This window comes from Desulfoluna butyratoxydans (genome assembly GCF_900699765.1).
GTDB classification, from domain to species: domain Bacteria; phylum Desulfobacterota; class Desulfobacteria; order Desulfobacterales; family Desulfolunaceae; genus Desulfoluna; species Desulfoluna butyratoxydans.
This window is the reverse complement of record NZ_CAADHO010000001.1, coordinates 919,094-1,034,436: the sequence shown is the minus strand read 5'-3', so window position 1 is coordinate 1,034,436 and position 115,343 is coordinate 919,094. Positions and strand designations below refer to the sequence as shown.

General features: G+C 59.7%; 92 protein-coding genes, 2 pseudogenes, 1 CRISPR repeat array and 1 riboswitch (2 of these 96 running past the window's edge). Of the genes and pseudogenes, 46 read left to right on the top strand and 48 right to left on the bottom strand.

The window, feature by feature from the left end; translation table 11 throughout:
- Together MSL71_RS04375 and MSL71_RS04370 are read right to left on the bottom strand one after the other, a co-directional pair.
- Window positions 1-659, bottom strand: the start of a protein-coding gene (locus MSL71_RS04375; RefSeq protein ID WP_180137428.1) for an MFS transporter. It extends 760 nt beyond the left edge of the window; 659 of the gene's 1,419 nt are visible here — the first part of the coding sequence; the start codon lies at window positions 657-659; its stop codon lies off the left edge, out of view.
- A 135-nt stretch (window positions 660-794) separates the two neighbouring features.
- Complete coding sequence (locus MSL71_RS04370) at window positions 795-1,190, bottom strand: acyl-CoA thioesterase (protein WP_180137427.1); 396 nt, start codon at window positions 1,188-1,190, stop codon at window positions 795-797.
- A 566-nt stretch (window positions 1,191-1,756) separates the two neighbouring features.
- On the opposite strand from MSL71_RS04370, the gene MSL71_RS04365 reads away from it, so the two are divergent.
- Window positions 1,757-4,009 carry a vitamin B12-dependent ribonucleotide reductase gene (locus tag MSL71_RS04365; protein ID WP_246317703.1) on the top strand — a complete coding sequence of 751 codons (2,253 nt, stop codon included), beginning with the start codon at window positions 1,757-1,759 and terminating at the stop codon, window positions 4,007-4,009.
- A 703-nt stretch (window positions 4,010-4,712) separates the two neighbouring features.
- Here the strand turns inward: MSL71_RS04365 and nadB are convergent.
- Window positions 4,713-6,353, bottom strand: a complete 1,641-nt coding sequence (nadB, locus tag MSL71_RS04360; protein ID WP_180137426.1) for an L-aspartate oxidase — start codon at window positions 6,351-6,353, stop codon at window positions 4,713-4,715.
- 138 nt (window positions 6,354-6,491) lie between these two features.
- Window positions 6,492-7,124: a TIGR04211 family SH3 domain-containing protein gene (locus tag MSL71_RS04355; RefSeq protein ID WP_180137425.1), complete on the bottom strand. Its 633-nt coding sequence runs from the start codon at window positions 7,122-7,124 to the stop codon at window positions 6,492-6,494.
- Window positions 7,125-7,568: 444 nt separating this feature from the next.
- Here MSL71_RS04355 and MSL71_RS04350 point away from each other — a divergent pair, with 444 nt between their 5' ends.
- The gene (locus MSL71_RS04350; RefSeq protein ID WP_180137424.1) at window positions 7,569-7,997 is read left to right on the top strand and encodes a DUF1178 family protein; all 429 of its coding nucleotides are present in this window, start codon (window positions 7,569-7,571) and stop codon (window positions 7,995-7,997) included.
- A gap of 140 nt (window positions 7,998-8,137) precedes the next feature.
- Here the strand turns inward: MSL71_RS04350 and recD2 are convergent, their stop codons facing one another.
- From recD2 to MSL71_RS26640, 3 genes are read right to left on the bottom strand one after another with little or no spacing between them, the layout of a single operon-like run.
- Complete coding sequence (gene recD2, locus MSL71_RS04345; RefSeq protein WP_180137423.1) at window positions 8,138-10,315, bottom strand: SF1B family DNA helicase RecD2; 2,178 nt, start codon at window positions 10,313-10,315, stop codon at window positions 8,138-8,140.
- A 12-nt stretch (window positions 10,316-10,327) separates the two neighbouring features.
- Window positions 10,328-10,888, bottom strand: coding sequence for a D-glycero-beta-D-manno-heptose 1,7-bisphosphate 7-phosphatase (gene gmhB / locus MSL71_RS04340; RefSeq protein ID WP_180137422.1), 561 nt, complete (start codon window positions 10,886-10,888; stop codon window positions 10,328-10,330).
- Window positions 10,889-10,899: 11 nt separating this feature from the next.
- Entirely contained in the window at window positions 10,900-11,610 is a 711-nt protein-coding gene (locus MSL71_RS26640; RefSeq protein ID WP_180137421.1) for a septal ring lytic transglycosylase RlpA family protein, read from the bottom strand.
- A gap of 430 nt (window positions 11,611-12,040) precedes the next feature.
- Between MSL71_RS26640 and MSL71_RS04330 the strand changes: the two genes are divergently transcribed.
- Both MSL71_RS04330 and MSL71_RS04325 read left to right on the top strand, forming a co-directional pair.
- Entirely contained in the window at window positions 12,041-12,895 is an 855-nt protein-coding gene (locus MSL71_RS04330) for a D-alanyl-D-alanine carboxypeptidase family protein (protein WP_180137420.1), read from the top strand.
- On the top strand, window positions 12,889-14,295 hold the full coding sequence (locus MSL71_RS04325) for a M14 family metallopeptidase (protein ID WP_180137419.1): 1,407 nt from the start codon (window positions 12,889-12,891) through the stop codon (window positions 14,293-14,295). The genes MSL71_RS04330 and MSL71_RS04325 overlap by 7 nt, the downstream gene beginning before the upstream one ends.
- A 58-nt stretch (window positions 14,296-14,353) precedes the next feature.
- Here MSL71_RS04325 and MSL71_RS04320 read toward each other — a convergent pair whose 3' ends face one another.
- Window positions 14,354-14,575, bottom strand: a complete 222-nt coding sequence (locus tag MSL71_RS04320) for a hypothetical protein (RefSeq protein WP_180137418.1) — start codon at window positions 14,573-14,575, stop codon at window positions 14,354-14,356.
- An 82-nt stretch (window positions 14,576-14,657) separates the two neighbouring features.
- On the opposite strand from MSL71_RS04320, the gene MSL71_RS04315 reads away from it, so the two are divergent.
- Complete coding sequence (locus tag MSL71_RS04315) at window positions 14,658-14,993, top strand: dihydrofolate reductase family protein (protein ID WP_218950944.1); 336 nt, start codon at window positions 14,658-14,660, stop codon at window positions 14,991-14,993.
- 18 nt (window positions 14,994-15,011) lie between these two features.
- Window positions 15,012-15,191 (top strand): dihydrofolate reductase family protein, encoded by a 180-nt coding sequence (locus MSL71_RS04310; RefSeq protein WP_218950943.1) that lies wholly within the window; start codon window positions 15,012-15,014, stop codon window positions 15,189-15,191.
- Window positions 15,192-15,207: 16 nt separating this feature from the next.
- Here the strand turns inward: MSL71_RS04310 and rocF are convergent, their stop codons facing one another.
- Together rocF and MSL71_RS04300 are read right to left on the bottom strand one after the other, a co-directional pair.
- Entirely contained in the window at window positions 15,208-16,089 is an 882-nt protein-coding gene (gene rocF / locus MSL71_RS04305) for an arginase (RefSeq protein ID WP_180137417.1), read from the bottom strand.
- Window positions 16,086-17,174, bottom strand: a complete 1,089-nt coding sequence (locus tag MSL71_RS04300; protein ID WP_180137416.1) for a putative NPN-dependent ornithine cyclodeaminase — start codon at window positions 17,172-17,174, stop codon at window positions 16,086-16,088. Before MSL71_RS04300 ends, rocF begins: the two co-directional genes overlap by 4 nt.
- Before the next feature lie 615 nt (window positions 17,175-17,789).
- Between MSL71_RS04300 and MSL71_RS04295 the strand changes: the two genes are divergently transcribed.
- From MSL71_RS04295 to MSL71_RS04280, 4 genes are all read left to right on the top strand, one after another.
- Complete coding sequence (locus MSL71_RS04295; protein ID WP_180137415.1) at window positions 17,790-18,872, top strand: formylglycine-generating enzyme family protein; 1,083 nt, start codon at window positions 17,790-17,792, stop codon at window positions 18,870-18,872.
- Between the two features lie 108 nt (window positions 18,873-18,980).
- Window positions 18,981-19,451: a universal stress protein gene (locus MSL71_RS04290; RefSeq protein WP_180137414.1), complete on the top strand. Its 471-nt coding sequence runs from the start codon at window positions 18,981-18,983 to the stop codon at window positions 19,449-19,451.
- A gap of 202 nt (window positions 19,452-19,653) precedes the next feature.
- Window positions 19,654-21,777, top strand: coding sequence for a DUF3141 domain-containing protein (locus MSL71_RS04285; protein ID WP_180137413.1), 2,124 nt, complete (start codon window positions 19,654-19,656; stop codon window positions 21,775-21,777).
- A gap of 6 nt (window positions 21,778-21,783) precedes the next feature.
- On the top strand, window positions 21,784-22,707 hold the full coding sequence (locus MSL71_RS04280) for an MBL fold metallo-hydrolase (protein ID WP_180137412.1): 924 nt from the start codon (window positions 21,784-21,786) through the stop codon (window positions 22,705-22,707).
- Between the two features lie 355 nt (window positions 22,708-23,062).
- Here MSL71_RS04280 and MSL71_RS04275 read toward each other — a convergent pair whose 3' ends face one another.
- The 5 genes from MSL71_RS04275 to MSL71_RS04255 all read right to left on the bottom strand — a co-directional run bounded on the left by MSL71_RS04275 (window position 23,063) and on the right by MSL71_RS04255 (window position 27,955).
- On the bottom strand, window positions 23,063-24,052 hold the full coding sequence (locus MSL71_RS04275) for a 4Fe-4S binding protein (protein ID WP_180137411.1): 990 nt from the start codon (window positions 24,050-24,052) through the stop codon (window positions 23,063-23,065).
- Window positions 24,053-24,441: 389 nt separating this feature from the next.
- Window positions 24,442-24,996 (bottom strand): hypothetical protein, encoded by a 555-nt coding sequence (locus MSL71_RS04270; protein ID WP_180137410.1) that lies wholly within the window; start codon window positions 24,994-24,996, stop codon window positions 24,442-24,444.
- Window positions 24,997-25,017: 21 nt separating this feature from the next.
- Window positions 25,018-25,812, bottom strand: coding sequence for an ABC transporter ATP-binding protein (locus MSL71_RS04265; RefSeq protein WP_180137409.1), 795 nt, complete (start codon window positions 25,810-25,812; stop codon window positions 25,018-25,020).
- Window positions 25,809-26,696: an ABC transporter permease gene (locus MSL71_RS04260; RefSeq protein ID WP_180137408.1), complete on the bottom strand. Its 888-nt coding sequence runs from the start codon at window positions 26,694-26,696 to the stop codon at window positions 25,809-25,811. Before MSL71_RS04260 ends, MSL71_RS04265 begins: the two co-directional genes overlap by 4 nt.
- A 275-nt stretch (window positions 26,697-26,971) precedes the next feature.
- Window positions 26,972-27,955: an ABC transporter substrate-binding protein gene (locus tag MSL71_RS04255; protein WP_180137407.1), complete on the bottom strand. Its 984-nt coding sequence runs from the start codon at window positions 27,953-27,955 to the stop codon at window positions 26,972-26,974.
- A gap of 304 nt (window positions 27,956-28,259) precedes the next feature.
- Here MSL71_RS04255 and MSL71_RS04250 point away from each other — a divergent pair, with 304 nt between their 5' ends.
- On the top strand, window positions 28,260-29,309 hold the full coding sequence (locus MSL71_RS04250) for a DUF3187 family protein (protein ID WP_343052499.1): 1,050 nt from the start codon (window positions 28,260-28,262) through the stop codon (window positions 29,307-29,309).
- Window positions 29,310-29,361: 52 nt separating this feature from the next.
- Here MSL71_RS04250 and MSL71_RS04245 read toward each other — a convergent pair whose 3' ends face one another.
- From MSL71_RS04245 to serC, 4 genes are all read right to left on the bottom strand, one after another.
- Window positions 29,362-30,021 carry a metallophosphoesterase family protein gene (locus MSL71_RS04245; protein WP_180137405.1) on the bottom strand — a complete coding sequence of 220 codons (660 nt, stop codon included), beginning with the start codon at window positions 30,019-30,021 and terminating at the stop codon, window positions 29,362-29,364.
- Between the two features lie 65 nt (window positions 30,022-30,086).
- Window positions 30,087-30,611 carry a peptidylprolyl isomerase gene (locus tag MSL71_RS04240; protein WP_180137404.1) on the bottom strand — a complete coding sequence of 175 codons (525 nt, stop codon included), beginning with the start codon at window positions 30,609-30,611 and terminating at the stop codon, window positions 30,087-30,089.
- Window positions 30,612-30,699: 88 nt separating this feature from the next.
- Window positions 30,700-31,362, bottom strand: a complete 663-nt coding sequence (ung, locus tag MSL71_RS04235; protein WP_180137403.1) for a uracil-DNA glycosylase — start codon at window positions 31,360-31,362, stop codon at window positions 30,700-30,702.
- Between the two features lie 77 nt (window positions 31,363-31,439).
- Window positions 31,440-32,525, bottom strand: coding sequence for a 3-phosphoserine/phosphohydroxythreonine transaminase (gene serC, locus MSL71_RS04230; protein ID WP_180137402.1), 1,086 nt, complete (start codon window positions 32,523-32,525; stop codon window positions 31,440-31,442).
- A gap of 916 nt (window positions 32,526-33,441) precedes the next feature.
- On the opposite strand from serC, the gene MSL71_RS04225 reads away from it, so the two are divergent.
- On the top strand, window positions 33,442-33,609 hold the full coding sequence (locus MSL71_RS04225) for a hypothetical protein (RefSeq protein WP_180137401.1): 168 nt from the start codon (window positions 33,442-33,444) through the stop codon (window positions 33,607-33,609).
- 53 nt (window positions 33,610-33,662) lie between these two features.
- Here MSL71_RS04225 and MSL71_RS04220 read toward each other — a convergent pair whose 3' ends face one another.
- The 3 genes from MSL71_RS04220 to MSL71_RS04210 form a co-directional block, all read right to left on the bottom strand.
- A complete protein-coding gene (locus MSL71_RS04220; RefSeq protein ID WP_180137400.1) occupies window positions 33,663-35,492 on the bottom strand; it encodes an AMP-dependent synthetase/ligase in 1,830 nt (609 codons plus the stop codon).
- A gap of 124 nt (window positions 35,493-35,616) precedes the next feature.
- Window positions 35,617-36,474: a CoB--CoM heterodisulfide reductase iron-sulfur subunit B family protein gene (locus tag MSL71_RS04215; RefSeq protein ID WP_180137399.1), complete on the bottom strand. Its 858-nt coding sequence runs from the start codon at window positions 36,472-36,474 to the stop codon at window positions 35,617-35,619.
- A 4-nt stretch (window positions 36,475-36,478) separates the two neighbouring features.
- Window positions 36,479-37,006, bottom strand: a complete 528-nt coding sequence (locus MSL71_RS04210; RefSeq protein WP_180137398.1) for a 4Fe-4S dicluster domain-containing protein — start codon at window positions 37,004-37,006, stop codon at window positions 36,479-36,481.
- A 284-nt stretch (window positions 37,007-37,290) separates the two neighbouring features.
- On the opposite strand from MSL71_RS04210, the gene MSL71_RS04205 reads away from it, so the two are divergent.
- Window positions 37,291-37,944, top strand: coding sequence for an endonuclease III domain-containing protein (locus tag MSL71_RS04205; protein WP_180137397.1), 654 nt, complete (start codon window positions 37,291-37,293; stop codon window positions 37,942-37,944).
- 161 nt (window positions 37,945-38,105) lie between these two features.
- Here MSL71_RS04205 and MSL71_RS04200 read toward each other — a convergent pair whose 3' ends face one another.
- The 3 genes from MSL71_RS04200 to MSL71_RS04190 form a co-directional block, all read right to left on the bottom strand.
- The gene (locus MSL71_RS04200; RefSeq protein ID WP_180137396.1) at window positions 38,106-39,296 is read right to left on the bottom strand and encodes a vWA domain-containing protein; all 1,191 of its coding nucleotides are present in this window, start codon (window positions 39,294-39,296) and stop codon (window positions 38,106-38,108) included.
- Between the two features lie 125 nt (window positions 39,297-39,421).
- Entirely contained in the window at window positions 39,422-40,276 is an 855-nt protein-coding gene (locus MSL71_RS04195; protein WP_180137395.1) for an AAA family ATPase, read from the bottom strand.
- A gap of 399 nt (window positions 40,277-40,675) precedes the next feature.
- Window positions 40,676-41,737 carry a uroporphyrinogen decarboxylase/cobalamine-independent methonine synthase family protein gene (locus tag MSL71_RS04190; RefSeq protein WP_180137394.1) on the bottom strand — a complete coding sequence of 354 codons (1,062 nt, stop codon included), beginning with the start codon at window positions 41,735-41,737 and terminating at the stop codon, window positions 40,676-40,678.
- Window positions 41,738-41,821: 84 nt separating this feature from the next.
- On the opposite strand from MSL71_RS04190, the gene MSL71_RS04185 reads away from it, so the two are divergent.
- Window positions 41,822-42,046: a twin-arginine translocase TatA/TatE family subunit gene (locus tag MSL71_RS04185; protein WP_484482034.1), complete on the top strand. Its 225-nt coding sequence runs from the start codon at window positions 41,822-41,824 to the stop codon at window positions 42,044-42,046.
- Between the two features lie 138 nt (window positions 42,047-42,184).
- Here the strand turns inward: MSL71_RS04185 and MSL71_RS04180 are convergent, their stop codons facing one another.
- Together MSL71_RS04180 and MSL71_RS04175 are read right to left on the bottom strand one after the other, a co-directional pair.
- Complete coding sequence (locus MSL71_RS04180) at window positions 42,185-43,063, bottom strand: alpha/beta fold hydrolase (RefSeq protein WP_180137393.1); 879 nt, start codon at window positions 43,061-43,063, stop codon at window positions 42,185-42,187.
- A gap of 81 nt (window positions 43,064-43,144) precedes the next feature.
- Window positions 43,145-44,032 (bottom strand): hypothetical protein, encoded by an 888-nt coding sequence (locus tag MSL71_RS04175; protein WP_180137392.1) that lies wholly within the window; start codon window positions 44,030-44,032, stop codon window positions 43,145-43,147.
- A gap of 260 nt (window positions 44,033-44,292) precedes the next feature.
- Between MSL71_RS04175 and MSL71_RS04170 the strand changes: the two genes are divergently transcribed.
- Window positions 44,293-45,204 carry an EamA family transporter gene (locus MSL71_RS04170; protein ID WP_180137391.1) on the top strand — a complete coding sequence of 304 codons (912 nt, stop codon included), beginning with the start codon at window positions 44,293-44,295 and terminating at the stop codon, window positions 45,202-45,204.
- A 252-nt stretch (window positions 45,205-45,456) separates the two neighbouring features.
- Window positions 45,457-48,423 (top strand): PAS domain S-box protein, encoded by a 2,967-nt coding sequence (locus MSL71_RS04165; protein ID WP_180137390.1) that lies wholly within the window; start codon window positions 45,457-45,459, stop codon window positions 48,421-48,423.
- On the opposite strand, the gene MSL71_RS04160 is transcribed toward MSL71_RS04165, so the two are convergent.
- The 5 genes from MSL71_RS04160 to MSL71_RS04140 form a co-directional block, all read right to left on the bottom strand.
- Window positions 48,418-49,014 carry a CDP-alcohol phosphatidyltransferase family protein gene (locus tag MSL71_RS04160; protein WP_180137389.1) on the bottom strand — a complete coding sequence of 199 codons (597 nt, stop codon included), beginning with the start codon at window positions 49,012-49,014 and terminating at the stop codon, window positions 48,418-48,420. The genes MSL71_RS04165 and MSL71_RS04160 overlap by 6 nt on opposite strands.
- Window positions 49,015-49,343: 329 nt before the next feature.
- Complete coding sequence (locus MSL71_RS04155; RefSeq protein WP_180137388.1) at window positions 49,344-49,988, bottom strand: ATP-binding cassette domain-containing protein; 645 nt, start codon at window positions 49,986-49,988, stop codon at window positions 49,344-49,346.
- The gene (locus tag MSL71_RS04150) at window positions 49,985-51,640 is read right to left on the bottom strand and encodes an ABC transporter permease (protein WP_180137387.1); all 1,656 of its coding nucleotides are present in this window, start codon (window positions 51,638-51,640) and stop codon (window positions 49,985-49,987) included. The genes MSL71_RS04155 and MSL71_RS04150 overlap by 4 nt, the downstream gene beginning before the upstream one ends.
- Window positions 51,641-51,656: 16 nt before the next feature.
- Window positions 51,657-52,817, bottom strand: coding sequence for an ABC transporter substrate-binding protein (locus MSL71_RS04145; protein ID WP_180137386.1), 1,161 nt, complete (start codon window positions 52,815-52,817; stop codon window positions 51,657-51,659).
- Window positions 52,818-53,198: 381 nt separating this feature from the next.
- On the bottom strand, window positions 53,199-53,981 hold the full coding sequence (locus MSL71_RS04140) for a DUF2284 domain-containing protein (RefSeq protein WP_180137385.1): 783 nt from the start codon (window positions 53,979-53,981) through the stop codon (window positions 53,199-53,201).
- A 909-nt stretch (window positions 53,982-54,890) separates the two neighbouring features.
- Between MSL71_RS04140 and MSL71_RS04135 the strand changes: the two genes are divergently transcribed.
- From MSL71_RS04135 to MSL71_RS04105, 7 genes are all read left to right on the top strand, one after another.
- Window positions 54,891-55,691: a dihydropteroate synthase gene (locus tag MSL71_RS04135; RefSeq protein ID WP_180137384.1), complete on the top strand. Its 801-nt coding sequence runs from the start codon at window positions 54,891-54,893 to the stop codon at window positions 55,689-55,691.
- Between the two features lie 293 nt (window positions 55,692-55,984).
- On the top strand, window positions 55,985-58,543 hold the full coding sequence (locus tag MSL71_RS04130) for an ATP-binding protein (protein ID WP_180137383.1): 2,559 nt from the start codon (window positions 55,985-55,987) through the stop codon (window positions 58,541-58,543).
- A gap of 68 nt (window positions 58,544-58,611) precedes the next feature.
- Entirely contained in the window at window positions 58,612-60,003 is a 1,392-nt protein-coding gene (locus MSL71_RS04125; RefSeq protein WP_246317702.1) for a sigma-54-dependent transcriptional regulator, read from the top strand.
- A gap of 1,328 nt (window positions 60,004-61,331) precedes the next feature.
- Window positions 61,332-62,906, top strand: a complete 1,575-nt coding sequence (locus MSL71_RS04120) for a BCCT family transporter (RefSeq protein WP_180137382.1) — start codon at window positions 61,332-61,334, stop codon at window positions 62,904-62,906.
- A gap of 152 nt (window positions 62,907-63,058) precedes the next feature.
- On the top strand, window positions 63,059-64,486 hold the full coding sequence (locus tag MSL71_RS04115) for a trimethylamine methyltransferase family protein (RefSeq protein ID WP_180137381.1): 1,428 nt from the start codon (window positions 63,059-63,061) through the stop codon (window positions 64,484-64,486).
- 110 nt (window positions 64,487-64,596) lie between these two features.
- On the top strand, window positions 64,597-65,229 hold the full coding sequence (locus tag MSL71_RS04110) for a cobalamin B12-binding domain-containing protein (RefSeq protein ID WP_180137380.1): 633 nt from the start codon (window positions 64,597-64,599) through the stop codon (window positions 65,227-65,229).
- Window positions 65,230-65,789: 560 nt separating this feature from the next.
- A complete protein-coding gene (locus MSL71_RS04105; RefSeq protein ID WP_180137379.1) occupies window positions 65,790-66,287 on the top strand; it encodes a MarR family winged helix-turn-helix transcriptional regulator in 498 nt (165 codons plus the stop codon).
- A 112-nt stretch (window positions 66,288-66,399) separates the two neighbouring features.
- On the opposite strand, the gene MSL71_RS04100 is transcribed toward MSL71_RS04105, so the two are convergent.
- From MSL71_RS04100 to MSL71_RS27015, 6 genes and pseudogenes are all read right to left on the bottom strand, one after another.
- Window positions 66,400-66,639 (bottom strand): hypothetical protein, encoded by a 240-nt coding sequence (locus tag MSL71_RS04100; RefSeq protein ID WP_180137378.1) that lies wholly within the window; start codon window positions 66,637-66,639, stop codon window positions 66,400-66,402.
- A gap of 18 nt (window positions 66,640-66,657) precedes the next feature.
- The gene (locus tag MSL71_RS04095; RefSeq protein ID WP_180137377.1) at window positions 66,658-68,400 is read right to left on the bottom strand and encodes a YeiH family protein; all 1,743 of its coding nucleotides are present in this window, start codon (window positions 68,398-68,400) and stop codon (window positions 66,658-66,660) included.
- Between the two features lie 494 nt (window positions 68,401-68,894).
- Complete coding sequence (locus MSL71_RS04090; protein WP_180137376.1) at window positions 68,895-70,280, bottom strand: sigma-54-dependent transcriptional regulator; 1,386 nt, start codon at window positions 70,278-70,280, stop codon at window positions 68,895-68,897.
- Window positions 70,281-70,410: 130 nt separating this feature from the next.
- The gene (locus MSL71_RS27025; RefSeq protein WP_484482035.1) at window positions 70,411-70,893 is read right to left on the bottom strand and encodes a sensor histidine kinase; all 483 of its coding nucleotides are present in this window, start codon (window positions 70,891-70,893) and stop codon (window positions 70,411-70,413) included.
- 27 nt (window positions 70,894-70,920) lie between these two features.
- A pseudogene (locus MSL71_RS27020) lies at window positions 70,921-71,127 on the bottom strand (histidine kinase dimerization/phospho-acceptor domain-containing protein); the annotation flags it as partial.
- A 15-nt stretch (window positions 71,128-71,142) separates the two neighbouring features.
- Window positions 71,143-72,384 (bottom strand): annotated as a pseudogene (locus tag MSL71_RS27015) (Tll0287-like domain-containing protein); the annotation flags it as partial.
- Window positions 72,385-72,787: 403 nt separating this feature from the next.
- On the opposite strand from MSL71_RS27015, the gene MSL71_RS04080 reads away from it, so the two are divergent.
- The 10 genes from MSL71_RS04080 to MSL71_RS04035 all read left to right on the top strand — a co-directional run bounded on the left by MSL71_RS04080 (window position 72,788) and on the right by MSL71_RS04035 (window position 85,539).
- Window positions 72,788-73,516 carry an amino acid ABC transporter ATP-binding protein gene (locus MSL71_RS04080; RefSeq protein ID WP_180137374.1) on the top strand — a complete coding sequence of 243 codons (729 nt, stop codon included), beginning with the start codon at window positions 72,788-72,790 and terminating at the stop codon, window positions 73,514-73,516.
- Between the two features lie 669 nt (window positions 73,517-74,185).
- The gene (locus MSL71_RS04075) at window positions 74,186-75,526 is read left to right on the top strand and encodes a response regulator (RefSeq protein ID WP_180137373.1); all 1,341 of its coding nucleotides are present in this window, start codon (window positions 74,186-74,188) and stop codon (window positions 75,524-75,526) included.
- A 47-nt stretch (window positions 75,527-75,573) separates the two neighbouring features.
- A complete protein-coding gene (locus MSL71_RS04070; protein ID WP_180137372.1) occupies window positions 75,574-76,182 on the top strand; it encodes a chemotaxis protein CheW in 609 nt (202 codons plus the stop codon).
- Between the two features lie 74 nt (window positions 76,183-76,256).
- Window positions 76,257-79,334: a hybrid sensor histidine kinase/response regulator gene (locus MSL71_RS04065; RefSeq protein WP_180137371.1), complete on the top strand. Its 3,078-nt coding sequence runs from the start codon at window positions 76,257-76,259 to the stop codon at window positions 79,332-79,334.
- A gap of 41 nt (window positions 79,335-79,375) precedes the next feature.
- A complete protein-coding gene (locus MSL71_RS04060) occupies window positions 79,376-80,686 on the top strand; it encodes a chemotaxis protein CheW (protein WP_180137370.1) in 1,311 nt (436 codons plus the stop codon).
- A gap of 47 nt (window positions 80,687-80,733) precedes the next feature.
- Window positions 80,734-81,261, top strand: coding sequence for a chemotaxis protein CheW (locus MSL71_RS04055; RefSeq protein WP_180137369.1), 528 nt, complete (start codon window positions 80,734-80,736; stop codon window positions 81,259-81,261).
- The gene (locus MSL71_RS04050; RefSeq protein WP_180137368.1) at window positions 81,239-82,525 is read left to right on the top strand and encodes a M16 family metallopeptidase; all 1,287 of its coding nucleotides are present in this window, start codon (window positions 81,239-81,241) and stop codon (window positions 82,523-82,525) included. The genes MSL71_RS04055 and MSL71_RS04050 overlap by 23 nt, the downstream gene beginning before the upstream one ends.
- Before the next feature lie 83 nt (window positions 82,526-82,608).
- Window positions 82,609-82,764: a hypothetical protein gene (locus MSL71_RS04045; protein ID WP_180137367.1), complete on the top strand. Its 156-nt coding sequence runs from the start codon at window positions 82,609-82,611 to the stop codon at window positions 82,762-82,764.
- Between the two features lie 95 nt (window positions 82,765-82,859).
- Entirely contained in the window at window positions 82,860-83,225 is a 366-nt protein-coding gene (locus tag MSL71_RS04040) for a response regulator transcription factor (RefSeq protein WP_180137366.1), read from the top strand.
- Between the two features lie 94 nt (window positions 83,226-83,319).
- Window positions 83,320-85,539 (top strand): methyl-accepting chemotaxis protein, encoded by a 2,220-nt coding sequence (locus MSL71_RS04035; protein ID WP_180137365.1) that lies wholly within the window; start codon window positions 83,320-83,322, stop codon window positions 85,537-85,539.
- 346 nt (window positions 85,540-85,885) lie between these two features.
- Here MSL71_RS04035 and MSL71_RS04030 read toward each other — a convergent pair whose 3' ends face one another.
- The 10 genes from MSL71_RS04030 to MSL71_RS03985 form a co-directional block, all read right to left on the bottom strand.
- Window positions 85,886-86,944 carry an HAD family hydrolase gene (locus MSL71_RS04030; protein WP_180137364.1) on the bottom strand — a complete coding sequence of 353 codons (1,059 nt, stop codon included), beginning with the start codon at window positions 86,942-86,944 and terminating at the stop codon, window positions 85,886-85,888.
- A 210-nt stretch (window positions 86,945-87,154) separates the two neighbouring features.
- A riboswitch (cyclic di-GMP riboswitch) is annotated at window positions 87,155-87,235 on the bottom strand.
- 354 nt (window positions 87,236-87,589) lie between these two features.
- On the bottom strand, window positions 87,590-88,585 hold the full coding sequence (locus tag MSL71_RS04025) for an ABC transporter substrate-binding protein (protein WP_180137363.1): 996 nt from the start codon (window positions 88,583-88,585) through the stop codon (window positions 87,590-87,592).
- 328 nt (window positions 88,586-88,913) lie between these two features.
- A complete protein-coding gene (locus tag MSL71_RS04020) occupies window positions 88,914-89,690 on the bottom strand; it encodes an ABC transporter ATP-binding protein (protein WP_180137362.1) in 777 nt (258 codons plus the stop codon).
- The gene (locus MSL71_RS04015; RefSeq protein WP_180137361.1) at window positions 89,687-90,475 is read right to left on the bottom strand and encodes an ABC transporter permease; all 789 of its coding nucleotides are present in this window, start codon (window positions 90,473-90,475) and stop codon (window positions 89,687-89,689) included. Before MSL71_RS04015 ends, MSL71_RS04020 begins: the two co-directional genes overlap by 4 nt.
- Window positions 90,476-91,740: 1,265 nt before the next feature.
- The gene (locus tag MSL71_RS04010; protein WP_180137360.1) at window positions 91,741-92,658 is read right to left on the bottom strand and encodes a DMT family transporter; all 918 of its coding nucleotides are present in this window, start codon (window positions 92,656-92,658) and stop codon (window positions 91,741-91,743) included.
- Between the two features lie 372 nt (window positions 92,659-93,030).
- Window positions 93,031-94,422, bottom strand: coding sequence for an SLC13 family permease (locus MSL71_RS04005; protein WP_180137359.1), 1,392 nt, complete (start codon window positions 94,420-94,422; stop codon window positions 93,031-93,033).
- Entirely contained in the window at window positions 94,419-95,354 is a 936-nt protein-coding gene (locus MSL71_RS04000; RefSeq protein ID WP_180137358.1) for an NAD(P)/FAD-dependent oxidoreductase, read from the bottom strand. Before MSL71_RS04000 ends, MSL71_RS04005 begins: the two co-directional genes overlap by 4 nt.
- Window positions 95,355-95,967: 613 nt before the next feature.
- Window positions 95,968-96,276 (bottom strand): thioredoxin family protein, encoded by a 309-nt coding sequence (locus tag MSL71_RS03995; protein WP_180137357.1) that lies wholly within the window; start codon window positions 96,274-96,276, stop codon window positions 95,968-95,970.
- A gap of 176 nt (window positions 96,277-96,452) precedes the next feature.
- The gene (locus MSL71_RS03990; protein WP_180137356.1) at window positions 96,453-97,976 is read right to left on the bottom strand and encodes a sulfatase family protein; all 1,524 of its coding nucleotides are present in this window, start codon (window positions 97,974-97,976) and stop codon (window positions 96,453-96,455) included.
- An 839-nt stretch (window positions 97,977-98,815) separates the two neighbouring features.
- On the bottom strand, window positions 98,816-99,526 hold the full coding sequence (locus tag MSL71_RS03985) for a Crp/Fnr family transcriptional regulator (RefSeq protein ID WP_180137355.1): 711 nt from the start codon (window positions 99,524-99,526) through the stop codon (window positions 98,816-98,818).
- 309 nt (window positions 99,527-99,835) lie between these two features.
- Here MSL71_RS03985 and cas6 point away from each other — a divergent pair, with 309 nt between their 5' ends.
- From cas6 to MSL71_RS03920, 13 genes are all read left to right on the top strand, one after another.
- Window positions 99,836-100,822 carry a CRISPR system precrRNA processing endoribonuclease RAMP protein Cas6 gene (cas6, locus tag MSL71_RS03980; protein WP_246317701.1) on the top strand — a complete coding sequence of 329 codons (987 nt, stop codon included), beginning with the start codon at window positions 99,836-99,838 and terminating at the stop codon, window positions 100,820-100,822.
- Window positions 100,823-100,919: 97 nt separating this feature from the next.
- Window positions 100,920-101,321: a hypothetical protein gene (locus tag MSL71_RS03975; RefSeq protein WP_180137354.1), complete on the top strand. Its 402-nt coding sequence runs from the start codon at window positions 100,920-100,922 to the stop codon at window positions 101,319-101,321.
- Window positions 101,322-101,381: 60 nt separating this feature from the next.
- Window positions 101,382-103,859: a type III-A CRISPR-associated protein Cas10/Csm1 gene (gene cas10 / locus MSL71_RS03970; RefSeq protein ID WP_180137353.1), complete on the top strand. Its 2,478-nt coding sequence runs from the start codon at window positions 101,382-101,384 to the stop codon at window positions 103,857-103,859.
- Window positions 103,856-104,263 (top strand): type III-A CRISPR-associated protein Csm2, encoded by a 408-nt coding sequence (gene csm2 / locus MSL71_RS03965; RefSeq protein ID WP_180137352.1) that lies wholly within the window; start codon window positions 103,856-103,858, stop codon window positions 104,261-104,263. The genes cas10 and csm2 overlap by 4 nt, the downstream gene beginning before the upstream one ends.
- A 19-nt stretch (window positions 104,264-104,282) precedes the next feature.
- Window positions 104,283-104,987 (top strand): type III-A CRISPR-associated RAMP protein Csm3, encoded by a 705-nt coding sequence (gene csm3, locus MSL71_RS03960; RefSeq protein WP_180137351.1) that lies wholly within the window; start codon window positions 104,283-104,285, stop codon window positions 104,985-104,987.
- Between the two features lie 12 nt (window positions 104,988-104,999).
- The gene (gene csm4, locus MSL71_RS03955) at window positions 105,000-105,977 is read left to right on the top strand and encodes a type III-A CRISPR-associated RAMP protein Csm4 (protein WP_180137350.1); all 978 of its coding nucleotides are present in this window, start codon (window positions 105,000-105,002) and stop codon (window positions 105,975-105,977) included.
- Window positions 105,974-107,461: a type III-A CRISPR-associated RAMP protein Csm5 gene (csm5, locus tag MSL71_RS03950; protein ID WP_180137349.1), complete on the top strand. Its 1,488-nt coding sequence runs from the start codon at window positions 105,974-105,976 to the stop codon at window positions 107,459-107,461. The genes csm4 and csm5 overlap by 4 nt, the downstream gene beginning before the upstream one ends.
- Before the next feature lie 78 nt (window positions 107,462-107,539).
- Window positions 107,540-108,460 carry a hypothetical protein gene (locus MSL71_RS03945; protein ID WP_180137348.1) on the top strand — a complete coding sequence of 307 codons (921 nt, stop codon included), beginning with the start codon at window positions 107,540-107,542 and terminating at the stop codon, window positions 108,458-108,460.
- Window positions 108,429-108,677, top strand: a complete 249-nt coding sequence (locus MSL71_RS03940) for a CRISPR-associated protein Csx3 (RefSeq protein WP_218950942.1) — start codon at window positions 108,429-108,431, stop codon at window positions 108,675-108,677. The genes MSL71_RS03945 and MSL71_RS03940 overlap by 32 nt, the downstream gene beginning before the upstream one ends.
- A gap of 1,471 nt (window positions 108,678-110,148) precedes the next feature.
- Complete coding sequence (locus MSL71_RS03935) at window positions 110,149-111,144, top strand: reverse transcriptase domain-containing protein (RefSeq protein WP_180137346.1); 996 nt, start codon at window positions 110,149-110,151, stop codon at window positions 111,142-111,144.
- A complete protein-coding gene (gene cas1 / locus MSL71_RS03930) occupies window positions 111,068-112,060 on the top strand; it encodes a CRISPR-associated endonuclease Cas1 (protein WP_180137345.1) in 993 nt (330 codons plus the stop codon). Before MSL71_RS03935 ends, cas1 begins: the two co-directional genes overlap by 77 nt.
- Window positions 112,061-112,063: 3 nt before the next feature.
- On the top strand, window positions 112,064-112,339 hold the full coding sequence (gene cas2 / locus MSL71_RS03925) for a CRISPR-associated endonuclease Cas2 (protein WP_180137344.1): 276 nt from the start codon (window positions 112,064-112,066) through the stop codon (window positions 112,337-112,339).
- A gap of 1,089 nt (window positions 112,340-113,428) precedes the next feature.
- A CRISPR array of direct repeats spans window positions 113,429-113,992; the repeat unit is 32 nt; unit sequence GTTCTTTGACCCGCATACGAGGGGATTGTGAC.
- Window positions 113,993-114,436: 444 nt separating this feature from the next.
- Window positions 114,437-115,343, top strand: partial view of an ATP-binding cassette domain-containing protein gene (locus MSL71_RS03920; RefSeq protein WP_180137343.1) — the 5' portion only. Its footprint extends 614 nt past the window's final position; 907 of the gene's 1,521 nt are visible here — the first part of the coding sequence; its start codon is at window positions 114,437-114,439; its stop codon lies beyond the right edge, outside the window.

Here is a 115,343-nt window from a genome sequence, read left to right as displayed (position 1 = left end):
GCGTGGGTGAGGCCGGTGAAGAGCGCCCCGCAGGACAGGGCGATGAGCAGGCCACCGGGCAGGTCAAAGGGCTCGTCGCGCCGGGTGTCGGCCTCGGAACCCTTGAGGATACGCGCGGCCAGAACCGCCACGGTGAGCCCCACGGGGATGTTGACGGCAAAGATCATCCGCCACGAAAAATGGGTGAGAATAAATCCGCCCACGGCAGGGCCCGAGGTAAGGCCTGCTGCCACCACCGTGGCGATGCTGCCTAAAGCCTTGCCACGCTCGTTTTCCGGAAAGGCGTCCACGATGAGGGCCTGGCTGCAGGACATGATCATGGCCGCCCCCGTGCCCTGGAGGGCCCGGGCGGCGATGAGGGCACCCACGGACGGGGAGAGGGCGCAGAGCAGGGAGGAGAGGGTAAAAAGGCCGTGGCCCCCCACCAGGACCATGCGGCGCCCCACAATGTCGCTCAGCCGCCCGAAACTCAGGATCAGGGAGGTAAAGGCGATGAGGTAGATGAGCACCACCCATTCGATGGTGACCATGGTGGTGTTCAGCCTGCCCATGAGGGTGGGCAGGGCCACGTTGACAATGCTGGAATCCAGGGTGGACATGAAGCTGCCCGTGGTGACCAGCGCGAAAACCGTCCATTTTCCGGGGGAATGCTCTTTCATTGCGGCTCATTTATCCATTGCGTAAACAGGTGGCGACGGGGCGTCCGCCCCTGGGAGGGCGTTACGCGGCGGCATAAGAACAAAACACACAAGACCAATGCCTCCGGCGGCTCTGCCGGAGGCTTGTTTGGGTCTTTACGCGGCAAAGGGGGCCAGCATCTCTCTAATGTCCCCTTCCACGGGCAGGGCGCGGCCTTCGGGACCGGCGATGACAAAGGTGACATCGGCCTCCACCACGGGGGTGGCCGTGCCTTTTTTGGTCATGGTCTGCCTGAGGGTGCAGCTCTTGCCCCCGAAGCGGGTGATGCGGCTGTCGATCTCCAGGGTGTCCCCCAGGGTGGCGGGGCTCTGGTAGCTGATGTTGATGTTCACGACAAAAAAGGAGTACCCCTTAGCCGCCAGGTTGCCCAGGTGTTCCTCAAAAAGGGCCCATCGGGCTTCTTCGATGAATTCGAGGTAGCGTGCGTTGTTGACGTGGCCGTACAGGTCCAGGTGATAGCCCCTGACTTTGATCTCGGTGTGGTTTTTCATGTGGCTCTCCGTTGGCGTGGCGGGGGGCTGGGCTGCCTGAATCCGGGATTCGGCAAAGGGGAAAGGCCATGGCCGATACCTCTTGCCTGGGTGGGCGTTCAAGGCCTCGTTACGATGGCGGATTGCATCGTCTGGAGCGGTTGTGTACCGCGTGTCTTCCCTGTCATGGTCCCGATCCCCTTACCGTCAGTCATGGTTGTGTTGTCTCGGTAAACTCAGAACGATAGCAGCCGACCAAAACCATGTCAATGCCGCTATATGCTGCGTAAATTGATCTTGACGCCACTATATCTTGTGCTAAAATGGCGTTTAGAGCAGTTGAGCCCATCCAGAGACAGCCGGTGTTCCCGGAGGCGTTTTCCTGACAACACCCATCCAGTAAAAAAAAAAGCGGGTTGCGGCCCATGGGAGAGAAAAAAGAGAGGTGATTCTCTTTGATTCTCCTGCCTGCTCGGGTGTCCGGTGTGTTGGTTCCCCCCATGGGGTTCCGACTCCTTTCAGGTGACACCGGGGGGAACATACATGATAAAATTCGGTTGAGATGACCTGTGAATAACGGAGAGAAGATGACAGCGACAACGCGAGAGGGAATCATGAAAGAGAGCGGTATGTTGAAAATATCGGACAATACACGAACGGTCCTTGAGAGACGGTACCTGAAAAAGGATCCCGCCGGGAATCTTGAGGAGACGCCCGAAGAGCTTTTCCAGCGCGTGGCAAGCTGTATTGCCGAGGCAGAAGGATACTACGAGGACGGTCTTGATCCCTCGGAGGTTGCCGAGGCGTTTTACCGTGTGATGACGGAGTTCAAATTTCTGCCCAACTCCCCCACCCTGATGAACGCAGGCAATGATCTGGGGCAGCTGGCGGCCTGCTTTGTGCTGCCCGTGGACGACAGCCTTGAGGGGATCTTCGATGCGGTGAAGAATGCGGCCCTGATCCACAAGTCCGGCGGTGGCACGGGCTTCTCCTTTTCGCGGCTCAGGGCCAAGAACTGCCGGGTGGGCTCCACCGGGGGCGTGGCCTCGGGGCCGGTCTCCTTTATGAAGATTTTCAACACCGCCACCGAGCAGGTGAAGCAGGGGGGCACCCGGCGGGGGGCCAACATGGCCATTTTGCGGGTGGATCATCCCGATATCCTGGAGTTCATCGGCTGCAAAGAGGACAACGAAGCCCTGAACAACTTCAACATCTCCGTGGGGGTCACCGACGCCTTTATGCAGGCGGTGCGCCAGGGGGAGGCCTATGACCTCATCGATCCCCGCAACGGAGAGCCCCGGGGCTCTTTGGACGCCCGCACCGTCTACGAGACCCTCATCCATCAGGCCTGGTTCAACGGGGACCCCGGCATCGTCTTTCTGGACCGCATCAACCGGGACAACCCCACCCCGGAGATCGGGGAGATCGAGTCCACCAACCCGTGCGGGGAGCAGCCCCTGCTGCCCATGGAGGCGTGCAACCTGGGGTCTGTGAACCTCTCCCGGTGCGTGGCGGTCCAGGGAGGCAAAACGCGGGTGGATTACGAGGCCCTCAAGGAGACCGTCTGGCTTGCCGTACGCTTTTTGGACGACACCATTGAGATGAGCCGCTACCCCCTTGCCGCCATCGACGAGATGGTCAAGGGCAACCGGAAAATCGGGCTGGGGGTCATGGGCTTTGCCGATCTTCTGTTCATGATGGGAATTCCCTACAACTCGGACGAGGCCGTGGCCCTGGCGGAAAAGGTCATGGGCTTTGTCCAGGCCGAAGCCCACGAGGCCTCCAGGCACCTGGCCGTCTCCCGGGGGGCCTTTCCCAACATCGACAAGAGCGTCTTCAAAGGGGATGAGGCCCGGGCGTACCGCAACGCCACCTGCACCACCATCGCCCCCACCGGGACCTTAAGCATCATCGCAGGGTGCTCCAGCGGCATCGAGCCGGTGTTTGCCCTCTCCTTTGTGCGGCGGGTGATGGACGGAGACGAACTGGTGGAGGTGAACCCCCTGTTCGAAGCCACGGCGCGAGCCCGGGGTTTTTACAGCGACGAGCTCATGGCCCGCATCGCCAAGGTCGGCACCATCGCTCACATGGAGGAGATCCCCGAGGATGTAAGGGCCGTGTTCGTCACCGCCCACGACGTCTCCCCGGAGTGGCACATCCGCATGCAGGCGGCCTTCCAGAACCACACGGACAACGCCGTTTCCAAAACCGTGAACCTGCCCAGGCAGGCCAGCGAAGACGAGGTGCGGGACATCTACGACATGGCCTTTGACCTCTGCTGCAAAGGGGTCACCATCTACCGGGACGGAAGCAAGGAAAACCAGGTCCTCTCCGTCTCCGACGCCAAAAAAGAGGCGGCCCCGGCCGAGCCCTCCCACAGGGTGCTGGAGCGTCCCGAGATCCTGGAAGGTTTCACCTCCAAGATCGGCACCGGCATGGGCCAGCTCTACGTCACCGTCACCGAGATGGACGGCCGCCCCTTTGAGGTGTTTGCCACCATCGGTAAGTCCGGCAAATCCACCACGGCCAAGACCGAAGCCATCGGACGGCTCATCTCCCTGGCCCTTCGCTCCGGGGTGGACGTCTCCGAGATCATCCACCAGGTGAAAGGCATCGGCGGCGAGCACGCCGTGTTCCAGAAAGGGGGCCGGGTTCTCTCCATCCCCGATGCCATCGGCCGGGTGCTGGAGAAACGCTACCTCAAAGGCAAAGGCCCGGCAAACGGCGTCAAGGTGGAGCCCTCCCTCATCGACGACCCCTGCCCGGACTGCGGCGGCGCCATGGCCCACGAAGAAGGGTGCGTCACTTGCCATCTCTGCGGGTACACCAAGTGCGGGTGATGGGTTGAAAGTGTAAAAGCCAAAAGCGCGCCTCCGGCGGCGAGGTGAGCCACCTCGAAAGCTTATTGCGTATGCGCATTTTCCTTCGTTCCTCAGGAAAATGCGCATACGCCTTCGGCTCGGGCTTCGCCCGACATAAACGCAGATGATTTGTGCGGGCGGCATCACATGCTTCGACGTAAGAGGATACGATGTCGTTGCTTGTACGGGGGCTGGCGGAGTCCTCGGGGGAAAGCGCACCCCTATGAGAGTGTGACGCGTTGCCGACGGTGCAGGGGATGTGAGGTAGGGTGCGCTTGCGCACCGCCGAAGGATCGTAACGGTCATGAAGCCCCATGCACGGGTGACCTTCACGCAGCATAGACATGGCAAAAGGCGTCGGTTTTCCGAACAGATGGTGCGCAAGCACACCCTGCAGAATGTCAGGCAACAGGCTGTTAAGTCATTTTTACGAATCAGACACAAAAGGGCCATGGAGTTGATCTCCATGGCCCTTTTTATCTTTTGGCCACCTTGCCGCCGGAGGCGCTTTTATGAAAAAAACTCCGTAAAAAATATCCCCAATGGACCGAAAAAGTCGAACCTATTTCGGCGAAGCCTGGAACGACTTGCTTAAGGCCTGTTTGTCAAACTTTTCAAAGGTTTGGCCCCCGGCAGGGCCGCCGGAGGCTTGTTTGAGCTGAACAGTTACGTTGTTCCTGTCTTATATGTTGGTGAGGGTGCGTTTCAGCACGGTCTCCCGCAGCCATGCGGCGTCGTTTTTCTCGGGGCAGTTGATGGTGTAGTGGAGCCCCCGGGATTCGCGCCTTTTCATGGCGCTTCGGATGATGAGCTCGGCCACCACGGCGATGTTCCTCAGTTCGATGAGGTCGGCGGTGACGCGGAAGTTCCAGTAGTACTCCCGGATCTCGCTCTGGATGTTTTCGATGCGGTTCAGGGCCCGGGAGAGGCGCTTGTCCGACCGCACCACGCCCACATAGTTCCACATGAAGCGGCGGATTTCGTCCCAGTTGGTGGTGAGAAGGCTCACCTCGTCGCTGTCGGTGGCGCCCACGTCGTCCCAGCGGGGGAGCTGAACGTCCGATGCCTTCCAGGCCCTGGCGTCTTCGATGGCACTGGCCGCGGCGTTGTGGGCGTAGACCAGGGCTTCCAGAAGGGAGTTGCTGGCCAGGCGGTTGGCGCCGTGGAGGCCCGTGCAGGCCGTTTCTCCGATGGCGTAGAGGTGCTTGATGTCGCTGCGCCCGTCCAGGTCGGTGGCCACCCCGCCGCACATGTAGTGGGCGGCGGGCACCACCGGGATGGGGTCTTTGGTCATGTCGAAGCCGAACTTCAGACCCTGTCGCCAGAGGTTGGGGAAGCGTTTTTTGACAAAGGCGGGGTCCTTGTGGGAGATGTCCAGAAACACCGAGTCGGCCCCGCTGGTTTTAAGCTCGGAGTCGATGGCCCGGGAGACCTTGTCCCGGCAGGCCAGGTCCTTCAAGGGGTCGTACTTCTCCATGAAGCATTCGCCCTTTTCGTTTTTCAGCACGGCCCCTTCCCCGCGCACGGCCTCGGAGATGAGGAAGTTCTTGGCCTCCGGGTGGTAAAGGCAGGTGGGGTGAAACTGCATGAACTCCATGTTGGCCACGGAGGCCCCTGCCCGCCAGGCCATGGCAATGCCGTCGCCTGTGGCCACGTCCGGGTTGCTGGTGTAGAGGTAGACCTTGCCCGAGCCCCCGCAGGCCAGGACCGTCACCTTGGCGGCGATGGTTTTGACGGTGTCGGCGGCCTTGTCCAGGACGTAGGCCCCGCAGCAGGTGGTATCCCGGGTGGTGGTGATCATCCCGCTTTTGACCCGGGTGGAGACGGTGATGAGGTCGATGGCGATGTGCTCTTCCAGGAGGGTGATGGCGGGGGTGGCGCGGACCTGCTCCACCAGGGCGCGTTCGATCTCCCGGCCGGTCATGTCCTCTGCGTGGAGGACCCGCTTTTCCGAGTGACCCCCTTCGCGACCCAGGTCGTAGTCGGTGCCGGGCGCCCTGTGGGCATCGTCGTCGCAGAGGCTGAACTTGACCCCGAGGTCGATGAGCTCCTTGACGCGTTCGGGGCCCTGGGTGACCACCATGTCCACCACATCCCGGTTGCAGAGGCCGTCCCCGGCGTCAAGGGTGTCTTTGATGTGAAGGTCAAAGGAGTCGATGTCGCTCTGGACGGCGGCCACGCCCCCTTGGGCGTAAGCGGTGTTGCTTTCGGAGACCGCCTTTTTGGTAACGACGGTGACGGTGCCGTGTTCGGCGACTTTCAGGGCGAAGGTGAGTCCGGCGACGCCGGACCCGATAACGAGAAAATCAGACGTGATGTTCATAAAGGCCTCGGTAACGATGAAAATCGTGACGCTGTGCGATGCGTGTTATCCGGGCACGGCCGGCAGAGGCCCCATGACATCTTTATTAAAAGGGGCGGTCCCGCAGCGGGCAGTCCCGGGCGGGACGCATCCCCTACATTAATAATATGAACTTCTCTTCTTTCGGGAGCTGGAGCCGATGATAAAGCCCACGAGCAGGACTCCGGCTCCGGCCAGGAACCAGATCATGTTCTTCTTGGCCAGGCGGTCGTTTAAGATGTCCGCCTTTTTGGAGAGGTTGGCCAGCTGGTTCTTGGTCTCCTTGTAGTCCTCTTCCAGCTGCAGGAAGTTGCCGGATTTCTTTTTGAGTTCCTGATACGCCTGGCCGGATTCGGTGGCGCGTTTTTCCGTGTCGGTCAGGTTCTTTTTCAGCTCGTTGTTCTCTTTCTTCAGCTCTGCCAGCTGGCCCTTCAGCTCGGTGCGGGATTTGAGGACCCGGTCGTGCTTGGCCTGGAGCTTGTCAAGGAGCACCCCTTTGGTGGGGGTGGGGACCAGCCACTGGGTCAGTACCCAGCCTTCGGCCTCTCCGTCCACGGTGACACGGGTCCACTTCTCCCCATCCTCGACGACCTCCACGGCCGTGCCCGAGGGCAGTCCCCTCAGGATGCTGTACTCGGTCCCCGGGCCGCCGCGAAAGGTCGCGTTGATACGGTCGGTGATGTACAGGGTTTGGGCTGCGGCCGGTGCCGCGGAAAAGAGCAGACAAGCTGTAATGAGAGCTTTGATTTTCATGGTTGACTCCTGCGCGTTGGGCCCCTGGATCAAGAGCACGTGAGGGGCATTGGAACGGGACCTTCGGAAAGTGACGTTGTGCCCCTTTCCGGGTTCATGGTTCGGATAGGCGTTCCGGTGTTGTCAATATTTAAGGGGCCCGGAAAGGTGCATGGGCGCAACCCGCCTTTTCCGTTCCCCTGGTGAACCGTTGAAGCGGTCCAGATGGACATCCCAATTTAACTAAAACATTATCTCCCGTGGCGATGGCGTATCGTCATCTGGGCGGTGTGGTTCCCACCCCTCGGGATGGTTTACCATATACAAACTCACCGCCCCATTGGAAGGAAAAAATCACTGTTTACCCATGGTTCAAGTATGGTATGTATACCCGTTCCATGACGGCCGGATTCCGCGTAAACCCTATATTTGATCATTAGCGATCCCATCGATACCGGTGATAGTATGATAGCCTTTGACCTGCAGTGTGCCAACGGACATACCTTTGAAGGGTGGTTCGACGACAAGACAGCCTTTGAAGACCAGCAGAAACAGGGGCTGGTTACCTGTCCCTTTTGCGACAACAGAAACGTGTTTATCGTTCCCAGCACCTTTGCCATCCCCAAGGCGGTGAACGCCCCGTCGGGTCCCCGGCAGAGCAGCGGCCTTGCCGTGGGAGACGTCAGCGCCAAGATCGTGGAGTTCATGGAGCAGAACTTTGACGACGTGGGGGCCAACTTTGCCAAGGAAGCCCTGAAAATCCACTACGGCGTTTCCGAGCCCCGGAACATCCGGGGGGTGAGTTCCCCGGAAGAGGAAAAAGTCCTCGAAAAAGAGGGTGTCCCCCTGTTCAAGGTCCCCCTTCCCGCCAAGAAAGGCACCGAAGACGCCTAGCATGATACATGCTTCTGCTTCTTGGATTATTTCTTTTTTGACTCCAACGATTCACAATCACCGGTGATGAGCCTGAGCCAGAGCCGCGAAGGCGAAAGAGCATTCCCTGGTCGCCGGAGGCATGCTTTTTTTGACCGGTTCTAGGACATCCCGGCCAGGCGTCGGTCCAGGTGGGAGCAGCGCATGTTGGGCCGGTTGTTGGACAGGGCGATCTCCACGGCGCGCCGGGTGCCGATAAGGATCACCAGCTCTTTGCCCCGGGTCATGGCCGTGTAGAGGAGGTTCCTCTGCAACAGCGGGTAGTGCTGGGTGGTAACGGGCACCACCACGGCAGGGTACTCCGATCCCTGTGATTTGTGGACGCTGATGGCGTAGGCCAGGGTCAGCTCGTCCAGCTCTTCGGTCTCATAGGCCACCTTCCTTCCCTCGTAATTCACCTTCAGGGTCTTCTCTTTTTTGTTCACCTCGCAGATGATCCCGATATCCCCGTTAAAGACCTCTTTTTCGTAGTTGTTTTTCAGGTGCATCACCTTGTCGCCTTCGCGGAAGGTGCGCCCGAGGGACTGGAGGGCATCTCCGGTTTCGTTCAGGGCTTCCTGCAGGGCCACGTTGAGGCTGATGGTCCCCACGTCCCCTTTGTGCATGGGGGTGAGCACCTGGATCTCCTCCAGGGGCGTGTAGCCGTAGGTGGCCGGGATCCGCTTGGCGCAGAGTTCCACCACCCGCTGCATCACCTTCACCGGGTCACCGGTTTCAATGAAGTAAAACTCCGAAGGCCCCTTGCCTTCTTCCGGGTTGGCATCGGGGAACTCCCCGGTGCGGACCTTGTGGGCGTTCATGACGATGGGGCTCTCCTGGGCCTGGCGGAAAATGCGGGTGAGGGCATAGGTCTTGAGGCGGTCCGAGGCGATGAGGTCCGACAGGACGTTGCCCGGCCCCACCGAGGGGAGCTGGAAGATATCCCCCACAAAGACCACGGTGGCCTCAACGGGTACGGCGTCCAGGAAGCGGTGCATCAACAGGGTGTCCACCATGGAGACCTCGTCGATGATGAAGACGTCGCCGGAAAGGGGCTTGTCCCGGTTGTGCTCGAAGGCACCGGTGGCATAGTCGTATTTCAGGAGCTTGTGCAGGGTGGACGCTTTTTTATCGGTGACCTCGGTTATGCGCCGGGCGGCCCGGCCTGTGGGGGCTGCCATGACGGTCTCGTGGTTCAGGTGGTCGCACAGGGCCGCGATGGAGCGTACCAGGGTGGTCTTTCCCGTGCCCGGGCCCCCGGTGATGACGGCCACACGGTGGCAGAGGATCTCCTCCAGGGTTTCGAGCTGCTCGTCGGAGAGCTTGATGGCCAGGCGCGACAGCACCGTCTCCAGGATCTCCTCCCGGGTGATGGCGGGGGCCTCTTCGGGCATGGAGAGCATCATGGCCAGGCGCCGGGCAATGCCCTCTTCGGCCCGGAAGAGCTCTTTGGGGTAGACGGCCTGGATGGCTTCGCCGTTCCGTTCCAGGGGCTCTGAAATAACGCGTCCCTTGGCCTTGAGCTCTTCCAGGGCCGCGGTGAGGGGCTCGTGTTCCATGTGGTGCTGCTCCATGCAGCGGGTGATGAGGCTGCCTGCAGGGGCAAAGACATGGCCGTCCGAGGTGAACTGCTCCAGCACGAAAAGGAGGCAGGCCCGGACCCTTCTTGGGTCGTCTTCGGCGATCCCCAGGGAGAGGGCCGCATGGTCCACGGTGTTAAAGTCCATGCCGTTTATGTCGAAGAGTAGAGTAAAGGGATTGTCTGTGATGCACTCGGTGGCCTTTGCCCCGTAACGCTTGTGGATGGGGGCGCATTGGGACACGGGGATGCCGTGTTCCTTTAAAAAGGCGATGAGGCGCTTGACCTCCATCTGGCGGGTGAGGGCCTCGCGCAGGCTCTCCATGGTCTTCTTGCCGAATCCCTTGAGGCCGGTGATCTTTTCCGGGCAGGTTTCGATGACGCTTAAGGTCTCGGCGCCGAATCGCTCCACCAGGGTTCGGATTTTGGGGGTGGAGAGGCCCTTGACCCCCAGGCGCTTGAGGTAGGTTTTTATCTCTTCCCCGGTTTCGGGAAAGATCAGCTCGTACTCGCTGATGCGGAACTGATCGCCGAAACGCTGGTGTTTCTCCCAGGTGCCGGACAGGCGCAGCCGGTCCTCCAGGTCGATGCCCGCAAGGGTCCCCACCACCGTGATGGTGACCCCGGTGTCGTCGGTGACAAGGTCAGCAATGGTGTAGCTGTTGTCTTCGTTTCGGTAGCGGATGCGTTTGATGCGTCCGGACAGGGTGATGGTGTTCATGGATCTGCCTTGCTACGAGCCCAAGGTGTCTAAGACCCAGCGGACCGCGTCGAAGAGGGTGTCTGCCACATGGTCGGGGCGCTGGCCTTCGGCGTCCAGTGCGGCCAGGGCCTTGTCGGGGGTTCCGGTTCGCACCAGCACGGTGGCGGCACACCCGGCGGCTTTGCCGCAGAGGATGTCCTTGGCGCTGTCCCCGATCATCGCCGAGGAGGCGGGGTCGATGCCGTGGGTGTTGCAGGCGTCGTGGATGAGCCCGGGCTTGGGTTTCCGGCAGGCGCAGCCGTCGTCCGGGGTGTGAGGACAGAAAAAGATACCGTCCACCGAGCCCCCGGCTGCTTCAATGCCCGCTGTCATCTTGTCAAAGATGGCCGAGAGGGTCTTTCGGGTGACCCAGCCCCGTCCGATGACGGACTGGTTGGTGATGACCATGGCCGAGAGGCCGTGGGCCTTCAAGAGGGCAAAGGCTTCGGGGCTTCGGGGAAGAAAGTGGAACTCGTCCACGGTTTTGATGTAGTGGGGGGAGTCCTGGTTGATGACTCCGTCGCGATCAATGAATACGGTGGTGATGGGCATGCGAATCTGTCCTATAGGGAGAGGATAAAGGCCTGGGTAAAGCCGTCTTCCATTAAGCGGAGCTTCAGGTCCACGGCGGCTTCCCTGTTGAGGAGGCGTCCCACCACCACCCGGTTGAGGCCGTCTGGCCCCTCCATGGTTTTGACGGGAAGAAGGCTGTACCGGTCGGCAAGGCGGGCCGCGTGGGTCTCAGCATTGCTTCGGTTGCTGAAGGCGCCGACCTGAACACCGAAATCACCCCGGGTCAGGGGCTTGGCCGCAGCGGTTTTTTTGGGCTTCAGTGCCGTGACGCGCACCTTGGCCGTGCCGGTGCCCACCATGCCGATGGCATGGGCAGCTTTGTTGGAGAGGTCGATAATCCGCTTGCCCACAAAGGGGCCGCGGTCGTTGATTTTCAAGGTGACGGCTTTGCCGTTGCCCAGGTGCTTTACCCGGACCATGGTGCCCAGGGGGAGGGTCTTGTGGGCGGCGGTCATGGCGTGCATGTCGTAGGTCTCGCCACTTGCCGTGGGCTTGCCGTGGAACTTGGGGCCGTACCAGGAGGCGATGCCCACCTCGTCGTACCCGTCGGCCGTTGCCAGGGGTTGGTACCATTTGCCCAGGACTTTGTAGGGACGGGGAGCGCCTGCGGTCCGCGCGGGCTGTTTGGTGGCACATGCCGAGGTCAGCAGGAGGAGCGCTGCAAGGAACAGGGTGAGAAGAGCGTGTTCGGTGCGGTTCATATGGTGACTCCTTGGAGATTCGGAACGTGTTGGAAACCGTGTGGTTGTGTCGGGCACTGGGGCGTGCGGGAAAATCTTTTTTCCCATGGGAGGTGTGCCTGCCCGGGCTTTTATCTCAGAAGGGTCATATCACAGGTTTATACCCGGGGGAAGAAGACAGGGGCAGGCCCCGGCCGGAAAGGAAAAAACGGCGATGCGGCCAAGCCGGAAAAAATGAAGCGAAATCCGTGTGTGCGAATGCTGAATTTCATGTGGCATGACGGCATGCAAAGGGCCCCAGGTTTCGACTGGATTTTCTTGTGGCAGGTTTGATCCGGGTGACGTGTTATGGTAGGTTGATACGCAATTATACACTGTCGGCAAAGGCTGTGAGGCGGGCTGAAACATGGTGCGCCGGCAGTGATACTAACGTTTTATTTTTCTGGTGATTATGAACAGAAGAGATTTTTTGAGGCTTGCTGCCGCAGGTACCCTTGGGTCCATGGTCCCGTCACCGGCTTACGCTGCGTGGATGTCCGTGTTCAAAGACGAGGTGCAGCCCATCGATGACCGGTACATCAAGGATTACCTGAATAAGATTGAGAATTTTGACGAAAAGCACACCGAAGATATCTTTCTCCGTGCCGACCAGAAAGTGACCCTCAAAAGCGCCCTGAGTCGCCTGAAACGTATCCAACGCATCGTGGGGCACGGTCACTTTGCCCTGCTGAGCTTCGATGGTGCCGTTAAAACAGCCAAAGCCTACACCAGCGTGGGGCGGTTTACCAAGAAGGAGCTGGACTTCATGGAGATGATCTTCTATGAGGACAGCTTTCTCTACGGGTTCATGGGGGACAAGCCCCTGAAGAATCTCACCGACACCATTGACGAACCCAAGGCCGTCAAGATCCCTTACACGGGAAACTACCTGTACAAGGGGCTCCCCCTTGAGATGTACAAGAAAATCAAAAAAGACATCGGTGATGACGTAATCCTCACCTCGGGCCTGCGAAGCGTCACCAAGCAGTTCATGCTCTTTTTGAGCAAAGCCCACAGCAACGACGGCAACCTCTCCCTGGCCTCCCGCTCCCTTGCTCCCCCGGGATACTCCTTCCACGGCGTCGGCGATTTTGATGTGGGCCAGGTGGGGTTCGGGGTGCTCAATTTTACGGAAAAATTCACGGACACCCCCATCTACAAAAAACTCGAAGACCTGGGCTACATCAAACTCCGGTACAGCAAAGGGAATTACCTCGGGGTCCGTTTTGAACCATGGCATATTAAGGTAAAGTTGCAATCATGCTGAGATTCATCGCACTAGTCGTTTGCGCCATCGTATCAACGTCGGCGGCCTTTGCATCGTCCCTGGAGTTTTCCGTTCATAAGATGGAGTCCGGGGTTCCCGGAAACACGATCCTCATTGTGGGGGGCATCCAGGGCGACGAGCCGGGGGGCTTTAACGCAGCGTCCATCATCACCACCCATTATACCATCACCTCCGGCAGCGTCTGGGTGGTTCCCAACCTCAATTTTCTCAGCATCATCAAGCGCTCCAGGGGCGTGTACGGGGACCTGAACCGCAAGTTCGCCGACATCAAGGAGAGCGACCCGGAATACGGCACCATCGAAAAGATCAAGAAACTCATCTTGAACGATGAGGTGGACCTGGTGCTGAACCTCCATGACGGAAGCGGGTTTTACCGGGACACGTACATCGACCGGCTCCACAACCCCAACCGCTGGGGGCAGTGCGTCATCGCGGATCAGGATGCCCTGGAGGGGGTCCGGTTCGGCAACCTCTCGGAGATGGCGACCCGAACAGTTGAAAAGGTCAACAATACCCTCCTCGACCCGTCCCACACCTACACCTTCATGAACACCCGAACCCGTGAGGGCAACGTGGAGATGGCCAAGACCCTCACCTACTTTACCATCCGCAACAACAAGCCTGCCTTCGGCATCGAGGCCAGCAAGTCGCTGCCCACCCATGAGCGGGCGTATTACCACATCCGTGCCATCGAGTCCTTTTTCAAGGAACTCGACATCACCTTCCAGAGGCGCTTTGACCTGACCTCTGCCGGGGTGAAGCACGCCATCAACGGCAACGTGAGCTTTGCCCTCAACGACAAGCGCATCGTGTTAGACGTCAAAAACGCCCGGAACAACCTGCGGTACATCCCCTTGAAAAAAGAGAACCCCATGGAGTTCTCGCCGAGCAATCCCCTCATGGCCGCCGTGGACACCGGCCAGGGCGTTCGGATCTATTACGGAAACAGGCGCGTTACCTGGCTGCACCCGGAGTATTTCGAGTACGACACCTCGGTTGATTCCGTTCAGATGACCGTGGACGGGGTGAGCAGGCAGGTGGCCTTCGGGGAGATTGTCCCGGTGCGGGAGGAGTTCACTGTGGATCCCACCTCCGGGCTGAGGGTCAACGTCATCGGCTTTACCCAGAAGAATATCCGCAACGAATCCGGGATTCCCATCTCCCAGCGCAACATCCAGCGCCGTTTTTCCGTGGACAAGGCGGGCATGCTCTACCGGGTGGAGTTCTACAACCAGGAGAAGTTCTCCGGCATGGTCCTGGTGGATTTTTCCAAGGAGGCCCTGGCCAGGCAGGAAAAGGACCGGGGCCCGGGATCTTCCGAAAAACTCGTGGGAGAACTCGACGACGGGACCGCTCCCCATGATGCCCATGGCGTGTAACCACAGATGAGCCTGCGGGGCCCTGCATGGGGTGCTCGCAGGCTTTCTTCTCTTGTGCCTATTCGGCTTGCCCCAGGCGGGCCGCTTTTCGATACATGCCCGTACATTTAAAACAGTCGGCTCGCTGATAACGTTCAGCGGAGCCGAGACGTTCATAAGACCTGTTTATCAAACTTTTTAAAAGTTTGGCCCCCGGCAGGGCCGCCGGAGGCTGTTTTTCATAGCTGACACTCAGCTGCTTAACCCTGCCTTGTTTCTCTTCTCTCGTCATCACTTCCATAACCGTATCTTTCGCGTGTTGTCATGTTGGCCGATGGGGTCCAGTCATTCATCACGGCACTCATTCAATACAGGAGGCAGCGATGTCAATCAGTGTGTACATAGGAATCAGCCTGGACGGCTACATTGCGGACAGGGACGGCGGTCTGGACTGGCTGCAGTCCGTGCCCAACCCGGACAACCTGGACTTCGGGTGGGGGGAATTCATGGGTGGCATCGACGCCATCGTCATGGGGCGACGGACCTTTGAGGCGGTCTGTGGCTTTGATTGCGACTGGCCGTACAGCAAACCGGTGTATGTCCTGAGCCGTACCCTTAAGTCGTTGCCGAAGGGGTATGAGGGGAAGGCCGAGCTGGTTGGAGGTACCCTTGCAGAGGTTGTGAAGACCCTTCACGGCAGGGGGCATGACCACCTCTAAATCGACGGCGGCAAGACCGTGCAGGGTTTCCTGAAAGAGGACCTCGTCGATGAGATGACCCTGACCACGGTACCCGTATTGTTAGGTGGCGGCACCCCGCTGTTCGGTGAGCTTTCCGAGGCCATGGCCTTTGAGCATGTGCGCACCGATGTCCATCTGGGGGCCTTGGTGCAGACCCGGTACCGTCGCAATCGATAAGATTTTTACGTCAGCCTTACAGGATGCGTTTGCCGAAGAGGGAGACGGCCAGTTTGACGGCCAGGGTGGCGGTCTGGTTGGAGGTGTCCATGATGGGGTTGATCTCCACGATGTCCATGGAGCTCAGGAGGTGGGAATCGGCCAGGATCTCCATGAGCAGGTGGGCCTCCCGGTAGGTGAGGCCGCCGGGCACCGGGGTGCCGACCCCCGGGGCGCCCGCAGGCTCCAGGCTGTCCATGTCCAGGCTTACGTGGAGGCGCCCCAGGTGGGAGAGGCGGGAGACGGTTTCCCGGGCCACGCGGCTCATGCCCATCTCATCGATGTCCCGCATGGTGAAGGTGGTGATGCCAGAGCGGGCAAGGACCTCTTTTTCCAAGGGGTCGAGATCGCGGATGCCCACCAGGACCACCTGATCGGCCCTTATCTTGGCCCCGCTGCGCCCGCAACAGACCAGGGCGTCGTGCCCGTTGCCAAGGAGGATGGAGAGGCTCATGCCGTGGACGTTGCCCGAGGGGGAGATGGCCGGGGTGTTGAAGTCGGCGTGGGCGTCGATCCACACCACCCCGCAGGGGGCATCGTGGGTGACGCCCCCCACGGACCCCACGGCAATGGTGTGGTCCCCGCCCAGGAAGATGGGGATGGTGCCGTCTTCAATGGCTTTGCGAGCCTGGTCGTAGCAGGCCGACGAGGTCCGGGCGATTTCGGCCACGGTCTGGACCTCGGGCACGGTGTCCCGCACGGGCACGTGGATGTTGCCCCGGTCTTCCACGTGGTAGCCCAGGCGGGCGAGGTGCTCGGCAAGGCCGGCGTACCTGATGGCGTCCGGTCCCATGTTGACCCCGCGGCGGTGCTGGCCGAGGTCGATGGGGACGCCGATGATGCGGATGGTCTGGTTCATGGGATCAGGTTGTTGGCAAGGTTGATCATAAAATCCTGCACATTGGTGAGGATGGCCGTGGACTGGGCCGATCCCCGGTTGGCCAGTTTGTCTGCGGAGAACTCGCTGATGTCCACCACGTAGAAAAAGACAGGGCGTACCGTGCCGTCGTCCAGGACCCGGTAGGACGGGGTCATGTTGCCGAAGGCGATGGTGTGGAGCTGGGTGGCCAGGGTGATGACGCAGGTGGCCTGGGCGGCAAAGACCCGCATGCGGTCCTGGGCCCGGCCGGTGTGGGTCTCCACCTCAGGCAGGGGGCCGTCGTCCCGGATGGAGCCGGCCAGGACGTAGGGCACCCCGCAGGTCTCGCAGGCGTGCATGATGCCGTCGGTGATGCCGAGCCCTTCTAAGGCCGCGGGGATGGAGCCTGTGCGACGCACTTTGTTGAGCAGGTCCAGGTGGTGGTAGTGGCCCAGGGGCTTGAGCTCCCGGGTGTAGATGTCCTGGCCCAGCCCCGTGCCGTAGACACCGGCCTCCATGTCGTGGGTGGCCAGGGCGTTTCCGGCCATGAGGGCGTGGCAGTACCCCTCCCGGATGATCCCTGCCATGGCGTCTCTGCTGTCCTTGTCAAAGGCAACGGCCGGGCCCAGCACCCAGGTGATGAACCCCTCTTTTTTTTCGTGCCGGAGGATGTCGTAGAGGTGATCGTAGCTTCGCGAGAAGGGGGTCTCCCGGCTGCCTCTGGTCATGAAGGCGAATTTTTTGGACGGCCCCTCCTTCTGTTCAAACCCGTCTGTGTGAATATAAACCCCTTTTTCCCCCTCCTCTCCGCGGCCCACCACCACCCAGTCTCCTTTTTTCAGTCGCCTTGCTTCCACGGCCTCGGGGGTCTCCCCGTCCATTCGAATCACCGTGTCCATACGGTTTTTTCGTAAAAGAACCCAGGTCCCCGGGGCGACGTGGACGTATTCGGGATGGTTGCTGGTGGCGTGGAATTCATCCGGGGCCACACCGTCGGCGGGTGCCTTTTCCGTGGTGATGACCGGGGCGGAGGCCAGGGGCTCCGCGGAAAAGTCCGGGGGGGTGTAAGGGGGGATCAGGGCCATGGCTGCCTCGCTCATTGGGGTGGCGGTTGACATGCTCACGTGGTCGGAAGGGGGCGTCGTGTGACACCAGTGGTAATGCACCCTCACTATACCACCGGTGATCGGCACGGAAAACGAAAAAGGGGGCAACAGCCAGGGCCAGCGCATGTAACAGTTCAGTTGCCTCCGGCGGGTCGCTTTTTGAAAAAAGCTCCGCAAAAACTTTCCGGTAAAACGTAAAAATAAGATGGGCCATGCAAGGTCGCTGTGCACACCAAAAAAACCGAAGCCTGTTTGTCAAACTTTTCAGGCGTTTGTCCCCCGGAAGGGCCGCCGGAGGCAAAAGTTTAAATCCGTTGGTCCTGGGGCAACAGCCACCCTGTCATCTGTTGACATTTCGACGCGTTGAGTCATAATAAAAGAACGTCTTGTCTTCTTTTTTTACGCACTGCTTGCCTGGTTTTTATCTTACGGTGTACGGGGCACTGCCCCTTTCCGGCCGGGGTTTTCCGGCTGCGACGTATCTGTTCGGATTCTCAGTTTTCCCCCCACTTGATCGGGGCGCAAGTCGCCCTTCATTTACTTCTCAGTCATCTTATATCGGATTCATGACATGTTTCGTGCCGGGAGGGTGCGATGACGATGGTCCGTTTGGTTCCCTTTTGGGTTGTTCTGGCCTTTGCTTCCCAGGCCCTGGGGCAGGGGCTTGTGGTGTTTCCCTTTGACGCTCCGGGCAGGCCTGAGGCAGAGGTTTCCTATTTCCAGGAGACGCTGGTGACCCATCTGTCCCGTGGGTTTAGGCTCTTTGAAGGGGACGGGGTGAACGCTGCCCTGGGGCTCTGTGGCGAAGACGAGGCCTCGGTTGCCGATTGCCTGGCCCTTGTGGGGGAGGTGTTTGAGGCCGAACTCGGGGCCCGGGGGCGCTGGGCTGGTGTGGGCAGCCGGGGCGATTTTTTCCTGGAAGTGGTGGACCTGGGTACCGGCAGGGTCCTTTTCTCCCAGCGGGACACAGACCGGCGGCGATCCGCCCAGGAGCGCCTTGCCACCCTTGCCACCCTTGCCTCAGGCGCCCGGGTTCGGGTGGCCGGGGAGCCGGAGGCCACGGTTGCCGTGATGCCGGGCATGGTGTTTGTGCGGATTCCAGGGGAGGATTCCCATCCGCTTTACCTCCAGGCCAGTGAGGTGACCCAGGCCCAGTGGCGCATGGTGATGGGGTACAACCCCTCGTGGTTCATCGCCTGCGGAGACAATTGCCCGGTGGAGAGCGTCACCCGCCGTGAGGTCGATACCTTTGTGGCCCGCATGAACATCATGGGCCTGGGCCGGTTCCGGCTGCCCACCTCCCGGGAGTGGCAACGGGCCCTTGCCCTTTCGGGGCCGGAAACACCCTGCCTTTCGGGGAACAACTGCGTGGGGTACGAGGGATATCCCTGCGGGGCATGGATCCAGGGCGGTGCCCGGTGCGATCGGTGCGGCCCCAGGCCCGCCGGATCCGGGGCCGTGGCCCTGGTGAACATGGTGGGCAATGTCTGGGAGTGGCTGGATGATCCCGGCAACGGGGGCTCCCCCGGCCTTATTGTGGGGGGAGGATGGGCCGACGCCCCCGGGGATGCCGGTATGGTTCTCCGCCCCGTGGCCTCATCACACTTTTCAGCCGATGACGTGGGCTTCCGGCTTCTCCTGGAAAGGGAGGCGACGCATGGAGGGGATACACATTGATTTGCCTTACCAACTCCTTTATAATATAGCCCATCCTCGATACCTCACCAACGATGCCGGTTTACGCCGAATCCCTTCGGCCCGCCGTGCCGACATGAAGGAGGGACCATGACCTTCCAGACCATTGCATGCTGCACCGATTTTTCCAAAAACGCCGATGTGGCGGTTCGCACCGCCGCAACCCTTGCAAAGAAATTTGATGCGGTTCTGGAAGTGCTTCACGTGGTGCCGCCCCCGGTGAACCCCGTGGTGACGGATTTCGACAACCCCGTGTTCACCTCGGTGACCTTTGACGACAGCGTGGACAGCAACCTGGTCCTCCAGGTGGAAGAGAAGCTCCAGAAACACTATGCATCCACCATCCCCGGGGGGGTGAAGGTCCGGTACGTGGTTTTGGACGGCCATGTCTCCACGGAGATCCTCAACCACCTGGATGAGTCTGGCTGCGACCTCGTCGTCCTGGGCTCCTACGGTCTTTCCGGCATGGGGCTGGTGATTTTCGGCAGCATCGCCAAGCGCGTGGCCCACAAGGCCAGCTGTTCGGTGATGATTGCCCGGCCCTCGGAAAAAGACGCCTGAAGCCCCCTGCGGCTCTTTGCAGGCCGATCCCGCGACCCCGTTGAGTCATACCTGAGACGCCCCTTTGGCGCTCGCCCCATGCCCTTGTCTTCCCATCGGCCCCAGCAGCCGGAGAGTTTTTTTGCCCATCCACGCCCTCGGTGTCACTGAGACATGAGTCACCCCAACACACAACCCACTTGTTTTTTCAGGGGAGGTACCCATGGAAAACCCCTTTACCGCTTATATGCCCATGTTTTCGGAAGGGGCCGCCCTGATGCAGGAGGCCCTTGCCTATCAGGTCGATTTCGGGCAGCGCATGACCCTTTTCCTCGACACCAAAAGGGAGCAGGGAGACAACTTTATTGAGGAGAACCGCAAAGGACTGCCCCCGGTGCTGCACTTTGACTACGAGGTGATCTTCAACGGACGCGACCTGGACAATCCCGTGAACTACTCCCTGGCACGCATCACCCCGGAGGAGGGGCAGGAGATTGCCCCGGACGCACGGCCCGTGGTCATCATCGACCCCAGGGCCGGCCACGGGCCCGGCATCGGAGGGTTTCGCAAGGAGTCCGAGGTGGGCATGGTCATGCGCAAGAATCACCCCGTCTATTTTCTTATCTTTACCCAGGAGCCGGTGCGGGGCCAGACCCTGGCCCATGTGTTCAAGGCCCATATTGAATTTCTGAAAGTGATCCGCATGTTCCACCCCGAGGCGGAACGCCCGGCCATCATCGGCAACTGCCAGGGGGGATGGGCCGCCGCCCTCATCGCAGCGGACCGCCCTGACATCACAGGCCCCCTGATTCTCAACGGGTCACCCCTCTCTTACTGGGCGGGGCGCGACACCCAGAACCCCATGCGCTACCGCGGGGGGCTTTTCGGCGGGGTCTGGCTGGCCTCCCTCTCCGCGGACCTGGGCAACGGCCTGTTTGACGGGGCCCAGCTGGTCTGGGGCTTTGAAGACCTCAACCCGTCCAACAGCCTCTGGAAAAAAGATTACAACCTCTGGCAGTCGGTGGACACCGAAAGGGACCGGTACATCTTCTTCGAACGGTGGTGGAACGGGTTTGTCTTCATGACCAAGGAGGAGATTCAGTTCGTGGTCCGGGACCTTTTTGTGGGCAACCGCCTGGAAGAGGGGCAGGTGGAGGGGGGCAGCGGCGAGATCGTGGACTTGAGGAAACTCAAGGACCCGGTGATCCTGTTTGCCTCCAGGGGAGACAACATCACACCGCCCGAGCAGGCCCTGGGGTGGATCGAGCGGGTCTGGGGCTCGGTGGAGGACATCAAGGCGCGCAACCAGATCATTGTGTATCTCCTCCATGAGGAGGTCGGGCACCTGGGCATCTTTGTCTCACGGAAGGTGGTGGAGCGGGAGCACAAGGAGCTCATCGACTGCGTCGACCTTGCCAAGCGCCTTGCCCCCGGCCTCTATGAGATGGTGATCAAGGAGGACGGCGAGGCTCGATTCGAGGTGCGGGACCTCTCCCAGCTGCATGGGGGCGGCGGCGACTACAACGCCCGGCCCTTCGAGCATGTGCGCAAGACCTCGGAGATGATCGCCGAACTTTACGAATCCGCTGTGAGCCCCTTGATGAAGCCCTGGGGCACGGAACTCACCGCCACCCTGATCCGGGAGAGCTCCCCGTTGAGGCAACGGCTCTATGCCGTCTCCAGCATGAACCCCGCGGCCCGCGCCGCAAGCGCCTGGACCCCTTATGTGCGGGAGCATCGCATGGAGGCCCCGGCGGACAACACCTTCCGCAAGGTGGAGCGAGCGTACTCCGACGCCCTGGTGGCCCTCCTCGACGGATACCGGGACCTGCGGGACAGCACCTGCGAGCTTCTCTTCTACAGCATGTACGACAACCCCATGGCCCACTTTTTCTTCCAGGAAGCCGTGGATATGCCGGACACCCCCCTGGATGTGGGGGTCGGCACCCTGGAAGAGAACGGCGGGGACCACTGGATCTCACGTATGGTGGAAGGGGGCTTTTTCCAGGGGCTGATGCGCGGGCTCGTGGCCCTGGGTCGCGTGAAACAGGTGGTGGACAAACAGGAACTGGTGACCCTCAAGGCCTTGATGAAGGGGCGAAAACACCTTCAGGACATGACCAAGCGGGAGGCCAAAAAGGTGGTGGGCGAGCAGGTTCAGTTGCTGAATTTCAACCGGGAGCTGGCCATCAGCACCTTGCCGGAGTTGCTCCGCACCCCGGAAGACCGCCTCACCGCCCTGACCATATTCCGGGCGAGCCTTCAGGGCCCGGGCGGTGAGGATCCGGCCGCAAAGCGTCTGCTAAGTCATCTGGAAGAGTTGCTCAAGGACCGGCAAACCCTGTGAGAGCCTATGGAACATATCCTGTACAAAGTGTCGGATGACCTTTTTATGGTGGGCCTCAATCCCCCCATCGCCGGGTACGAGAGCTTTCTCTCCGCCTGGATCTATGTGGGGGACGTCACCTTTCTGGTGGACACCGGCCCGTCGGTGACGGCAGGGGCCCTGGTCAAGGCCCTGGAATCCCTTGGGGTGAGCCGCCTGGATTACATCCTGCTGACCCATGTGCACATCGACCACGCCGGGGCCGCAGGGGACCTGGCCGTCTTTTTCCCGGAGACCCAGGTGGTGTGCCACAGCCGGGGGATCCCCCACCTGCTGAATCCCCATCAACTGGAACTCAGCACGGCCAAGGTCCTGGGCGAGACGGCCGTGCAGTACGGGCCGGTGCGCCCCGTGTCCGAAAGCAGGCTTGTGCCCGCCGAGAGCTTTATGTCCAATTCGGTGATGCCCGTGCCCACCCCGGGCCATGCCTCCCACCACGTGAGCTACCAGACGGATCGCTACCTGTTCACCGGAGAGGCTGCCGGGGCTTGTTTCCCGGGCGTTCTGGGGATCTCCTACATGCGGCCCTCCACCCCGCCTCCCTTTTATTACGATATCTCCCTGCAAAGCCTGGAGACCCTCATGGAGCTTAAACCCGAGCGCCTCTGCTACGGCCACTACGGCAGCTTTGAGTTCGGGGAACGGGTGCTCTGGCAGCACAGGGAGCAGCTTCGGCTGTGGGACTCCATCGTCACCTCGGAGATCAGCCGGGGACAGGTGGGCGCGGACCTGGAGCTGAGCGTCCTCAAATCCATCCTGGAGACCGACCCTCTGGTGCTGCCCTTCCTCGACATGGAAGGGCCCCTGAGGCTTCGGGAGCTTTTCTATCTCCAAAACAGCATCAAAGGGTTTGTCGGCAATGCCAGCCGGCACACAGGCCCTCTCTCCTGATGCAGTTATGATCCATTAAAAAACAAAAAGCGTGCCTCCGGCGGCGAGGGTGGCGAAACCACTATAGCGAAAACACCTCGAAAGCTTACTGCCCTTGCGTTTTGTCCCTCGTTCCTCGGGCCAAAGCGCAAGGGCCTTCGACTCGGGCTTCGCCCGATATAGACGCTGATGGTATGTGCGGGCTGGTTCACCGGCTTCGAAGTAACAGGCTAGGATGTTTCTGAATGCACATGTCGAAATTGGTTTTTGCAGAGCAGAGATAAAATTTCCTGAAAACCTGTTTGTCAAACCCAGCGCATAAAATTGGCAAAAGTTTGACCCCCGGCAGGGCCGCCGGAGGCTTTTTCTGTACCGCTTACATGCGTTTCACGGGCATGTTCATTTTCATGACCTCCATCCTGAGCGTTCTGTCGGAGGTGTGGCTTTTCCAGTTGCCGGAGAGGCGGCCTGCCCCTGCGGTGAGGAAAAAGAGCAGCACCATGAGAAGGGCAACGGCCTTGGGTGACCAGGGCGTTCCCGTGGGGGAGGTGGAGAGGCGAAGGGCCTCTTTTTCCGGGCAGCTCGTCACGCAGGTAAGACAGCCGGTGCATTCGTCGGAGAGCATCACCTTTTTTTGATCCACGGCAAGGGAAGAGGGGCAGGCCTTTGCGCAGCGTCCGCAATGGGTGCAGGCGCTTTCGCTGCGGTGGATCTTCAGGATGCTGAAGAAACTGAGGAGGCCAAGGAGGGCCCCGTAGGGGCAGAGGTAGCGGCACCAGCCGTTTTTGATCAGGGCAGGCAGCACAAGGAACAGGCCCAGGGTGACCAGCGACCCCGTGGAGGGGTGGGCGAAAAACCGGAACATGCGAATATCGGCGGTGAGGTTGGTGCTGCCCGAGAGAAAGCCTCGGATGGCGGGCACGGGCATTTTGACAAGGATGGTCCAGAGGAAAAAACCGAGGAGGAGGTACTTGATGCCCCGCAAGGGGATGTCAAGGAACCTGGGCAGGGGCCGGGCAAGTCCTGTCCTTTGGCCGAGCTTGCTTGCCATCTCCCCTGCAAAGCCCACGGGGCAGACAAAGCTGCAGAAGCCTTTTTTTACGAGCAGGGCCGAGGCACATACGGCAAGGAAGAGGAGCAGGGCCGCCGGATGGGCCCCGTGGATGGTACCCGTGGCCAGGGTGTACTTGAGGTTCAGCAGGCCGCTGATGGGAAGAAAGGCGTCCACCGCAGGAGGCCGGACGACGGACGGGATCTTGCCCTGGGCAAGGGCTGCGGCCCAGAGGGCAAAGCGCCATCCGATAAAAAGGGTAAGGGACAGAAAAAAGATCTGGGACATACGACGGTGGGAAATGCGGCTGAACATGGGCCTGGTTACCTCGGGTTGAACGGTTCTTTTGTGAATCGGCCCCGGCCGGGTGCAGATGGTGACGGGGCAGCCCGGGACAATCAAGCACCCTTTGAAGGCGGTGGCACGTAGAGGGTGTATAGCACATCTCCGGCAAAAGGGCTGTCGGGATGGCGACATCTCGGGGCAACCCATGGACCTGTTACATCCGCGCTTATCCCTCCTTGCCCGGGGATACATGGTGGATGTATCAGGTTGCCGAATGCGGCATCATGTTTTTGATGTTGTTTTTTAGCACAGTGGGTGCAGCTGTCATTGACTTAGGTCAGGAAAGGAGGGGGGCTGGAGAGGCACCGGCGATTTGCCCTTGGGAACGAGGGGCAAATCGCCGCCGGAGGCCTGCTTTTTTAAAAAGCCCAGGAGAGAAGGAGGTTGCCTGCCAGGCCGTTGTCGCCGGAGTCGGTGATGTCCTCCCACTTGTTGAAGACGTAACAGCCGAAAAGGCCAATGGAAGCGTGGGTGCCCAGGGAGATTTCGATGCCCGCGATGGCCTGCCAGTACACGTCGGTCCAGTCGGTTTCTCCGTCTTCATCCACATAGCTTGTCAAGGCCCCCAGCCCCAGCCGGTAGATGCTCTCTTTGAAGATCAGGTTCACCTGTGGGGTGATGACTTCGGCGTCCCTGTCCGTGTTGCTCTCCGGGGTGTAGCCCAGGGCGATCTGCCAGTAGGCGACGTTGGAGTGATACTCATAGGCGAGGAGCCAGCTCAGGTCCCCCTGGTCATGGGGAAGCTCCGGGATGGCCTTGATCTCGTCGTGGATCCGCATCCCGATGGCCAGCTTGTGGGTGCGGTCGGTGTCGTTACTTCCCAGCAGGTAGTCCGCGCCGTCAAAGGCGTGGGCGGGCAGGGTGAACAAGAGCAGGGCGGCAAGGGAGAGGAAAACGCGTCCGAGTGGGTTCATGTGTGGGCTCCGATTGTGCTGTTAACGGGACAAGAGGGCTTCGTCACTGGTGAATGTTTTGTTTCGGACTTCAGAGAACATGGCCACCAGCTTGTCCACGGTGAGGTCTTTTTTCTTCTCACCGCGAATGTCCAGGACCACCTCTCCTGCGTCCATCATGAGGAGTCGGTTGCCCAGGTTGATGGCCTGCTGCATGTTGTGGGTCACCATCATGGTGGTGAGACCGTATTCTTTCACAAAATGGGTGGTGAGTGAAAGGACGATGTCGGCATTGCGGGGATCCAGGGCTGCGGTGTGTTCGTCTAAAAGGACCAGTTCGGGACGCGAAAGGACCATCATGAGAAGGGTCAGGGCCTGGCGCTGCCCCCCGGAAAGGAGCCCCACGTTATCTTTCAAACGGTCCTCAAGGCCCATGTCGAGGAACCGGAGCTGCTCCCGGAAGAACTCTCGTCGCCCCCGGTTGAGGCTGATGCGGAGACCCTTGAACCCTTTTTTGAGGCAGACCATCATGTTGTCCTCCAGGGTCATGTTGGAGGCGGTGCCGGCCAGGGGATCCTGGAAAATGCGGCCGATGGTCCTGGCGCGGACGTATTCCGGTGCCTTGGTGACATCTTTGCCGTTTAAGACGATGCGACCGGCGTCCGGGGTGACGGTTCCGGCCAGGAGGTTGAACAAGGTGCTTTTTCCCGCCCCGTTGCTGCCGATGACGGTGACAAAATCCCCCTTGTCCACCGAGAGGTTGAGGGCATCGAAGACCCGGTTTTCGTTGGGCGTTCCGGCGTTGAAGGTGAGGGTGGCGTTTTCTACGGAGATCATCTGGCCCCCTTTGCCGGTTTTTTCATCTGGGTAATCACAAGGGCGCCGATAATGAGGACGCCGGAGACAAGTTTCAGGTCGTTGGGGGTGAGGTGGATGGTGTAGCCGTAGTATCGCCCCAAGAACATGATGGCCTTGTAAAAAATGGCGCCGATGACCACTCGCAGGGTGAGCATGGAGATGCGGTTGGAGCGGATGAGAAACTCCCCGAGCATCACCGAGGCCAGGCCCGAGACCACGATCCCCTGGCCCAGGTTCACGTCGGCAAATCCCTGGTACTGGGCGGCAAAGGCACCGGACAGGGCCACAAGGCCGTTGGAGAGCCCCACGCCGATGACCTTGTAGGTGGCGGGGTTGACCCCCTGGGAGATCACCATCTGGGGGTTGCCTCCCATGGCCCCGAAGGTGAGGCCCATGTCCGTGAGGAAGAAGAGGTCCAAAAGCACCTTGATGACCAGCACCACCAGCACGAAAAAGAGGAGCAGGGCCCACGCCTCGGAGAGGGTGCCCTGGGTAAGGGCCGTGGCCTTGGTGAGGAGGGTCTCCTTGCGCATGAGGGGCAGGTTGGCCCGGTTGCCAAGGATGCGGATGTTTACTGAGTAGAGCATGGTCATGGTGAGGATCCCCGCCAGAAGGTGGGGCACCTTGAGCTTGTTGTGGATGAGGGCCGTTACCGCCCCTGCGGCCACTCCGCCGGAAAAGGCCAGGAGGATCCCCGCCGACAGGCAGACCCCTTTTTGGATGGCCATGGCCATGATCACCGCGCCCAGGGGAAAGGAGCCGTCCACCGTAAGATCCGGAAAATCAAGGATCCGGAACGTAAAAAACACACCGAGGGCCATGATCCCGTAGATCAGGCCCTCAACAAAAATACCTTCAATCATTTCGTCTATCCAGTTGCGTATGGTTTGGTGTAACGATTAAGCCCATCTTTGCCGCCGGCGGCCCTGCCGGGGGCTAAACGTTTGCCTGATTTTATAAAGGCAGGTTTAACAAACAGGTTTTAAAAAATCTTTTTGGTGAGTTTTATTTTAAAGGCGGATGTGATTTGACCCGAGGAACGAGGGGCAAAACGCATCCGCAACCTGCTTTCAAGGTGGCTCACCTTGCCGCCGGAGGCTGTTTGATGAGCTGAATAGTTACAAAAATGTTGCCTTGTTTATTGTTTGATGACCTTGCCGTCCTTGATGAGGGTGGCCGCGTTTTTCACGGCCTCCTCGGGGAAGGAGAGGCCCAGGGATTCGGCCACGTCGAGGTTCAGGAGCAGGTCGATGTCCGAGGGGTCGGTCATAAAAATGGTGGGGACGGTCTCCGGGTCGGTGCCGGAGAGGATGTCGGCCGTGAGGCGGCCGGTACGGCGACCCATTTTGTAGTAATCAAAGCCCCAGGCGGCCAGGACCGGGATGGTCTCGGCGGAGCTGGGGTCGGCACTCATGACCGGCTTGTTGTGTTTTGCCGCCACATCGGTGATGGCGGACAGGGCCGAGACCACGGTGTTGTCGTTGCTGATGTAGATGCCGTCCACGCGCCGGATGATGGTCTGGATGGCCTGTTTTACTTCAGCGGAGTTGCTCACCGTGGCCGGGACAAAGGCGATGCCCAGCTCCCTGCAGGCCTCTTCGGCCAGCTCGGCCAGGCGCACGGCGTTGGCCTCGCTGCTGGAATAGATGTGGCCCAGGGTTTTGATTTTTTTCACCTTTGCCAGAAAGGCGATCTGCTCTTTCACCGGGGTGAGGTCCGAGACACCGGCGATGTTCTTTTCGCCCTGGTCGAAGGAGCGGATGAGGCCCGCGTCCACAGGGTCGGTGACGGCGCAGTAGATCACCGGGTGATTTTTGATGGTGTTCACCAGGGCCTGGGCCGTGGGGGTGGCGATGCCCACGGAGATGTCCACCTTCTCAGCCTTGAACTTCTGGGCAATGGAGGCGGCGGTGGAGAGTTCGCCATTGGCGTTCTGCAGGTCGAAGACGGCCCTTGGGAACCGTTCGGTGATGCCGTCCATGACCCCTTTTTCAAGGGCGTCCAGGGCCGGGTGGGCCACGATTTTCGAGATTCCGATAACCACGGGTTTTTTTGCCAGGGCCGGGGCGGTGGTGAGGAAGAGGCACGCCAGGGCTGCCGTCAATATAGTAAGGCGTTTCATTTTTTTATGTCTCCTTGGATACAGGGGGTGAGCAGGGACGGACCCGCGTGAAACCGGCAGGTTTTTCGGTGGCGGTGTTTCATCTTCGGGGTCGGTGTCGCCAGACTATAATCAGAAAAAGGCGTGCCCCGCAATGAAAATGTTTCTATGGATAGGAACAGGTAGCTATTTGCCTGTGTTTTTTCATGTGCCTCTGTGCTAAGGAGGGGTGCATGCAAGGATTTACGGGGGGGAGATAAAGGCTCCGGCAAAAACGGAAATGTGCGCCTGAGGGCGTGCCGGGCCGTGAGATTTTTAAGTTGGTATGAGGTGTTTGATGCGTTGCCGATGGATGTTGTTTTGTGTGGTACCTGTGTTGTTTGTTTGTCAGATGTTGTCCCCTTCCATTGCCTCAGCCGGTCTGGGGCCTTTCCGAGTTCCCGCCCTGGGGGCCGGTGAATTTTTCCGGACAGTTCCTGCCTTTGCCAGCCCTTTTACCGATTCCATGCCCGGGCGCGTGGAGGTGGGCATGGACGTGCGCTGGCTCAATACCTGGGTGTATCATGTGGAGTCGGACCGGTCCGTTGACTGGGTCGATTTTAAAGACACCGACGAGCTTAAGCACGGGAGCTTTCTTTTTGACGTGGAGACCCTGGCCTTTGTGCCGTCGGTCCTTTACCGGGTCGGGGACCGCATGACCCTGGGCTTTGAAATTCCCGTGGCCATCCAAGGGGGCGGGGTGCTGGACGGGTTTATCGAGGGGTTCCATTCCATGATCGGGGTGGGGCAGCACAATCGGGATGACTGGCCCCGGGACTCCAGCCATTACATTACGGTGGACAAAAACAACGTGGCCCACGACAAGAGCGATGAGTTGAACCGGGTCATCACCGGGGACGTGCAGCTTTCCGCCTCCATGCTGGTCTCCCAGTGGCCCATGCTGACGGCCCGTGCCATTGTGAAACTGCCCACGTCACGGATCTACGACAGCCAGGAGAACAGCGGCACGGACGTGACCCTGCAGGGGATCTGGAGCTGGCGGCGGGGCGCCTTTGCCGGTTATCACGGGATCGGTGGAACCGTCTACACCCGGGACGGGGACGAAAACCTCGATCTGGAGCGCTTCAGGTACTCCACCATGAACAGCTTCGAGTACATGCCCAGCGATACCTTCTCCTGGGTCATCAGCCTCAACCACGCCTCGGCCGTGGCAGACTACCCGGAGCTGGAAGAGCCGGTGGTGGAGCTGACCATGGGCTTTAAAAAGGTGGTGGGGCCGGGCGTGCTGGAGTTCGGTATCATCGAAAACCTCTTCTTTTTCGACAACAGCCCCGATGCCGGGTTGCAGCTGGGGTACACCCTCAAGCTGCTGTAAGATCTCGCATGTCTCCGGGCTTCGTTTCCCAGGCCTGCCACAGGCGTTTGTGTTATGAAAGGGTTCCGAGCTCTGCTTCGGCGCCCTTTTTTGTTATGGAGACCATGGCATACCGGCCCTGGGCCAGGGCACCGGGGTTGACGATGAGGGTGCCGTTTCGGTTTTCGATGCCGCAGGATTCGTGGATGTGGCCGGTGAGGCAGGCCACGGGACGGTGGGTGTCGATGAAGGCCGCCACGGCATGGCTGCCCGCGTGAACCCCCGAGGCCAGGCGGTCTGCGCAGGACTCCCACGGCGGCTGGTGGGAGATAAGGACCAGGGGGGCTGCTTCCGAAGCGCCTTCCATGGCGAGCTCCAGCATGGATGCCAGCTCCTCTTCCCTGTATTCGTTGGGGGTGCCGAAGGGGGTGATGAGGGATCCCCCCAGCCCCAAAAGCGAGACCCCGTCCACCTGCCGCACCCTTCCATGGATTCCCACCCCTTTTTTGATGAGGCTCTCTTCCACGTTTTTTTCATCGCAGTTTCCCGACACCGCAACAATGTGGTCCAGGGGCTTTTTCACGGCATCGACCACCCGCAAGGCCGCGGCAGGGCCTTGAAAGCTTGTGAGGTCCCCGCAGAGGCAGACGAGGTCCGCCCGGTCAATGGCTTCCTTGAGTTTGGGAAGGTGTTCGGTGTGGCCGTGGATGTCGGAGAGAAGGAGAATCTGCATGGGCGCGGTCCAAATGAAAGGGTTTGCCCCCGGCAGGGCTGCCGGGGGCGATGTTTGATGCAGGGCTATGCTTTGGCGGGGAACTCTTTGTCGAGGACCTTGTTCCACTCGGCGAGCTTGTCCGCGCACTTTTCAAAGAGGGCGTCGGTGTCCCCTTCGATGGTGACGGAGGTGATCTCATCGCCCATGACGATGCTGTTGACCACGTCCTGATCGGCCTGGCCCATGACGCTGCCGAAGACGGAGTGCTTGCCGTCCAGCCAGGGGGTGGGCACGTGGGTGATGAAGAACTGGCTGCCGTTGGTGCCGGGGCCCGCGTTGGCCATGGAGAGGATACCGGGGCGCTCGTGGCGGAGGCTGTTGTCGAACTCGTCGTCAAAACGGTAGCCGGGGCCGCCCGTACCGGTACCGAGGGGGCAGCCGCCCTGGACCATGAAGTCGTTGATGACGCGGTGGAAGTTGAGGCCGTCGTAGAACCCGCGCTTGGCGAGGTTGGCGAAGTTGGCCACGGTGTAGGGGGTTTTCTCGGCAAAGAGGGCAAGGCGGATGTCGCCTTTGGAGGTCTTGAATACTGCGGTAAGATCCTGCATGGTGTTTTTCTCCTAAGGTCGAAGGATTTGCATTAATATGGTTTTCTTCGTTGTTGGTGTCGGTGCTGGAGCTTCCCGGCTGCCTGGGTTACCAGGATACAGGGGTTTTGCCCTGTTGTGCCAGAAAGCGGTTGGCTTCGCTGAAGTGGCCGCAGCCCATGAATCCCCGGTGCGCCGACAGGGGCGAGGGGTGGGGCGCTTCCAGGATCCGGTGCTTTGCCTCGTCAATGAGGTGTTTTTTTCCCCGGGCGTAGCCTCCCCAGAGCATGAAGACAAGGCCGGACCTGCCGGCGCTCAGGGCGTGGACCAGGCCGTCGGTGATCCCCTTCCAGCCCAGGTTTGCGTGGGACGCGGCCTTGCCCTCTTCCACGGTGAGCACCGCGTTGAGGAGAAGAACGCCCTGTCGCGCCCAGCGGGAGAGGTCACTTGAGGCTTCGTCAAGGGGGCGGCCGGTGTCCCGGGCCACCTCTTTGAAAATGTTGCGCAACGACGGGGGAATCCTGACCCCGTCGGGAACGGAAAAGGCCAGCCCGTCTGCCTGGCCCTTGCCGTGGTAGGGGTCCTGGCCCAGGATCACCACCTTGACCTGGTCAAAGGGGGTGAGGGAGAGGGCCCGAAAGACGTTCTCTTCGGCGGGAAAGACCGAGGCAAGGCGTCGCCGCCTGCAAACCGCCTTCTCTACATCGGCAACGGGTTTTTGGGAAAGCAGGGGAACCTTGTCTTTCCACGAATCAAGGGCATGGTCAGTCATATGATAATGCGGTGATCTCTCTTGCATTGCAAGGGGTTTTCGCCGGAGGCCCGGGTGGCCCTCCGGCTTCCCGGTGCTTAGCGGTGTTTGCGCCTGAAGTCGTTCATGAACTCGCACAGGGCGGCCACGGAGGCTTCGGAGACGGCGTTGTAGATGGAGGCGCGGATACCGCCCACGGACTTGTGCCCTTTGAGGCCGGCAAGGCCCGAGGCCAGGCTCTGTTCCACAAACAGGGGCTCCAGCTCACGGTCTTTCAGCCGGAAGGTGACGTTCATCAGGGAGCGGCTCGCCTTATCGGCCGTGCCGCAGTAGAAGTCGTCTTCGTCTATGAGGGTGTAGAGGGCACCTGCCTTGCGTTTGTTGACGGCCTCCACAGCGGCCAGGCCGCCCATGGTCTCTTCCAGCCACTTGGTCACCAGGGAGATGGCGTAGATGGGGAAGGTGGCCGGGGTGTTGAACATGGACTCCTTATCCACGTAGGTGCGATAGGAGAGCATGGTGGGCAGGGTCTGGGGAATCTTCTCCACCATGTCCCTGCGAAGGATCACCACCGCTGTTCCCGAAGGGCCCATGTTTTTCTGGGCGCCGCCGTAGATCATGCCGAAGGGGGAGACGTCCAGGGGGCGGCTCAGGATGTCCGAGGACATGTCCGCGATGAGGGGGACGCCGCCGGTGTCGGGCAGGTCGTGCCACTGGGTGCCGCGGACGGTGTTGTTGGTGGTCATGTGGACAAAGGGGGCGTCGGCAGAGATGTCCGAAACCTTGGGGATGTAGCAGAACTCGCGGTCCCCGGAGCTGGCGGCCACACGGACCCCCTTGTTCTGGATGCGGGCCTCGGCGATTGCCTTGGTGGACCAGGTGCCGGTTTCGATGTACTCGGCGATCTGGCCTTCACCGATGAAGTTCATGGGAATCATGGCAAACTGCAGGCTGGCGCCTCCGTGGACAAACAGCACCTCGTAGTCATCGGACAGACCGTACAGGCGCTTGATGCGCGTGCGCGCCTCTTCGATGATCCCCATAAAAAGATCGCCCCGATGGCTCATCTCCATCACGGACATGCCGCTGCCCCGGTAGCTCAGCAGGCCTTCCTGCATCTCCTGCATCACGGCGGTGGGAAGGGCCGAGGGCCCTGCACTGAAATTGTGAATCCGATCATTCATGATTGGTCGCCTTCTTTGGCTGATGGCCTCGCAAAGCGTCGAACACCAGGGAGGTTGGTTGCGGTTCGGGTTCCGTGTCACAGGCGGAGGGCTTGCGAGGCGTGGTCGACGATGACGGGCTCCGGCGCATCTTGCCGATGGCCGTGACGGCCGTGTAACCTGTGAAGCAGGGACGTTGTATCACTTTTATTGCGAAATGGGAACGGAAGGACGGTCCGGGGAAGGGGGGCTCCGGTGCGGGGGGCGCACCGGAGCGGGTTGGTTGAGGAGTATGTGTGTGTGTCGCTGTTGGTCTGTTGTTTGAGTCAGGGGCAGACGGAAGAGCCCGTCCGCAGGTAGGAGATCGTGCTTTTATGGTTTTTGCAAGTTCGAAAAGAAACCGGGGCCCCACCCATTGCGGTGTGACGAGGGCAGAGCCCCGGCGGTTGTTCGGCAGGAGACTCGAGGGGGGGGTGAGCCTTCTGCCTGTGCTCCGTTTCGCTGTGAGAAAACTGCATGATCGGTGCCAAACTTTGAAATAAGAAAGTAACGGGCGAAGATCTTTTGTTATTTTTAAGGACGGGGGCTGCTTTGGCATGTTGGGTTCCCGGACAGGGGTGTGTCAAAAAGTATCCATGGATACAGCGGGGGTGGTTCCAAAGGATACAGTTGCCGCTGCCAGGCAGGGGCGTGCATTCCGTCGGTGGCGGGTGGGCGCAACCGGGGAACGTGCCACGGCACGGAGGCGGGATCGCAGACCTGGGGCTGGAAAAAAAACGCCATTCCTTGTAAATCACTATGGTAAAGGGGCCGTCGGTGGTCGGTACACACCGTATGAAATAACGGGCCATGCATGGCGTCAGGCGTCGTGGGACGGATCGGGCGGTCCGGTGCGGCGGGGGTGTGGCTAATTCATGTTTCGGAGAAGGATCGTCTGATGATGAAAAAAGTTGTGAAATTGTCTGAGTACAGAAAGAAAAAGAAGCGCGACGCCCACCAGGGGACCGGGAGCCCGCTGAGCACCGTGTGGGTGGTGGCCGGGGTGTTTGCCGCGGCCGTGCTGATGGTGTTTGTGTACCTTGTGCTGACCGGTGGCACCCCCTGACAGGGACACAGGGGGCCAAACGACGCCCGGCCTGCTTACCGAGCCCGGCGCGGTCAGGCATACATCTTTTCGATGACCTGGGCGTACCGCTCGTTGATGACGCGGCGTTTTACCTTCATGGTGGGGGTGAGCTCTCCGGCCCGCTGGGTGAACTCCGTGGGGAGCAGGGTGAACCGTTTGATTTTTTTTACGCGGCCAAGCCGCTGGGTGTACTGGTCGATGCGGTACTTGTAAAAGCTGACGATTTCCGGATGGGTCACCAGCGATTCCCGGTCGTCCCATGAAATCTCCATCACCTCGGCCAGGGACTCCAGAATGGGAAACGCCGGGATCACAAGGGCCGAAACGTAGGGCTTGCCGTCGCCTACGGCCACGGCCTGCTCCACATAGACATCTTCCTTGAGGGCGGACTCAATGGTCTGGGGGGCGATACTCTTGCCCCCGGAGGTGATGATGAGCTCCTTGAGGCGGTCGGTGACGCAGACATGGCCCTCGGGGGTGATACGCCCCACGTCCCCGGTTTTGAACCATCCGTCTTCGGTGAAGGCCCGCGCCGTCTCTTCGGGCCTGTTCCAGTATCCCTGCATCACGCAGGGCCCCTTTGCCTGAATTTCTCCGTGGGCGCCCGTGCGCAGTTCCATCAGGGGGATGGAGGTGCCGCTGGTCTCAAGGGCCATGTCCTCCATGGATCGGACACACAGGGGAAAGACCTCGGTGAGGCCGTAGCCCAGCCCCATGGGAATGCCTGCGCTGATGAAAAAATCGGCGATCTCGGGGTTAAGGGGAGCCCCGCCCACATGAATAAACCGTGCCCGTCCTCCGGTGACGGTCCGAAGCCTTCCCAATCCCAGAAATCCCGCCAGCACATAGTTGATCCTCAAGGCCATGCCCACGGACCGTCCGCTGTTCTTAAGGTGGTTTCGCCTGCCCCCGATGCCCAGGGCCCATCGAAATAGGGCCTGGCGGACAGGGGAGGCCCGGTGTAGCTTTTCCATGGCCGTGCTGTGGATTTTTTCCCAGACGCGCGGGGCGCTGACCATGAAGTGGGGCCTAATTTCTGAGAGGAACTCTTGGACGTCGTTGGGATCGTGGCAGTAAACGTTCCGGGCGCCCCGGCAGAGGACAAACCAGGTCCAGCTTCGCTCAAAGACGTGGCTCAAGGGCAGAAAGCTCAAAGAGACGTCCTTTTCCGACATGGGAGAGGGGTGGCCGGTGCTGTAGAGGCCGGTGAGCATGCTTTCATGGGTGTGCATGGAGCCTTTGGGGCTGCCGGTGGTGCCGGAGGTGTAGATGATGGTGTAGAGATCGCTTCCCTTTGCCTCGGAGAGATGGCGCCTAAGGGCTCGCTGCAGCTCCGGTTTTTCTTTTCCCAGATCGAGAAACTCCTCAAAGCTGTGGCTTTCGATATCCGGGCTCAGGCAAACCCCGGGTGAGAAGACCACCACCCGTTTCAGGGGGGCTCCCCGGGCTGCCATGGCAAGGGCTTTGTCGTATTGTTCCTGATCGTTGACAAAGAGGCAGTGGATCCCGGCGTCGTTGACGATGTAGGCGGCTTCGTCGGTGGAGTTGGAGGCGTATATCGGGACGGTGATCCCGCGAATCGAGAGGATGGCCAGGTCGGCAAGGGTCCAGGCAGAGCGGTTCTGGGAGAAAATGCCCACCCGGTCTCCGGGCCCGATACCGCATGCCAGAAGGGACCTGGCCAGGGCGTCGGCCGTCTGTTCCATCTCCTTCCAGGTGATGTGGGTCCAGGGGCCGTCGGCCCGGTCTTCCAGGGCCACCTTGTCTCCGTAGCCGGGAACCCGCCTCCGGACCATCCGCGCAAGGTGCTGTTCACGTTCCAGAAAGAACCGGGACGCCTCGTGGTGCTGGCTCGCCATCATCTGAACCCTCCGTGCCTGGTGATGACCAATGTTTTAAGCGTGAAACATCCATACTATGGCATGGCCGGTGGAATCAAGGGGCCGCGTTAAAAAAGAGAGGGGCTCAGTGCTCCGGAGCACAGCGTTAAATCAGGCCCTTGGCGGTCAGCAACGGGGCCGGGTCCACCAGGTGGCGCTTGATCCACTGGTCCGTGTTCTTCCCCTTGCCCAGGGCCAGGGTCAGGATTTCGGAGAAGTGGAGCACCGGAAGCCTCTGGCCCAGGTCGCAGCGGATCTCCAGGTTGAGCTGGCACATGGCGCAGGCCGTGATGAGGCACTCGGCCCCGGCATTCTGTCCGCTTTGGACAATGCCGTTGACCACCTCGGTGACCGCATCGGGGCGGGCCACGGAGAGAAAGGTGCCGCAGCACCTGTTCTGGCCCTGCCAGGTCACGGCCCTGGCCCCCAAGGTCCCGAGGATCTTTTCCATGAGGCCGTGGAAATTTTTCTGACGCCTGAGCTGGGGCGGTCGGGCCAGCATGCAGCCGTAATACGGTGCGTAGGTGAGGCCTGAAAGGGGCTTTTCACCCTGGACAAAGGCCGAGATGTCCAGGCCGTCAATGAGTTCGAAGAAGTGCATGACCTGTTTGGACTCGTCAAAGGGGATTCCCCACTGCCTGTGGAACCGGGTGCGGGCATCGGCGCTCTCGGTGAGGTGGTGGTGGGCCTCCTTAAAGCGAAGGGTGCAGCTGGGGCAGGCCGTGAGAATGGGCCTGCCTGCCGGAGCCATGGCCAGGTTCCGTGTCACCAGGTCAAAGGCCAGGTCCCGGTCGATGCTGTGGGCCGAGGAGCTGCCGCAGCAGTTCCAGTCGGGAAGTTCCACCAGGCGGATGCCGATGGCCTCGCAGAATATCTTAAAGGACTCATGGTTTTCCATGGCCGACGTCTTCATGGAGCAGCCGGGAAACCAGGTGACTTCCATGGGGCGCGTTTCGCATTTCATGGCATTACCCCGCTTTTTTGAAAAGGTTTCGGATATCCCCCAGGGCCTTGACCCGCGAGGGCAGGATGTGGAGCTTTCGCCGGGTGAGCATGCGGACGCCAAGGTCCATGTCGCTGAAAAAATCCCGGGTGGCCAGCTTGTAGCGCATCATGATCTCGAGTTTGTGGGTGCGGCCGTGGCGCTTGACCGAGCCCAGCATTTCCCGGTGGAAATGGTAGATCTCTTCGTCGGGGACCTTGTCACGGGCAATGGCCATCTCCCGGAGGGTGTCCATGACCGCGGGGATGTCGATGCCGTTGGGGCACTCCATGCTGCAGGTGTTGCACCCCACGCAGATCCAGGGCCCGGAGGCGGTCAGGGCCTCCTCTTTCAGGCCGAGCTGCACGAGACGGATGATCTCATGGGGCTTTCTGTCCATGATGTGGGCAAACTGGCACCCGCCGGTGCAGGCGCTGCAGTTGTAACAGCGGGTGGGCACGGTGCCGGAGCGGCGCGTGACCTCGGTGATGAAACTGGGCATGATGTCTGCCATGATTCCTCCCTTGGGCTTTGGGGCCGTTTCGGTTCCTTGGCGGGAAACGGTCCGTTTTGTCGGGCGAAGGCTCATCATACCGGTCCGGGACGCAAAGGCCTTGACTCAGGTCAAAAAAAAGGAATTTTACCGGGGCGACTGGCAGGCAGGGCGGTTTGCGTGTATGGTGGGAACCCGACCCCGAATGTTGCCATTGTGGGGCAGGGGCGGGCTGGTTGGTCGGCCCAGGAAAAAAGGGAAAAAAAGTGACAGGCAAGGACCCGAATAAAAGGCAGGAAGGCCCCATGGCTTTGGATATCAATGAGTTTGTAAAGCGTTTGAAAGACGCCTACAAGGCGTGGAACGCACCGGTGATTACCTTTATGGCGGGCATTGGCGCCACTCCCTTTGAGGTGCTCATCGCCACCCTCTTGTCCCTGCGCACCAAAGACGAGGTGACGGCACCTGCGGCCCGGCGCCTCTTTGCCGTTGCCAACACACCTGAGACCCTCCTGGCCCTGGGCGAGGAGGAGGTGGCAAAACTCATCTACCCCGTTGGGTTTTATCCCACCAAGTCCAAGCGGATCATGGAGATCTCCACCATGATCCTGGACAAATACAACGGCGTGGTCCCCGATGACCTTGATGAGCTCCTTACCCTGCCCGGGGTGGGTCGAAAAACAGCCAACCTCGTTCTGGTGGAAGGCTACCAGATGGAGGCCATCTGCGTGGACACCCACGTCCACCGCATCAGCAACCGCATCGGCTACGTCAAGACCAAGAACGCCGACCAGACCGAAATGGCCCTGCGGAAAAAGCTCCCGAAAAAGCACTGGATCATCTACAACGAGATCCTCGTGGCCTTTGGTCAGGTGCTCTGTCGCCCCATCTCCCCATTTTGCTCCACCTGCCCCGTTGCCGACCTCTGCCCGAAAATCGGCGTGACCAAACACCGATAAGACCGGGCTGGGAAGGCACTTCGGCCTTCATTCCCCGTACCTGTTCAGTTACTAACGGGCGTCGCCCGTCAGCAAATGCGCAGGGCGAGGAACGAGCCCCGAAGCATTTGCAGGCCTGGGGTGCAGGGGCTCAGCCCCTGCCCGCCGGAGGCATGCTTTGTCTATTTTTCCATGAGGTGGGTGACGGCGCCTTCAAGGCCGTCCAGGGAGAGCTCGTACATGGGAAAGATCTGTCCGATGGCCTGGATGGTGCGGGTGTAGCCCCACATGTGGGCCTGGACCGGGTTGAGCCAGACGCAGTGGGGAAAGGTTTCGGAGAGAAACCTCAGCCGCTCGATGCTGGGTTTGCCGCTTCGGTCCTGCACATAGATGGATCCGTCCCGTGAGAGGAGTTCGTAGGGGGCCATGGAGGCATCCCCCAGGATGATGAGCCGGGTGTCCGGGTCGATGGTGGCGAACTCGTCGATGGATTTGGGTTTCCGGTAACGGCTGGCATCGAGCCAGACGCTGTCGTAGATGGTGTTGTGGAAAAAGTAGGTCTTTAAGTCCTTGAACTGGGCCCGGGCGTAGTCAAAGAGGGTCTGGATCACGTTGACGTAGGGTTCCATGGACCAGCCGCCGTTGTCGATCATGAGGATGATCTTGAGGCGGTCCCGCAGGCTCTGGTCAAAGACAAGCTCGATCTCCCCCCCGTTTTTCATGGTCTGGTAGATGCTTTCGTCCACGTTGATCTGGTCTTTGGGCCCGGCCGGGATGAGGTTCCTCAGGCGTTTCAGGGCTTCGCCGATGTGGGCCTGGGTCAGGGGGCCGTACCCGGAGTAGTCCTTGTAGCGGCGCTCCCCTGCCACCTTTACCGCGCTTTTGCTCCGCGATTCGCCCCCCACCCGCATGCCGCCGGGGTGGTACCCGGAGTGGCCCACGGGCGAGTAGCCCCCGGTGCCGATCCATTTGTTGCCCCCGTCGTGGCGCTCTTTCTGGTCTTCCAGGCGTTTCTTGAAATAGTCGATGAGCTCCTCCGGGGTGTATTTGGAGAGCTCGTTTTCATCCATCCCCAGGGCCTCGGCCATCTCCTTGGGATTCTGGAGCCATTCGTCCAGCATGGCCCGGGCCACCTCGTCCAGCTCCAGCCCTTCGTCCTCAGGAATCTCCACGCCCTTGAAATACCAGGCAAAGACCTGGTCGTAGATGTCGAAGTAGCGCTCGCTCTTGATGAGGATGGTGCGCGCGGCCGTATAAAAATCGTCCACGGAGTTCACCAGCCCCGAAGAGAGAGCCTTCTGAAGCCGCAAAAAGGAGGTGGGGCTCACCGGAACCCCGATCTCCTTGAGTTTGTAAAAAAAGTCGATGAACATGGTGCCTCCGGCGGGTCGCTTTTTGAAAAAAGCTCCGCAAAAACGTTCCGGTTGCAACAGCGATGTTCCATTCGTTCCTTAGGAAAATCGCTGTTGCGAAGTCATCAGGGGGTGCTCATGCCATGTTAAAACATCCGCCTGCGCGTCACCTGATTGGCGGCCCGGCTGTAGTCCGGGCTCTTTTTAAAGAGCACGCCGAGGAAGGGGATGTCCCCTTTGGTCAGTTGCTTGACCTTGAAGTCCGGGTCAGCCTGGAGGGCACGGATCCAGTTGATGAGTTCCCGGGTGGCCGGTTTTTTCTCGATGCCGTCGAGCTCCCGGAGTTTGTAGAAGGTGGTGGTGGCGTTTTCCACCAGGTCGTCGCTGATATCCGGGAAGTGGACACGGAGGATGCGGCGCATCACCTTGGGGTCGGGGAAGGCGATGTGGTGGAAGTTGCAGCGCCCGAGGAAGGGATCGGAGAGGTCCTTTTTGGAGTTGGAGGTGATGAGGATCACCGGGCGCGTCCTGGCCGAGATGGTCTTGTCGATCTCCATGATATCAAACTGCATCTGGTCCAGGACATCGAGCATGTCGTCCTGGAAATCGGTGTCGGCCTTGTCGATCTCGTCGATGAGGAGCACCACGCGCTTGTCGGCGGTGAAGGCCTGGCCGATCTTGCCCATGGCGATGTACTCTTCGATGTCCGAGACGTTGCGTGTGGAGTCGCCGAAGCGGCTGTCGTTCAGGCGCGTCAGGGTGTCGTACTGGTAGAGGGCCTCCACCAGCTTCATGCTGGACTTGACGTTGAGGGTGATCAGCGGCATGCGCAGGCTCTCGCTGATGGCGTGGGCCAGCATGGTCTTGCCGGTGCCGGGCTCCCCTTTGAGGAGCAGGGGCATTTCAAGGGCCATGGAGATGTTGACGATTTTGGCCAGCTCGTCATCCAGGACGTACTTTTTCGCACCGGTGAATACGGCGGCGTTTTCAGGTGAGGACATGGGGGATTCCTTTTCTTGGGGAGGGGGCGGAGCCTCCAATCAATGTGTTGTCGGGTCGTGGGCCATGGCGTCGACGGAGCGCTGTTCTGCTTCCGGGGCATGCCTTTTCCCTGCCGTGGAACCCTGGTCCCGAAATCTGCCTGTATCGTGACGTCGCTTCCGAAGGGGAAGCGTCGGTCGTTGGTCTGCGGATGTACCGTAATGCATGGGGTCGCGCAGCGAGCCCATGCACGGGCGTTTTATTACTCCATTGAGACATCAAACGCCCATTATAAGGGAGAGTTTGTCTTTTTGGGAAGGAATTTTATACGGCCGTCAAAAGAAGGGCGGGAAAAGGAAGCATACGGGCCCCCGGCGGGCAGGGGCCGCGTACAGAATGGTGACCGGGCATGGATCGCCTTATGCCTGGGCGCGCACCTTGTCCGAGAGGCCTTTGGTCAATGCCAGGACCTTTTCAGCCAGCTCCAGGGAGAGGGAGCCGGTGCCGCAGCTCGGGGTGATGAGGGTGGCGTTTATGAGGGCCTTTCGGTCAAAGCCTTTGGCTTCCAGGGTGCGCATCTGGGCATCCCATTTTTCATACAGGCTCTCCACGGTCTCCTTTTCGATGTCTGCCTTTTCGCCGGTGGGGACGATGCCCCAGGCGATGATGCCGCCTTTGTCCAGGTAAGCCTTCAGGGGCGCTTCAAAGAGGATGAATTTGTCGAAGTAGCTGTAGGCGTCGAAGCTGATGATGTCGATGGCCGCGTCGAACAAAAGGGTCCACTGGGTGTTGGCGCAGACATGGACCCCGGCCAGGCCCCCTTCCTTGTGAACGGCCTCGGCCATTTCGTTCAAGGCGGAGATGACGTGCTCTTCGGTGATGGTGAGGTAGGCGGAAGTGCCGAAGCCCGCCAGGGCCGGTTCGTCAAAGAAGACGATGGGCAGTGCCCCGGATTTGCCGAGCATGCGGGCCTGCCAGGCGGCGTTCATGGTGAGGTGTTTTACCATGATGTCCCGGAGCTGGTCATCGTAAAAAATGGCCCGGTCGTCCTGGTCCTTGACCGCAGTGCCGAAGGTGACCGGCCCGGTGATCTGGCCTTTGAGGGCAAGGGCGGACAGCCCGGGTGCCATGTCGGTCAACGTGAAAAAACCTCTGGCGCGCTCCTTGGAGATGCCGAAGGGTGACGCTTCGATGTCGCCGCCCCCCTCGCTGACGGTGAGGTAGGCTTCGTAGAAGGCGAGCATCTCTTCGGCAAAGGCCTCGGAGGTGGGGTCGATCCAGGAGGTCTCTTCGGTTTCCACGAGGCCGGGGAGACCGGGGAGAAACTGGTCCACCATTCCCTCTTTGGGGTTTGATGGGAGCTGGACCCACAGGGGGATCTCGGGGGTGTGGGCGAGGACGAGCTCAGTGGCCCGGAGGTGGTCGGACAGGGGGAGGCTCCCGATGAGAAGGGGCCTGCCTTGAGGGGTAAATGTGCTCATAATGTATTGAATCCCTTTTCAGTTATAAAGATTGACACCCTGCCGAAGCCGGTGGTATGTTCGGTGGTCGCGTGAACAACTGTGATGTATACTAAAACCCACACAGACCTTTGCATGAAGGGGGAACAGATGTTTGGACTTGGTCCGATGGAACTTACCATCATCCTCATCATCATTCTCATCATTTTTGGCGCCGGGCGACTTCCCGAGATCGGCTCAGGAATCGGGAAGGGCATCCGAAACTTCAAGAAATCCGTTTCCGAGACTGAAAACGAGAAGATCGAAGGGGACAAGAAGGACGACGCCTGAATGTGATGGGGCTCGGTATGCCGAGGCGAAACCGGTTGTCCGCTGAGCGTTACGGACAAGATACGCGGTTGGTTCCGGCAGCCTGATACACATTATGATATGCCGTGAAAGGGGGGACTTGACAAGGTCCCCCTTTTTTTATGGTGCCGTGGCCCTTGCCTCTTCTTTCGGGCCTGTTCCCATGCCCTCGGCGATGAACCGCCCTGCGCGTCCGCTGTGGGTCTCTTTGTTGCTCTCCATCACCTCCACCCTTGCTTCGGGCATGCTGCCCGCCATCTTCGTGATCTCCTCCACCCCATGCAACTTGTCGGAGGCCGCCCCGATGACCACCACCGGGGTGGCAACCCCGGGCAGGTCGTCCCATATGGTGTAGCCGTTCAGGGCACCGGCGTTGGCCTTCAGGCGAATGGGCTCGGCGTCCATGACGGTGCGGGTGTATTTTTGGGCCTGTTCGGGCTCCTTTTTCTTGTCCACCCGGAAGTTGACCAGGTACCAGACGATGAGGTAGCGGATGACGGTGAAAAAGCAGGGGGGGAGGAATCGGATGATGAAGTTGCCCCAGGCGGGGAAGGCAAAGGCGGTGACCGGGGAGATGAGAAAGGCCCCTTTGGGGGCGATCCTCCCGCCGGACATGGCCCGGGTCAGGGCCGTGGAGCCCAGGGAGCTGCCCGCCACGTAGAGGGGCGTTCCCGGAGGGACGAGCTCTGCCGCCACCTCGCCGATGTCGTCGGCGAGCCGGTCGATGTCAAAGCGGGGAAGGGGGCCTGCGGGGAGCCGGGCGCTTCGCTTTTCGCGGGATTCCATGTAGATGACACGGTAGTGGGGCGTGATCTCTTCAAGGACCTCATGCCATCCGGACAGGGCCGAGAGCCAGCCCGCCACAAAGAGCAGGACCGGCTTGTTTTCCCACGAGTCGGTTTTAAAATCATACAGGGTCAGGGTGACACCGTCGGAGACGGTCACAAGGGATTTGGATACCAGGATTCCCCTGGTTTCATATCGCAGGAGCTCTCTCATGATTTCTCAGGTCCGCTGGAATGTTACGTAAGGGGGAATCGGTACCCGCGGGTGAGACCGTTTTCCCGGGTATGGGTTGTTCTACCGGTTGCGGTAGCTGGCGCTGATCTCCTCAAGGGTGGCCAGGTACTCTTTTTGCCTGGCAAGGCCTTTGTAAAGAGCGATGTCGCTCTGGAGGCTTTCCAAGGCTTTGAGGACGTCCACGCCGTAGATGTTGGTGCCGGACTGGTCGGCTCGGTGGAGCACACGCACGGCGTAGTACGTGGCCAGGATCCGGTACCTGGAATTTCGCCGGAGGAGGTAACTCCTGCCGGACAGGGTGTGGAGGAAGTAGGTGGCGTAGAGGGTTTCCACCTCCGGGGTGCAGGCGGCGGGGACCACCTGGTGGCAGGTGCTGTCCGTCATGACCTTGTAGAGATCGGGGAGAAACGCTTCCACTGCATCGGGCTCTTTGTCCAGGAACCCTTTGAAGGCCATGATGTCTTTGGCCCCCAGGGTGCGGTAGAGGTGGGCGATGTTACGGAAAAGGGCCAGGGTGTCCAGGTCTTTTTCCACGATCTCCGGCGGGTTGCTCGCCAGGCGGGTGAGGGCGCTCTCAAAACGGGCCTGGGGCGCTTGATCCGAGGGGTATTTTTTCCCCAGGTAATCAAAAAAGGAGATCAGCCGTTTCTCCGACTCCGAGCAGCCGTCGGCCTCGCCGGAAGCTGGCTGGGCGATGCCCTCGGGGGTTCCCAGAACCTCGCTTACCTTCTGTTCATGGGTCTCCATGGTGGTATCGCTGTAAAGCTCTTCACGCAGGTCCTTGACCTCTCCTTTGAGCTTCTCCACATCAACCATCCATCGCTCCTGTTCCTGTTCGACGGCCTGTTGAACCGACGTGCTTTTCCAGCGCTGGGCCTGTTTGGTCCCAAAGTAAAGCGCTGTTGACAATGCGGTGATGACGACAAGGGAAATAGCGACACGCTTCATGATCACTCCAGATCTGTTATGTAGGAACGGTGACGCGGTTGGCATTAGGCCGGGAAGGCTCGCCCTGTGGGGAGGGCGGCGTCACTGATGAACAAACTTAATAAAATATGATACACCATAATCGATGCTTGTGCAAAAACTCATGCGGCGGCACGCACCTTCGGTAAATGGGCGGATGTCGTTGTCGCGACGCGTTATTCTGAGAATCCAGGCGTTTTTGATGCGATTTGAAGCCTGCGGTATGGAGAAAAGAGGAAACGATGGCGATACCTGAGATGGACACCCCCACCACGACCCCTGCGCAAAAAGCCCGAGGGACCCTGATGATCCTGACGGCGGCCCTGGGGTGGGCCTCTTCCGGAACAGCGGCCAAACACCTGTTTCTCATGGGGGTGACCCCTGCGGGCCTGGTCCAGATGCGGGCCACCCTGGCCGCGGTGCTTATCGGTCTGTGGATCGCCATGACGCGGCCGGACCTGTTTCGCGTTGAAAAACGTGACCTGCCGCGCATCCTGGCCCTGGGGTTCCTGGGCATGGCCATGGTGCAGTTTACCTACCTGTTTGCCATCAGCCGAATTCATGTGGCCGTTGCGATTCTCATGCAGTACATGGCACCGGTGGTTATCTTTTTCTGGGCCCTGGCCTTTGGGTCCAAAAAGCCCACCCTGCTTTCGGCAGCGGCCATTGCCGTCACCGTGCTGGGGTGCTACTTCGTTTCGGGCGCCTATGACTTCGATTTGTCCGAGCTGGACCTGCTGGGGCTGGGCAGCGGGCTGGCCTCGGCCGTGAGTTTTGCCGTGTACACCCTGTTGGGGGAAGGGCTGGTGGGGCGCTACGATCCCAGGGCCGTGACCTTCCACGCCTTTTTCGTGGCGGCGGTGACCTGGAACATTGCCTCCGCCCCCCTCTCCTTTGTGGGCATGTGCGCGGATCCCGCGTTTCTCTTCTGGGGCCTCTATGTGGTGGTGATCGGGACCGTGGCTCCCTTTCTCCTGTATGTGGCGGGCATGAGGAATATCAGCTCCGTCAACGCCTCCATCACGGCCACCACCGAGCCGATCTTTGCAGGGCTCATCTCCTGGGTGTTCATCGGCGAGGCCCTGACCCCCGTCCAGATGGCCGGGGCCGCCCTGGTCCTCTTGGCCGTGGGGGTGCTGACCGTCAAGGGGTGAGATCAGGCCGAGGGCAACAGGGCTTTTTCCCGGGGGCGCTTTTGACCTCCCCGTGGATTTTAAGTATAATAACCCATCGGTTTCCGGCTGTGATCCGCCCTTGTTTCATAAGGTCCCCTTCCTTTTGCGGAGCGCTTGCCGGGCCTCCTTTACCCACCTTTGTTTTTTTCGTATCGCCGCCTGATGTGGCCAGCTGACGTCTACTGCCCCTCCAACCCATGTGCGGGCACGCTCTTTTGAGGATTGCTACCCATGCAAAAAAAACACAAGTCTGCGGGGATCCACGATATCTTTGCCTGTTCCAGCACCCACGTGTCTCGTGAGATCGACGCCATGGAAGACACCCTTGCCGCCCAGGGGGGAGACCGCCGTGTCGTTGACTCGCTGCGCAAGGCCTGTGCTCGCCTGGAGCATGTCCACTGTGTGCACAGGGCCGTCCGGCGGTCCCTTGCCGTGACGTCGGGCATGAAGAGTCCCGAGGTGTTGATCGGAAACGTGTGCCGGACCCTGGTGGATGCCGGAGGGTACGAATCGGTCTGGATTGTCCTGTTCGGCACGGACAGGAGGCAACGCACCTGGGCTCAGTCCGGCATGGGGGAGAAGGGGGAGGCCCTGGGCCGGAAACTGGAGGCCGGCTGGCTTCCCCGGTGCGGCAGGGACCTTTTGACTCCGGAAGGGGGATATTGCCAGGCAGAGGCCGGCGGGATCTGTGCGAGCTGCTCCTTTGGGAGCGCGTGCAGCCAGCAGGGGAGCATCGTGACCCGGCTGGCCCGGGGCGGGCAGCTCCTGGGGATGATGAGCGTGACCCTTCCGTCCCACGAAACGGCCGGGGACGAGGAGGCGTGCCTGGTGCAGGAGGTGGAAGTGGAGGTCTCCCGTGCCATTGAGGGGGTGAACCGGGACCTGGACCGGGCCGAGACCGAGGCCGGCCTGGGGGAATCACGGCGCGTCATGGACACCCTTTTGAAAAACCTGCCGGGCATGGCTTACCGGTGCAAGTACGATGGGGAATGGACCATGGTGCTTGTGAGCCGGGGGGGATATGAGCTGACCGGCTACCACCCGGAGGAGATGGTGGGGAACCGGGCGGTGGCCTACAACACCCTGGTGCACCCTGAGGATCGGGCCATGGTCAAGGAGACCGTGGATGCAGGTGTCTCGGGCAGCGACTCCTTTGAGATGGAGTACCGCCTCCTGACCAGGGACGGCACCGAAAAGTGGGTCTGGGAGAAGGGCAGTGTGGTCCGCATCGGCGGGGTGGTGGTGGCCCTGGAAGGGTTTGTCACGGACATCACCCAGCAGAAACATGCCATAGAGGGCCTTCGCTGGAGCAACCGGCGTTACCGGATCCTGGTGGAAGACATGCCGGCCATGGTGTGCCGGTTCCTGCCCGACGGCCGGTTGACGGACGTCAACGAGAGTTACTGCCGCATGTTCGGTATGGCCCGGGAAGAGCTTTTGGGGCAGAACTTTTTTGCCTTTCTTCCCCCGGCGGTGCGGGACCCCGTGCGGGATCATTTCCTTGAGCTGACCCCTGAAAACCCCATGGACACCTACGAACATGAGGTGATTAACCCCACCGGCCGAAGGGGCTGGCAGGAGTGGACGGATCGCGCCATTTTTTCCGATGACGGGGAGCTTCGGGAATTCCAGTCCATCGGCCGGGACATCACGGAGCGGCGCCGTGCCGAAGAGGCCTTGAGGGCCAGCGAGAGGCGGTATCGGGCGTATATCGACAACTCCCCGGTGGGGATTTTCATTTTCGGCGAGGAGGGGGGCTTTGTGGAGGCCAACGAGGCCGCCTGCAGGATGGTGGGCTACACCCGAAGCGAGCTGGCGGCCCTGAAGGTAATCGACATCGTCGGTGCCGACGGCACCGGCAAGCGAGCGCCCAACTTTGAGCGGCTGAAGCGGGAGGAACATGTCCGGTCCGAGACCCCGCTGCACCATAAAAACGGGGCGATTATCCACGGCATCATCGAGGCCGTGGCCCTGGGTGAAGGCACCTACATGGCCTATTTCATCGACCAGACCGAGCAGAGAAAACTGCAGTCCCAGCTTCAGCAGGTGCAGAAGATCGAATCCGTGGGTCGGCTGGCAGCAGGCGTCGCCCATGACTTCAACAACATGCTCTCCCCCATCCTGGGGTATGCGGAACTCCTGCTGGACGAGCTTCCCGAAGGGGAGGAGTGTTACGGCTATTCCCTGGAGATCAAAAACGCTGCCGAGCGTTCCCGCAACCTGGTGCGGCAACTTCTGGCCTTCAGCCGAAAGCAGGTGCTCCGGCTGGACCCCCTGGACCTGAGGGCCATTGTTGCCGGGATGCAGCCTCTGTTGCGGCAGACCCTCCGGGAGGATATTGCCCTCACCGTCTCCCTGGCGGAGACTTCGTGCCCGGTGCGCGCCGACATGGGCCAGGTGGAGCAGATCCTCATGAACCTGGCCGTCAACGCCCAGGATGCCATGCCCGACGGCGGGGAACTCTCCATTGCCGTGCGCATGGTCGTTCAGGAGGCCGATGCGCCTCGGCTTCACCTGGACCTCTCCCCGGGGGAGTATGTGCTGGTGGAGGTGCGGGACACGGGGCACGGCATGGACCCCACCACGGCCGAGCATGCCTTTGAGCCTTTTTTCTCCACCAAGGGCAAAGGGGGAACCGGGTTGGGGCTCTCAACGGTGTACGGGATCATTACCCAGCACGGGGGGGCGGTGCGCATGGATACCCGCCAGGGGGAAGGCGCGGTGTTCTCCCTCTATTTCCTCCGGGAGGAGGAGCCCGTGGCCGAGATGCCCGAGGTGACCGAGGAGAAGGCCGTGGCCTCGGGCCATGAGACGGTGCTGGTGGCCGAGGACAACGAGGTGGTGCGGAACATGACGGTGAGCGTTCTGACCCGCCTGGGCTATCGCGTCTTTGACGCCGCGGGCGGTGAGGAGGCCCTGGCCGTCCTGAAGAACCACGAAGGGGCCGTGGACCTGCTCCTCACCGATGTGGTGATGCCGGGCATGAACGGCCGGGAACTCTACACCCGGGTATCCCAGCTCTACAGCGGGATCCGCGTCCTTTACATGTCCGGGTACTCAGACGACGTCATCGCCCACCACGGCGTGCTGGAAGAGGGGATCCATTTTATCCAGAAGCCCTTTACCATCGAAGGGCTCACCAGCAAGGTGAGGGAGGTGCTGGATATTGCCTGCTGCGCCGGGGCTCCAGGGTCATGAAAGGTCTTGATAGGCCCTTGAAACACGGGTCACCGTGGTGATGCCGCAGGCCGCTGCAAAGGCAAGGGCCAGAGCTGGAAAGGCCGTTGGAAACAGGCAGGCTGCCACATAAAAGGCGATGGTCTCGGTTCCTTCGGTGAGTCCTTCCAGGTAGTTGAGGGCTTTTCCGCTGGGGTCACGTCCCTGTTTGTGGGCCATGGCCGCATAGGCCAGAAAGCTGGATCCGGTCCCCACAAAGCTGAAAATGAGCACGGACGCAGCCAGGGCGTTGCGCCCGGGATCGGCCAGGGCAAACCCCACCACCACGGCGGAGTAAAAGATAAAATCCAGGACAATGTCCAGGAACCCTCCCGCATCCGAAGGGCCAGCGTCCCGGGCCAGGATGCCATCAATACCGTCTGCGATGCGGTTGGCAACAATAAACACAAGGGCCACGCCGTACCACCCCATGGCAAGGGCCGGCACCGCCAGCACCCCCACGCCGAATCCCGTCATCGTCACCTTATCCGCATGCACCCCCCGGGCCTTTAACGGGGCGGCCAATCCCTCCAGGGGGCGTTTCACCCACCCCGCACTCCATTTATCCAGCATATGTTTTCCTCCTTAATGTTCTTACGATCCCTCAATAGCCAAACCCCGTTTAAAAGCAGCCTCCGGCGGCCAGGTGGGGGCACCTGGAAACCCTAAGGCGAATGCGTGGAGGGAGTCATGATGCAATGGTTTTATGGGCATTCGCGTGATGTGCGACATGGGGCAACCGCTTATGCTCGAGAGGCCCATGACATTACTTCAGATTAACCTGAATCAGTTGTAACTGGTCGGCTTGCCGATAACGCTCGGCCGGTCCGAGGCGTTCACAAGACCTGTTTGTCAAACTTTTTAAAAGTTTGGCCCCCGGCAGGGCCGCCGGAGACGTTTTTTTAGCGTTTTATCTGATTTTCCAATCGAATGAGCCGGCCGCCTTCGGGGATGTCGTCTTCGTCGTGGGTGACGAGGAGGGCCGGGATTCCCATGGCGGTGATCTGGTCGAAGACAAAGGCCCGGAAGCTTTTTCTCAAGGGCTTGTCCAGTTTGGAAAAGGGTTCGTCCAGCAGCACGGCGTCGGGGCGGCTGATGAGGGCACGCATGAGGCTGATGCGGGCTTTTTGGCCGCCGGAGAGGGCCGTGGGGTGGCGGTGTGCCAGCTCGGCGAGGCCCAGCTTCGAGAGGACCTGCATCGCTTTGTCCCGCCGTTGGACCGGTTTCCCGCCGGGCAGGGCGAACAGAAGGTTTTCCAGGACGGTCATGTGGGGAAAGAGGAGGTCGTCCTGAAAGAGGATGGCGATGCCCCGTTTCTCCACGGGCAGGCCCGAGAGGGACCGCCCGCCTAGGGAAAGCTCTCCCGTGGCCTTGAAGGCCGGGGCCAGGGCCCCTGAGATCCAGCTGAGGATGGTGGATTTTCCGCAGCCCGACGGCCCCATGAGGGTGACCACCTCCCGGGGGGCCACGGTGAAGCTCAAGGTGTGGCAGAGGGCCTCGGTGCCGTGATGGATGGTGAGGCCGGAGACGGCCAGTGTGTGGGTCATGGGGTGCCTCGCTTGAGTCGTGGAATCACGAGGGCCGTGGCATAGGCCAGGGTGGGCAGGGCGACCTGGATCAGTGCGTAGACCGCGGCAAGGCGCCTGTCCACTCCGCTGCCGATGGCCACGGCCTCGGTGGTGATGGTGGGGACCCGCCCGCCCCCGAGCATCAGGGTGGGGAGGAACTGGGCGATGGAGACGGAAAATCCCACGGCCCAGGAGAAGAGAACGGGTCGAAGGAGCATGGGCAGCTTGATCCTGAAAAAGCAGGCCAGGGGCGACCGGCCCATGGAGAGCCCTGCGGTGACGTAGCGCTGGTCAAAGGCAAGGTAAGTGCCGTTGAGGCAGAGCCAGGTGTAGGGAAAGACAAAGAGGAGGTGCCCCCACATCACCAGGGCGAGGGACCCGGAGAGGCCTGCCTTGAGGGCTGCCACCTGGATCCCGAAGACCATGGGGAGCTGGGGGAGCAGGATGGGCAGGGCGATGAGGCCCAGGGGCAGGCACCTCTGGGAGCGTGCCTGATGCTCCAGGCAGCCCACCACAAGAAAAACGGCCGTAGCGCTCACCACGGCGGCCATGGCAAGGGACACGCCCATGGGTTCCGAGGCAAAGGGCAGCTCCGCCGTCCAGTTCACCAGGGTCATGCGGGAGGGCAGGGCATGGGGGAACCGCCACCTTTGTGCCACGCTCCAGAGGCAAAGCCCGGCAAAGACCGACAGGGTGACAAGAGCCCCTGCCGGAACGCTGAGGCGGGCGATTCCTGCCAAAAAGCGGCTTGGGCGTCCGCGCCTTCCGTTGATCTGGTTTTTTTTGAGCAGGGGGGCCAGGAGGCGCTCCACGGCCATCCAGCACCCCATGAGCCCCAGGGTCAGGCCGAAGAGGAGAAGGGCCCCTGCAGCTGCCCGGGGCATGAGGGCAAGCTCCGGCTCCTGGAACCAGTGAAACACCTTGACCGCCAGGGTGGGGGGCCTGTTGGGGCCCAGGAGCAGGGCCATGTCCACCACCGAGAGGCTGTAGGCCATGGCGGCAAATAAGGGCAGCCGGATCAGGGGGTAGAGCTGGGGGATGAGGAGCTTTTGCCAGACCCGGTGAGGCGGGTAACCGAAGCTGCGCCCGAGCCGGAGCTGACGGTCCGTGTCGATCTGGGAGAGGGCCGCCATGCACATGAGGATGAGAAAGGGGGTCTCCTTGAAGGCCAGGGCCAGGGTGAGGGTAAGGCCCAGGGGATCCTGGATGATCTGCCAGTCCGGGGGGCGGTGCCAGCCGGTGAGGACCGGAGAGATGAGGCGCACCAGCCAGCCGCTGGGGGAGATGAGGAAGGCAAAGCCCACGGCAAAGGCCACATGGGGCAGGGCCAGCACCGGGGGCAGCACCCGCCGGATCCACGTCCACCAGCCGGTGCCCCGGGTGAAGGTGACCACAAGCAGGGAAAGGGCCAGGGAGAGGAGCGGGGCGCCGACACCCGACAGCACGGTGAGGCCCATGCTTGTCCCCAGGCCCGGTTCGGCCAGGAGCAGGCGAAAAGCCCCTGCGCCCGGGCGCAGGGCTCCTGTGGCAGGCACCGCGCCCAGGGCGGGAAGCACCACGCCAGCTAAGCCGAAGGCCAGGGGGGCCAGGCAGAAGATCGCAACAAGGGTTGGGAAAACACGCAGCATCATAGACGTCCCTTTGGCATCACTGCCCGTACCGTTTATTCCACTCCTTCTCAAGGGCCGTCATCCAGGAGGGGTGGGGCTCGGCCACGCTTTTGCAGAGCGCGGGGGCGGTTTTGAAGAGGGCTTGCTCTTCGGGCGTTAACCTGGCCATGGCAAGAACCGCGGGGTCACCCCAGATGTCGGTGTCCGCTTTTCTGGCCTGGGCCTCGGGGGACAGGAGAAAGTTGATCACCACCTTGGATGCTGCCTTGGCGTCGCTGTTGTAGGGGATGGCCAGAAAGTGGCTGTTGGTGAGGGCGCCCATGTCAAAGACCAGGGACCGTGCCCCGGCGGGGAGGAGGCCCTGTGCGGCTTTGGCGCGGGCGTCCTGGGGGTTGAAGCTGATGGCCAGGTCGATCTCCCCGTCGTCTAAGAGCTGTACCATGTGGGAACTGCCCGTGGGAAAAGCCCCGGCCCTGCGCCAGGCAACGGGGTGAAGGGCGTCGAGCCATCGCCACAGGGGCGCTGTGACCCGGGCCACGTCGGCTTCGGAGGCAGGGTTGTACAAGGGGGCCGGGTCGTCGGTCAGGTCCAGGAGCACCTGCTTGAGAAAGGAGGAACCGTGGAACTCTGGAGGCATGGGGTAGGCCACGCGTCCGGGGTGGGCCTTGGCGTAGGCAAGCAGGGACGCTGCGTTTGTGGGGGGCTCCGGCGTGCGCTGGGGATCGAAGATGAGGTTGAGTTGTCCCACGCCCCAGGGGGCCTCCAGTCCCTCCACCGGGACGGTGAAATCCCTGTCCACCTGGAGCCTTTCCCGGTCCACCAGGGTGTCGTTGGGCAGCTCCTTGACAAAGGGGCCGTGGAGGAGCCCGGCCTCCTTCATGGCCTTGAAGTTCTCGCCGTTGATCCAGATCATGTCAACGGACCCGTCCCGGGTCTTGCCTGCGACTTTTTCCGCCAGAATGCGGCCCACCACGTCGGAGATGTCCGTGACTTTCACATGGACAAGGCGAATGCCGTAGCGCTTTTTCACCTCGGCCCCGGCCCATCGGATATAGGTGTTGATCTCCTGGCTGCCGCCCCAGGCGTTGAAGTAAACGGTCTGCCCCCGGGCGTCGGAAAGGGTCTGTTGCCAGGGTCCGGCGTGGGCCGACGAGAGGGGCAGGAGAAGGGCCAGGCAGAAAAGGAGGCGTGTGAGCATGATGGGCTGTCCTTTCGAAAAGGGCGGTTTATCGGCAGGTGTCTGCTCTATGGGAATTATTGGAATTGCCAATGACGTACTGCGATATACATCAATGCGAAAGACAATGCTACCATTTTGAGGATGTCCGGGGAAGGTGAAAGGGGGGGATATTCAGGGCCAACGCACTCAACAATTCCATTGCCTCCGGCGGGTCGCTTTTTGAAAAAAGCTCCGCAAAACGTTCCAGTAAAAACGAAAAAAATGAGAGGGGCTATGGCCGGTTGCGACCCGTCCAAAAAACGAAACCTGTTTGTCAAACGTTTCAAACGTTTGGCTCCCGGAAGGGCCGCCGGAGGCAACATCTGAATGCGTTGGCCCTGATTGGGTGGAAGGGCAGGGTTATGCGGCGTCTCCATGGAAGAAAACCGCACCCATGGCGCAGACGAAGTGGGCGGTGTGGCTTTCGTTGCTCCACTCCAGGTCGATGCCGAAGCATCGCCGGGCCAGGTCCATGAGATTCACCCCCAGGGATTCAAGGCTGAAGATTCGTTGATCGGGCTTGGCGCATATGGTGACCCCCTCTTCAGCGACGCAGCGATCGCATGCCATGCAGGGGCCGGCACCGGCAATGGTGTAGCCCTCTTCCCGTGAGGCGTAGAGCTCATCCACCAGAAAACCGCGGACCTGCTTGAAACAGAGGCGGTAACGGTCCTGCAGGAGCTCCCCGGAGAAGTATTCCAGGGGAAGGCGAAGGCAGATGACCCGGGCGCTTTTTTTGCCTTGCGTGTAGTGGATAAACGTCGGGCTGAACGGGGGGCAGGCGAGGTTGGTGCCGTATTGGCGGCAGGCTTCGCAGGCCGTTTTGTACCTGCTGTGGTGCTCGATGGCGGAGAGGGGCACCACGGTTTCAAACCGCTCGTAATAGATGGGCTCCCCCGACGGGTCCGCCGCTTCGCAGACGGCCATGGAGACATCCTCCCCCACGGGGATGCGACGTTCGCGGCTCGAGATGTTGACGGAGTAGGCCAGGGCTTCCTGCCTGGCAACGTGGTTGGTGCAGGCGGGGCACCGTCCTTTTGATTCATCTCTCCAGATTTCGAGCTCCTGTCCGCAGTGGGGACAGGGAAACAGCTCGGGGACAGACATCAGGGTCTGGTCCCTTCCAGGGCACCTGGGCAACATGACTGGCTCTCCTTTGGTGCATGGCACCATGGGGCGTTGTGGTGACGGATGGGAACACCCATGGGGTCTCCCTCCGTTGTTTTGCGCCGACATCGTCCATCTTGTCGGGGTGCTCGGTGAAAAAGCAAAAAAAGGTATTTCGCAGGTGCAGTATGCGGTGCTAAAGGTAAGTAATGCGGGATAGTGCCTGATGGTGTGGTATATTTCTATATATCTGAAATTGTATGTTATTGAAAGAAGAAAATGGTCGGCTTGCGGAGCGTTCGTTAAAGAATCAGGCGCATGTTATTTAGGTGAAAAAGGACAGGCAACAGATTCAAGACTATATATAGTTAAGTGCGGCGGGCGACGCCGCTTCCATCTTCAGGTAATGTGGGGATTTTGCCAATTCTTCGCAATTTTTCCAGGCCCCGGGCCCGCCCGGTGGCAGGTCGGCGGGCACCCATGGGTTGCTGTGCGGGGACTTTGTGTTTGGGGCCTCCCTTGGTACGGCTTGTGCAACACGAGGGGGGAATCACCGGCCGGTTCCACCGGAGGGTGAGGGCACGCATGGGCGACGGTGAATGAGCCAAGGCGGCGGCCCCGGCAGAGATTATGGATGCAGCTCCATTCCCCCCGGAAGAGACGGCTTCTCCCCTGCCCGGATACGGCGCATGTGCCACCGCCTTTTTATTTGCCGCAGGCGCTTTCAGGCACGTCCCCTGAACGTCCAACCACTGCCTGAAGCGCCCCCATGCAGCCCCCCGTCTCCTCCTGGTGTCCACGGCCGGTTGACATGCCATGATATCGGGGACCGGTATCGCCTGTTTGACACCGATGCCGACGCCCTTGGAACTCAACCGGTAACCGAAGAAAGAGAGCCCTGTGCCCCGCTGCGGGGTGCCTCGGCATAATGGGAGCGACGAGCCTATGTTTACTGTCATCGGAGAGCGGATCAACACTACCCTGAAAAGCGTGAAGGCGGCTGTGGCCGACCGGGACGCCGACTACATCGCAGAGGATGTAAAAAAGCAGGAGGCCGCCGGGGCCACGTACATTGACGTCAATGCCGGGGCCCGTATCGGGTGTGAAGAAGAGGACATGCGCTGGCTCCTTGGGGTGGTTCAGGAGGCGACTTCCCTTCCCCTGTGTCTGGACAGCCCGGACCCCGCGATCCTGGAGATGGCTTACGGCCTTGCAGCGCAGAAGCCCATGATCAACTCCATCAGCCTGGAGACGGACCGGTTCGAGCCCATGATGGCTTTTTTCAAAGGGAAAGCGTGCCGGGTGGTGGCCCTCTGCATGGACGATTCCGGCATGCCCACTTCCGTGGATGAGGTCTTTGACCGGGCCAGGCGCCTGGTGGAGTCCCTTGCTTCCATCGGGGTGGAGCGGGACGACATCTTCATCGACCCCTTGATTCAGCCCCTGAGCGTGGCAACAGGCAACGGGACCATGGCCATGGAGGCGGTGGAGCGCATCATGACGGAACTTCCCGGGGTGCACACCACCGGCGGGCTTTCCAACATTTCCTTCGGCCTTCCCCAGAGGCGGATGGTGAACCGCAATTTTCTGGCCATGATGATGGCCCGGGGCCTTGATTCGGCCATCATGGACCCCCTGGACGGCGAGCTGATGGCCACGTTGACCACGGCCGTCGCCCTGAAAGGCGGGGATAAATTCTGTATGAACTACCTTAAGGGCGTGCGCGCAGGCAGGATCAAGGCGTAACGATTTCGGGGCGCATCCATGGCGCCCCTTTTGGTAAGCCGGCTGCACGCGGCCTTGGTCCCGCCGCGTTTTTTCCCGTGGTATGGCGGGACGGGCGCCGCGCTGCAGCGGCTTTATCAAGACCTCACCGAGTGGAAAACGGCGGTGGGGCGGTGGAGGGTTGGTTTTTCCGGCGGGTTTGTGATACCCCTGACAACAGGTGAAAGATCAGCGGAAACATCCCTTTTTATGGCCTCGGCTCATTGCAGGGCAGGGGCCGGGATGCTTCGAATGAACACAAAAAAGAGGGGGGCATGGTGCGACGGCCTGACGTGAGGTTCCTTTTGGCAGCTCTTTTGCTGCTTTTCGCTTTTTCGGCCGCGGCATCGGCTGCCACCCCCGCCGCTGTGGATCCGCTGACCCCTGAAGAGCGTCAATGGCTCACCGCCCATGACGGCAAGATCCGCCTGGCCCCGTCCCCCAACTGGGAACCCCTTGAGTTTTTCGATGAAAACGGACGCTACCGTGGGCTCGTTGCCGACTACATGCACCTTGTGGAGGAGCGCCTTGGATTTCGGTTCAAGGTGATCCGCATCGATTCCTGGGAGAATGTCCTGACCCTGGCGCGCCACCGGGAGGTGGACATCATCAGCGCCGCCCATCATACCCGCGAACGGGGGGAATTCCTGAACTGGTCCCCGACCCTTTTTACCCTCTCCAACACCATCATCGTCAAAAAGAGCGTGCCGGGCGTGCTGACCCTGGGCCGGATGCAGAACATGACCATCGGCGTGCCCGCCGGTTACGCCGTGTACCATTACATCAGGGGCACCTACCCGGACCTCAACCTGGTCCCCGTTTCCAGCGGCCGTGAGGGGATGCGCATGGTCTCCTTCGGGGAGCTCGATGCCATGATCATGGAGGTGCCCAACGCCCTGTTTGTCATCGAGGACCAGCAGATCACCAACCTGAGGCTGGCCGGCACCATTGATTTCAAGGTGGAACTGGGCACGGCCACCCGAAATGACTGGCCCCTTCTCGGGAGCATCATGGAAAAAGGGCTGGCCCTCATCACCGAGGAGGAGCGGGCAGACATCTACAACAAGTGGGTCCGGCTGGAACAGATCCCCTTTTACCGGAACCCCACCTTCTGGACGGTGATCAGCTCCATGTTCATCGTGGTGGCCGTGATCATGGCCGCTGTCATCGCCATCAACCGCACCCTGAAGATGCAGGTGGCCCAGCGCACCGAGGAGTTGCGCGTCAACGAAAAAAGGCTGGAAGCCCTGCTGCGCCTCAACCAGATGACCGAGGCCTCCTTAGACGAGATCATGGCCTTTGCCGTGAAGGAGGCGGTGAAGCTGACCCGGAGCCGGTTCGGCTACCTGGCCTTTGCCGACAGCACCGGGTGGCTCTTTGTCCATGACTCCCCGTACGCCGCCGCGGGCAAGGGGTGGACCGCCACCTGCACCCCGGAAGGCTTTCCCGATGAGTTTAAGGGATTCTGGGGCGAGGCCCTGGCCAGGCGGGTGCCGGTGACCACCAACGATTATCCGGCCAGCAACCCGGCCATGAAGGGCGTGCCCACCGGTGTCGGCCCCATTTTCCGGTACATGAATATTCCGGTATTGAAGCGCGGAGAGGTGGTGGTCGTTGCCGGGGTGGGCAACAAGCCCGTTCCGTATGACGACGCGGACCAGCGCCAGGTGACCCTGCTCATGGCCGGGATGTGGCGCATGGTGCAGAGGCGCCGATCCGAGGAGGCCCTGAAGCAGAGTGAAAAAAGGTTCCGGGACCTGGTGGAGAGCGCCCTGACGGGCATCACCATCGTCCAGGCCGGGGAGGTGGTGTACAACAACCCCGAGCAGGAGCGGATCATGGGGGCGCTGGCTCCCTTCGGGACACGCCGGGATGAGACGATCCACCCCGACGACCTCGAAGCCGTGAACCGTTTTTCCGAGGCCGTCATGAACGGGGAACCGGGTCTCCATGAGGCGGAGTTTCGGTTTACCCCCACCACCGGAAGCAAGGATGAGGGGCGACAGATCTGGGTGACCTGCCGGGCCAACCCCATCGAGTTCCAGGGGGAGTCGGCCATGCTCATCAACACCATGGACATCACCTGGGCCAAGGAGCTCGAACACCTGCTGGTGGTTCAGGACAAGATGGCCTCCCTGGGGCACGTGGCCGCAGGCATCGCCCATGAGATCCGGAACCCCCTGTCGGGCATCAATATTTACATGAGCACCCTGGAAAAGAGGGTGGCCGCCGGACGGTCCATGGCGGAGCTGGAGCCGGTGTTTCGCCAGGTGCGTTCGGCTTCGGGAAAGATTGAGTCGGTGATCCGGCGGGTGATGAACTTTTCCAAACCGTGTGAACCCAAGATCGTGCTGACCCGGATCAACAAGCCGGTGCGGGAGGCTCTGGCCCTGTCCATGATGATGCTCACCAAGAGCAACATCCATGTGGAGCAGCGGCTGGACGAGGCCCTGCCCAGGTGTTATGCCGAGCCCCAGCTCATTGAAGAGGTGGTGCTCAACCTCATCACCAACGCGGCCAGCGCCCTAAAGGCATGGCCCTGGGAGAAGCGGATTCGCGTCTCCACTTTTCTGGAGGGGGGGGAGATCATCCTTCAGGTGGAGGACTCCGGGCCCGGGGTTCCCCGGGAGGTTCGGGACCGGGTCTTCGAACCGTTTTTTACCACCAAGAACAACAGCACCGGCATCGGCCTGAGCCTCTGCCACCGCATCGTTACCGACCACGGCGGCAGCATCCGGGTGGAAGAGGGCGAAGGCGGCGGGGCCCGGTTTGTGGTGGCCCTGCCCCTGGAGGGCGACCGCGGCGAATCCCGGAATGTCCGGCATGGGCTGTAGCGGTGGGTGCGCCGATATCACTATATCGCCCGGATGGTTGACTGTCCGGGATGGGGACAATGCAGAGTATGATGACGATCGATTACAAAATATTTATCGTAGATGATGAGGAGACAATCCGGGAGGGTATCACCCTGGCCCTCTCCGACCGGTATACCCTCACGGGGTTTGCCGACGCGGAGTCGGCCATAAAGGGGGTGACGGCCGATGCCCCGGACCTGATTCTCCTGGATATCGGGCTTCCCGGCATGGACGGGGTCGAGGCCCTGGGCCGGATCAAGGAGATCCATCCGGATGTGCTGGTGATCATGATCACGGCTTACGAGGACATCAATTCCGTGATCACCTGCATGAAAAAAGGGGCCTACGACTACATCATCAAGCCCATCCACATGGAGGGGCTTGAGAACACCATTGAAAACGCCCTGGAAACCATTCGCCTGAGAAAAGAGGTGAGGGCCCTGCAGGAGCGGCAGCTCACCGAGAACATGCCCTGCTTCATCGGGGAGAGCAACGCCATCCACGACATCATGGAGTTCATCACCATGGTGGCCAAGAGCCCGGACACACCGGTGCTGATTCTGGGGGAAACCGGCACGGGCAAGGAGCTCATTGCCAGCACCATCCACTACCGCAGCCCCAACTTCAAAGGTCCTTTTGTGACGGTGAACTGCGCGGCCATTCACAAGGAACTCATTGAAAGCGAGCTCTTCGGGTATGAAAAGGGTGCCTTCAGCGGGGCCAGCACCACGGGCAAGACCGGGCTCATCGAGGCGGCCGAAGGCGGGACCCTCTTTCTGGACGAGGTGGGGGACATGGGCCTCGATACCCAGGCCAAGCTCCTTCGGTTCCTTGAAGAGGGCGAGTTCTACAAGGTGGGGAGCACGGTGAAGCGCAAGGTGAAGACCCGCATCGTCTCGGCCACCAACCGGGATCTGGACAAGATGATCACCGAGGAGACCTTTCGTAAGGATCTTTTCTTCCGCCTGGGGGTCATCAAGATCAACGTCCCCTCCCTGAACGAGCGGCGGGAGGACACCCTGATCCTTGCCCGGAACTTCATGCACACCTTTGCCGAGAAGTTCGGAAAAACCATCACCGGCATGACCGAGGAGGCCGAAGACCGTCTCCTTATCTACAGCTGGAGCGGCAACGTCCGGGAACTCAAGAACATGATGGAGCGGGGGGTGCTCACCGCAAGGGGAGAAAAACTCACCGTGGAGGACCTGGGCCTTGAAGACGTCCGGCGTGGAGAGATCATGGAATCCGGCCCCACCGGCTTTGCGCCCCTGCCCCCCACGGGCATCGATATCCAGGAGGTGAGGACCGCCATGGAGACCTTTTATTTCAAAGAGGCCCTGAAGATGGCCAAGGGCAACGAGTCCAAGGCCGCTCGCCTGCTCAACCTCAACCATCACACCTTCCGCTACCAGCGCAAGAAAATCCTGCCTGACGATTAGGCAACCAAGGCCGTCGACGCCCTTGCCCGTACAGGGTTGACCACAAGGAACCACGCCCCCTTTTTTTTTCTTAAAAAGGGGGCGTTTTTTATGGCCTTGACCCCGCTGTTGCCTTCTTTTTTCTTCATGCCTTCACGTGGGTAATCCCACCTTTGTCCGGATGCCGTGATGTGTGCATTTTCCGGGCATGCGTTTATGGGGTAAACCGGGTTTTGCATTCTTTCGAAAGATTTGAAGAATTGTCAGGCGCCTCTGGCAGGGCACATTGCAGGGCCAGAGGCGGTGAGAGAGGTCGAGGGGTGTCGGTAGAAATTTTCTAGATGAGTGAAAGCCATGGCTGTCAAGCTTTTCTAACTTTATTGCCCTCCCAATGACTACCCTTTCAGCCTTAGGTGGCACGCTCCATGCAATTTCCTGATGCAAACGCAATGAATGCGTACCCAAAAAAAGAGTCGCCGTGCATGGCCGGGAGGTGTGTACCCGCGGCGGTGGTGGGGAGGGAACCGAAACCCGCCGTCCCCGACGAAGCCTGGCAAAGGCTTCCGCCGCATGAAGGAGGGTGCACCCTGTCTGACCCGGCCAGGGCAGGGCGCCCGGAGAAGGGTCCGGGGGCAGTGTTTTTCCTGTTTTATGGCCTGCCCCTGTCCCTTTTGCCCCCAGCCCCCGTCAGGGCTCGGGCCGGGACGCGTTGCCAACGGGACCGATATGGAAGAGACCATGATGCACAACCAACCACACAACCCACAGCCCGATGCGGCCCACTGCCTGCTCTGCATAGAACCGGCCGACGGCGTGGCCCAGGTGTATCGGTCCTCTCTTCTTGAACCGAGCCCGGAGCATGGTGACCGTAAGGCGGTTTCTGCGCTGACAACTCTGAAAACAAATCGAATGCCTGTGTGGTGGTGTACCGCGCAGGCATTTTTGTTTTCTGGGGGCGGCCTGGGGACGGTTCTCAGGTCCCAGGGGGGATCACCCATACCCTGATCCTAGGTCGCATGGGGCGGGGATGCTGCGTTTTACCGATGCCTCCTCGCCCCTGAACGTTTGCCCGCACAGAGCCGAAGGGGGAGGCGCGACGTCCGGCACGCGCGCACTTGGCTCGCCCGAAGGGTGAGAAAATCGAGCAGAGGCCGTTTTCTCATGAAATATCCGGGAAAGGCGTTGCGGGGGAGTAGGGAGGGCGCTCGGGAAGAACACAGCGGTCAGGCAAAGGGATCGACGTCCAGGCGAGGCGACGATCCCGGAATCATGCCGCAGCCACAGGGCTCAGCCGCAGGGTTTTTCACGGAGTCCCAGAGAAGTCCAACCAATCAAGGAGGAGTGACACATTGAGTAACTCGACGGACAAACCCGTACAAATCGAACCGGTTCTGTTTTTCTCGGCGCTGGTGGTGACCCTGATCACCTGTATTCCCATCGTCATGTTTCAGGACAAGGCGCTGGTGGTGCTGACAAACATCCGGAAGTATTTCACAGGCAACCTGGGCTGGACCTTTATGCTCTTTGCCGTGGCAGCGGTGATTTTTTTCCTCTGGCTGATCTTCGGCCCCTACCGCCATGTGAGGCTGGGCGGCCAGGACGCCAAACCCGAATTCGGCAACATCAGCTGGGTGGCCATGCTCTTCTGCTGCGGCATCGGCACCGGCCTGATCTACTGGTCCTTTATCGAGCCCATTTATTACATGCAGGGTCCTCCCTTCGGCCTGGAGGTGGGATCCAAGGAGGCCAAGGAGTGGGCGGCCTGCTACGGCATCTTTCACTGGGGGTTTGTGCCCTGGGCGCTCACCGCGGTTTTCGGGGTGCCCATTGCCTATTCGTATTACCAGCGCAAGACCAAGCGCCTCAGCATCGGCGCGGCCTTTGAAGGCCACGTGAAGAGCCCCGGGTTCAAACTGTTTGTGGACCTTCTCATCATGTTCGCCATCCTGGGCAACGTGGTCACGGTTCTGGGCTTGGGAACACCCATGCTGTCGGCCACCATCGCAAAATTCACCGGCGTGGAGACCAGCCTCACCCTGGACATCATCGTCGTGGGCATCTGGACCGTTATGTTCTGCTGCAGCTGCTACTTCGGCCTGGAGAAGGGCATCAAGCGACTCAGTAACTTCAACCTGGTTCTGGCCTTCATCCTCATGACGGCCGTGCTCCTGGTGGGCCCCACCAGCTGGATCCTCAACACCTTTGTCAACAGCCTCGGCCTGATTTTCGACAACGTCATCCGCATGTCCATGTGGACCGACACTGCCGGGCAGAGCGGCTGGCCCCAGGGCTGGACCATTTTCTTCTGGGCCTGGTGGCTCGGGGCGTCTCCCTTTGTGAGCGTTTTCCTTGCCAAGATCTCCAAGGGCCGTACCCTGCGTGAAATGGCCGTTGCGGTCCTCGTCTGGGGTCCCCTGGGCTGCGCCGTCTTCTTCGGCGTGTTCGGCGGGTACTCCCTGTACATCGAGCTTAACGGCGCCGAGTCCATGACCGCCATGATGGCGGCCAGCGGTCCGGCCAAGACCATCGCGTCTCTCATCGCGGCCCTTCCCCTGGGGCAGGTCATGCTGCCTCTGTTCATCATGCTGATGTTCATCTTCTGCGCCACCACCCTGGACTCTGCGTCCTACGTCCTGGCCACGGTGAGCACCAAAGAGCTGCCCATGGACAAGGAACCCGCCCGCTGGAACCGTATGTTCTGGTCCGTGGTCAACGGGGTGGCGGCCATCAGCCTGATGTTCATCGGCGGCCTCAAACCCCTGCAGGCGGTGGCGGTCCTCACCTCCTTTCCCCTGCTCTTCATCATGCTGGGGGCCGGTTACTTTTTCATCAAGGACCTCCACCGGTATGAGACCCGGAGCGTTTCAGCTCTTCAGCCCCCTCCGGAATCCCTGGAAGAGGAGGTGGCAAAACAGGCCGCATAAAGCGGTCCCTTGCGGACGGCCAGTCAGGCCCTGCTCTCTCTGCAGGGTCCTTGGGCCGGACGACTTCCTTTGAATCACAACGGCGGAGGGGAGGCGCGCCCCTTCGCCTTGATATTTCGTAATACCGCTGCGTGACAGGAGACAACAAGGACATGGCATTGGCAAACCGTATCAATGTGGTGGGCACAGACGAGCTGGCCCGCATTCACGAAGCAACCGTCCAGGTACTTGAGACCACCGGGGTCGAATTCAAGTCGGACGAAGCCCTGGCCCTTTTCAAGCAGAACGGGGCCGAGGTGGACGGGCACCGGGTGAAGATTCCCCGCTCCCTCCTGGAGAAATCCCTTGAGAGCGCTCCTTCGTCCATCTCCCTGTGGGGCCGGGACAAAGAGACGGTGGTGACCCTTGGCGAGGGCCAGACCCGGACCCATGTGGAGCCGAGCAACGGCTGCGTCTTTACCCACGACATGGAGCGCGGGCGAAGGGCCTCCACCATGGCGGACCTCATCGACTTTTTCAAGCTGGCCCATCAGAGCCCGGTGTGCACCATTTCCGGGGCCATCCCCGTGGAGCCCAACGACGTGCCCCCTGAAGAGCGCCCCCTGCGCATCTTTTTCGAGACCCTCAAGCACACCACCAAGCCGTTGAAGCGCAACGTGCAGCCCGCCCGGGAGATCGAAGAGATGTTTGCGATGTACGAGGTGGCCGTGGGCAAGGGCTTCCTTGCCGACCACCCCAGCGTCTACGCCAGCGTCAACCCCTTGAGCCCCTTGGCCTTTGATACCGAGCCCATTGAAACCATCATGACCTATGCCCGGTACAACCAGCCCGTGACGGTCCTCTCCTGCGCCCTGGCCGGGATCTCCGCGCCCATGAGCCTTCTGGGGGCTGCGGTGCTCCAGAACGCCGAGATCCTTTCGGGCCTGGTCCTGAGCCAGATGGTCACCCCCGGGGCAGGCGTTATCTACGCACCGGCCACGGCCGTGCCCAACATGATGACCGCCCAGTACGTCACCGGTTCTCCGGAGTCCCACCTCATCAACATCGTGAACCTGCAGATGGCCCTGGACCTCTACCATCTGCCCACCCGCACCATGGCAGGGCTCAACGACGCCAAGGTCCCGGACGCCCAGGCGGGCTTCGAGACCATGCAGAACCTCATGCAGTGCATGCTCGGCGGCGCCCATGTCATCAACGAGTGTCTGGGCGTTCTGGACTCCATCATGACCAACTCCTTTGAAAAGTTCATCATGGACGAGGAGATGATCAGCCGCGTGCTCCGGTTTATGGAAGGGGTGGGCGGCATCCACACCGATCTTTCGGCAGAACTCATCGGCACCATCGGGCCCCAGGGCTCTTTTCTCATGCACCCCACCACCATGAAAAATTGCCGAACGGCCTGGCGGCCCACGGTATCGGACTGGAACAACCACGAAAAGTGGGAGAAACAGGGGGGCGAAGACGCCCTGGTGCGTGCCAACCGCCTTTACAAAGAGCGGCTTGACGCCTGCCCCGAGTCCACCCTGGAGCCCGAACTGGAACGTGACCTTGCTGCCTTTGTGGCGAAACGGCTGGGTTGATTGTGCTGTGACTGATAAGCCCGGCCCGGCCTCCGGCGACACGTCGGAGGCCGGGGAGACGGGCCGATATTTTTAGACTGGCGTTACGGAAAAACGGAAGGAGACTGATTATGGCTGACCTGAAAACCATTACCGATACCCTCATTGCCGGAGATGACGAAGCCCTTGTGAACCATGTGAAGGCTGCTCTGGATCAGGGCATGGAGGCCGGGGTGATTTTGTCCGACGGCCTTATTGCCGGCATGGACGTGGTGGGGGGGCGCATGGAGACCGGGGAGATGTTCATCCCCGAGGTGCTCATGTCGGCCATGGCCATGGGGACTGCCGTGGAGATTTTGAAACCCCTTCTCTCCGAGGATGATAACGCCTCGGTCGGAAAGGTGGTCATCGGCACGGTGAAGGGCGACCTGCACGACATCGGGAAAAACCTGGTGGTCATGATGATGGAGAGTGCCGGTTTTGAGGTCACCGACCTGGGCGTGGACGTGGAGATCGATACCTTTCTAAACGAGATCCGGGAGAAGCAGCCCGACATCGTTGGGCTCTCGGCCCTGCTGACCACCACCATGCCCATGATGAAGTCCACGGTGGAGCAGATCACCGCCTCCGGCCTGCGCGACGGGGTGAAGATCATGGTGGGTGGTGCGCCCGTGGACCAGGCCTTCGCCGATGAGATCGGGGCCGATGCTTACGCCGCCGATGCCGGGTCCGCAAGCAAGCTGGCCAAGGCCATGCTGGCCTGAGGTTTGGACCCCATTTTATGGCACCGCGATGCCTTGCCATCGTGTGTGCCTGTCCCTCCACTGGAGACCGAGGGGCAAAGGATGATGCCGACCGCCTGTTGATGTGGTGAAACAGGGGGCGCGATACGTTTCCCGGGCGAATCTTCCTATTCGACCGGATCCTCCTAACGGCGTATCCTCAGGCACCCTTTGCCCCTCGGCTCCCATGGCACCCTACCAGAAATTCCCTCTCATTCCGAGTTTCAAATGTCCTTCCCTCTGTTGTCATGATTCAGTTGCCTCCGGCGGGGCGCTTTCGTGAATAAAGCGCCGCAAAATCTTTTTTTTATGAACGAAAAATCCGCATGCATTTCGGCGGCGCCTGGAACGGCTTGCCTAAGACCTGCTTGTCAAATTTCTGTTGATTCTTTGGGGGGTTGTTCTGCTTAATCAGAGGGCTGTGGTTGTGTGAGAGACCAAAAACGCAGGGAAAAACAGGTGGGTTCTGTACAAGCCTTATGAGAGCTGATAGAAGGGATTTTGTGTGGAATGATCACTTTTATTATGGAGAGGCGTAACCGATGGTTGATGACCATGATATCTGCTACGACCTGTTGATCTCCCTGCGGCAGATCATACGGGCCACGGACCTGCACTCAAAGCAGCTTGTTAAGAAATACGGACTGACCGGGCCCCAGCTCGTGGTGATCCAGGTGATCGCCAGGGAAGGGGAGATTTCCATCGGAAGCCTGGCCAAAAAGGTGAGCCTCAGTCAGGCCACGGTGACCAACATCGTCGAACGCCTCGAGAAGAACGGGGTCCTGAAACGGAAAAAAGGGGAGACCGACAAGCGGCGGGTGCTGGTGGCAGCCACCGACAAGGCCCTTGAGATTATCCAGAACAAGCCGTCCCTGCTTCATGAGCAGTTTGTGGCGCGGTTCAACAAGCTCGAATCCTGGGAGCAGACCCTTCTGCTCTCTTCCCTTCAGCGCATCGCATCCATGATGAACGCGGAAAATCTGGAGGTGGCCCCCATCCTCTTTTCCGGTCCCATCAACACCCTGGAAGCCAAGGAGTAAACCCGGCTTCAAGCAAGGTGCCCTTTATAGGAAAAACAAAAAAACGCCCGCGTGATACGCGGGCGTTTTTTATTTGGGCCCTCCCTTCCGCATTGTGGCGGGCGGAGAAGACCTATTTGGGCATGTAGGTCATGGTGTTTTTCATGTTGAGCTCGGCATCGGAGAACTCAGCCACCTCGGTGTAATAGTAGGCGTTGGCGTTGATGTCTCGCTCTTCAATGAAATCGGCCAGGGGCTTGATGGCGGAGAGGCTGTCCAGCCAGGGGCCGATGACGTAGATCATGAGAAGGCATCCGGCGATGCTTGCCAGAAGGCCTCCGATCCGTTTGGACAATGGGCTGTTTGGGTCCATGGTTTTCTCCTTATTCCGTTAGATCTTGGCGGTGATCTCCGGGAAGACCAGGAAGAACATGATGTAGGCCATGATCAGGGTCAGGCACAGGTTGAGGCTCTGGCCGCAGACATAGAGGATCAAGGGCTTGCCTCCCTTGAAGTAGGACTTCAGCTCCCGGAAGTTGGTGGCCAGGCCGATGCTGGCAAAGGCCAGGCAGAAGAACCAGCCCCGACCGATTTTGGAGAAGCCCCGGATGGCGCCGTGGTCGATGATGACATAGGCCAGGTCTTTGCCGATGGAGGTGTAGAGGGTCGAGAACGCGATGGAGGCGATGATGAACCCGATGACGAATTTGGGGAATCGGTTCCAGATTTCGATGAGCCCCACCTTGCGGCCGCTGGCGGCCTCCTCTTCGGCCACGAAGTAAATGGCCACCCCAAAGGCGATGACGCCGATGAGCACGTTCTGGATCATCTTGATGGTGGCGGCCACGTAAAGGGCCCGCTCCGAGAGGAAGGCGCCGGCCGCGGCCACGGCGCCCGTGGCGTCGATGGTACCGCCCATCCAGGCGCCGCCCAGGATGTAGTCCATGCCGGTGGCCTTGATGACGGCGGGCATGATGATCATCATGATGGAGGTAAAGATCAGGGAGAGGCCAACGGCCAGGGTCAGCTCCTCTTTTTTGGCCCGGCAGGCCGAGGCCGTGGCGATGGCTGCCGAGACCCCGCAGACGCTCATGTCCGCGGAGATGGTCATGTTCATGGTCTTGGATTCGATCTTCAGGATTTTCTGGCCGAACCAGTAGGTGGAGATCAACACGATGGGGGTCACCACCCAGGCCACGAAGATGCCCGGGATACCGATGGAGAGGATCTTGTTGAAAAGCACCTCAGCCCCAAGGAGTACCAGGCCGGTCTTGATGTAGTACTCGGTCTGGACCCCGGGTTTCACCCACTCGGGGGTGCCCACGGTGTTGCTGATGATCATGCCGAAGAGAATGGCCCAGGCTGCGTAGCCGATGCCGTAGTGCTTCATGGTGGCGTTGGCCGCGGCCACGTAAGCCAGCACCGCCACGGCGAAGACAAAGCAGAAGGCCTTGGCGAACCTGGCAAAGGAGTCTCCCATGAAGGCGATGCCCACGCCGAAGAAGAGGGCCAGGAAGATCATGAAGCCGATGAGGCCGGGCAGCAGGTTGTAGGGTTTGACGTTGGCCTTCTTTTTGAGGCTGCCCAGCTTGGCGTGGGCGCTGCGCCAGTCATCGATTTTCTTGCCGGCATCGGCATTGAGGGCGGTGTCGCCGAAGTTTGCGGCAGCCGCCGCTGCCTGGGCTGCGGTGGCCGCTTCAAGGGCCTCGGACACCTTGGCCTTGCCCGCGTCGTACTTCACCATCCCCTTGGCCGACAGGGCCTTGGCATCTTCGGCGCTCAGGTAAAAGGCGGAGATGGGGTTGCCGCTCCATTTATGGGGCTTGCTGGTGAATTTTTTGATGGCCTTGCCCACGGGGCTGGAGGTGGCCTTGAGCTTTTTCTTGGCGTCCACGGCCGAGTACCACTCAATGGTCTTGAACGGCGCCCGTTCACTCTCCTGGGTCAAGGTGGCGTTGGCCTCGGTGATCTTGGCCTTGACCGCGGCGTCTCCCTTGGGGAAGTAAATGATCATGCCCGCAAAGAGCAGGATAAAGCCCAGCCAGATGGCCCAGTAATCTTCTTTTTTCCATAAGTCCGACAGGCGCCCTTTGCCACTGTCGTAGACGATGTTGTCCTTGGTTTCCGTTGTCATATCTCTCTTCTCCTCCCAAATGGTGGTGAAACAGCGTCCCTCGTAAAAGGTGTGCCCGGGTGAAGCAGGCCCCTGCCCCCTGCATGGAGGGCAGCGCCCGGCAAACAATTCATGCCCTGTAAAGGAGCAAGGGGAATGCCAGGTGATGCAACGGAATGCATAAGTTCTCGGAATGAAACCGATAAAAATCGCTTATGGATATTGCCGGGTGTCGCGGAGTGCCCCCTGCAGGGGGCGCAAGGGCAATGAATGAAATCCATCAGCGTATTTGATGAAGAGCGTTGGAGGGCAAGGGGCAAGACAGCCCCCGGCGGGTGAGATGATAGGGTGCCTCCTTGGGGGGGCACCTGCCGTGCTGGGGGGGCAGGGAAAAGATGGCCTGGATGGTGAGGCGATGGGGCCATAGAGAACGCACACTTGTGCGCTGATTTCGAGGTGTTTCGCCTGTATGGATCCCAAGGGATGCCGTTTTTTCCCTGTCTTTATCCTTTCCCCTACTTTCTGTATGACTCCACGTCGATGGCATAGCGCTGGATGATCTTCTGGAGGGACTGGCGCTTGATGCCGCTTTTGCGGGCGGAGAGGGCCACGTTGCCGCCGGTTTCGGTAAAGAGGCGGTGGAGGTAGTCCCGGGTGAAGGATTCGATGATTTTCTCCTTCTGGTCCAGGTAGGGCACGGCAAAGGAATCCGTGGGGGGGGCTCCATGGGGCGGTGTGTCCGGTACTTCGCAGAGGTCGATGGTGTCGCCCTGGGTGAGGGCCACCCAGCCTGTGAGGGTGTTTTCGAGCTCTCGGGTGTTGCCCGGCCAGGGGCGGTTGCACACCGAGGCCATGAGAACGGGGGAGAGCTGTTTCCTGGGGAGCTTGAGGTCCCGGGAGGCCTTGGAGAGGAAGTGCTCCACCAGAAGGGGGATGTCGTCGCGTATGTCCCGCAGCGGGGGCATGGTGACGGTTGCCACGTTGAGGCGGTAAAAAAGGTCGGCCCGAAACGAGGTGTCGTCGATTTTGGATTCAAGGGCCTGGTTGGTGGCGGCCAGGATGCGCACGTCCACGGTGTGGCTTTCGGTGTCGCCCAGGGGGCGGATTTCCCGGTTCTGGAGAACCCTGAGGAGTTTGGTCTGGAGGCCGGGGGTGAGGTCGCCGATTTCGTCCAGGAAGAGGGTGCCTCCCCTGGCCTGGTCGAAGAGGCCGACTTTGTCGGTGTCCGCGTTGGTGAAGGCCCCTTTTTTGTGGCCGAAGAGTTCGCTCTCCAGGAGCCCCTCGGGCAGGGCCGGGCAGTTGACGGTGACAAAGGGCTTGGCCTTGCGGGCGCTGGCCTCGTGGATGATGCGGGCAGCCAGGTCCTTGCCTGTGCCGGTCTCTCCCCGGATCAGGACGGTGACGTCGCTTTGTCCCAGCATGGCCAGGGTGTCCAGGGTCTGGCGGATGGGGACGCTGTTGCCCACGAGGGGGCTGCCCGAGGTTTCGGCGAGGCGGGCCGTGAGTTCCCGGTTCTCCCTGAGGAGCCGGTGGCGCTCCAGGCCCTTGGTGACGATGCGCGCGAGGGTGTCCGAGGCAAAGGGCTTCTGAAGGAAGTCCCAGGCCCCTTTTTTCATGGCTGAGACCGCCACGTCGATGGTGCCGTAAGCCGTCATGAGGATAACGGTCTGGGTGGCATCGTCTGCAAGGATCTGTTCCAGGAGTTCCATGCCGCTCATCTCCGGCATGCTGATATCGGTGAGGATAAGGTCTACGGATTCCTGTTTCAGGATGACCAGGGCCTCTTCGCCGCTTGCGGCGGTGCGCACCGTCACGGGCAGGGCCATCTGAAGGGTGCGTGCAAGGCCCCGTGTCAGGTCCGTTTCATCGTCCACGATGAGGATGGTTTCAAGGCGCTCCATATGTAATTCATGTCCTTTGTCTTCTTATGGTGAAAGTCGGTCCAAAAAGCATGCCTCCTGCGGCCAGGTGGGCATCGGGAAACCCTATGGAAACCATTTCGCGAACGGTTTCGTGGCATTCGCGAGGGGGTTATCCCCTGTCCGTCGGAGGTTTGTTCTTCGTCTCTTTTGCCCTCAGGGGCAGGGTGACCATAAAGCAGGTCCCTTCCCCGGGGGTGCTCTCCACGTCGATGGTTCCGCCGTGCTGCCGCACGATGCCGTAGCTCACCGACAGGCCCAGGCCCGTGCCCACGCCCTTGGCCTTTGTTGTGAAAAAGGGCTCAAAGATGCGCGTGCGGTCCGAGGGGCTGATGCCCACGCCGGTGTCGGCCACGGTGACCTCCAGGTGGCTGGCGTCGACAAGGCGCGTCGAAACGGTGAGCTCGCCTCCTTTGTCCATGGCCTGGATGGCGTTGATGACAAGGTTCATGAAGAGCTGCCGGATTTTTTCCGGGTCCAGGGGCAGCTCCACCCCGGTGGCCAGGTAGCGGGTCTGGGCGGTGACCCCTACTTTTTCCATGCGGTGGCGCAGGATGGAGAGGATATCGTCCAGGATGCCGTGGAGGTCGTGCATGAGGAATTCCGGCTTGTTGACACGGGCGAAGTTGAGGAGGGACTCCACCACGTGGGTGCACAGGGAGGCGTGCTTGGTGATCACCCCCACGTCCTCCTTGAGCTGGGCGTTGCCCTTCACCTGTTTGTCGATGAGGTCCGCATAGCAGCTGATGACCCCCAGGGGGTTGTTGATCTCATGGGCAAACCCTGCGGCGAGCTGGCCGATGGAGGCGAGTTTTTCGGTCTGGGCCAGGTGGGCGTTGATCTGCTTTTGCCGGGTGATGTCCCTTAAGACCATCTCCATGCCCAGGTAGCGGCCCGAGGCCTCGTCAAAGAGGCCGGTGGCGGTGACCAGGGCGTCGATGCGCACCCCGAAGCGGTCCACCATGGAGAGCTCTTTTTCGTAGAGGACGAGCCCTTCCTTGACCTGGGCGTCCACGGTAGCTGCGTCTCGGCCGTCCCAGAAAAGGGTGTGGAAGGCTTCCATGAGAAAGGCTTCGGCCATTGAGTCGAGCTTGAACAGGGAGAGGCCTGCCCGGTTGATGTCGGTGAGGCGGTCGTCAGCTCCGAAGAGAAGGATGGCGTTGGGGCTGTGTTCAAAAAGGCGCCTGTACTTGCTCTCGGAGCGGGTGAGGTCGTGGTGGGCGGCTTCCAGGTTCTCGGCGGCCTCTTCAAAGGCCAGGGCCAGGCGGTCCACCTCGTCACCGGCCGCGATGGGGTCGCTGGGGGTATCGCCGGAGGTTCCCGACAACCGGGTGAAGGTCTCCAGCAGGTGGGAGAGGCGGTTGTGCACCGTGCGGTTGAAGAGGAGGCGAAAGAGCCCCATGAGGCAGAAGAGGGCGGCAAACCCCACGATAAAGACACCCCATGCCTTCTCCTTGATCTGGATGCGGTAGTGGGTCATGGGGATGTACAGGGTGTCGGCCGCCACCACGTCTCCCACGGCGTATCCGTAGCTGGACGTGTCTCCGTAACGCTCCCTGAGCTCTTTCGGGGCGTCTTCGGGGACCCCGTGGCACCTCAGGCAGGAGGCTTCCACGGTGATGGGTTCCATCTTGACGTAGTGGGTGCCGTCCGACCGGGTGATCATGCCCTCCCAGCCGGCCTCCTCGCGGTGGGTGTCGAACCAGGCAATGCGCTCCTCTTCAAAGGGGTCTGCCCGGTTCAGGGGGTTGCGGGGGTTGCCTGCGGCCCGTTTGTAGGTGAACTCCGGGAACCTTTCGTTGAGGTTCTTCATGATCTCCCGGGAGATGTAGGAGGTGGACATGGATTCGATGACAAAGCGGTTGGCAGCGAGCTCGGTTTCCATGACCGGGCGCAGGACATCCTTGGCATAGGTGCGGATGGCCGAGGCCGTTGCAAGATGGCGCGCGGCGTTGTGGGCGGCCTGTTCCTCCACCTGGTCCGAGAGCCAGGCGTACTCCACCAGGGAGACCACGCTGCAAAAAAGGAGCAGGATGGCGGAGGCCCCTGCAAAAAACCGGTTTTTAAGGGACGCTCGACGTTTCATATGGTACCTGTCACTTCATAAGGTGGACGTCGGGCCGGGTTCCGACCGGCCGGGCCCGGCAGCGGGCGCGGAAAGGGAAGTCCCCGGGAGAATCTGTTTTTCTATAGCATAAAAGGAGGATTGACAGAATCTTCCTGTGGCCGCCCACGGGGCACCGGGGCGGGTTGAGGGACAAAGGCACCTGCGGGCTGGGCCTTGCCTTCACGATTGACTTTTGTTTCATTGTCGTGAACAATCGTTGCCTTGAAACATGACGCGACCACTGGAAATTCCCCGTGCACGAGGTAAAGGTTCCGTAACGCGGCCTGAAGGGCCGCTGGGGGTTTTAAGGGGCGCCACACCAGAATCAACCGCCCGTCCCGGATACGGGGCGGCGCGCGCAATCCATCGGGAGCATGGCCGGATGATTCAGTTTGATAATGTAAATAAGTGGTACGGGGACCTGCATGTTCTCAAGGACGTGGACTTTCACGTGGGATCCGGGGATGTCACCGTGGTGTGCGGGCCCAGCGGTTCGGGCAAAAGCACCCTCATCCGATGCATCAACCGCCTGGAACCCATCGACTCCGGTTCCATCGTGGTGGACGGCATCGCGGTTCACGACCCCAAGGCCGACCTGACCCGGCTACGCACCGAGGTGGGGTTCGTGTTTCAGCAGTTCAACCTCTACCCCCATATGTCGGTGCTGGACAACATCACCCTGGCCCCGAAAAAGGTCCGGAAGATGGGGGACAAGGAAGCCCGGGAGATCGCCATGGAGCTCCTGGCCAAGGTGGGGATCCACGACAAGGCCGATGCCTACCCCTCCCAGCTCTCAGGCGGTCAGCAGCAGCGGGTGGCCATTGCCAGGGGGCTGGCCATGAAGCCGCGGATTATGCTCTTCGATGAACCCACCAGTGCCCTGGACCCGGAGATGATCAACGAAGTGCTGGAGGTCATGATGAATCTGGCCAGGGAGGGCATGACCATGGTGGTGGTGACCCATGAGATGGGCTTTGCCCGGGAGGTGGGCAGCGAGGTTGTCTTTATGGACAAAGGCGTGGTGGTGGAGACCAACACCCCGGATGCCTTTTTCACCCACCCTGAAAATGAACGCACCAAGCTCTTCCTCAGCAAGATCCTGACCCACTGAGCTCCGTAACATTCTTTTGCCTTCCTTTTGACCCCATGTCGTCCCGTCGGCATGGGGTTTTTTGTCTCTTCAAATCCACCGTTATTTCCATTTCCCCGGGGAGAATCCTGACAGACCCATGCCCTGTTTTTCCTGCCTTGGCCGGAGCCGGGGTGCGGTTTGTTCGGCATAGTGAACGCTATGGGGGCGTTCCCCTGTCGGGATCTGTTTTGTCTAATTGTTGAATCTGTTGGTATAAAAAACAGGGAACGCAGCCGCAGTATTTGTGGCTGTCTGCTGTAGAAAATAGACAAAGCCCGGATGCTGTTTCCGATGCGCATGACTGCGTTTTGTTTTTCGGACAGTTGTTCACTTTAGTGTAATTTCGGCATGCAATGCCATGGTTTTGATGAGTCATCGAAGGCATGCCGGTTGAGGTCAGAAAGGGGGACAGGCTGGGCTCATTATGTAGTCAATGAGAAAAAACATGTAAATTTATCTGGTTGCGTATAAAGGAGTTTTCCTTGCGTTTAGAAAAGATGACAAGGGAAAGAATCTGGCCCGTTTTCTGCTTTCATCTTCCGCGTAGCATTGCGCGGTTTTATTGCGGGGGGCTGCTGCATGCTTTGAGGCGAGCAAGAACAACAACAACAGGATGCATCTGTCCAGGTGCTGAGCAAGGTGGTGATTTTGGCTGGTACTTCGCATGACTATGTAAGGGGTTTTTCCCTGGACAGCATGGTGACCATGATTGAGATGAACCAGGAAACATGGTCCCTGAAGCTGAGGTCCGGGGGTCGGGTGGGGTATCTCTATTTCAGGAACGGGGCCATTGTAGACGCCGCCGTGTGGGAGCTGACGGGCCACGCCGCCGCCCTGGAGCTGATCTCCTGGGACACCCCTGAAATTGAAATTCTTAAATTCTGTGACCGGCCACGGCGGATCCACACCTCCATGATGCAGCTGCTTCTCGAGGGCAAGCGGATCAACGATGAGGCCAAAGACCAGAGGGCCGATGAAGCCCGGTCCCTTGAAGAGGCCGTGGCCCACATTGAGGGGTTTCGGCTGAAACGGGGGCAGCAGCTCCTTGTGGCGCTCTTGAACCGCAACAAGCACCTGGCCGGGGCCTGGCTTTGGTACTCCCGGACCATCGGCACCCTCAAGACCATTCAGGGGGCCCTGGAACGGGCCCTGTTCCTGGCTCCGGAAGACAAGGAGATCGCAGAGGAAAAAGAGCGGTTCGAAAGGGCCCGTGGCGCCGTCACCGACGACCGGGTGAAGCGCTGTCCCTTTTGCTGGGCGCCCCTGAACATGAAGGCGGTGCTCTGCACGGATTGCGGGATGCAGCTTCTCATTACCCGTACCAGTCTCTCCCCGGGCAACAGCAGCTGCGATTCCGACGTTGTGGACACCTCGGTGAAGCGTTTTGCCAGGGTCCTGGCAAGGGAAGCGAACCGGAACCTTTATGCGTCGTATTACATGGCCATGTGCCATTTCAACATCAAGGACACAGACCGAACCTTAGAGCTCTTCAACGATACCGTGGCCCTGGCCGGGGAACAGCCCTTTTTTTCCGATCAGCTGAAGCTCTACCTTACCTGGATGGCCGCCCAGCAGGTCTCGGATGAAACGGGGGAAAAAGCCTCTCCCCAGGCCGAGACCGTGGGGGACGGCAAGACGATCCTGGTGGTTGAGGACAGCGCCACCACGCGCAAGGTCATCGGGGCGACCCTGAACATGAAGGGGTACCGCATCATTGAGGCCGTGGACGGCCTGGAGGCCTTGAGCAAACTCAGCGAAGAGCGGCCTGACCTGATCCTGCTGGACATCATCCTGCCCAAGATGAACGGATACGAGATCCTCTCCATCATTAAGAACAAGCGAGACCTCAAGGCCATCCCCGTTGTGATGCTGACCAGCCGGGACGGGTTCATGAGCCGCATGAAGGGAAAAATCGCAGGAAGCGCTGCGTACCTGACCAAGCCTTTTAACCCCGATGAGTTGTTGCAGACCATAGTCAAGCACATGTAGGGCGTGGACCGTGTTCCGGCCCTGTTTTGAAAAACGGGATGTTACAAATGGACAAACGAGAAACCGACGGGTTCGGACCGGAAGCGGGAAGCGACACATCGCCCCCTTTGGACGAGCTGCTGGCTGAGATGGGGGCGGAGGAGCCGGAGGGTTCCTTTTCTTCCGAAAAGACAGGACCATTCCGGGAACCGGAGGCTGCCCAGGCCGACTCCGAGCCCTACATCCGTTTTCGGATGGATGGGGTGCACTTTGCGGTTCCTTTGGGCTGCGCCCTGGAGGTGGGGAGGCTCCCCAAGGTGACCCCGCTGCCGAACCTTCCCGGCTGGGTGTCGGGTATCAGCAACATTCGCGGGGACGTGGTCTCCATGGTCGACTTGAAAGCCTTTTTCGGCAGGGGGCCTTCGGCCTCTCCGGCAGGGGGCAGCATGGTTGTGCTGCATGCCCACCACCTCAAGGTGGGGGTTCGAGTGGATCGGCTGGAGGGGATGGTCTCCCTGGCCGAAGGGGCGTGGAAGGTCTCTTCCAACCCGTTCACCAGGGGGGATATCACGCCCTATCTCGCAGGGGTTGCCGCCACCGGCGACTCGCTGCTCTACCTTCTTGATGTGAAGGCACTGCTGACTTCGGACCGGATGAACAGCTTTCGAAAGGCGTGAGCGGATACGGAGCGGAGGCTCAACACGGAGCGTTCGAGCCGTTACGACAGTCAATATGGGGGACGAATTGTATCGTGGGATCTCAAAACAGCAGCATTGTCAATGGGTTTATAGATGAAGTGACAACTTACATTCCGTTGCTTCGCAGCGGGATCGAGGCGCTCTCCGCCGAGCCTCGCCGTGTGGAGGAGGTTCAGGAACTCCACCGGTTGGTTCATATCATCCACGGGGCGGCGTCCCTTGTGGGGCTTGTGGGGCTGAGCCATGCGGCGGCCCCCGTGGAAGAGGCGCTGGAAGAGGCCATGGAAGGCGCTCTGCCGGTGGATGCCCCCTTCCTTGATGCCATGGCAGAATCCGTGGATCACTTTGACGCCTTTGCCCGGGGACGGATTACGGACCGTGCCCATGAGATCTCCATGGTTGCCCGGTCGGTGGCGGTGTTCAGGCGCCTCCGGGGGTTGCCCGAAACAGGGGACGAGGAGGCCATGGCCTTGTTTCTGGAAGAGCTCGGCGAAGACCCCGGCCCCGGGGACGTTTCTGTTCCCGGGATCGGGGTGCCGGAGCCTGACCTTGAACCCACCCTGTGCGTTGAAGGGGATGACGAAGCCGAGCTTCTCCTGGGCGATGTCCCTTCGGGTGCCGAGGGCCTTGAAGGGATGCCCATGCCCGAGGACGACGACGTGGCGTCGGTGGATCCCTTTCTTTTTGATGCCCCCCCGGTACGTCCCGATCCCGTTCCCGAACAGGAACCGGACAGCCTGCCCGGGGCCCTGCCGGAGAGCGGCGACGCCCCCAGCGGGGTGGCCCCGGAGATCCTCGCCGTATTCAACGACGAGGTGGAAGAGCATGTGGAGTCCATCAACCGAAACCTGGAGGCCTTAGAGGCCCAGGTGGCGGAGCCCATGATCATGGGGGCGGACGAAAAAGAGAAGATTCGCCAGGTTCGCCGGGCCGTGCACACCATCAAAGGGGCCTCAAGCCTTGTGGGTATGACCGGGCTCCCCGCCTGGGCGCATCGGGTGGAAGACCTTTTGGACTGGCTCTACGACGAGGCCGAAGAGATCACGCCCGAGGCCGTGGCCGTGCTTTTGAGGGCAACAGACATCATGGCCCTCTTCCTGACCGACCCGTCCCGGGTAACGGATCAGGAGATGTCCGGCTTAGAAACCGATTTTTGCCGCATCCGCGGCGCCTCCCCCGGAGCACCTGCCCCTGGGGCGGGGGATGGCCCCCACGGTGAGCCCGGAGAGAGCGTGGGGATCTTCGATGCCCTGTCCCTTGAGGATGAGGCAGCCATGGACCGGGAGGCTGCAAGCGCCCCGGGCCCCGCATTGTCGGGGACCTTTCGCGTGGGCATGGAAAAGCTCGACGACCTGGTCAACCTCGCCTCCGAACAGATCATCGCCTTGAGCGCCTTTGACCGGAAGCTCGACGCCTTCATGGGGACGGTCTCCGAGCTGGACCTGTCCCGGGCACGCCTGCGGGAGACCTCCCGCAGCCTGCAGGTGGGCTACGAGGTCAAGGCCATCGCAAAACCGGGCGCGGCCCTGGCCGAGGCCGGTGACGGGGATCCCTTCGGCGACTTCGACAGCCTGGAGCTGGACCGCTACTCCGAATTCAACCTCATGCTCAGGGATCTGGCCGAATCCGCGGTGGACATCGGGGAGATCTACAGCGTCATGCAGACCCTTCACAGCGACTTTGAAGGGTACGTCACCCGGCAGCGGGTCCTGTTGAGCGAGCTCCAGGGCAAGCTGATGCACATCCGCATGGCCCCCATGTCCGTGATCACGACCCGGATGCGGCGGGCGGTTCGCGAGGTGGCCGACAGGCTGGCAAAACAGGTGCGCCTGACCATCCGCGGAGAGGGCATCGAGCTGGACCGGGTGATTTGGGAAAAACTGTCCGACCCCCTGCTGCATATCCTTCGCAACGCCGTGGACCACGGTATTGAAGACCCGGAGACACGCCGGAAGGCGGGCAAACCCGACACCGGTATCATCGCGGTCTCCGCCTCCCGGGAGGGGAACCAGGTGCTGATCCGGATCCGGGATGACGGGGCCGGTCTGAACCTTGCGGCCATCCGCAGCAGGGCTGAGGCCATGGCCGGTGTGGATGCCGCATCCCTGAGCGACGACGAGCTGGTCTCCCTGGTCTTTGCCCCCGGGTTCAGCACCCGGGGTGAGGTGACGGAAATCTCCGGCCGCGGGGTGGGCATGGATGTGGTGAAAACCAATATCGAGGAACTCAAGGGCTCGGTGCGCATCTCATCACCCGGGCCGGGGCAGGGAACGGTGCTCCTGGTGCGTATCCCCCTGACCCTTGCCGTGACCCGCGCTGTGCTGTGTACGGCGGCGGGCCGGACCTTTGCCGTTCCCCTCAACGAAATCAGCGACATGCTGAGGGTCTATCCGGAAAACATGGTGCGCGAACCCATGGAGTCGGTACGGGTGGATGACGAGGTGTTCCCGTTTTATCGCCTCTCCCGGGTTCTGGGCATGGCCGATGACGCTGCGAGCCGACAGGGCGTGGGGGACAGGCCCCTTGTGCTCAAGATCGAGTCCCCCGAGAGGACGGCGGCCCTGGCCGTGGACAGCCTCGTGGGGCAGCAGGAGATTGTCATCAAGAGCCTCGGCAGTCACCTGCAATATGTCAAGGGGATCTCCGGGGCCACGGTAATGGGGGACGGGAGCCTGGTTCCCATCCTCAACGTCCGGGAGCTGCTGGACGGTGAGGTGGGGAACGCCCGGCCTGCCGCGCCGGTGAAGGACCCCGAGGCCGACACGCCCCTGGAGGTCCTCATTGTGGATGACTCGGTGAGCGTCCGCCAGGTGGTGGCCCGGCTTTTGGAAAGCCGGGGCTGGAAAACCACCTTTGCCAGGGACGGGGTGGAGGCCCTGGAAACACTCTCCTCCCTTACCCCCGATGTGATTGTCCTGGACGTGGAGATGCCCAGGATGAACGGGTACGAATTTTTGAGCGCGAGGCGGTCCCACCCGTCCTGCCGCACGGTTCCGGTGGTCATGCTCACCTCACGGTCCACGGCCAAGTACCGGGAAAAGGCAAGGGCCTTAGGGGCCGACGGGTACGTCGTGAAGCCCTTCGACAACCGGCAGTTTCTCAACCTGATTGAACGACTGGCCATGCGGTGACTGGGGCACGGCCCACCCTCATGACCCGGAAAGGGGTCCAGATGCATACCTATTTATCGTTTACTGTGGGGCCCCTGACCCTGGGCGTGGACATGGGCTCTGTTGTCTCCGTGGAACAGGGCCGCCCGGAGCATGGCGGCAGGCAGGCCGCCGTGCAGATGGGATCGGTTGGTTTCCAAGGGGAGGCTGTGCCCCTGTACAGCGCGTCGCTGCTCCTGGGGGCGACCGGTTTCCGAAATGGCGACACTTCCGGTGCCAAAACCGTGATCCTTCGCCTGGAAGACGGGGCCGTGGCCCTGTCCGTGGACGGAGTGGGCAAGGTGCTGGAAGGGGCTGATAAGGATCTGGCGGAGATGCCTCCGGTTTTTAACGGCCCGGCAAAGGACCTCTTCCCGGAGGCCCTGCACGGCCCGGATGGCTGGGTTCCCCTGATTCGTCCGGAAGCCGTGGGCAGGGCGGCTGTTTCCCGAAGCCGGATCCCGGTGACAGACGATCTTTCGGTTTTTGGCATCGAACCGGCGGTGGAAGCATTTGATGCCTTTGAGGCCGAAGAACTCCCTGTGCCTGACATCGAGCTTGCCGTGGAAGCATTTGATGCCTTTGAGGCCGAAGAACTCCCTGTGCCTGACATCGAGCTTGCCGTGGAAGCATTTGATGCCTTTGAGGCCGAAGAACTCCCTGTGCCTGACATCGAGCTATCGGTGGAATCGTTCGAAGCCCCTGAAACCGAAGAACTCCCTGTTCCAGATATCGAGCTTTCGGTGGAAGCGTGTGATGCCCCTGAAGCCGAAGAACTCCTTGTTCCAGATATCGAGCTAACGGTGGACTCGTGTGATGCCCCGGAAGCGGAAGAACTTCTTGTTTCTGACATCGAGCTATCGGTGGAAGCGTGTGATGCCCCTGAAGCCGAAGAACTCCCCGTTCCTGATATCGAGCTATCGGTGGAATCGTTCGATGCCCCTGAGGCAGAAGAACTTCTTGTTTCTGACATCGAGCTTGCAGTGGAAGCATTTGATGCCCTTGAGGTAGGAGAACTCCCTGTTCCTGACATGGAGCTTTCGGTGGAAGCGTTCGATGCCCCTGAGGCAGAGGAACTCCTTGTTCCAGATATCGAGCTAACGGTGGAAGCGTGTGATGCACCGGAAGCCGAAGAACTCCTTGCCCCTGATAGCGAGATTGCGGTGGACGCACGCGAAACCCCTGTTACAGACGATGCCCTGGCTGAGGCCATCTCCCCCGCCCTGTTGGAAAAGGTGGTCCACCGTGTGGTCAAACGCATGATGGTTGAGGTGGTCTCAGAGCTGGCGGCCGATTCCGTGGCAGCTGATTATCCTGGGGACGAAGGTCTGTGAGAATCGTTGCGCGGTCATGCTGCGCACCATCGTAAAAAGAGAAAAACATGGACGTAAGAGAGTACAAATCCGCCTCATCGGGTTCCCTGATTCTGGCCCCGGCCGTTGGGGTTTTTGCCCAGGGGGAGCCGGTGTGGTTTCTGTTCGGCATCTCCCAGGTGGAAGATATTCTGGGATCCCTTGCCTTTTCCGAGGTGCCCTTTGCCCCTGCCTATGTCGGCGGGCTCGGGGACTGGCGGGGCCTTGCCCTGCCGGTTCTCTCCCTGGAGACACTCCTGGGCTTTGCCCCCGATGAGGCCGGGTACGGCGGCACGCGCATGCTGGTGGTGCGAAAGGCAGGCCTTTCGGGGGAGCCGGAGAACTGGAATCGGGCCCTTGTGCGCATCGCTCCCGGGGCAAGGCTCCTTGGCAGCGCTCCCCGCACCGAGCCCCTGGGTGCGGGGGCGTATCTGGAAGCATCCCTTCTTCCGGCGGTCAAGGGCATGTACCGATGGGAGGAGGGGCTCCTGGTGGTACCCCATCTTGAACACATCCTGGGAGGGGAGTTGAGCGGTGTATTCAGCCACGACACTTGAAAACGGTATCCGCGTGGTCACCGAGTCCATGCCCGAGACGCGGTCTGTGTCCGTGGGGATCATGATCGATGTCGGACCCCGGGATGAGCCCGAAGGGTGTCACGGCCTGGCCCACCTGGCCGAGCATATGATGTTCCAGGGCACGGGAAGCCGCAGCGCCCGGGACATTGCCCTGATGATGGACGAGTCCGGCGGGCAGATGGGGGCCTTCACCACCCGGGATTACACCTGTTACTCGGCCACGGTGCTGGACGATTACACCACCTACGCCCTGGATCTCATGGGGGATATCCTCCTTAACTCGGTGTTTCCTGAAGAGGCCCTGGAGCGGGAAAAACACTCGATCCTCCGGGAGATCGACGGGGAGGCCGACATCCCCTCAAGCAGGGCCCATGGCGCCCTGAAATCCCATGTCTGGGGCCGACATCCCCTGGGGCGCTCCGTGGCGGGTTCGCCGGAGGTGGTCCGGAGCATGACCCGGGAGGATTTGATCTATTTTGTCCACCGGTACTACCTTCCCGACCGCATGATCGTGGCGGCCGCAGGCAACCTTCACCACGGGGATTTTCTCTCCCAGGTGCGGGACGCCTTCTGGCGGATGATGGGGACCGGGGAGAAGACCCATAGCCCCAGCCCCTCGTTTGCTTCCGGGGTGGTGGTGGAGGACGTGCCTGTGTCCCAGGCTTACTTTGCCATCGGCCTTGACTGCCTGCCCTACGGGGACGAGGGACGCTACGGGGTGCACCTGCTTAACAGCATCATCGGCGGCGGATCGAGCTCCCGGCTCTATGTCCGGCTGAGGGAGGAACGGGGGCTGGTGTACCGCATCGGCTCGGAATACCACGCCTATGCCGACGGCGGTATGCTGGTCATCGAAGGGAGTACGGCCCCGGAGTATCTCATCCGGGTCCTGTGCCTTGTGCTGGTGGAGTTGTGGCAGCTTGCCGCAGGGGATGACCCCGTCTCCGAAGAGGAGCTGTGGAAGGCCCGGATGCAGCTGCGGGCCCAACACCTCATCGCCTCGGAGAACTCCTCGACCCGCATGAGCCGCCTGGCCACCCAGGCCTTTTATTTCGAGCGGTTTCTCTCCGGAGAGGAGATCCTTTCGTCCATCGACGCGGTGGGGTGTGCGGAACTTAAGGAGACCGCAGGCAGCGGCCTTGCCAGGGCCCTGAAGCATGTGGCCGTCTCCGTGGTGGGCCCCGAAGGGCCCGAGACCTTTACCCGGCAAGGGATCGAGGATCTGCTGGCAGAGTTTGTCTGAAGAAGCCGGGCACATGGCGACGGCATGGCCTTTGGGCCAAAGGGCGTCGTCCATCAATCCATAGACCAAGAAGGAGTGCAATCATGACCATCGACAACGCCGTGAAGAAAAACTGGATCGACGTGCAGAAAAAACATGATGTTCCCGTCAACGCCATCGGGGTCAAGATCAACCCCAAGGATGAGAAGACGCTGAAGGTGTGGAAGGAAGAGGGCATCGATCAATTTGTGAAGCGGTAGGGCCGCAGGTACGGACGATGTGTCCAGGGCGCCCCGGTAAGCGGGGCGCCTGCACCGGCGCTGCATGGGTTTTTGAGTAATTCTGGAGTGAAACAATGGCGAAACATAAAATTCTGGTTGTCGAGGACAGCCCGACGAACATGATCCTTATGACCACCCCCCTGACCGAGGCGGGGTACGATGTCATCACGGCTGTGGATGGCGAAGAGGCCCTCGAAAAGGCCACCGGCGAGCACCCCGATCTCATTGTCCTGGACGTGATCCTGCCGAAGAAGAACGGGTTCCAGGTGTGCCGGCAGCTGAAGACGGCCCCGGACACCCAGGATATCAAGATCATCATGCTTACAAGCAAAACCCAGGACAGCGACCGGTTCTGGGGGACGAAGCAGGGGGCCGACGGGTACATGACCAAGCCCTTTGATAACGGTGAGTACCTGGATGCGGTCAAGGCGCTGCTCTGATCCATCGGGTTCGGTTTGATTCTCCCCTGGTTACGCGGGGTTTTTTCGACGGCCCGTTGTGCACGGGCCGTCGCCACGAGGAAGGAGTGGCGCATTGGAACGCATAAAATCGTTTTTTCAGAGCCTTAAGATCGGTACCAAGCTGTCTTTTGGCATCGTATCGATGATCGTGTTGGTGATGGCGGTCCTGTTGACGACCATTATCAACTCTTACCGCGAAAACCTGATTGCCAACAGCCAAGACCTGATGATTGCCTCGATCAAGAACGTGGGCCAGTCCACCGAGGCGGATATCTTGGCCACGGCGCAGATGGTACGGACAACGGCCATCTCCCAGGCATCGGGGCTGTTCGGGGACCGCGAAGGGACCATTGAGCAGATCAAGTCCGGCATGGAGGCTTTTCCCGGCTGTTTTGGTATTGCCATCAACTACGAACCCGACGCCGACGGCCAGGATGAGGCGTACCGTGGCGACACCGTGCACACCATCGACGGCCGGTTTCTCCCGTTTTATCACTGGAAAGACGGGCTCAAGCGCGAGGAGATGGTGCCCAGTAAGAGTATCCAGACCGCCAAAGGGTGGTACCAGGTGCCCAAGAAAAACGCCCTTGAGATGCTGCGGGGCCGAAACGTGACAGACCTGATGTACTACTCGGATGTCTACCTGACCCGAGGGGTTCCCACGGTCTCCATCGTGCATCCCATTATCCGGGACAGGGAGTTCAAAGGGGTGGTCTCCGTGGACATGTCCATGATCAACGCCCAGGCCGACCTGAAGCGGCTCAAGCCCTATGCCACGGCTCTTCCGTTCCTTGTGGGCGAGAAGGGGACGATCCTGGCCGGGGAGCTCTTCGGACAGGCCAAGGTGGGCTCATCCGTGTACAAGGAGCCCGGCTACTCCGACGCATTTTTCCGGTTCTTCAAGGAGCACAAGGGCGGAATGCTTGAAGAGAAACGGGCCTCGGACGGTAAAGAGATCTACTATGTGTTCTCCCTTCTTCCCACCACCGGCATGGTGGTGGGCCTGGCCGTTGAAAAGGAGGAGATCATAGCCCCCATCAACGCCCTGATCGCCAAGATCTCCGTGGGCGCGGTGGTGGCCCTGATTCTCTGCCTGGCTGTTGTCTGGCTGGTGGCACGGCGCATTGTCGTCAGGCCGGTCAACAACATCATGTCCCTTTTCAGTGAGATCGGTATCGGTAACTTTGACGCCCGTGCCGAGGTCATGAGCCGGGACGAACTCGGTATCATGGCCGAAAGTCTCAACGCCATGCTGGACAACACTCTCTCCCTGATCCAGAGCCGTGAAGAGCGTGATGCCATCCAGGGCAGCGTCATGAAGCTCCTCACCGAGATCAGCGGTCTCACCGAAGGGGACCTGACCGTGCGGGCGGAGGTGACCGAAGACATGACCGGCGCCATTGCCGACTCCTTCAACCTCATGGCCGAGCAGATCGGCCAGGTTGTCCGGGAGGTCAAGGCTGCTGCGGGCCGCGTGAACGACACCTCCGGCGAGGTGCATGAATCCACGGAAAAGCTGGCCCAAACCAGTACCCTCCAGGCCGAGCAGATCGCCTCGGCCATCGCCGACATCCGGGGCATGGCAGACGCCATTCGTCAGGTGGCGGAGCGGGCCGTGCATTCGGCCTCGGTATCGGAGCAGTCCACGGCGAGCGCCCGTGAAGGGGCCGACGCGGTGAGCAAGACCAACGCGTCCATGTCAGCCATCCGGGAGAACGTCCAGGAGACGGCCCGGGCCATCAAGCGCCTCGGGGAGAGTTCCCAGGAGATCGGCAACATCGTGCAGATCATCGGGGACATCGCCGACAGGACCTCAATCCTGGCCCTGAACGCCTCCATCCAGGCGGCCATGGCAGGGGACGCGGGCCGGGGCTTTGCCGTGGTCGCAGAAGAGGTTCAGCGCCTTGCAGAGCGTTCCACCAACTCCACCAAGCAGATCGACACCCTGGTAAAGAACATCCAGGGGGAGATCACCGAGGCTGGCGCCAGTATGGACGCCAGTATCCAGAGGGTTGTGGAGGGCTCAAAGCGAGCCGACGACGCCCACGCCAAGCTGGAGGAGATCCGGGAAGTTTCCGGCGAGCTCGCCGAACTCATCGGCGGCATCTCCCGCACGTCCGAGGACCAGGCCAGGGAGTCGGAGAAGATCACGCAATCCATGGAAGCCATCGGGACCATCAGCTCCGATACCTCGGAGGCCAGTCTCGCCACCGCCGCCCGCATGGACGAGATGGAGGAGACGGCACTTGCCATGATCAGCTCCATCGCGGCCTTTAAGGTGGACGCGGTGTAACAAAAGGCTGTCCGACCATATTGATTGACCGTGGGCATCCACCCGACTTTTCCCCCCGGGTGGATGCCATCACGTGAAAAACCCCCTGAAGCAAAATGCTTCAGGGGGTTTTTTCATGGGAGAGGCTCCGCCCCGTGTCTTGCTCACAGTGGGGCGGAGCGGGGAGCCGGCACCTTGGATGAACGGCACCATCGGGGGGGGGATGCCGTGTGGGGACGGCATGGGTCATGGTGCCAGGAAAAGGTGCGCGGTTCCCCGGAAAAAAGGCCTCGAGGATCATGGTGAGGCGTGCTTGCAGGATATTTTGCTGGGTTGGCTTTCCGGCAGGGCCGCCGTTTTTTTGTTGTTAAATACCGATGTCGTCTGGGCGGACCATGAGCCAGCGCTTGTTGGCAGACGGGTACTGCCAGGCCTCCTGCTGTTGCCGGGCGCGGAGGGTTCGGGCCGCCTGGGTGGCGTCCCAGAGCTCTTCCTTGCGGTTGATCCAGAGCTTGATGCCCCCGAATTCCTCGGCCTTGAAGAGCATGGGGTGATCACTGGGGGACGCCCCTGCAGCTAAAATGGGGCGGTTCACCGGATGAATATAGTCTTCGATGGCCCAGACCTTGCCGGAGGTGATGGTGTATGGGCTCCACAGGGTGGGGGTAAGCTCCATGGCCATGTGCCGCGCCTTGGGGTAGCTCTCATCGAGAAAATGGCCTTTCTGGATCTGAAGGCGGGCCGTGGTGATGTTGCCGGTGGCGCGGTCCTTGAGCAGGGTGCTGACGCCGATGACGTTTTCGGGTTTGATGTTGAGCCCGTACCGGGGATCGCAGGCCACCATACGGACCAGCTCTTCCAGGGCGGAGGAGATCAGGAAGACCTCGATGCCGTTCTCCTGCATGGCGTTGATGAGCTCCCGCATGCCGGGGTAGATCCGGGGAGCCTCCACCTCTATCTCGGTAAGCACGCCGTTTCGCCGGTACTTGGCGGGAATGGACGCGCCGTTCAGGGCGAAGAGATCGTCCACGTGGCCCTTGAGCTCTTCTAAGGTAAACCCGGAAAAGACCCGGGCGAGCCAGGGCGATCCCACCTTGGGATCGATCTCGAAAAGCCGTCGGGCATAAGAGGTGAGGGTGTCTCCCGGAAGCAGGGGGACGATTTCAAGGGCGGGATCCATGGACTCCGGGGTCATGAGTCCCTTGTTTTCCAGGTAGGCCAGCAGGGATGCGTCCAGGTTTCGGTACCAGAGGGTGTTGTCGCAGGCAAAGACAGCAAACTTGTCCTGAAAGGCGTTGCGTTCGATGAGGCGGATCAACTTGTGGCGTTGAGCCCCGGGCCAGTGGGTCAGCTCTGCGGCTTGGGCCGTGCAGGTCAGGGCGATGAGGCTCACTGCAACAAGGGCGACCTTGCGAAACCATGTCATGTCTGCTTTTTCTCCTTGCCATCTTGCGGTTGACAAAAAAACGGATCAGGGGGCGGTTCAGCCACCCTGACTGCATGTGTTTCCTGCGGGGGTGAAAAAGCAAACCGGGTGCTTGGGCCAGTGTGGCGGGAGGGGGGTGGGAAGGGCTCCATGGAGCGGTCGCACGGGTGACGGCACTTGGGCTGCGAAGGCGGCCATCGGGCGTCATCCAAGGGCAACCCGGCTGTCTTCGTTTGGGGAAGACCCGTGGCTTTCCGTCCCTGCTTCACAACAGGTTTGGCTTTTTCCAGCGTCTTCTCCGACAGTTTGGGCGTCGGGGGGCGCTCGGGAAAAAAGTATGTATGAACCGAGAGGTATCCTGGGATTTTTAAAACCAGAAAACATAAGATGTTATCAGGCACACTGTTCCGTGTCCTAGTTAGATATAAACCATACGAGTGAACTCCTGGTCAACGCTTGTTTTTCTTTTTAAACAAAAAAATAAGTCAGTAAGTAAAATGGGCTTTTTATAGAAATCAGTAAATGGAGGGCGGGGGCGTGTAATGCACTGATATGCAGAGGGTTTGTTGTGCAGGCGATGGCGGGAGATTTGGGGGGGCGGGGCAGGGCCCTGCCCCCGGCAGGTAGGTTGCATGCTTCCTATTTTCAGTTCAGGTAGCGGTCTGTACAGGCGGTGGAAAAATCGGGGACCGTCTGGACCTTGCCCTGGGCCTTTAAAAAGCCGGCGGTATCCGAAAGGCTTTCCATGATGGAGGCGTCCAGGGCGAGGGCGTAGGTGTGGCGTGCCATGGCCGACTGCATCACCCCCCGGGGAAGCCCCGTGGCCCGGGCCATGATATCGGCTGTCTCCGCCGGGTGGGCCTGCACAAAGGCCTCGGCGGTTTTAAGGGCCTTCATGAACGCCAGGGTGTCGGCCCGGCGATTGGCCAGGAACTCCTTTTGGGCCAGGAGCATGATGGGGTAGCGGTTGCCCAGGCCTCCGAAGGTCATGAGCTCCCTTCCACCTTTGAGCTCTCCCATGGAAGGGGTGGGCTCACTGGCGGCAAAGGCATCGATGGAGCCAGCGGCCAGGGCTTCGGGCAGGGTGGAGGGCGACAGGTCGGTCACGGTGATGGCCCCTGCCGGGATCCCTGCGGCGCTTAAAGCCGCAAGAAATCCCCCGTAGGTGGAGGTCCCTTTTTTGATGCCCACGCGCTTGCCCGACAGGTCGGCCAGGGTGGTGTAGGGCGAGTCCTTGCGGACGATGAGGCGGTGGCGATGTTCCCCGGTGCAGTGGCTGGCGATGATGGTGAGGTTCTCGGAACGGGAGGCGCTGATGATGGCCGTGGTGTCTCCCATGGTGCCGAAGTCTGCGGAGCCGGAGTAGAGGGCCTCGGCACAGGCCGGGCCGTTGTTGAAGCGAAGGGGTTTTACGTCAAGGCCCGCATCGGCGAAGAACCCTTTTTCCACCGCGATGACGGGCAGGGCACTGCCGATGCGGTTCTGGAAGGCAAAACGGATGGGCTCTGAGGCCGTCTCCGATTTCTGGGTGCAGGCGGCAAAGGCGACCGACAGGCCAAGGACCAGGGCGGTAAACAGGAGAGGGATAGGGCCTCGATGGCGCGGTGCGGTGTGGCCTGGGAAAAGAGCTGTGAATTTCATGTGTATGGTTCCTTAACGCTGGTTAACGTGAATTTAAAAGAAAACGTAACTATTCAGATCAAAAAAGCCTCCGGCGGCCCTGCCGGGGGCCAAACGTTTAAAAAGTTTGATAAACAGGTCTCAAGTAATCATTCATAGGCTCCGCCGAAACAATTCCGACATATTCGTATTAGAAACGTTTTTTGCGGAGCTTTTTTTCAAAAAAGCGACCCGCCGGAGGCAAGCTGAATGGTTACAACTTGATTTTACCATAACCTCAAGGCGTCTGTTTCCCACGAAAAACAGGACGCATCATTGTCCACGGGCGAAGTCCGAAGGCCTGCTTTCTTCATGCATCGATGCGGGTGGGGCCGATGCAGCAGGGCAGGGCGTTGAGTTCGCGTCTCAGGTCGCGGACCACCGCCTCCATGTCGTGTGAATACCGGGTACGGGGGCGGGGAAGGCCAATGGGTTTGTCTGCCCGGATGTTGCGGGGGGAAGGCCCCATGACGATGACCCGGTCTGCCAGGAAGGCGGCCTCTTCCACGCTGTGGGTGACATAGACCACGGTCTGGCCGAAGCGCTGCCAGAGCCGGAGCAGCTCGTCCTGGAGTCTCTCCCGGGTGTTGGCGTCCAGGGCGCTGAAGGGCTCGTCCATGAGCAGGACGTCCGGGGCAAGGGCCAGGACCCGGGCGATGGCCACCCGCTGTTTCATGCCGCCGGACAGGGTGTGGGGGTAGGCCCTGGCGTGGTCGGCCATGCCCACGAGCTCCAGGTGGTGCAGGGCCTCTTCGGTGCAGGTTTTTTCCGGCTTGCCTTGTTGCTCCAGGCCGAATGCCACGTTTTTCAGCACCGTAAGCCACGGAAAGAGGGTGGCTTCCTGGAAGACCACGCCCCGTTCCGGCCCGGGTTCCCTGATGGGTTTCCCCCGAAACAGAAGGGCCCCGGAGGAGGGCCGGACAAATCCTGCAATGAGGTTGAGGAGCGTGGTTTTACCGCACCCGCTGGGGCCCAGGATGCAGGTGAACTCCCCATGGCCCAGGGAGAGGGAGACATCGGATAAAATGGCCGGGCCCGAGGCGCCGTTTGTGCCGTATGCTTTATGAAGGTCTGTGCAGGAGATCATGCGTCGTCCCCCGTGAGGTACCACTTGGCGATGGTCCTCTCTTCAAGGGGCTTGAACAGGAGGCGTTCCACCAGGAGCCCGATGAGGCAGATGATGCCGATGCAGGAGAAGGCCGAGGCGTAATCCAGTGTCCAGCGGGCTTCGATGATGGCGTAGCCCAGGCCTGTGCCCGTGCCCACCACCATTTCAGCCGCCACCAAAACCCGCCACCCGTTGCCCAGGCCGATGCGAAGGCCGCTGATGGTGGCCGGAAGGGCCCCGGGCAGCAGCACGCGAAGGAGCAGGGTCTTTCTCCTTGCCCCCATCATGCGCGCCGCCCGCAGATAGGTTTCGTCGAGTTGCTGCACCCCGGACAGGACGTTTAAGGCAATGGGGGTAAAGGCGGTGATGGCGATCATGGAGACGGTGGCGGCCTCGCCGATGCCGAAGCAGAGGATGGCCACGGGGATCCAGGCCAGGCCCGGGATCAGCTGCAGGACGTGGAGAATGGGAAGGGTGGCGTTGCGAAAGGCCCTGGACCATCCCGCCAGCAGGCCATAAAAGGTGCCGCATATCGCGGCGATACCGAAGCCCGCGAGCCAGCGCAGGAGGCTGTCCCCGATGTGGCGCACCAGGGGCGCTTCGGAGAGGGGCGCGCCGGACACCAGGGCCGCCAGGGTTTGGCCCACCTCCCAGGGGGTGGGAAAGGCCACGTGCCGGTTGGCCTGGATCATCAGGGCCATTGCCTGCCAGATCATGAGAAAAATGAGAAAGGGTAGCATTTTTCCAAAGATGGTTTTTGCCATGGAGGTTCCTGCCTTGCACATGATGTGGGGTTTTTCACGACGTTGGGGCGTTGCGGCGATTTCAGGCGGGGCACGCACCCAGGGTTACCCTTGATACGTTGCAAATTTCAGTCCACGAGTATCTCATGTTTTGGGCCGGGGGGCACGGGAAAAGTGGGGCGAGGCGTCGTAGGGGTGAGCAAAGCGCAGCATGCCCATCTTTGCACGGTTAACCCGCATCTTCCCAACCCCATGACAGAGAGCATCGTCACACTTGATGGGCACGGCGCCAGGGCCGTCGTAACCTCAGCGGACACGGCTGTGCCTTTGCCCATCCTACATCTCCTCGGGTCATCGCCTCCGATGGCCGTGTGTTACACGTAGGATGGGCAAAGTGGAGCGTGCCCATCTTTGCACGGTTAACCCGCACCTTCCCAATCCCATACCAAAAGAGTATCGCCACACACGATGGGCACGGCGCCAGGGCCGTCGCAACCTCAGCGGACACGGCTGTGCCTTTGCCCATCCTACATCACTTCGGGTTATCGCCTCCGGTGGCGGTGTGTCACACGTAGGATGGGCAAAGCGGAGCGTGCCCATCATTGCACGCTTAACCCGCACCTTCCCAATTCCATGACAGAGAGCATCTCCACACACGATGGGCACGGCGTCAGGGCCGTCGCAACCCCAACGGACACGACTGTGCCTTTGCCCATCCTACATCTCCTCGGGTCATCGCCTCCGGTGGCCGTGTGTTACACGTAGGATGGGCAAAGCGGAGCGTGCCCATCTTTGCACGCTTAACCCGCACCTTCCCAATTCCATGACAGAGAGCATCGTCACACTTGATGGGCACGGCGCCAGGGCCGTCGTAACCTCAGCGGATACGGCTGTGCCTTTGCCCATCCTACAGCCCCTCGTGTTATCGCCTCCGGTGGCGGTGTGTCACACGTAGGATGGGCAAAGCGGAGCGTGCCCATCTTTGCACGCTTAACCCGCATCTTCCCAACCCCATGCCAGAGAGCATCGCCACACGCGATGGACACGGCGCCAGGGCCGTCGCAACCTCAGCGGACACGGCTGAGCGTTTGCCCATCCTACACCACCTCGGGTCATCGCCTCCGGTGGCCGTGTGTCACACGTAGGATGGGCAAAGCGGAGCGTGCCCATCTTTGCACGGTTAACCCGCACCTTCCCAACCCATGCCAGAGAGCATCATCACACGCGATGGGCACGGCGCCAGGGGCGTCGTAACCTCAGCAGATACGGCTGTGCCTTTGCCCATCCTACACCTCACCCCTCGTTTCCCGGATTCCCACGGGCTCCTCCCCTGTTCCCGAACTCTCCGGGGCTCCGGCCAGGAGCACGCCGCAGATGACCAGGGCTGCGCCCGCGTATTGGGCCGGGAGAAGCCGTTCCCCCAGGATGAGGTAGGCCAGGACCAGGGTGGAGACGGGGATGAGGTTGGCAAAGAGGATAACGTGGGCTGCTTTGATCCGCGTGAGGGCGTAGTTGATGACCACGTAGACAAAAAAGGTGATGCCCACGCCCAGGTAGACCATGGCTCCCAGGACTTTCCAGGAGATGGCCGCGGGCATGGGGCCTGCCAGGGCGCCGGGGAGAAAGAGGAGGGTGGCCTCGAAGACCTGGACGGCTGAGAGGAAGAGGAAGGAGTAGCGTTCGGCCAGGTGCTTGACGGTGAGGGCATAGGCCGTGGAGGAGAGCACCCCGCAGAAGATAAAGAGGTTGCCCAGCAAGGGGCGCGAAGCCGTGGCGTCGGCCTCGCCGAAGGCCGAAACCACCACGACGCCTGCCACGGCCGCGCAGATGCCCAGGGCGCACCGGGTGTTCACCTTTTCCTTGTAGAAGAAAAGAGCGCCCAGGGCGGCGGCAAGGGGGGCGCAGGCCACGATCATGCCTGCCTGGGAGGCCGTGGTGTAGGCAAGCCCCAGGGTCTCGAAGGTAAAGAGGAGAAAGGGCTCACACAGGGCCAGCAGCACCAGGAATTTCCAGTCCCCCTTTCTGTATTCGGGCTTGGGGATCTTGTGCCAGAGCAGGGCGTAGATAACCGCCGCCAGGAACACCCGGGCCAGCAGGATCTGGGGCAGGCTAAAGGTGCCGATGAGCAGCTTGATGACAATGAACCCGCCGCCCCAGATGATGTGGGCGACGACAAGAAGCAGAAAAAGAAATGCCGTGGGCATGGGATGTCCTTGAAAAAAGAGGATAAAAAAGGCAATAGCTCAGATTGCCTCCGGCGGGTCGCTTTTTGAAAAAAGCTCCGCAAAAACGTTCCGGTAGCGAGAGCCCTCTCCCTCAACCCCTTCAGGGGCTGAGGGAAAGGGCTCTCTCAGAATCGGTGAGTCGGCAGCGTATGCAGTGTCGACAAAAGTAGGCCTATTAACACTCTCCTTAAAGCCCCTTTCTCGGATTTTTCAATGCTTTGAGTCTCGGGGAGGCCGCCGGAGGCTTTTTTGAGCTGAATCGTTACAAAGGATTTTTGCTTACGGGCGCAGCCCGTCAGCGAATGTGACGCGGGCGAGGTCCGAGCCCACGGAGCATTCGCGATCCTTGCATTAATAGCCGATCCACTGCCAGTAGGTGGTGGCCACGATGACCACGGCGATACCGGACAGGACCATGCGGGTGGCCATGATCTGCATGAGGTATTTTATGCGTACGTAGCCGGTGGCGAACATGATGAGGGCCGGGGCCAGTTCGTAGGGGAAGAGGAACTGGTCGAGGCCGTAGAAAAAGCTGTAGAGCAGGGGCTGGGTGTCCAGCCCCAGGTTGGCGGCGATTTCGGCCATGGGAATGCTCAGGGAGCTGGCCGCGGCAACCGGTGTGAGGGCAAAGTTGGCGAGGATGCCCACGAGGTAGGCGAAGATGGAGGTTCCGGCCAGGCTCTCCATGCTTTTTAAGTAGGGCACGACCTTTCCGGCCATCCAGGCGGGGATGCCCAGGCTTCCGGCTACGATGCCCACGGCCATGCAGGCGATGATGAAAAAGAGGATGGAGAACTGAACGCCTTTGACGTCTTCGGCCTTGAGGAGGCTGAAGACGGGGGTGAACCCCAGAAGAACGATGGCGCAGAAGGCGTAGTAGCCCGGGATGCCGTGGAATTTTTCCGTGGCAAAGGCGGTCACCGCAAGGAGGGTGAGGACCAGGGTCTTGGTTTCGTCCTTGCTCATGGCGCCCATGGCCTGGATCTCTGCACTGGCATGGATGCGGCATTGCTCGATGTACCTGCCCAGCTCGCGGCTTCCGAAGACGTGCAGGATCCCGATGCAGCCGGCGGCGTTGAGGAGGCTGTATCCCAGGTTGTCTTTGAAGAAGCTGAGCCATTCAATGGGTACGCCCATGTCTTTGACCATGAGCAGGCCCACGATGCCGACGTTGTTGGGCAAAAAGTTGGTGGCAGGGACGGTGGCCCCGAAAAAAGCGGCCATGATCAAGGTGGTGGCCGCTTTGGAGCCTTTTTCCATCCCCATTTTGTTGCACATGCCCGAGGCGATGGCCATGAAGAGGATCACCACGGTGATGACGTCGGGGATGATGGCCCCCAGGCCGTATCCTGCGATGATGAAGGCCCCGTAGAGGCGCAGGGGCGTGGAGCCGATATGGGAGATGGTCAAAAGGGCGATGCGGTCGGAGAGCTTGGTGCGTTCCATGAGCGCGCCGATGAGCATGCCGCAGAGGATGATCCAGGGAATGGGTGTGGTCCAGCCCACAAAGGCAAGGTCCGGGGAGGCGATACCGGTGACGATGTACAGCATCAGCAAAAGGACCGCCGTGGTGAACAGGGGCATGATCTCGAAGGCAAAGCCGGAGATGGCAAAGATGGTGATGAACCAGTAGGTGGTGACCTTGGGAGTCTCCGGGCTGTAGAGCAAAAAGGCCCCGATGGCGGCAAACAGGAGGCTCAAGGCCCAGCCCCGGGTTTTCTGTGATGTCAGCAGTGCGGTCATGATACGTTCCCTTTGAGGTTGCGAATATAGCGTTCAACGGAAAGAGCTGCAACCGTTGCGTCACCCATGGCGGTGGTTATCTGCCTGAAAACCTTCTCATTGATGTCCCCAACGCCGTACACACCGGGGATGTTGGTCCCCATGTCGGCTCCGGCCAGGATGTAGCCTTTGTCGCTTACGGCGATCTGATCTTTGAAAAGATCGTTGTTTGGGGACTGGCCGAGGAAGACAAAGACGCCGTCTGCGGGCAGGGTCTCCCGCTTTCCTGTGGCGAGGTGTTCGATGACCGCGCCGGTGAGGCGGCCCCCTTCGATGCAGAGGTCCACCAGCCTGGTGCCGGTGCGGGCGTCCACCCGCTCGTCGGCCAGGAGCTGTCGCTGGGTGGTGTCGGCGGCAAAGAAACGGTCTTCGGACTCCATGAGGGTGAGGTGGGAGACGCCGATCTGCAGCAGGTAGAGGCTCTCGTCAAAGGCGCTGTTGCCTCCGCCCAGCACGAGGACACGTTTGCCTTTGTAGGCGCCGCCGTCGCAGATGGCGCAGTAGTGCACCTCGTCGCATTCTACGGGAAGGTCCAGGGGAACGGGCCTGCGTCCGGTGGCAAGGATCACCGCCCTGCTGTGGTAGATCTCTTCGTCGGTCTCGACGGTTTTGATCTCCCCTTCAAGGCAGAGGGATTCGATGTCGCAAATCTCTTCCACGGGCACGGAGAGGCTGTCCACATGGGTGCGCATCTTCTCCATTAACTCCATGCCGTGGATTTTCAGGTAAGAGGGAACATTCAGCACCGTGTGGGTCGAGTTCACGAGCCCTCCGGTAACGCTCTCCTCAAGGATCACGGTGTTTAAATTGGCCTGGGCCGCGTAGATGGCGGCTGTCATGCCTGCGGGACCGCCCCCGACAATGACCAGGTCGACGTGTTTTTCCGGTTTCATCTGTATCTCTCCAAATTAGGTGCGCACCCTCCGAAGGGGGCAGCCCGGGAATGCAGGGTCCTGATTCTCCGGTGCGGCCCTCTCGGGTGATGCAGGGGTCCACACGTCGCGATCATGTGGGGGGATTGCGGGTGCCGCCAAAGGGCAGGCCCCGGGTCACGGAACCCTGGCCTTACTTTTTGCGGCGTTTTTATTCGGACGTCCGTTTGAAGGCCGGGAGGCTGTGCACGTCCTCCCGACGTTTTTCCAGGTGTTGATTTAGAGGCAAAAGCCTTGCCTCCGGCGGCGAGGTGGATCCACCTCGAAAGCTAAATGCGAATGCGCCTCGGCTTTCGTAACTCGGGCTGAAATGCGTCCGCATTCGCGTGGTGAGTGACATGACTCCCAATGCGCCACAAGTGCTTGAACTGCCGGAGCCTCAGTTTGGGATCCATAGTCAACTTTCACCGGAATAACTCCGGCGGGCAGTAAGCCTTGGGGTGGTTTTGCCACCTCCTGTCCCCCGTTTAAGCGAATGGTCCGAAGTCCCGGCAAATTCGCTGAAGGGCTTCGTCCGTACGCGAAGCTGTGGATTGCGCAAACAGCCTCACACGTTTCAACAGGCGGGATCGACTTATGCGTTTTTGTAAAAAGCCGTCATCTCTTTGGGGTTCATGAGGCCCGCTTTGGTGGCGACGATGGCGCCGCCTTTGATGACGTAGATGGTGGGCGCGCGCTCGGCTCCGAGTTCTTTCTGCGCCTCGGGGTTTGCCTCGGAATCCATGTTGAAGAAGGTGAGGCCCTCGTTTTTCTTGGCGAATTTCTCCAGAACTTTTTCCATGTTCTTGCAGTGGGGGCACTGCTCTTTAAAGCAGATGAGGACCCCGGCTTCGGTGTCTGAGATGGCGCCTTTGTAGGTGTTGTCGTCAAGGGTGGTAAACATGATGGTCTCCTGCAAATGAATGCATGGTTGTTATGTTCCGGAGGTGCCTCCGGCAGGGCGTTTTTTGTCTACGGGCGAAGCCCGTCAGCAAATGCGACGGGCCGAAGGCCCGGAGCATTTGCAAACCTGGGGTCCAGGGGCTGTAGCCCCTGGCCGCCGGAGGCATGTTTTTTTGCTTAAGTCGTGCGCAGCTCGCCGATGAAGAGTTTCAGTTTCTGGAGCAGCTCTTCGGCCTTTTCGGGGTTGTCGGCGGCGATGTTGTTGAGCTGGAAGGGGTCGGCCTTGCGGTCGAAGAGTTCGTTGTGCTCGGGCACTTCGACTTTGGCCCCTGCGGTGCAGGTCCACATCTCCTCGTCCATGGTCTTTTCAGATCCGGCCACGCAGTCGACGCTGTTCTTCTCCTCTTCGTCCACCAGCCAGTGAACGTAGCTGTAGTCGTCGGTGATGATGGACCAGGACATGCCGTAGTAGCCTGCGATGGCGAAATCGCGGATTTTATCGACCTCGCCCTGCATGAGGGGCAGGAGGCTCTCCCCCTGGAAGTCCTCGGCGCCGTACATGTTCATGCCGTGGTCGCTGACGCCGCTTTCGGTGTCGAGCTGGCCCATGACGTCCATGATGGTGGCGGTGACGTCCACGTTCTGGACGAAGCTCTTGATGCGCTGGCCGCCTTCGACGCCGGGGATGTGCATCATCAGGGGCACGTGGACCAGCTCTTCGTAGGGCCAGGGGCGGGATTTGCGCACGATGCCGTGGCCGTGTTCGCCGTTGCCCATGGGCTGGCCGTGGTCGGACATGAGGACCACCATGGTTTCGTCCCAGAGGCCCTGCTGGCGGATGCTGTCAAGGACTTTGCCGATCCATTCGTCCACCAGGGTGACCTTCTCCATATACAGGGCGCGGATGTGCTCGCACTCCCGTTCGGTGATGCGGCCTTCCACCGGGGTCCAGGGGGCCAGGAGGATGGGGTTGCCCTCGTAGTCGGGGTCGTAGGGGCAGGGCTCGCCTTTCCAGATTGATGGGGGATCCCAGGGCTCGTGGGGATCAAAGGAGTCCACCCAGAGGAAGAAGGGGCGCTCCTTGTCCCGGCGCTCCTTGAGCCAGTTGACGGTGCGGTTGACGACCTTGGCCACGTAGCTGTCGGCGTCGCTGCGGCGGTGCTGCTGCTGGCGGAGAAAACAGCCGATTTCGTCTAAGAGCTGCTGGCTGTCGTCGTCGATGAGGTTGCCTTCCTTGTCCCACACCATGGAGGCGGAGGTGAAATCTTCGGGCTTCATGGCAGGGTCCAGGGGCACGTCGGCAAAGGAGGTGTGGTCCAGCTCCTGGCCGGGGCAGAAGTCCACGAAGTCGAAACCGCGGGAGTAGCCGAACTTGGGCAGGCGCATGGGGGCGGTGTCGTAGATGAGGGCGGTCTGCATGTTCTTGCCCCACATGATGTCGGTGAGGGTGGTGTCGTCGCCGGAGAGGGGCTGCCAGCCGCCGTAGGGCAGGGTGAACCTTCCCGTCATGAGGGCGCGCCGCACGGGCACGGTGGGGAGCCCTTCGCTGTAGGCGTTTTCGAAGAGCACGGACTGGCGCGCGAAGCGGTCCATGTTCGGGGTTTTTATCTTCTCGTTGCCGTAGCACCCCAGGTAGTTGAACTGCAGGGTGTCCAGCATGATGAAGACGACGTTTTTGATCTTGTCGCGGTTGAAAGCCATGGGTTTCTCCTCGGCACGATTGAGGGTCCGTATCGAAGGCGACGGGGTCGCCGTGAATCGGTCCGGGCGAATTCGCCCTGGCCGTGTACGTGTTTCTTGATGGGAAAAGAGTAGGGCATCGGGGGGAAAAATTCTGCTTCACATGAGACACTTTTTGAAAATTCGTTGAATTATTTCATCAATTATTTTGATCGAAAAAGGGCGAGTCCGACAGCTGGGAAGGGCCTTGCTCGGCCGCAGCCAGACATGGCGGCCCGGAGGGGGGCGAGGGGGAAGGGGGTAGGGCGTCTGCAAAAATAAAAAATACACGCACCGAATAGCGACGCCGAAGCAATCACCGTAAACGATACGTCGATACGCATCAGCGTCGATTCGGCCGGAATCGGTCAATGGTACGTAACCATTGAGCTCAAAAAAACAGCCTCCGGCGGCAAGGTGTGCCACCTTGAAAGCCGGTAGCGGATGCGCTTTGCCCCTCGTTCCTCGGGTCAAATCACATCCGCCTTTAAAGTGACATTCATGAAGATGTCTATTTATGACCTGTTTGTTAAACTTTTTGTAACTATTCAGCTATGCCTCCGGCGGGTCGCTTTTTTAAAAAAAAGCTCCGCAAAAAATTCTTCTAAGGCACCCGCGCTACGTTTTGATCGCCCTGAAGGGCGATCAAAACGTAGCGCGGGTGCGAAAATGTCGAAGTTGTTTCGGCGTAGCCTGGAAGGCTTACTTAAGACCTGTTTGTCAAACCCGACTCATAAAATCGGGCAAAAGTTTGGCCCCCGGCAGGGCCGCCGGAGGCAAAGATGAACCGAATAGTTACCAATTATTTTTTGCACGAGCCTTTACTCCGAGGCGATGAGGCAGAGGATTTTGCCGTGTTCCATGAGCCTGACAGGGTCCAGGATGTCGAGGCGGGTCTTGGAAAACCGGCCGATGACCCCTTCGTCCCGAAGCTCGTGGATGACGCGGCAGACGCTGCTCCGGTGGATGCCCAGGATGTTGGCCATGTCCACCTGGGAGAGGTCGGGGTTGACGGTCTCCTTTTCTCCCTGCTCCCGCCAGATGTGGGAGAGCATGCGGCAGATCTGACCCCGGGCGTCCAGGAGGTTGGAGTCGTAGATCTGGCTGAAGAAGGCCCCGCCCTTGACCCCCAGGGACCTGACGAGGTTGAGAACCAGGTGGGGATACTCCCGGCAGAAGGCGAGGTCGTCCAGCAGGGAGTCGGGAAAGATAACGATTTCGCACTCGGTTAAGGTGCGCAGGCTGTGGACGTGGACGCTGGACTTGTGCATGAAGGTGATCTCGCCGAAGAGGACTCCTTCTTCCATGATCATCACCACCCGTTCCTGGCCGTCTTCGGCGATGCAGGAGAGGTGCAGGGTGCCCCGGTCGAGGAAGAAAAAGGCGTTGTCGTCTGTGTTTCCCAGTTCGTGGTGCCGGGGCAGGGTCTTGCGCGTCCCTTTGTCCAGGATCTCCCGCCAGGGGGCGTTCAAATCCCGGATGCGAAACACGGCCAGGTCCTGTTTGTAGGTGTCGATGTCGGGGTGGTTCATGGCAAAGCCCTCCTTGTTTTCCTGGTCTGAACGACGCCCCGGCATGTTGCGGCGTGTTCCTCTGTTCGTCATACGACATCGGGGGATATTTGGCACGCAGGAATTATCAGTGCTGGAGAAGGAGGGGGCGTGCTATGCCTTTTTGAAGGGGTATATCTTGATGGGGTTATTTCTCACTACTTTATGGATATTGAAAAAAACTCGGATATGTGATCTGTTGTGTCTTTGCTTATTAGTCTTTTGTTGTTGTCTTTGTGGGTAACTTTTTTCGTTTGTGATAGATAATTGGGTCGGGGAGGCGCTTGTTTTATGATGCAGTTGGGAAATTATACGTTCCGGTGTCGCCTGGACGATGACGCTGTGCTTCCTGTGTACAAAGGTTCCATCTTTCGGGGCGTGTTTGGCTTGGCGCTGAAGAAAACCATCTGCACCCTGCGGCTGGAAAAATGCGACGACTGCCTGCTTAAATGGCGGTGCCTATATGCAAGTGTTTTTGAAACACCGCAGCTTTCCAACAGCTACGGAAAAAGCTGCGGTACCGCTCCCCACCCCTTTATCATCAGGCCTCCGGAGACGCGGCAGACCCATTTGTCCGCAGGCTCGTCCTTTGATTTCGGTTTTACCCTTCTGGGAGAGACCAACCACAACCTTCCCTATTTTGTCTACGCCTTTGAGCGCATGGGGGCGATGGGCATCGGTCGCAAGATGGGTGGCAGGCGGGCACGGTTTACCCTGCTTGAGGTTCGATGTGGGGCGCATCTTTTGTACACCCACGGAACGCGGGAGCTGACTCAGTGTGAGCCGGCACCGTTCGCCCTTGCCGGGTCCTCTCCTGACAATCCCCTGTCCCGCCTGACCCTCTCCTTTGAAACCCCCCTTCGCTTGAAATTCAACAGCCGTCTTCAGGCGCGTCTTCCGTTCCACGTGCTGGTTCGGGCCATGCTGCGGCGCACCTCCTCGTTGATGGCTGCCTTTGGGGCCGGGGAGCCCGATCTGGACTACAAGGGCCTTGTTCGTCGAGCCGAAGAGGTCTCCATTGCCCACCAGGCCCTGAGATGGTCTGACTGGAAACGTTACTCCTCCAGACAGGAGCGGGACATGCTCATGGGCGGCATGGTGGGGACGGTGACATATGAAGGCCATCTGGCGGAATTTCTGCCCCTGGTGGATTTTTGCCGCAACGTGAACCTGGGCAAACAGACGGCTTTTGGGTTGGGGCGGTTTGACTATTCCCTTGCCGAGGTGCCGGAATGCGCCGCTAAAGACCGTGGGGCGGCCACATGTGAGCTGTGTTGAGGCCCCCTAAGCCAAGGGCCGGTTGGAAAAAGCAACACATCCGGCGTTGCAATAGACATGTAGAGCGTATTTATAAACCGTGTATCTGGAGGGCTCCATGAAAGAATTTTTGGCTGTGTGCGCAGACATCGCAAGTGTTGTGGCCGTGGTGTCTGTAATTGTTACCTTGTTCAAAGTGGTCAAGATGGAACGCGAAAATCGACGGATGAACGAAAAGGTCGATCTGTTTTTTCAGGTGGAGGAAAGTGATCGGATCGAGCCGACGGGCCTTTATATTCGGCGTAAGGACTTCACCCGCTCCGAAGTTTTAGGCACGATGAGAATGGTCATGAAAGACCAGGGCTTTTTTTCAACAAAACATACAAGCGAAGTCGCGTTTCTCGACTCCTTGGAGAAGGTGCAGTCGGGCAAGGACAAAAGATGGCTTATTCCCGTGGCCGAATCCGAGTTCGTCCAATTTGTTATTCCCGGGAACGTCCCTGAACAGGATGCCGCTTAGGGCTCTGAGCGGGAACGTGTAGTTTCTTGACGGATTCATTCATTGACGAAAGGAAACATCATGGGAGGAATGGATAATACCACCGCAAAGGTGACCACTGCCGCTCTCTTTCACGATATCGGCAAGGTGGCTGACTGGGAGCTGCTTGGTCAGTCGTTGGCGTGGGTGAGGGAGCAGAAAGAGTCGTTTGCCACAACCCATGGGGGGCGAACACTTCATACCGATGCGTTGTTTAGCCGCACCTTCTTGGAGCGCCAGGCAAAAAGCTTTCCGACATCTCTCTTGGAAGGGGATGAGAACCTGCTTTCCCTGGTGGAAAGAGGGCAGAATCCTGTCACAGCCTTGGAGTGGATCGTCTCGGAAGCGGCATCCATCGCTCAGGCCTCTTCCCCGCGGAAGACGGCAGACGGCGATGAGGCAACGGACATTAAAGCTCGTCGCAGCGTTCGGTTGGCCCCGATTTTGGAAACCCTGTCTCCCACTGCCGCCGATGACGACAGCCCCCATGAACCGAAAGCATATCGGCACCATTACAAATTGGCGGCTCTTTGTCCTGAAGACATGGACCCTGTCACGGAAAAGGGGGACGATGGCTATGAAATTCTGCTCAATGAGTTGGAAGACGCCTTCTCTCGTCTGCCCCACCGGGACCACCACGGACTCTGGCTTCAGCATGTTGATTCGCTTTTGATGAGGACCCTTTGTTTTGTCCCTGCCGATCAGTCTGGTCATGGCGTGGCCGATGTCCCGCTTTACGATCAATTGCGCATCTCTGCGGCCATGGCGTGCGCCTTGTCTCGATACCATCAGGACACGGGGACATTGAACCCGGATGCCGTGAAAGATAGAAAAACCGAAAAGTTTTTGCTCGTGAACGGGGACTTTACCGGTATTCAACCCTTTATCTTCAAAGATGGCGGTGAGAGTCGAAAATTCCGTTCCAAATTGCTTCGTGGGCGGTCTTTTCAGGTCTCTTTATTTATAGAATCGGTTGTCTGCCGTTTGTGCGAGGCCATGGGGATCAGTCCCCTATGCGCCATTATGAAAGCCGGGGGAAAGTTTACGCTGCTGGCCCCCAACACACAGGCCGCAAGGGATGCCGTGGCGCAGGTTAAAGGCGAGTCGGCGGGCTGGTTTTTATCCATGACCCATGGCGAGTCGGGGATGGCCATCAGCACGGTGACGGCTCGTCCCGTCGATTTTCAAGCTCCGAACATGGTTGCCTTGTGGCAGCGGATGCATCGCACCATGGCTCTTGAAAAGTTTCAGCGTCTGGACATGGGAGCGGTTTGCGGTCGGCGGGCGCGGCCTGTCGGCCGGGACAACAAACCGTGTCCCCTCTGCCATGTCCGGCCTGTCGAGTCGGCATATCGAGAGTCGCGGTGTTGCGCGGTATGCCATGATCAGATTTGGTTGGGTGAAAACCTTGTAAAGCACAGGGGCATCCGCCTGACAACGGGGAAGGGGGACTTGAAAGAGCCTGTGCTGGGGCGGTACCAACTGACCATGGAAAACGACCTGGCAGGGTATTCTGCCCAAGGGGAGGATGTCGCCCTTTGGCAATTCGGCGTACCCGGTAAGACCGATCCCCAGGTGGCGATCCGTTGTGTGAATGGCTATGTGCCGGTGTTTACGAAAGCCGATGAAGAAGCTGCCGCTGCAGCGTCGGAGGAGGGACAAGAGGCTGTAAAGGCGGGAGACCCGAAGCACTTCCAGGCCATTTCCGACGCCTCCCGCTCCTCCATTGACGGGGGGGCTTGCGTGTCTGCCCTCGGTGTGCTCAAAGCCGACGTAGACTACCTCGGCATGTTATTTGCATGCGGGCTTTCAGATGAGCGTTACACCCTTACCCGCCTCACCACCTTGAGTCGTCAGCTTGATATGTTTTTTTCCGTTCGCCTGCCATGGATCCTCGAACACCATGAGACTTTTTGCGAAGTGTACACGGTTTTTGCCGGTGGGGACGATCTTTTTTTGATTGGCCCCTGGCGACAGATCCTTCAGTTGGCTCCCATGCTGCGCGACGAGTTTTCCCGTTATGTGGCCGGTAACCCGGAGGTCCATTTCTCTTGCGGCATCACGTTGGAGAAAGCCCACACACCCGTGGATGATTTCGCCGAGAGAGCCGAACACGTGTTGGGCCTTGCCAAGGACCTGGATGATGAGAAAAACAGGATTTCCGTGTTCGGGTGCACGGTTTCCTGGCCTGAGATGAAGGCGCTGGATGCATGGAAACAAGAGGTTGTGACGTGGTTAGAAAAGAAGTGGCTGACCACGGGCATGCTCTATCGGGTGGATACCTTGGTTACCATGGCAGAAGAAGAGGCCCGGTTGGGAGAAAAAAAGACGGTCTCCATGGATGAGATGGCCTGCCTCAAGTGGCGAAGCCAACTGGCGTACATGGTGGCACGAAATGTTGACAAAGAGGCGGTCGGGGCGGTTCACGGCTCACTGGCGGACGCCCTGCAAACCCATGGCGGGAACCTGAGAATTCCCTTGTGGACCCTGCTTTACGAACGAAGACGGAGGGCATCATGAATTTTTGGAAAGACAAAGAGAAGGGGCATATTGAGCCGTTGTTGTTTTCAACTCATGCGCAAGAGAAAGCTTTGTTGTTTAGCAATGAAGGAACTGTCGAGAAAAGAAATGGGAAACGCGAACTCATGTTGAATAAGGCATCGCAAATCCGTCGGTTTTACGATGAACTGAGTCGGTTGGAGGATGAAGTTCGGAGTTCGAATGATCGGTGGCACGTGGTGGAGCCCCAGGTGCATATGCTTGTTGCAAAGGCCGCTTACGCCGAAGGACGAAAATTGGTTTCTCATGGGTTCAAGACTTTTATCCAGGATGGGGCCACGGCCGTGACGTCACCACAGGAATTGAAAATTTTTCGTCAGCATTTTGAATCAATTATCGGTTTTTTTCGGATGATGCACCAATAGACACCGATCAGGAGGGAGCATGCGACTGGAGCAGATAAAAGAGTACAACGGCACGCTGGAGTTGGTGAGCGGACTCCATATTGGCGCAGGGGACACGGAAATGCGCATCGGCGGCACGGACAACCCCATCGTGAAACACCCCCACACAAACGAGCCCTATATCCCGGGGTCTTCCATTAAAGGGAAGATCCGAAGCCTGCTTGAATTGGCCAGCGGATTGATCGCCTTACGCAGGGGGGCAGATGGGGGCCCCCTTGGGCTGAGGGACTTTCAGGGGGCACCGGAAGAGAAACAGGGCGATTGTCTCGACCTGTTGCGGCTCTTCGGCATCAGCGGAGGAGATGCCGATAAGACGGGGACTGTTGGGCCCACACGGCTCATTGTCAGCGATGCCTTCCTTGACAAGGCATGGCGTGATGACGCGTGGCAACAGGGTCTGCCGTTTACGGAAATCAAATCCGAGAACAGCATTGATCGCATCAAGGGAACCGCCACCAATCCACGTTTTACGGAACGTGTCGTGGAAGGGGCAAAATTCAAAGTCTCTTTTCGCCTGAAGGTTTTTGGCGGGGATGGCGATCTCGAAACGCTTTTGTTTAAGGGGCTCAAACTCTTGGAAATGGATGCCTTGGGGGGCTCCGGGAGCCGGGGCTACGGGCGGGTACGCTTCGTGTTCGATGACCCGGAGACTCAGGGCATGTACGGAGCGATTCAACCCTTCTAACAAGGAGAGATCATGGAAGAACTGCTTTGCATCGTGAAACCGACCTCTCCGTTTGGAACCCCATTGAAGGGGGATACGCTTTTCGGGCAACTGTGCTGGGAATTTGCCATGGACCCTTCATTGATCCAGGGCTCTTTGGATTCTTGGATTGCGCGGTACGAAGAGGCTCCTTTCCTCGTGGTGTCCTCGGCTTTTTTTCCCGCCCCGGATGGGGATTGGATTCTTCCCGTCCCCTCATACCCCTGCTTCAGCCAGGCGCAACAACGCAAACAACGGGTGGCTGAAGAAAAGGCCGTGAAGAAAAAAACATGGTTCAAGGCCAACCCCCATCGTTCCATGAACCTTTCGGGGATCTCGCGTTTGACGGATAAGGAGGCTGCCGAGGCACTGGGAAACGAGGTGGGTCTTCTTTTCTCTTCTGTCCGGCAAAGCCACAACAGCATCAATCGGCTCACAGGGACAACGGGCAAGGAAATGTTTGCTCCATATGAAACAAAGAGCCGTCTCTATCAGGAAAATGTGCGGCTTGCCCTTCGACTGAGCATCGATACGGATGCTGTCTCGCCATCCTCTGTGAGCGAAGCCTTGAGGCGTATCGGGATGACGGGGTTCGGCCGCGATGCCGGGGTGGGCTTCGGTCAGTATGAGATGCTGGATATGGTGCCGTGGACATGCCCTTCATGGGATGGGGCCGACGCCCTTTACCTTTTGGGGCCGGCCGTTCCCGAAAAGGAAGGGTGGGAGACCATGGGGGCGACCCCCTTTGTTCGATATGGCAAGCATGGCAACGGTCTCGCCACAAGCGGAAATCCATTTAAAGCCCCCGTCTTGATGGCTGCCGAAGGAAGCCTTCTGAAACCCATGGATGAAAAACATCCCGAAGCTTCCTGGGTCGGGTCTGCCGTGACCGGGGTCTCTTCCGTGCTGAAAGAAACGGTGGTCCAGGGGTATGCCCACTGGCTACCCGTGTCCACAAAGGAGGTCCCGTGAAAAAAGAGAGTTGGAATCTGTGCCTTGAGACACTTTCGCCGGTTCATATTGGATGCGATACGGTTTATTCTCCCATAGAGTTCAGGACGGACCACGCGACCAACGAACTGGTTGTTTTTCAGACGGAAAAGTGGGTTTCATGTGTCGGGAATGACGGACGTCGGCGGCTTTCGGAAGCGGCGAAAAGAGGAACCTTGGAGAGCCTTCTTGCCATTATGAAGATGATCGATGCCTCCGACGTTGATGGGCGAAGAATTCCGGCGGTTCGGGGCGTGCTCGAGAACCATGCCCGGGTCATGGGCTTGGCGGGGGATGAAAAGCGCTTGAAAAACGAGTTCAATGCCTTTGAGATCCGTCGCACGGCATATCGCCTGTCAGATCATCGTCCCTACATTCCGGGGTCGACCATGAAGGGGGCCATGCGAACGGCATGGCTCAATGCCGTCCGAAAGAAAAAAAGCCGTGGGCCCGGGGGGGGATCGAATGGGTATCGGCTTCAACAGGAACTGTTGGACTATCGGTTCGTGGACGGGGATCCGTTTCGCCTTGTGAAGGTCTCGGACTTTCATCCTGTGGGAGACGCAGGCGTGGAGGTTTTGTATGCCATCAATACCAAGAGACACGGTGATGCGACGGGGCGGGGCGTGCCACAAATCCTGGAAGTCATCAAGCCCGGTCAACGATTCTGGGGAACCGTAACCATCGATCAACCATCCCACAGAAAAACCCCCATCCATTCGCCCATCGACGGCGGCGCATTAAAGCTGGCGATTGCCGATTTTTTCGACAATCGCCAGGCGGCGGAAAACAGGATCCTGGCAACTCTCAACAAGGATAGGGTTGAGACAGGCGAAGAGATCCCCTTGTGTGTGGGGTATCACTCCGGGGCAGAAAACATGACCGTGGAAGGGCATCGAAAAATCTGGATCATGGGGGGCAAGGGAAAAAAAGGGAGAGAAGCCGACGAGGGAACAACCATTTGGTTGACGTCTCAATATAATTCCGGGCCGGGCTCGCGCCCCTTGGGATGGTGCGGACTTGCCATCTGCGACGAGAGGCGATGGAAAGAGTTGGAGGTCCTGGAAGATACCTTTCAGGATGAGACCTTGGAGAAAAAGGAGGCCATGCGTCGTACCGAGGTGGAGCGAAAGGCACGGCAAGAGGAGGAACGAAAACAGGCCGAAGAGCGCGAAAGGATACGTGCTGAAGAAGAAAGGGCAAGGCTGGCCAGAGAGGCGGTGCGGGCTGCCATGTCGCCCTTGGAGCGGTGTTTTGAAGACCTGAAAGATTCCGAGACAATTGCCGAACAACGGATTGCAGCCATTGTCAGGGAAGATCTCCTCACCGCGGAAGACGGGGAGGCCCGCCTGTTGGCCATCGCCCTGAAACATTGCCTTGAGGCCCGTGGGGAGTGGAAGGTCAAAAAGAAATCCAAGGCGCGCTATGAGAGAAAACAGATTATTCTGAGGTTTTTGGATGAATAACGGGCTCGAAGGGTTGTTTGTGTCCTGGCGTGCCTATCGGCAAACGAAGAGAATGTGTCCAAACAAAAGGAGAAAACAATGGCGGGTTTGAAAGTTCTCGGCGTCGAGGACCTCACCAGAAGGGCCATGGTGGAATCCCTCGCGACATTGGTTGTTTTCGGTGCGGCTTCAAGTGCTGTGTATGACCTGTGGACTGTGATCCTTGGCTTGATGACAGGAACCGTTCCGGGGTGGGCGGTTGCAATGGTTCGGTGCCTGGTTCCACTGTTGGGGTGCGTTGGATGGTTCATGTACATCTACAAACGCTATATCCGCTATGCGGGCAACAATGAAACCGGTGAGACAAACGGGGAAGTGTTGCCCCACAAAGGCGTGGTCCTGATGATGAGCACACCGAAATCTGGCGTGGAAGAGATCATGGCGCAGATTGAGACGAAATCGTTGGATGAGCTTTATGGTATCCAAGGCATAGGTCAGTTGTTTAAAGGTGTTTTCTCCCACAAAGAGAGGTTGCGGCACGTATGGCCTATTGTCAACCGGGAAAGCGCGGGATATACGCAATGCCTTACGGCCTTTCTGGAGAAGTATATACCCCAGGCCAAGGTTGTGAAGAACCTGCGGGGCAACCAGAAACGTTTTTTTGTGGAAAAAAAAGGAGAGCAAAAAGAGATCGAAGCCATCAAATCCCTTGTCAACGAGATCTACTCCCCGCAAATGCTCCATGGCCTGGGGCTTTCGAAATCCGACGTGATAGTGGATATTTCCGGCGGGACAAAGCACATGACCATCGGCTTGATCCTGGGTGCCCTGGATGCTTCCATCGACATTCAATACACCGAGCAAAACACAAAAAAGGTGATCCCCCTGGCCATCGATCACCGCATGATTCTCGATAAGACAATCGGGTACCTTACAGAGCATTACCAGCAAATGACCAATCCGGACGCAATCCATGGGGCGCAACACAATGACTCAATACCAGATTATCAACCTGTCTGACCTGTTCGGGCAAACTGCCAAGCTCGCTGACCTGGACCGTTATATTACCGAGGCGGCGAGGATGGCAGGGGATGGCAACGATGTGGTTCTCACCGGCCCCGGCCCTGTCTGGCTCTACCTGGCCATTGCCCACGGGCTCCATGGCCGTGCCCGGTCCTTGACCTATCGCTCCCCGGTCACCGGGGACGTGGTGATCTTTGATCACAATCCCTTCTGAGGAGAAGATAGCCCTTGGACGAACCCTGGCTTTGGGTCTAATCCGGTTTCCTACGGTTAGGCCCGGTTTGGCCTGGAACCACGGGGCGTTTCCTGGTGATGAGGCGTTGTTCCGGAGGACTTTTGAAAATGGGCTGTTTTTATGTATCGCCTTGAACGACGGGGATCTTCCCTTACTTTTTGAAAATGACTGAAACAGGCTTAGGTTATCCGGTTTGCATAACAATCTGTATTAAAGGGGAATCGCTTTGCTTTTTGTAGCGGAAGAATGGGGTTTTCGAGTGAAAAAAGAGGAAAGATCCGGAGGTTATCCGTTTTGGCTTCTTCGGGCCCCGTCCCCTATGGCTCAAAAAAGGGGGCTGTCCGAAACATTGACCCGATTACGAGGGGATTAAGACCTTTTCTGCGACTGCAAGGTCCTTTTTGGCTTTTTTTTGTCCGAAACATTGACCCGATTACGAGGGGATTAAGACAAAATCCACGAGTTAAATTGCTCTACCTGTGCCTCAGTCCGAAACATTGACCCGATTACGAGGGGATTAAGACTGTCTTGAGCCGATGGGTATCGGCTCGGTTCGTGGTTTGTCCGAAACACTGACCCGATTACGAGGGGATTGAGATGTCGTTGAGCACAGACAACGTGCTTTCAATAATCGGGTATCCGCCTGCATGGGTACCCGCCGTGCCCGATGGGCACGGCACCACCTTTGCCCATCCTACAGGATAGAAATTTTGCCAAAAAATGGCCGTGAGTCTCCTCAATTCTTCGAAGGCTTTGATCTTATGCCCGCCCTTAAAAAAGAGAGCTTAGTCATTTGCCTGCCATGGCGCATGGAAAGCGAGGGAGGGGGTGGCAACGTTGTGTCAAAGGGGATGGCAAAGGGAAGCGCGAACCTCAAGTTCGTTTTGTTTTATTTGGGGTTGTATTGAGATTATTTGATGAATAATCAATGGGTTGTAATGCGGTTTTTTGACTGAAATAATGTTGGGGTTCGCGCGCTGAGAAAATGACCAATATAAGTCAGAGTGATGGTGCGCTTTTTACCTTCGGGGGACGCTCTGAACTATAATCTGTCAGGCTCTGCAAAGGAGGTTCGCGCAAAGGCATGACAATGACCTGTAAATCAGGTATCTTTCAGCCTTGCCGTTCTTTGACCCGCATACGAGGGGATTGCGACTAAAGAGATCTCTAAAGTTACAATGACATATATTGTTCTTTGACCCGCATACGAGGGGAACACCATCTCATGCCAAATAAAAAAACTGCTTCGTAGTGTGCGACAAAGGCACAGGTGGGGGCCGTTGCGTCGAACAGGGGATGGGAGGGAAATTCTGCCGCAGGTGAGTGGACGATTTTCTGTAAGTGTGTCATCATATGGAATAAAAGCCCGGGCTGGGAGTGTTGTGGTCCGGGGCCTTTGCCTTTTTCCACCCGCCTGCGGTCACGGGGCATCCAGCCACCGGGGGATTCCATGGACATCACTGTCGGCGCCTTGAGGCGCGCCTTTGAGCATGTCAATGCAAACCATGGGTGCGCAGGCGTGGACGGCATCACCCTGGCCCGGTACCGGGCGGACCTGGACCTGAATCTTCGAGCCCTCCAAGACCGTCTCCTGAGAAAAGCCTATGCCCCTCTTCCTCTGATGAAGGTGTTTGTCCCCAAAAAGTCCGACGGCCAGCGAACCCTTTGCATCCCCTGCGTGGTGGACCGTATAGCCCAGACCGCGGTGCTCCATCGTATCGAGCCTGTCCTGGACCGGGAATTTGAATCGTGCAGCTTTGCCTACCGAAAGGGGCGCAGTATCCGCCAGGCGGTGATGCGGATCAAGGCCTGTCGGGACGCGGGCTATCGCTGGGTGGTGGACGCCGACATCGATGATTTTTTCGGCACCGTAGACCACGATTTGCTGATGGTAAAGTGCCGGGAACACCTCACCGACCCCGACATCCTTCACCTGATTGGCCTCTGGTTGAAAACCGAGGTGTGGGACGGGCGACAGCTCACCGTTTTGGACACGGGGCTGCCTCAAGGCTCGGCCATCTCCCCCATCCTTGCCAATCTCTTTCTGGATGAACTGGACGAAAAGATGGAGGCTATGGGGTTTCGCTACGTCCGGTACGCCGACGATTACCTGATCCTGGGAAAAAAGGAGGAAGATGCACGCCAGGGGCTGGATGCATCCAAGCACATTCTTCGGGAGCTCTCCCTTGAACTCGATGAGGAGGAGATCACCACCTTTGAAAAGGGGTTCAAGTACCTGGGCGTCGTCTTTTTAAACAATCTGATCATGGAACCCTACGAAAAAGGCGGGAAAGGCCGCAAAGGCGCGGTTTTTCCCGCCCCGTTGAACATGGAGGCCTATTTTACCCTTAAAAATGGGGCAGCATATCATGGCGACCCTTTACATCACGGAGCAGCACTCCATCCTGCGGAAGACAGGCGAGAGGCTGATCCTCCAGAAGGATGAGGACATTCTGCTGGATGTTCCCTGTCACAAAATAGACGCGGTGCTTATGTTCGGCCATGTGCAGTTCACCACCCAGGCCGTTCATCAGTTGTTTGACCACGGCATCGAGATGGCCCTTCTGACCCGTACAGGCAAACTCAAAGGCCACCTTGTCTCCCCTTCCACGAAAAATATCCAGCTCCGATTGGCGCAGTTCAGGAAATACGAAGATCCCGACTTCAGGATGGCTGTTTCAAAGGCGTTCCTCGAAGGCAAGCTCAAAAACGGGCTGACTTTCGTGCGCAAGTTCCTGAAAAATCATCCTCTCGTGGATCTCTCCCACGAAGTGGAAGGGCTCACAGAGGGCTTGAAGGCAAGCGGACGGGCCCAGAGTCTTCAGGAACTCTTCGGCATCGAGGGCACAGCCGCCTCTCACCACTTCAAGGCCCTGGGGAAAATGGTCTTGGGTGAATTCGCCTTTTCCCGGCGTAGCAAGCGCCCGCCTGAAGACCCCGCTAACGCCCTCCTCTCCTTTACCTACACCCTGGTTTTCAACGAGATCGCCTCGCTTTTGGATGGCCTGGGCTTTGATCCCTACCTGGGCTTTTACCACCACCCAAGCTACGGCAGGGCCTCCCTTGCCGCCGATCTCATGGAAGAGTTCAGGGCCCCCGTGGCAGATCGGTTTGTCCTCAACCTGATCAATCGGAAAACCCTGAAGACAGAAGATTTTTATATCCGGGAAAACGGCGGGTTCTACTTGAAACGCGATCCCATGAAACGGTATTTCTCCGAATTTGAGGCTTTTCTCAACGCAGGCTTTTCCATGAACTCGGGGCGCACCTCCTTTCGCAAGAGCTTTCGTTCCCAGGCCGAGAAGATGGCCCGCTGCCTGCAAGGCGAGGACACCTATACCCCCTTCATCGCCAAGGCCTGATCCATGCGCTACCTGATCTCCTACGACATCGTGGATGACAAACGGCGCAACAAGCTTGCCAAGGTTCTCAAGGATTACGGCCATCGCGTGCAGTACAGTGTCTTTGAATGCCTCCTGGACACCCCGTTGTTCCTTTCCCTCCGCGGGCGCATCACCTCGGTCATCGACAGCAGGGAAGACAGCGTCAGGGTTTACGCATTGTGCGGTCGCTGCGAAAAAGAAATCGAAATCATGGGGCAGGGCGAGGTCCGGGAGGACAAGGATGTCTATATCTTTTGACTCTCCGGGATAGAGAACAAACCATCTCCCGGATAGCAACTCCGCCGAATCATGAATGGCATTGTCCTTGTTTTTCTATAAAAAATGTGATTTTTTATTGGACTCACAGGCCTCTTCTCAGGTTGAAGGAATGTCGGGATCTCTTTTTGGCCGAGGGGCTTTTTTTCTGGAGCCCCTCGAAAGAGAGGCCTCTTCCCTGATTTTTGGAACATGACTGAAATGGGCCTAGATTATCCGGTTCGTGTAACAGACTTTATTCAAAGGGGATCGTCTTTGTTGTTGCAATGGGGGTATGGGCTTTTCGAGTGAAAAAGAAGGAAAGATCCGGAGGTTATCCATTTTGGCCTCTCCGGGCCCCGTCACCTGGGGCTCAAAAAGGGGGGCTGTCTGAAACATTGACCCGATTACGAGGGGATTAAGACTGACCAGGCTCACGACGAGAGATGAACATATTCGGTCTGAAACATTGACCCGATTACGAGGGGATTAAGACGCCAATTTTGTTTTGTATCCGTCTCTCGTATTCATGCCCGTAACAGTGACCCGATTGCGAGGGGATTGAAATGTCGCTGATCACTAGACAACGTGCTTTTAATAATCGGGTATCCGCCTGCGTGGGTGCCCGCCGTGCCCGATGGGCCGGCACCACCTCTGCCCATCCTACAGGATAGAAACTCGTCCAAAAAACGGTCGTGTCCATACACCGTTTCTCAGGCTTTCATTTTATTCCCTGCCTTGCTAAGGCTCACCCTCAATCCATCAACTCGCCTGCCATTGTTCATGGATGGTTCTGACTACCCACGTTGTGTCACGGGAAACGACAAAGGGAAGCGCGAACCACAAGCTCGTTTTTTTGTGTTATGCTGTCTTATGTGGGAATCTTTCGAATAATCAATGTGTTGATGATTTTTTGGCGTCGAAAAGATGTGAGGGGTTCGCGATGCGTGAAAAAATATAATAAAATCGGATAAATGGCTCGTTTTTCAGGCCCCGGAACACGGCCTGTGCCAGGGTGTGTTTGCCTCTGAAGAGGAGGTTCGCGCAAAGACATGACAATGGCTTGTAAATCAGGTATCTTTCAGAGTTACCGTTCTTTGACCCGCATACGAGGGGATTGTGACTGGATCTTGGACTTGACGGTTTTCTTGGGTTCGGTTCTTTGACCCGCATACGAGGGGATTGTGACAAAAAAGCTGGGCGGCGCATCGAAAAAGCTACCAAGTTCTTTGACCCGCATACGAGGGGATTGTGACAAGGGATACCTTCCCCGCTTCGGTCAAAAGGGCCTGTTCTTTGACCCGCATACGAGGGGATTGTGACCGTTACGGTCCTCTCCTTGGGGTAAAACTCCCTGTTCTTTGACCCGCATACGAGGGGATTGTGACTGAACTCGATGTCGAAGTAGCAAACCTGGAGCAGGCGGTTCTTTGACCCGCATACGAGGGGATTGTGACATACGACGACTCGCTCACGATGCCGTTGTCGATGTGTTCTTTGACCCGCATACGAGGGGATTGTGACAGGATGGGACCGGGCGCATCAGTTACTTTTGCTTGTTCTTTGACCCGCATACGAGGGGATTGCGACATTATCTTCGTGACGATGGATACGAAGATGGCGGGTTCTTTGATCCGCATACGAGGGGATTGGTAATTGACAGAATGCATGCGTTTCCCATGCAACGGACGACACGAGGGGAACCACGGGGTTTCGGGAAGGCCGAAAAACATTGAAGAAATCTCCTTTCCCGTATAAAGATGAAAAAAACTTTACCTGACGCATCCACGTCGGGCCCCCTTTACTCCACCAAAGGAACGAACCGATGAGAAACTAGCCAAGGGAACCAGACCAGATCATGTGAATCTGTACACAAGGGCGACCGCTTTCGGGCTGTCATGCCATCACCATTCCCATGTTCCGTTCCCCTCGGCTCTTTTGGTTTGACGTATCGCGTCGGACCCGTCGGTTTTCCCTCCCACATGTGCACCCTTGTTTCTCAAGGACATATCATCCACGGGGATACCCATCCGACAACAGAGCGCTTTCCCCTTGCCCGACGGTGACGGAACATGGTTATAGCCATATAAGAAGGGAACCATGGGCCATTCAACCGTTGTTTTTGATGCGATAAGTTTTTCCTATCCAGCGTCGTGCTCGCTTGTCTTTGATCATCTTTCCGTGACGGTTCCCAGGGGGTGGACCGGTGTGGTGGGGGGCAACGGCACCGGGAAAACCACCCTTTTAAAGCTCGCTGCCGGAGACCTCAGGCCGGATTCCGGCCGTATCACGGCACCGGAACATGCGGTTTACTGCCGCCAGGACACGGACCGGATGCCAGATCTCCTGGAAGAGATGCTTGTTTCCGGGGACAAGGCCGCAGGCCGCCTCGTTTCGGAGCTGGAGATCGGCTACGACTGGCCCTACCGGTGGGAGAGCCTGAGCCATGGGGAGCGGAAGCGGGCCCAGGTGGGCACGGCCCTCTGGACACAGCCCTGTTTGCTGGCGGTGGACGAGCCCACAAACCATCTGGACGCCAGGGCAAGGGGGCTTCTTTTCAACGCGCTGAAGGCCTTTCAGGGCATCGGGCTTCTGGTAAGTCACGACCGGGAGCTTTTGGATGCGCTATGTAATCGGTGCCTCTTTATGGATCCCCCTGCTGTGTGCCTGCGGCCCGGCTCGTATTCCCGGGGCCGGGAGCAGGCCGAACTGGAGGAGCAGTCCGTGGAAAAAGAGCGCGAAACAGCTGGTCGGGCCCTGAGAAAATTGAAGCAGGAGGCGGCACGAAGACGGGACCGTGCCTCCAGCTCCCACGCCAGGCGGTCCAAACGAGGTGTTGCGTCAAAAGACCACGACGCAAAAGCCAAGATTGATCTCTGCCGCATTTCAGGAAAGGACGGGGCAGATGGGCGGGCCTTGAAACGCCTTGCGGGAAGGATTCGCCAGGCCGATGAAACGCATCGGAACATCCGGGTGGTCAAGCGGTATGACACCGGCATTTGGCTAC

Coding starts and splice junctions, on each gene's coding strand:
- MSL71_RS04370 (WP_180137427.1), bottom strand. CDS start 1,190: ATGAAAAACCACACCGAGATCAAAGTCAGGGGCTATCACCTGGACCTG.
- MSL71_RS04365 (WP_246317703.1), top strand. CDS start 1,757: ATGACAGCGACAACGCGAGAGGGAATCATGAAAGAGAGCGGTATGTTG.
- nadB (WP_180137426.1), bottom strand. CDS start 6,353: ATGAACATCACGTCTGATTTTCTCGTTATCGGGTCCGGCGTCGCCGGA.
- MSL71_RS04355 (WP_180137425.1), bottom strand. CDS start 7,124: ATGAAAATCAAAGCTCTCATTACAGCTTGTCTGCTCTTTTCCGCGGCA.
- MSL71_RS04350 (WP_180137424.1), top strand. CDS start 7,569: ATGATAGCCTTTGACCTGCAGTGTGCCAACGGACATACCTTTGAAGGG.
- recD2 (WP_180137423.1), bottom strand. CDS start 10,315: ATGAACACCATCACCCTGTCCGGACGCATCAAACGCATCCGCTACCGA.
- gmhB (WP_180137422.1), bottom strand. CDS start 10,888: ATGCCCATCACCACCGTATTCATTGATCGCGACGGAGTCATCAACCAG.
- MSL71_RS26640 (WP_180137421.1), bottom strand. CDS start 11,610: ATGAACCGCACCGAACACGCTCTTCTCACCCTGTTCCTTGCAGCGCTC.
- MSL71_RS04330 (WP_180137420.1), top strand. CDS start 12,041: ATGAACAGAAGAGATTTTTTGAGGCTTGCTGCCGCAGGTACCCTTGGG.
- MSL71_RS04325 (WP_180137419.1), top strand. CDS start 12,889: ATGCTGAGATTCATCGCACTAGTCGTTTGCGCCATCGTATCAACGTCG.
- MSL71_RS04320 (WP_180137418.1), bottom strand. CDS start 14,575: ATGGAAGTGATGACGAGAGAAGAGAAACAAGGCAGGGTTAAGCAGCTG.
- MSL71_RS04315 (WP_218950944.1), top strand. CDS start 14,658: ATGTCAATCAGTGTGTACATAGGAATCAGCCTGGACGGCTACATTGCG.
- rocF (WP_180137417.1), bottom strand. CDS start 16,089: ATGAACCAGACCATCCGCATCATCGGCGTCCCCATCGACCTCGGCCAG.
- MSL71_RS04300 (WP_180137416.1), bottom strand. CDS start 17,174: ATGGCCCTGATCCCCCCTTACACCCCCCCGGACTTTTCCGCGGAGCCC.
- MSL71_RS04295 (WP_180137415.1), top strand. CDS start 17,790: ATGACGATGGTCCGTTTGGTTCCCTTTTGGGTTGTTCTGGCCTTTGCT.
- MSL71_RS04290 (WP_180137414.1), top strand. CDS start 18,981: ATGACCTTCCAGACCATTGCATGCTGCACCGATTTTTCCAAAAACGCC.
- MSL71_RS04285 (WP_180137413.1), top strand. CDS start 19,654: ATGGAAAACCCCTTTACCGCTTATATGCCCATGTTTTCGGAAGGGGCC.
- MSL71_RS04280 (WP_180137412.1), top strand. CDS start 21,784: ATGGAACATATCCTGTACAAAGTGTCGGATGACCTTTTTATGGTGGGC.
- MSL71_RS04275 (WP_180137411.1), bottom strand. CDS start 24,052: ATGTTCAGCCGCATTTCCCACCGTCGTATGTCCCAGATCTTTTTTCTG.
- MSL71_RS04270 (WP_180137410.1), bottom strand. CDS start 24,996: ATGAACCCACTCGGACGCGTTTTCCTCTCCCTTGCCGCCCTGCTCTTG.
- MSL71_RS04265 (WP_180137409.1), bottom strand. CDS start 25,812: ATGATCTCCGTAGAAAACGCCACCCTCACCTTCAACGCCGGAACGCCC.
- MSL71_RS04260 (WP_180137408.1), bottom strand. CDS start 26,696: ATGATTGAAGGTATTTTTGTTGAGGGCCTGATCTACGGGATCATGGCC.
- MSL71_RS04255 (WP_180137407.1), bottom strand. CDS start 27,955: ATGAAACGCCTTACTATATTGACGGCAGCCCTGGCGTGCCTCTTCCTC.
- MSL71_RS04250 (WP_343052499.1), top strand. CDS start 28,260: ATGAGGTGTTTGATGCGTTGCCGATGGATGTTGTTTTGTGTGGTACCT.
- MSL71_RS04245 (WP_180137405.1), bottom strand. CDS start 30,021: ATGCAGATTCTCCTTCTCTCCGACATCCACGGCCACACCGAACACCTT.
- MSL71_RS04240 (WP_180137404.1), bottom strand. CDS start 30,611: ATGCAGGATCTTACCGCAGTATTCAAGACCTCCAAAGGCGACATCCGC.
- ung (WP_180137403.1), bottom strand. CDS start 31,362: ATGACTGACCATGCCCTTGATTCGTGGAAAGACAAGGTTCCCCTGCTT.
- serC (WP_180137402.1), bottom strand. CDS start 32,525: ATGAATGATCGGATTCACAATTTCAGTGCAGGGCCCTCGGCCCTTCCC.
- MSL71_RS04225 (WP_180137401.1), top strand. CDS start 33,442: ATGATGAAAAAAGTTGTGAAATTGTCTGAGTACAGAAAGAAAAAGAAG.
- MSL71_RS04220 (WP_180137400.1), bottom strand. CDS start 35,492: ATGATGGCGAGCCAGCACCACGAGGCGTCCCGGTTCTTTCTGGAACGT.
- MSL71_RS04215 (WP_180137399.1), bottom strand. CDS start 36,474: ATGAAATGCGAAACGCGCCCCATGGAAGTCACCTGGTTTCCCGGCTGC.
- MSL71_RS04210 (WP_180137398.1), bottom strand. CDS start 37,006: ATGGCAGACATCATGCCCAGTTTCATCACCGAGGTCACGCGCCGCTCC.
- MSL71_RS04205 (WP_180137397.1), top strand. CDS start 37,291: ATGGCTTTGGATATCAATGAGTTTGTAAAGCGTTTGAAAGACGCCTAC.
- MSL71_RS04200 (WP_180137396.1), bottom strand. CDS start 39,296: ATGTTCATCGACTTTTTTTACAAACTCAAGGAGATCGGGGTTCCGGTG.
- MSL71_RS04195 (WP_180137395.1), bottom strand. CDS start 40,276: ATGTCCTCACCTGAAAACGCCGCCGTATTCACCGGTGCGAAAAAGTAC.
- MSL71_RS04190 (WP_180137394.1), bottom strand. CDS start 41,737: ATGAGCACATTTACCCCTCAAGGCAGGCCCCTTCTCATCGGGAGCCTC.
- MSL71_RS04185 (WP_484482034.1), top strand. CDS start 41,822: ATGTATACTAAAACCCACACAGACCTTTGCATGAAGGGGGAACAGATG.
- MSL71_RS04180 (WP_180137393.1), bottom strand. CDS start 43,063: ATGAGAGAGCTCCTGCGATATGAAACCAGGGGAATCCTGGTATCCAAA.
- MSL71_RS04175 (WP_180137392.1), bottom strand. CDS start 44,032: ATGAAGCGTGTCGCTATTTCCCTTGTCGTCATCACCGCATTGTCAACA.
- MSL71_RS04170 (WP_180137391.1), top strand. CDS start 44,293: ATGGCGATACCTGAGATGGACACCCCCACCACGACCCCTGCGCAAAAA.
- MSL71_RS04165 (WP_180137390.1), top strand. CDS start 45,457: ATGCAAAAAAAACACAAGTCTGCGGGGATCCACGATATCTTTGCCTGT.
- MSL71_RS04160 (WP_180137389.1), bottom strand. CDS start 49,014: ATGCTGGATAAATGGAGTGCGGGGTGGGTGAAACGCCCCCTGGAGGGA.
- MSL71_RS04155 (WP_180137388.1), bottom strand. CDS start 49,988: ATGACCCACACACTGGCCGTCTCCGGCCTCACCATCCATCACGGCACC.
- MSL71_RS04150 (WP_180137387.1), bottom strand. CDS start 51,640: ATGATGCTGCGTGTTTTCCCAACCCTTGTTGCGATCTTCTGCCTGGCC.
- MSL71_RS04145 (WP_180137386.1), bottom strand. CDS start 52,817: ATGCTCACACGCCTCCTTTTCTGCCTGGCCCTTCTCCTGCCCCTCTCG.
- MSL71_RS04140 (WP_180137385.1), bottom strand. CDS start 53,981: ATGTTGCCCAGGTGCCCTGGAAGGGACCAGACCCTGATGTCTGTCCCC.
- MSL71_RS04135 (WP_180137384.1), top strand. CDS start 54,891: ATGTTTACTGTCATCGGAGAGCGGATCAACACTACCCTGAAAAGCGTG.
- MSL71_RS04130 (WP_180137383.1), top strand. CDS start 55,985: ATGGTGCGACGGCCTGACGTGAGGTTCCTTTTGGCAGCTCTTTTGCTG.
- MSL71_RS04125 (WP_246317702.1), top strand. CDS start 58,612: ATGATGACGATCGATTACAAAATATTTATCGTAGATGATGAGGAGACA.
- MSL71_RS04115 (WP_180137381.1), top strand. CDS start 63,059: ATGGCATTGGCAAACCGTATCAATGTGGTGGGCACAGACGAGCTGGCC.
- MSL71_RS04110 (WP_180137380.1), top strand. CDS start 64,597: ATGGCTGACCTGAAAACCATTACCGATACCCTCATTGCCGGAGATGAC.
- MSL71_RS04105 (WP_180137379.1), top strand. CDS start 65,790: ATGGTTGATGACCATGATATCTGCTACGACCTGTTGATCTCCCTGCGG.
- MSL71_RS04100 (WP_180137378.1), bottom strand. CDS start 66,639: ATGGACCCAAACAGCCCATTGTCCAAACGGATCGGAGGCCTTCTGGCA.
- MSL71_RS04095 (WP_180137377.1), bottom strand. CDS start 68,400: ATGACAACGGAAACCAAGGACAACATCGTCTACGACAGTGGCAAAGGG.
- MSL71_RS04090 (WP_180137376.1), bottom strand. CDS start 70,280: ATGGAGCGCCTTGAAACCATCCTCATCGTGGACGATGAAACGGACCTG.
- MSL71_RS27025 (WP_484482035.1), bottom strand. CDS start 70,893: ATGCACGACCTCCACGGCATCCTGGACGATATCCTCTCCATCCTGCGC.
- MSL71_RS04080 (WP_180137374.1), top strand. CDS start 72,788: ATGATTCAGTTTGATAATGTAAATAAGTGGTACGGGGACCTGCATGTT.
- MSL71_RS04070 (WP_180137372.1), top strand. CDS start 75,574: ATGGACAAACGAGAAACCGACGGGTTCGGACCGGAAGCGGGAAGCGAC.
- MSL71_RS04060 (WP_180137370.1), top strand. CDS start 79,376: ATGCATACCTATTTATCGTTTACTGTGGGGCCCCTGACCCTGGGCGTG.
- MSL71_RS04055 (WP_180137369.1), top strand. CDS start 80,734: ATGGACGTAAGAGAGTACAAATCCGCCTCATCGGGTTCCCTGATTCTG.
- MSL71_RS04045 (WP_180137367.1), top strand. CDS start 82,609: ATGACCATCGACAACGCCGTGAAGAAAAACTGGATCGACGTGCAGAAA.
- MSL71_RS04040 (WP_180137366.1), top strand. CDS start 82,860: ATGGCGAAACATAAAATTCTGGTTGTCGAGGACAGCCCGACGAACATG.
- MSL71_RS04030 (WP_180137364.1), bottom strand. CDS start 86,944: ATGACATGGTTTCGCAAGGTCGCCCTTGTTGCAGTGAGCCTCATCGCC.
- MSL71_RS04025 (WP_180137363.1), bottom strand. CDS start 88,585: ATGAAATTCACAGCTCTTTTCCCAGGCCACACCGCACCGCGCCATCGA.
- MSL71_RS04020 (WP_180137362.1), bottom strand. CDS start 89,690: ATGATCTCCTGCACAGACCTTCATAAAGCATACGGCACAAACGGCGCC.
- MSL71_RS04015 (WP_180137361.1), bottom strand. CDS start 90,475: ATGGCAAAAACCATCTTTGGAAAAATGCTACCCTTTCTCATTTTTCTC.
- MSL71_RS04010 (WP_180137360.1), bottom strand. CDS start 92,658: ATGCCCACGGCATTTCTTTTTCTGCTTCTTGTCGTCGCCCACATCATC.
- MSL71_RS04005 (WP_180137359.1), bottom strand. CDS start 94,422: ATGACCGCACTGCTGACATCACAGAAAACCCGGGGCTGGGCCTTGAGC.
- MSL71_RS04000 (WP_180137358.1), bottom strand. CDS start 95,354: ATGAAACCGGAAAAACACGTCGACCTGGTCATTGTCGGGGGCGGTCCC.
- MSL71_RS03995 (WP_180137357.1), bottom strand. CDS start 96,276: ATGTTTACCACCCTTGACGACAACACCTACAAAGGCGCCATCTCAGAC.
- MSL71_RS03990 (WP_180137356.1), bottom strand. CDS start 97,976: ATGGCTTTCAACCGCGACAAGATCAAAAACGTCGTCTTCATCATGCTG.
- MSL71_RS03985 (WP_180137355.1), bottom strand. CDS start 99,526: ATGAACCACCCCGACATCGACACCTACAAACAGGACCTGGCCGTGTTT.
- cas6 (WP_246317701.1), top strand. CDS start 99,836: ATGATGCAGTTGGGAAATTATACGTTCCGGTGTCGCCTGGACGATGAC.
- MSL71_RS03975 (WP_180137354.1), top strand. CDS start 100,920: ATGAAAGAATTTTTGGCTGTGTGCGCAGACATCGCAAGTGTTGTGGCC.
- cas10 (WP_180137353.1), top strand. CDS start 101,382: ATGGGAGGAATGGATAATACCACCGCAAAGGTGACCACTGCCGCTCTC.
- csm2 (WP_180137352.1), top strand. CDS start 103,856: ATGAATTTTTGGAAAGACAAAGAGAAGGGGCATATTGAGCCGTTGTTG.
- csm3 (WP_180137351.1), top strand. CDS start 104,283: ATGCGACTGGAGCAGATAAAAGAGTACAACGGCACGCTGGAGTTGGTG.
- csm4 (WP_180137350.1), top strand. CDS start 105,000: ATGGAAGAACTGCTTTGCATCGTGAAACCGACCTCTCCGTTTGGAACC.
- MSL71_RS03945 (WP_180137348.1), top strand. CDS start 107,540: ATGGCGGGTTTGAAAGTTCTCGGCGTCGAGGACCTCACCAGAAGGGCC.
- MSL71_RS03940 (WP_218950942.1), top strand. CDS start 108,429: ATGACTCAATACCAGATTATCAACCTGTCTGACCTGTTCGGGCAAACT.
- MSL71_RS03935 (WP_180137346.1), top strand. CDS start 110,149: ATGGACATCACTGTCGGCGCCTTGAGGCGCGCCTTTGAGCATGTCAAT.
- cas1 (WP_180137345.1), top strand. CDS start 111,068: ATGGCGACCCTTTACATCACGGAGCAGCACTCCATCCTGCGGAAGACA.
- cas2 (WP_180137344.1), top strand. CDS start 112,064: ATGCGCTACCTGATCTCCTACGACATCGTGGATGACAAACGGCGCAAC.